Raw genomic sequence first — 115,343 nt, forward strand, 5'->3', positions numbered from 1 at the left:
GGCTGTTCAACAACATCATCGCGAAGTACAACAACGGCAACGTCCTCGATCTGACGGACGCCGCCTGTCGGACGAAGAGGTAAGCATGTTCGGTAAATTGACGCTTTCGGCGATCCCGTTCGATCAGCCGATCATCATGGGCGCGGCCGCGTTCATGGGGCTTGTCGTGCTCGCGATTCTGGGCGCGCTGACCTATACGAAGCGCTGGAAATGGCTGTGGACCGAGTGGCTGACGACCGTCGACCACAAGAAGCTCGGCGTGATGTACATCATCGTCGCGCTGGTCATGCTGCTGCGCGGCTTCTCGGACGCGATCATGATGCGCCTGCAGCTCGCGCTCGCGTACGACGCGCCCGGCTATCTGCCGCCGCATCACTACGACCAGATCTTCACCGCGCATGGCGTCATCATGATCTTCTTCATGGCGATGACGTTCATGATCGGCCTGATGAACATCATCGTGCCGCTGCAGATCGGCGCGCGCGACGTCGCGTTCCCGTTCATCAATTCGCTGAGCTTCTGGATGACGGCGGTCTCGGCGATCCTGATCAACATCTCGCTCGTGGTCGGCGAATTCGCGCAGACGGGCTGGCTCGCGTATCCGCCGCTGTCGGAACTGCAGTTCAGTCCGGGCGTCGGCGTCGACTATTACCTGTGGGCGCTGCAGATATCCGGCGTCGGCACGCTGCTGACGGGCGTCAATTTCTTCGCGACGATCATCCGGATGCGCGCGCCCGGCATGACGCTGATGAAGATGCCGGTGTTCACGTGGACCGCGCTCTGCACGAACGTGCTGATCATGGCGTCGTTTCCGATCCTGACGGTCACGCTCGCGCTGCTCGGCCTCGACCGCTATCTCGGCATGCACTTCTTCACGAACGATGCCGGCGGCAATCCGATGCTGTATCTGAACCTGATCTGGGCGTGGGGCCATCCGGAGGTCTACATCCTGATCCTGCCCGCGTTCGGGATCTTCTCGGAAGTGGTCGCGACGTACGCGAAGAAACCGCTCTTCGGCTACAAGACGATGGTCTATGCGAGCTGCGCGATCATGGTGCTGTCGTTCCTCGTGTGGCTGCACCACTTCTTCACGATGGGCTCGGGTGCGAACGTCAACGCGTTTTTCGGGGTCATGACGATGATCATCGCGATTCCGACCGGCGTGAAGGTGTTCAACTGGCTGTTTACGATCTACCGCGGCCGGCTCGAATTCTCGACGCCGATCCTGTGGACGATCGGCTTCATGGTGACGTTCACGCTCGGCGGGATGACGGGCGTGATGATGGCGATCCCCGGCGCGGACTTCGTGCTGCACAACAGCCTGTTCCTGATCGCGCACTTCCACAACGTGATCATCGGCGGCGTGCTGTTCGGCTATCTCGCGGGCTTCAACTACTGGTTCCCGAAGGTGTTCGGCTTCAAGCTGAACGAGACGCTCGGCCGGGCCGCGTTCTGGTTCTGGCAGGTCGGCTTCTACGTCGCGTTCGTGCCGCTCTATGTGCTCGGCTTCATGGGGATGACGCGGCGTCTGAACCATTACGACAATCCGGCCTGGCATCCGTGGCTCATCGTCGCCGCGTTCGGCGCCGTGCTGATCGCGATCGGCATCGCATGCCAGCTGCTGCAGCTCGTCGTCAGTCTGCGCGATCGCAAACAGCCCGAGAACCGCGATGTCACGGGCGACCCGTGGGGCGGCCGAACGCTCGAATGGGCGACGTCGTCGCCGCCGCCCGCGTACAACTTCGCGACGATTCCGAGCGTGCGCGCGCTCGACGAATTCGCGCACCGCAAGGAGCGCGGCCCCGGCATCGGCAAGCAGGCGGAGTATCGCGACATCCACATGCCGTCGAACACGAGCGCGGGCCTTTTCGTCGGCGTGTTCAGCCTGGTGCTCGGCTTCGCGGCGGTGTGGCACATCGGGTGGCTCTCGATCGTCGGGCTCGCCGGCATCGTCGTCACGGTGATCGCGCATAGCGCGAGCGACAACGACGGTTATTACATCCCGGCCGATACCGTTCGCAAGATCGAGGAAAAACGCGGCGGCGCGCGCTTCGCCGCGCGGCCGGCGGAAGCCGAACTGGAGGCAAACTGATGTCGTATCAATCCGTGAGCGCCGCTCATCATCAGGCTGCGCACGACCATCCGCCGTCGCATTCGGTGTTCGGCTTCTGGCTGTATCTGATGACCGACTGCGTGATCTTCGCCGCGCTGTTCGCCGTGTTCGCGGTGATGGCGCATCAGTTCGCGGGCGGCCCGACGGCCGTCGACCTGTTCGACATCCCGGGCGTCGCGCTCGAGACCGCGCTGCTGCTCGTCAGCAGCATCACGTACGGCTTCGCGATGATCGGCGCGCAGCGCGGCCGCCGCGGCGCGCTGCTCGGCTGGCTCGCGGTGACGTTCGTGCTCGGCGCGGCCTTTCTCGCGATGGAGCTGCGCGAGTTTTCGCACATGATCGCCGAAGGCGCGGGGCCGCAGCGCAGTGCGTTCCTGTCGTCGTTCTTCACGCTCGTCGGCACGCACGGGCTGCACGTCGCGATCGGCCTCTTGTGGATGGCCGTGCTCGCGTTTCAGGCGATGCGCCGCCCGGCGCTGACCGAGCGCGACATTCGCCGGCTCACCTGCCTGAGTCTTTTCTGGCACTTCCTCGACATCGTCTGGATCTGCGTGTTTTCCTTTGTCTATCTCGCGAGCGTGATCTAAATGACCGATACGCACCTCTCTCACGACGGCGAAGCGCACGGCACGGCGGGCGGCTACGTCGCCGGGTTCATCCTGTCGGTCCTGTTGACGGCGGCGTCGTTCGGACTCGTGCTGAGCGGCGCGCTGTCGTCGCACGCGTCGCTGATCGCGCTCGCGGCGCTCGCGTTCGTGCAGATCGTCGTGCACCTCGTCTATTTCCTTCACATGAATGGATCGTCCGGCCAGCGCTGGAACGTGATGGCGTTCAGCTACACGGTGCTGACGGCGGCGATCCTGATCGTCGGCACGCTTTGGGTCATGCACAACGTCGGCATGAATATGATGTCGCGTTGAGCGTGAATCTCGCATGCGCCGCGTATGCCCGGTGCATGTGAAAAAGCGCGGGCGCACGGAGAACAACCGTGCGTCCGTTTCATTTTGCGCGGCCGACGCGATGCGCCGCTCAGCGATCGTCGTCGTGGATCGACGACGGATGCCGGCACAGCGCGCGCACTTCGATCCGCATGTACGGGAAGAGCGGGAGCTGGCTCAGCACGTCGTGCAGATGCGCGGGGCTCTCGACGTCGAAGACGCTGACGTTCGCGTAGCGGCCCGCGATGCGCCACAGGTGCCGCCACACGCCTTCGCGCTGCAGCCGCTGCGCCATCTCCTTTTCTTCCGACTTCAGGCTGGCCGCCTTCACCGGATCGATGTCGGCGGGCAGGTCGACGGTCATTTCCACATGAAACAGCATGGTTTGCTCCTTGCGATGAACGTTGCGGCGACGCCGCTCACGCCTGCGCGCGAACGCGCTCGACTTCGCTCGCCGGCACGTCGCCGCGCTCGTGCGTCAGCGAGAAGTCGAAGTCGATCAGCGCGAATTGACCGTCGATTCCGTAAGGCTTGCCTTGCGCGCCTTCGGCCTGCTTGATTTCCGGAATCAGGCCCTCGCGCGTCGCGAACGCGAAGTCGTCCCAGATGTGCGGATCGCCTTCGATGTTGATCTGCGTCGTCAGCTTGCGATGGCCGGGCGCCGACACGAAGAAGTGGATGTGCGCGGGACGGTGGCCGTGGCGGCCGAGCTGGCCGAGCAACTGCTCGGTCTTGCTGCCGGGCGGCACGCTGTAGCCGACGGGCAGCACGCTGCGGAAGCTGTAGCGGCCATCGGCGCCGGTGCGGATCGAGCGGCGCAGATTGAACGCCGGCTGCGATGGATCGAAGTACGAATAATTGCCGAGATGGTTCGCATGCCATACTTCCACGAGCGCGTTCGCGAGCGGCTTGCCGTCGTCGCCGAGCACGCGGCCGCGCATCAGCAGCGTCTGGCCGGGATCGGCGCCGTCGTCGAGACGCGCATGGCCGACCGTTTCCGGCGCGCCGGCGACGTACAGCGGCCCTTCGATCGTGCGCGGCGTGCCGCCTTGCAGGCCGGCCTTCGCTTCCGCTTCGTCCATCCGCACGTCGAGGAAGCGCTCGAAGCCGAGGCCGGCCGCGATCAGGCCGAATTCCTTGCCTGCTTCGTTCAGGTAGTTGAGCGCGGTCCAGAATTCGCTCGGCTGCACGTCGAAATCCTCGATCGTGTGGAACAGGTCCTTCACGATCCGGTTGACGATCGCGCGCACGCGCGGGTTGCCGGGATGCGTCGCGGCGTCGTCGAACGACTTCAGCAGGGCGTCGATGGCTTCCTTGTTCATCTGCGTCTCCAATATCAATGAATGTAGGCGTGGGTCAGCGGGACCGGCGTCGCATCCGCTCGATGCGGGCCCAATCGAAAGCGATGCCGAGACCGGGAGCGGCCGGCAGGTGCAGCTTGAAATCCTCGTAACGCAGCGGCTCGACGAGGATCTCTTCGGTCAGCAGCAGCGGGCCGAACAGCTCGGTGCCCCACTTGAGCGAGCCGAACGTGCTGAAGAGCTGCGCGGACGCGATCGTGCCGGCCGCGCCTTCGAGCATCGTGCCGCCGTACAGATCGATGCCGGCCGCGGCCGCGATCGACGCGACGGCCGCGGCGCCTTGCAGGCCGCCCGATTGCGCGATCTTCACCGCGAACACGTCGGCCGCGCGGTCGCGCGCGAGCGCGAATGCGTCGACGGGGCCGTGCAGCGCCTCGTCGGCCATGATCGGGATGTGCGCGAGCGCGGTCAGGCGTTTGAGGCCCGCGCGGTTCGTCGCGACGATCGGCTGCTCGACGAGGCTCACGCCCGCTTCCGCGAGCCGCATGCTCGCCCACACCGCTTCGCTCTCGGTCCACGCCTGGTTCACGTCGACGCGCACGTCGCCGTGCTCGCCGAGCGCGCGCTTGATCGCGACCACGTGCGCGACGTCGTCGGCGACCGCGCGCGCGCCGATCTTCAGCTTGAACGCGCGATGGCGGCGCGCTTCGAGCATCGCTTCGGCCTCCGCAATGTCGCGATCGGTGTCGCCGCTCGCGAGCGTCCACGCGACGTCGAGCGCATCGGTCGCGCGGCCGCCGAACAGCTCGGACAGCGGCACGCCGAGCCGGCGCGCCTGCGCATCGAACAGCGCGGTCTCGAGCGCGCATTTCGCGAAGCGGTTGCCCTGGAACAGCTTGTGCGCGCGCGCCATCGCGGCGCCGGGGCGGGTCGCGTCCGCGCCTTGCAGCAGCGGCGCGAAATAGGTGTCGATGTTCGTGCGGATGCTCTCGGGGCTTTCCTCGCCGTACGCGAGGCCGCCGATCGTCGTGCCTTCGCCGACGCCTTCGATACCGTCCGAGCATCGAACGCGGACGAGCACGAGCGTCTGGCAGTTCATCGTCGCGACCGACAGCTTGTGCGGCCGGATCGTCGGCACGTCGACGAGCAGCGTCTCGATGCGGTCGATGGTGATGCCTGTTGCTATCATCGAAATCCTCCTGTCGCGCACATGGTAGAAACAAACGCGCGACGGCGTCCAACACCCATTCCGACTACTTCCATACTTTCGAGGTATGCATGGAACTGCGTCAGCTCCGGTATTTCATCGCGGTGGCCGAGGAAATGAACATCACGCGCGCCGCGGAACGGCTGCACATGACGCAGCCGCCGTTGAGCCGCCAACTGCAGCTGATCGAGGACGAGATCGGCCTGCCGCTCTTCGAGCGCGGCGCGCGGCCGCTGAAGCTGACCGATGCAGGGCGGGTGTTCTACGCTCAGGCGCGGCGCGTGCTCGAGCAGGCCGACGAGCTCGCGCCGCTCACGCGCCGGCTCGCGCAGGCGGCAGAGCGGATCGTGATCGGCTTCGTGCCGTCGACGCTGTACGGCGCGCTGCCCGACGTGATCCGCGCGTTCCGCGAGGCCGCGCCGGCGGTCGAGCTGTCGCTGAACGAAATGTTCACGCTCGAGCAGCTCGGCGCGCTGAAAGGCGGCCGGATCGACATCGGCTTCGGCCGGCTGCGCTTCGACGACGACCAGCTCGTGCGCGAGGTGCTCGTCGAAGAGCGGCTGATCGCGGCGCTGCCGGACGGGCATCCGCTCGCCGCGCCCGGCGCGCCGCTCTCGCTCGCGGAGATCGCCGCGCAGACGCTGATCGTTTACCCGAGTACGCCGCGGCCGAGCTTCGCCGATCAGCAGTTGTCCGCGCTGCGCGACGGCGGCCTCGCGCCCGCGGCGGTGCACGAGGTGCGCGAGCTGCAGACGGCGCTCGGCCTCGTCGCCGCGCAGGTCGGGGTGTCGCTCGTGCCGGAGAGCGTCGAAGGGGTGAGAGTGAAGGGCGTCGTCTACCGGCCGCTGCCGGAGCCCGTCGCGACGTCGCCGATCATCCTGAGCCGGCGGCTGCACGACGCAAGCCGCGCGACCACGCTGTTCTGCTCGCTCGCGCGCGAACTGATGGCGGGCCGCTGACGCCGCGCGCGGAGCGCGGGCCGGCTCAAGCGTCGCGCTGGCCGGCGAGCGTCGAGGACGGCAGCTCGCCGAACCGCTCGCGGTACGCGATCGCGAAGCGGCCGAGGTGCGCGAAGCCGCAGTCGAGCGCGATCTCGGCGATCCGCCGGTCGGGCGCCGCCGCGCGCAGCAACTCGCGCGCATGATCGAGCCGCATCTTGCGCAGGTACTGCATCGGGCTCATTCCGCGAAACTGCAGGAAGCCGTCGCGCAGCGTGCGTTCGGGCACGCCCGCCGCTTGTGCGATATCCGCGAGCTGCAACGGCTGCGCGAATTGGGTGTCGATGAATTCCTGCGCGCGCCGCACGAAGCCCGGCGCCGGGTCGGCGCGCCGCACGGGCGCGGCGGCGGGCGGATGGCCGTCGATCAGCAGGTCGAGCAGCAATTGCTCGAGCCTCGCCGCGACGCGCGGGTTCGCGCTTGCGCTCGCGAGCAGTTCGGGCGAGCGCGCGACGAGCTTCAGCTGCTGCATCCACGCGCTCAGCGCCGAATCGTCGACGCCGATCACCGGATCGAGCGACGCCGCCGCATCGCCGATGTGCGCGGCGAGCGTCGCGGCATCGATACGGAGGACGAACTGCTCGCAATCGCGGGAAAGGTGCGCGGCGAACGGCTCGCCGGGCGGGCACAGCACGCCCGTGTGGCCATCGACGTCGAACGCGCGCCCCATCGTGCGGACCTGCGCGCAACCCGTCAGACAAAACATCAGCAAGTGATAGCCGTCGACCGCGTCGACGCGCACCTGCATCGCGTCGCCGAACGCGATGGTTCCGATTCCGAGCCCGCCGAGCCGCACGAAATCCATATGTGACGGCCCGTGCCGCGTGCCGTCCGGCAGCAGCGCGTGCGGCTGCATCACGCGCGAGATCCGCTCGCGCGTCTCGTCGAGATCGCGCGATTCGAACAGCCGGTGCTCGCGCAGCGCGAGCGGATCGAATGGGGTCGGGGGCATGATCGTCTGCCTCGCACAAAGCGCCGGCGTCCTGAATATCGCTCGCCGGCCGGATGGCATGTCTGATGCGCGCATCGTAGCGCACAAAATCCGCCGGAAGTGGATACTGCGCCGCCGCAACCGCACTTTCCGGATAGACGGCGGATTTTAGCGTTTCAAAAATCAGTCCCGTCAGGCGGATTGTCGACCGCCTCAACCGCAAGCATCTTGCATGGGATCGGCGTAAGCGCTGAAGCGCTAACTCCGATCGACAGCTTTGCATGGGATCGGCGTAAGCGCTGAAGCGCTAACTCCGATCGACAGGAGACAACGATGGAACTGACCGAATCGCCAGTATCGCTGATCAATCGCACCGATTCGTCCGACGTGCGATTCCCGCGCGATGACGGCTCGCGCGTGCCGTACAAGGTGTTCAGCTCGCAGGCGGTGTACGACCGCGAGCAGGAGCGGATCTTTCGCGGTCCGACGTGGAATTTCGTCGCGCTCGAAGCGGAGATTTCGAATCCGGGCGACTTCAAGAGCACGTTCGTCGGCGACACGCCCGTCGTCGTCACGCGCGGCGAGGACGGCGCGCTCGCCGCGTGGGTGAACCGCTGCGCGCACCGCGGCGCGCAGGTGTGCCGCAAGGCGCGCGGCAACGCGAGCTCGCATACGTGCGTGTACCACCAGTGGAGCTTCGACAGCCAGGGCAACCTGCTCGGCGTGCCGTTCAGGCGCGGCCAGAAGGGCATGTCTGGAATGCCCGCGGACTTCGATCCGACGCATCACGGGCTGCGCAAGCTGCGCGTCGACAGCTACCAGGGCCTCGTGTTCGCGACGTTCAGCGACGACGTCGCGCCGCTGCCCGACTATCTCGGCCCGCAGATGCGGCCGTGGATCGAGCGGATCTTTCACAAGCCGATCGAGTATCTCGGCTGCACGCGCCAGTATTCGAAGTCGAACTGGAAGCTGTATTTCGAGAACGTGAAGGATCCGTATCACGCGAGCATGCTGCATCTGTTCCATACGACGTTCAACATCTTCCGCGTCGGGATGAAGGCGCGCTCGATTCCGGACGCGACGCACGGGCTGCACAGCATCATCACGATGACGAAGACGCGCGAGGACGCGGACACCGCGAGCGCATACAAGCAGCAGAACATCCGTTCGTTCGACGAAGGTTTCGCGCTCGAGGACGAATCGATCCTCGGCCTCGTGTCCGAGTACGACGAGGACACGACGAACCACATCCAGCCGATCTTCCCTCAGCTCGTGATCCAGCAGATCCACAACACGCTCGTCGCGCGGCAACTGCTGCCGAAGGGGCCGAAGAACTTCGAGCTGATCTTCCACTTCTTCGGTTACGCCGACGACACGCCCGAGCTGCGCGAGCTGCGGATCAAGCAGGCGAACCTCGTCGGCCCCGCGGGCTACATCTCGATGGAGGACACCGAGGCGACCGAGCTCGTCCAGCGCGGCACAGTGCGCGACGCGGACGCGGCATCGGTGATCGAGATGTCGCGCGGCAATCCCGACCAGGAGGACACGGCGATCACCGAGAGCCTGATCCGCAAGTTCTGGGTCGGCTACCAGAAGCTGATGGGCTATTGAAGCGGGAGACGAACATGACCGACATCACCGACGACATCCGCGTGTGGTTCGAGCTGCACATGCTGCAGGACCGCTACATCGGCCATCTCGACAACGACCGGCTCGAACGTTGGCCGGAGCTTTTCACCGAGGACTGCCTGTACGAAATCGTCCCGAAGGAAAACGCGGACATGGGCTTGCCGATCGGCATCGTCCATTGCACGAACCGGCGGATGCTGCGCGACCGCGTCGTGTCGCTGCGTCACGCGAACATCTACGAAGCGCACACGTATCGGCACATGACGTCCGGACTCGCGATCGTCGGCGCGAAGGGCGGCGAGATCGAGACGGAGAGCAGCTACGTCGTCGTGCAGACGCGCAGCGACGGCGAATCGAGCGTGTACCAGGCGGGCAAGTATTACGACACGGTCGTGCGCACGGCCGACGGGCTGCGCTACCGGAAGAAGCGCGTGATCTACGACACGTCGCGCGTGCAGACGCTGCTCGCGACGCCGATCTGATCTGACAAGGAGTTCGAAGCATGCGTAACGAAACCGTCGCCGCGTGGCATCCGCTCGGCGCGCTCGATGAATTCACGGAAGATGAGCCGGCCGCGCGCGTCGTCGGCAGCCGGCCGGTCGCGGTGTTCCGGATCGGCGACGACGTGTTCGCGCTGCACGACCTGTGCACGCACGGACATGCGCGGCTGTCCGAAGGCTTCATCGAGGACGGCTGCGTCGAATGCCCGCTGCATCAGGGGCTCTTCGACATCCGCACGGGCGCGCCGAAATGCGCGCCCGTGACGGAGCCCGTGCGCGCGTATCCGATCCGCATCGTCGACGGACAGGTCGAGATCCATGTCGACGGCTGATCCGTATCTGATCGCGGGCGGCGGGCACGCGGCGCGCCGCGCGGCCGAGACGCTGCGCGAACGCGATCCGGCCGCGCGAATCGTGATGATCGGCGCGGAGCCCGAGCTGCCGTACGACCGGCCGGTGCTGTCGAAGGACGCGCTCGTCGGCGGCGACGAAGGCGAGCGCCGCGCGTTCGTGCGCGACGCCGCGTGGTATCGCGAGCGCGACATCGCGCTGCGGCTCGGCGTGCGCGTCGATGCGATCGAGCGCACCGAGCAGCGGGTGTGCTTGAGCGACGGCACGCGCGTCGGCTACGCGCGTCTGCTGATCGCGACCGGCTCGCGCGTGCGGCGTTTCGCCGGCCCGGTCGACGCGGACGTGCCGGTTCATTACGTGCGCACCGTTGCCGATGCCCGCGCATTGCGCGCGGCGCTCGCGCCCGGCAAGCGCGTCGCGGTGCTGGGCGGCGGCTTCATCGGGCTGGAAGTCGCCGCGTCGGCGGTGCGGCTCGGCTGCCGCGCGACGCTCGTCGACCCCGCGCCACGCCTGCTTCAGCGCGGGATGCCGGAAATCATCGGCACGTTCGCGCTCGCGCTGCATACGCGGCGCGGCGTCGACGTGCGGCTCGCCGCACTGCCCGGGCGGATTCGACGCGGCGCGGACGGCGCGGTCGTCGTCGAGACGAGCGCGGGCGACGTCGAAGCCGACGTCGTCGTGGCCGGCATCGGCGTCGTGCCGAACGTCGAGCTCGCGCAGGCGGCGGGTCTCGACGTCGACAACGGCGTATGCGTCGACGAGATGTGCCGCACCGCCGATCCGGCGATCTTCGCGGCGGGCGAGGTCACGCGGCATTTCAATCCGCTCGTCGGCCGCCGCGTGCGGATCGAATCGTGGCAGGTCGCGGAGAACCAGCCGGCCGTCGCGGCGGCGAACATGCTCGGCGGCAGCGAAACCTATGCGGAATGGCCGTGGCTGTGGTCCGATCAGTACGACTGCAATCTGCAGACGCTCGGCCTCTTCGGCGGCGAGCAGACGCTCGTCGTGCGAGGGTCGCCGGACGACGGCGCGTTCTGCATGTTCGCGCTGAATGCGCGCGGCGGGCTCGAAGCAGCTGCGGCCGTCAACGCGGGGCGAGAGATCGCCGCGTGCCGGCGGTTGATGACGGCGAACGTCGCGCTCGATCCCGTGCGTCTCGCGGACCCGTCCGTCGCGCTGCGGTCGATGCTGCCGCGCGGCGCCTAGCATCCGGCGCGTGACATATCGCTCCCGGATCGACGCCGGCACACGCGCGCAAGCGGCCGACGCTTGCGCGCGTGTGCATTCGCGTGCGGGATCGCTTGCACGATCGCGCACGACCGGTAAGAATCGCGTGTTGACGAACATCCGACAGACAGGCTCGCGAGCCGGGAGACTTTGATGGCCTACGATCAATCGAACATTTTTGCGAAGATCCTGCGCGGCGAAGTGCCGTGCATCCGCCTGTGCGAAACGGACACGACGCTCGCGTTCATGGACATCATGCCGCAATCGAAGGGCCACGCGCTCGTCGTGCCGAAGGAGGCGGCGGAGACGTTCTACGAGCTGTCCGAGGCGGCCGCAGCCGAATCGATGAAGATGGTGAAGCGCGTCGCGCTCGCATTGCGCCGGACGCTCGAGCCGGAAGGGCTCTTCATCGGCCAGTTCAACGGCGCGGCGGCGGGCCAGACGGTGCCGCACGTGCATTTCCACGTGATCCCGCGCTGGGCCGACGAGCCGCTGAAGATGCACGCGCGCGAGATGGCCGACGCGGCGGAGCTCGAGGCGCTGGCTCAGAGGATTCGCGCGGCGCTGTAAACGCAACGAATACCGCACGCAGGCGCGGCGTGACGCCGCGCCGCGCATCAAAGCTGATCGTCGATCGGCAGCAACAGACACAGTCCCGCGAGCAGGTTGCGATAGAAGCCCGCGTTCGGATCGACGCCGTACGTGCGCACGCGGCCGTCGGCGACTTCGGTCCACACGAGCGGCCACGCGGCCGTGCTCGCGCCCGCCGTCTGCACCGCGCCGGGCGCGTCCGGCGTATCGGACGCGAGCGTCACGCGATAGCTGATGGTCGGCTTCGTCACCGCGTCGAACAGGTCGGCGACTTCTTTCGCGAGCCGCGGGCTGTGAATCACGAGCGCGAGCTCCGTGTTCAGGTGCGCGGAGCGCGGATCGAGGTTCATCGAGCCGATCACGAGAATCTTCCGATCGATCACGTACGCCTTCGCATGCAGGCTCGCGCGCGAGCGCGAGCCGAGCATGCCGATGCGCGTCCGCCCCTGATCCGGCTTGTATTCGTACAGCTCGATGCCGTGTCGCAGCATCGGCACGCGATACGGCGCGTAGCCCGCTTGCACGGCGACCGCGTCGGTCGAGGCGAGCGAATTCGTCAGGATGGCGACGCGCACGCCGCGCGCGGTGAGCTGGCCGAGCGCCTTCACGCCCGCCTGGTGCGGCACGAAATATGGCGACAGCACGAGGAATTCGCGCTGCGCGTCGCGCGTCAGCGCGATGAGCCGCTGCATCGGCGGGCTCTTGTAGCTGTCGTCGGGCGCGGTGATCTTGTCGGGCGAATCGGCTGTGAACTCCGCCGGCGCCCAGACGAGGCCGAGCTCGTCGCGCGCGATCTGCGCGGACAGCGGCGTCGCGTTCAGCGGCTTCGCGTTGTACGGCATCGCGTTCGCGCGCCAGTGCGCACGCAGCGCGTCGCGCGCCGCATCCAGATCCTTCGCGTCGTAGCGCTGCCGGTTCAGCACTGGCAGCGGATACGTGAGCGCGCTCGACCAGTACGCGTCGAAGCTTGCGGAGACGTCGTGCGTGACGGGGCCCGCCGCGAGCACGTCGAGATCGCGGAATTGCAGCGTCGGACTCGCGTTGAAGTATTCGTCGCCGAGATTGCGGCCGCCGACGATCGCGATCTGGTTGTCCGCGATCATCGCCTTGTTGTGCATCCGGCGCGTGAAGTTGTCGATCCGCGTGAAGAGATTCGTGGTGCGCGCGAACATCCCCCGGCGCGCCGCGCCGAACGGATTGAACACGCGCACCTCGAGGTTCGCGTGCGCGTCGAGCGCCGCCATCAGGCGGTCGACATCCTTGAAGTTCAGGTCGTCGACGAGCATCCGCACGCGCACGCCGCGGTCGGCCGCGTAGAGCGCGGCGCCGAGCAGCAGCTTGCCCGTCGTGTCCTCGGCGGCGATGTAGTACTGGATGTCGAGCGTCTTCGTCGCCGCGCGCGCGACCGCGATGCGCATCTGCAGCGCCTCGTCGCCGCGCGGCAGCACGAGAAAGCCGGACTCGCCCGGATGCGCGCGCTCCGGTGCGGCGAGCGCGTCGGCGAGCGGCGTCGACGTATCGGGCGGCAGCGCGTGAGAGACCGTGCGGTCGAGCGCGGTGGCGGGCGGATGCGTCGCGCAGCCGGCAAGCCCGAGCCCGAGCGCCGCGCACACGACGAGCGCGCGCGCCGCGGCCGCGACGACGCCGGTCGGGTGGCGCCGCGACCGGCTGCGGCGGGCGAGGCTGTCCGGCACGTTGCTGACTCCTTCGGGCGTCGGTCTGGATGGTCGTCGGATCGACGGCGCGGCAGGCCGGGGCACCGCGTGGAGGCATTCTAAGTGGCGCCGACGGCACGGGTCAACCGAGCCGCGCGCCGGCCGGTGTACCATCGGGCGAGTTCGTTTTCTCATGCTCGCGACGCCCGTCATGCTCGATTCGACATCCTCACCCGCCGTCGAAGTCAGGCGGCTTCTGGCCGCGCACGCGGCCGACTATCGCGCGATCCGCCTCGCTGCGCTGCGGGATGCGCCGGACGCGTTCGGCTCGACCTACGACGCCGAAGCCGCCCGCCCGCTGGTCGCGTTTGCCGAGCGGCTCGCCGGCGCGATCGTGTTCGGCGCGTACGTCGACGGCCGGATCGCCGGGATGGCCGGCTTCAAGCGGCTGGACGGCGCGAAGGCGCGTCACAAGGGCTTCCTGTGGGGCATGTACGTCGCGCCCGACGCGCGTCGGCACGGCGTCGGCGCCGCGCTGCTCGACGCGGTGCTCGCGGCCGCGGCGGAAGCGGTCGAGCAGGTGACGCTCGCCGTCGTCGACGGCAACGGCGCGGCGCGCGCGTTCTACGAGCGGCACGGCTTCGTCGTATACGGCGTCGAGCCGCGCGCGCTGAAGGGGGCGAACGGCTACGCGGACGAGCTGTTGATGGTGAAGCGCCTGCTGTCCGCGCCGCCGCGCGCCTGACGGCTGGAACCGATACGACCGGGTCACGATGCTCGACGACAAGGAACGGGAACTCCGAAACAGCAAGCGGCGCGCGCTCGCGCTGCTCTTCGCCGCGGCGGGCGTGTTCGTCGCGACGCTGTTCGCGCCGCGCGGCTTCTGGATCGACGGCGTCAAGGCGATCGCCGAGGCGTCGATGGTCGGCGCGCTCGCCGACTGGTTCGCGGTCGTCGCGTTGTTCCGGCGCGTGCCGATTCCGTTCGTGTCACAGCACACGGAGATCATTCCGCAGAACAAGGAAAAGATCGCCGACAATCTGGCCGCATTCGTGCAGGAGAAGTTTCTCGATCCGGCATCGATCGTCGCGCTGATCAAGCGGCACGACCCGGCCGCGCGGCTCGCGCAGTGGCTCGCGATGCCGCGCAACGCGGACGTGCTGGGCGGCTACGCGACGCGCCTCATCGCGTTCGGGCTCGACATGACCGACGACGCGCGGATCCAGTCGTTCGTGAAGGACGCGTTCCATGCGGTGCTCGACCGGATCGACCTGTCGCAGTCGGCGGGCGCGATCCTCGACATGCTGACGAAGGACGGCCGCCATCAGGCGCTCCTCGACGACGGGATCGCGCAGATCGTCGCGTTCCTTCGCAATCCCGACAACCGCGCGTCGATCGCGACGTACATCGTCGACTGGCTGAAATACGAATTCCCGAAGATGGAGAGGCTGCTGCCGACGAACTGGCTCGGCGAGCACGGCGCGGAGCTGATCTCGAACGTCGTGACGCGCGTGCTCACGCAGATCGGCGAGGACCCCGGGCACCGGTTGCGGCGCAGCTTCGACGACGCGGCCGCGCGGCTCGTCGTGCGGCTGAAGCGCGACCCCGCGTTCATCGAGAAGGGCGAGGAGATCAAGCGCTATCTGCGCGACGGCGACGTGTTCAACCGATACGTAAAGGACCTGTGGGGCCAGCTGCGCGCGTGGCTGAAGGCCGATCTCGCGCGCGACGAGCCGGTCGTCCATCAGCGCGCGACGGCGCTCGGCAGCTGGCTCGGCGAGCGCCTCGCACAGAGCCTGCAGTTGCGCGACTCGATGAACGAGCACGTCGAGCGTGCGGCGAGCGAGATGGCGCCCGAGTTCGCCGAGTTCCTGACGCGGCACATCAGCGACACCGTGAAGAACTGGGATGCGCGCGAGATGTCGCGGCAGATCGAGCTGAACATCGGCAAGGACCTGCAGTACATCCGGATCAACGGCACGCTGGTCGGCGGGCTGATCGGGCTCGGGCTGTACGCGGTGTCGAGCATCGCGCGGTGGGCGGGCGCGCTGCCGTATTGAACGGCGCGCGTTCGTCGCCGCGCCGGCGTTCGATACGTCGGATGCTGCAGGAGATCGCGGCGCAGCATGCGAAGGGGTAGCGGCATGCGCCGCCGGCCGCGCCTTTCTTTTCCGACTGTCATCGTTTCGTAAACCGCGCTGCTCGGAGCGGCTTTTTCGGCGATCTTCTACAATCGAGAAGCGTTCCCGCCGCCGGCGCGCCGTCATTCGCGCGCCGGCCGCCATTTCGGTCTCCGACCGAATGCCGCAGGCCGCGCCGCGCGTCGCCGCGGCGGTTTCGCCCAGCTTGCTCGTGCTTTTGTCTGTCGAAGGAAACGGGTCGCGCGCGCCGTAGGCCGGCGTGCGCGTCGCTCAGCGCCGCGCCGTCCGTAGGCCGGATGCGTGGCACCAACCGAGAGTCCCCCATGAAAGCATCCGATCTGTTCGTGAAGGCGCTGGAAGCAGAAGGCGTCCAGTATGTGTTCGGCATTCCCGGCGAGGAAAACCTCGATCTGCTCGAATCCCTGCGGCGGTCCCGCATCAAGCTCGTGTTGATCCGCCACGAGCAGGCGGCGGGTTTCATGGCGGCTACCTACGGGCGGCTGACCGGCAAGACGGGCGTGTGCCTGTCGACGCTCGGCCCGGGCGCGACGAATTTCGTGACGGCGGCCGCATACGCGCAGCTGGGCGGCATGCCGATGCTGATGATCACCGGGCAGAAGCCGATCAAGTCGAGCAAGCAGGGGCATTTTCAGATCGTCGACGTCGTCGGGATGATGCAGCCGCTCACGAAGCTCACGCGGCAGATCGTGTCGATCGGCAACATCCCGTCGGCGGTGCGCGAGGCGTTTCGGCGCGCGGAGGAAGAGCGTCCCGGCGCGACGCATCTCGAACTCCCCGAGGACATCGCGCACGAAGAGGGTGACGGCAAGCCGATTCCGGCGAGCTACAGCCGCCGGCCGATCGCCGAGGAGAAGGCGGTCGCGCGCGCGGCCGAGGCGATTCAGGCGGCGCGCCATCCGCTCCTGATGATCGGCGCGGGCGGCAATCGCAAGACGACCTGCAAGATGCTGAAGGAGTTCGTCGACACGACGGGCATCCCGTTCTTCACGACGCAGATGGGCAAGGGCGTGATCGACGAAACGCATCCGCTGTGGCTCGGCAACGCGACGCTGTCGGACGGCGACTTCGTCCACCGCGCGATCGAGCACGCGGACTGCATCATCAACGTCGGCCACGACGTGATCGAGAAGCCGCCGTTCTTCATGCGCGCCGACGACAAGACCGTGATCCACGTGAACTTCCTCGGCGCGCAGGTCGACCCCGTGTACTTTCCGCAGATCGAAGTCGTCGGCGACATCGCGAACGCGGTGTGGCAGATGAAGGCGAAGCTGGCGCGGCAGCCGCACTGGGATTTCTCGCGCTTCATGCTGATCAAGGCGCACTTCGACGCACATCTGAAGAAGGGACAGGACGATCCGCGCTTTCCGATGTATCCGGTGCGGATCGTCAACGATCTCTACCGGTCGCTGCCGGAGGACGGCATCGTCTGTCTCGACAACGGCATGTACAAGATCTGGTTCGCGCGCTACTGGCGCGCGCACGAGCCGAATTCGCTGCTGCTCGACAACGCGCTCGCGTCGATGGGCGCGGGCCTGCCGTCGGCGATCGCGACGAAGATCGTGCATCCGCAGCGTAAGGTGATCGCGGTGTGCGGCGACGGCGGCTTCATGATGAATTCCCAGGAACTCGAAACGGCGGTGCGGCTCAAGCTCGACCTCGTCGTGATGATTCTGCGCGACGACGCGTTCGGCATGATCCGCTGGAAGCAGGAGAACATGAACTTCCCGGATTACGCGATGACGCTGTCGAACCCGGATTTCGTCGCGTATGCGCAGAGCTACGGCGCACATGGGCACCGGATCGCATCGGCCGACGATCTCGAACCGCTCGTGCGCGAGTGCTTCGCGTCGCCGGGCGTGCATCTGATCGACGTGCCGATCGATTACTCGGACAACGAGCGCGTGCTGAACCGTGAAATCAAGCGCCTGTCGGCGCAATTGTGACCGCAGTCGGCAACTCGGCACATCAACCGGACGGAGTCATTCGACATGCTGAAGGAAACCTATCCGTACTACCTCGCGAACGACGCGGTATACGCGAACACCGATCTCGACGTCACCGACAAATACAGCGGCAAGGTCGCGACGCGCGTCGCGCTCGCCGACGCGAAGGCGATCGACGCCGCGATCGCGGCGGCCGTCGACGCGCAGAAGCCGTTGCGCGAGCTGCCCGCGTTCAAGCGGCAGGCGATTCTCGAACACTGCGTCGCGCGCTTTCGCGAGCGCTTCGACGAGCTGGCCGAGGCGCTGTGCATCGAGGCGGGCAAGCCGATCAACGATTCGAAGGGCGAGGTGACGCGCCTCATCGACACGTTCCGCGTCGCGGCCGAGGAAGCGGTGCGGATCGAAGGCGGGATCATCAATCTCGAAATCTCGCCGCGCGCGCAGGGCTACAGCGGCTATTACAAGCGCGTGCCGATCGGGCCGTGCTCGTTCATCTCGCCGTTCAACTTTCCGCTGAATCTCGCCGCGCACAAGGTCGCGCCCGCGCTTGCCGTGGGCTGCCCGTTCGTGCTGAAGCCCGCGAGCCGCACGCCGATCGGCGCGCTGATCATCGGCGAGATCCTCGCGGAAACGGATTTGCCGAAGGGCGCGTTCTCGATCCTGCCCGCGCATCGCGACGGCGCCGATCTCTTCACGACCGACGAGCGCTTCAAGCTGCTGTCGTTCACGGGCTCGCCCGCGGTCGGCTGGGAGTTGAAGAAGAAGGCGGGCAAGAAGAAGGTCGTGCTCGAACTGGGCGGCAACGCGGCCGCGATCGTCGATGCCGATCAGCGCGAACGGCTCGACTACGTCGTCGACCGGCTCGCGTTCGGCGCGTACTACCAGTCCGGGCAGAGCTGCATCGGCGTGCAGCGGATCATCGTGCATGCCGGCATCTACGATGCGCTGCGCGAGAAGCTGATCGCGAAGACCCGCTCGCTGAAGATGGGCGATCCGAAGGATCCGGCGACGTTCGTCGGCCCGATGATCTCCGAATCGGAATCGCGGCGGCTCGCAGGCTGGATGGACGCGGCCGTCGCGGCGGGCGCGAAGATCGTCGCGGGCGGCAGCGTCGACGGCGCGATGTTCGAGGCGACGCTGCTCGAGCATGTCGGCCGCGATCAGGATCTGTATCGCAAGGAGGCGTTCGGCCCCGTCGCGTTGCTCGAGAAGTTCTCGGATTTCGACGACGCACTCGCACGCGTGAACGACAGCGACTTCGGCTTGCAGGCGGGCGTGTTCACCGATTCGCTCGCACATGCGCAGCGCGCGTGGGACGAGCTCGAGGTGGGGGGCGTCGTGATCAACGACGTGCCGTCGTTTCGCGTCGACAACATGCCGTACGGCGGCGTGAAGGATTCGGGGCTCGGCCGCGAAGGGATCCGCTACGCGATCGAGGACATGACCGAGTTGCGGCTGATGGTCGTGCGCAAGCGCTGAATGCGGCGCAAGGGCGGGGCGGCTCGGCGATGCGTTCGTTGGCGCTGCCTCCGCCGCGCCGCCGCATGGTCGCGCCATTCCGCCGACGTATCCTTTTGCCGCGAGAATCCGGCGAATCGGCGAATCGACGCGGTGCGAACGCGTCGCGCCGCCGATCGAACGGGAACGGCGGCGGCCGCCTCCCCATCGCAGCGGCCGTTCCGCGCTACGTCGCCGCGAGCGCGTCGTCCGGCAGGCTGAGGCTCGTCGACTTCGCGATCACGCAGATGTCGCCCGCCGCGTTGCGCAACGTGCCTTCGAGCCGAACGACGTCGCCCTTCAGCTTCTCGCTTGGTTCGATCGCGACGATCCGCCACGCCATCGTCACCGTGTCGCCGGCCGCGACCGCCTTGCGGAACTTGAACTCGAATTCGAGTCCGAGCGCCGGTCGTCGCTCGCTGAGGAACGTTGCGACCATGCCCATCATCAGCGCCGAATAGTGCGTACCGCTGACGATCAGTCCGCCGAACCGCGTCGGTTCGGCGAGTGCCTCGTCGTGGTGCAGCGGGTTCATGTCGCCGGCGAGCGTCGCAAATCGGCGCACGGAATCAATGTCGAACGTGACCATTTTTGAGATAGTTTCGCCAACGCGGTAACTCGGATTCATAGGGGCGTGATGAATAATTAGATAAGAGAGATATCGATTGCGTTTTAAACGAGCATTGCGTGAATATTGAGATAAGGACGCAATGCGGGAGATCGCCGCTATCTCGAAAAAACGAGAAGCGGCGCTCAATGATCGAGACGTCCGCGATTGCACCGGGGACGGTCGATGAATGGCGGCGTCACGTCGTCACGAGATGCTATCGTCCACCGGCCGGACGGTCAATCGAGCGTGCTGTCCGGCTGTGCGGCGCGTGCGCCGTGCAGTCGACGTTCAATCGGTTCGACGGCGGTGTGTGCCGAGCGCATGCGGCAAACGCCCGTCTGCCGGGCGTCTCGCGCCATTTTCTGCCGAGCCGGGCACGTTCGGCGAACGTGCCGCGATCGTGATCGGCGAAAACGTTTGCGTCCCGACAACTTCGGGCACTGCCGGCGCAATTGATAAATCTCTCTGTGGCGGACAGATAACACACTGCACGGACGCAATTGCGCACGGCGCGTATCAGGCGCATTGTGATCGCAGTATCAACTGGATCGCTTCGACGCGCGTTTTTTACCTGTTCGATCGAAGATTCGATCGCAAAACGAAGTGAAATGCTCGCCGATTATCGAGCGAAATCAGCGAACACACTTAATTTCATTTAACATCGGCACTTTATATTCGTTTTAAGAAAGAATGAGGGCCCGTTTCATTGCCGTTCACGCGGAACGGCGGGCTCGCGCTCACGCGATCGCATGCCGAACCCGCCAGGCACGCGAGCGACGAACGGAGCTGGAACAGGCGACAAGGCAACGATTGCGTAGCGTTACGACATGATGAACAAAACGAATAGGAATAATGATTCGGATTCGCTTGAATCGGGCATCTCGGTGCTGCTGGTCGACGACCAGGCGTTCGTCGGCGAAGTGATTCGCCGCTCGCTCGTCCCGGAGAGCGACATCGTGCTGCACACGTGCACCGACGCGCAGCGCGCACTCGCGATGGCGAGGGAAGTGAAGCCGACCGTGATCCTGCAGGATCTCGTGATGCCCGACATCGACGGCCTCGAACTCGTGCGCGCATGGCGTGCCGACGCGCAGACGGCGCGCGTGCCGATCATCGTGCTGTCGGCGAAAGAGGAGCCCGACGTCAAGCGCGCGGCGTTCGTCGCCGGCGCGAACGATTATCTCGTCAAGCTGCCCGACACGATCGAGTTGATCGCGCGCATCCGCTACCACTCGAACTCGTATCTGACGCTGCGGCAGCGCGACGAAGTGCTCGACTTCCTGTCGCACGACATGCGCACGCCGCAGACGTCGATCCTTGCGCTCCTCGACGTCTATCGCAACGAGCGCGGCGCGATGCCGCCGATCCTCGAGCGGATCGAGACGCACGCGCGCCGCGCGCTCGCGCTCGCCGACGGCTTCATACATCTGACGCGCGCGCAATCGGAGAAGCGGCCGAGCGAGACGGTGAGCCTGAACGAGGTCGTGCTCGACGCGGTCGACCAGATGTGGGAGAAGGCGGGCAGCGTCGGCAGCCGCGTACGCGCCGACGTGCCGCCTACCGAATGCCTGTGCATCGGCGACCGGATGATGCTGACGCGCGCGGTCGCGAATCTCGTCGACAACGCGCTGAAGTACGGTCCCGCGGGCTCCGAGGTGCGCTGCACGCTCGTCGAGGACGGCGACTGCTGGCTGATCAGCGTCGAGGACGAAGGCGCGGGCATCGCGCCCGAGCAGCGCGCGGCCGCGACCGAATCTTTCGTGCGGCTCGTGCCCGCGGGCGGCGCGCAGCGCGGCGGCTTCGGGCTCGGGCTCGCGTTCGTGCGCGCGACGGCCGCGAAGCATCGCGGACAGATCCTGATGCGCTACACGCCGCGCGGCTTTCTCGCGGGACTTCGGATACCGAAGGATGCGAGCGCCGTGTGACGCGTGCGTACGGTATGGCTCATTCGTGCGCCCTGACCTGTCCCCGGACACGATGCTTCAAGTTACACTCGCGATACCCGGGTTTCGCGTCGCGGCTGGATCGATGCGATCCGCCCGGTGTGGCGCGCGACGCTTTTTTCACATGATTTTCCGCCAGCTGGATAGAACGACATGCCCTCTGTGACGCCCCGCGCCAGCAACGAGACTCTTCGCAAACCCGCCGCCGGCAGCCGGCTCACGCTGGGCAACCGGATCCTGCTCAGCTTCGGCGTGCTGTTCGTGCTGATGCTGTTCATGGCGGCGCTGTCGTATCAGCGACTGCGCGCGATCAACGAAGAAGCCGTCAGCATCGGGCGCGATTCTCTTCCTGGCGTTTATCTCGCGTCTTCATTGCGCGCGGCCGCGAATGAATCGTATATCACGCTGCAGCGCGTGGTGTTCGTCGACGCCGATGCCGAAGCGGTCCGGCGCGATCTCGCGACGGTGCCCGGCATGCTCGAAGAGTTCGACAAGCTGTTGTCCGCGTATCAGGCGTCGGCGTTCCGCCGCGACGACCAGCAGCGCTTCAATACGTTTCATGATTCGTACAACCGCTACCTGCCGCTGCTGAACGACACCGTGCAGAAGGCGCGCGGCGCGAAGAGCGATGCGCTCGCCGCGTATGCGAAGATGACGCCCGTGTGGGAAGAAGTGATTCGAAATGCGAACGTTCTCGTGCAGGAGAACCGGCGCTTCGCCGAGCAATCGGCGACGCTGATCCGTCAATCGGTGCACGGCACCGAGATCACGCTCGCGGTCGCGCTCGGCGTCGTGCTCGTGTCCGCGCTCGTGCTCGGCTACTTCCTGTATCGCGCGGTGACGGTGCCGATGGCGCAGCTCATCGACGTGCACGACGTGATGCGCACCGGCAACCTGACGCAGCGCCTGAACCTCGGCCGCAACGACGAGTTCGGCACGCTCGAGCGCGGCTTCAACCGGATGGCCGACGAACTGACCGCGCTCGTCGCGCAGGCGCAGCAGTCGTCGCTGCAGGTGACGACGTCGGTCGCCGAGATCGCGGCGACGTCGCGCGAGCAGCAGGCGACCGCGAACGAGACCGCGGCAACGACGACCGAGATCGGCGCGACGTCGCGCGAGATCTTCGCGACGTCGCGCGATCTGCTGCGCACGATGAACGAAGTGTCGTCGGTCGCCGAGCAGTCGGCGACGCTCGCGGGCGTCGGCCAGAGCGGCCTCACGCGGATGGGCGAGACGATGCGCAGCGTGATGGATGCGGCTGGCTCGGTGAACGCGAAGCTCGCGATCCTCAACGAGAAGGCGATCAACATCAACCAGGTCGTCGCCACCATCACGAAGGTCGCCGACCAGACCAATCTGCTGTCGCTGAACGCGGCGATCGAAGCGGAGAAGGCGGGCGAATACGGCCGCGGCTTCGCGGTCGTCGCGACCGAGATCCGCCGCCTCGCCGATCAGACGGCCGTCGCGACGTACGACATCGAGCAGACGGTGAAGGAGATCCAGTCGGCGGTGTCGGCGGGCGTGATGGGGATGGACAAGTTCTCCGAGGAGGTGCGGCGCGGGATGCGCGACGTGCAGCAGGTGGGCGGGCAGCTGTCGCAGATCATCGCCGAAGTGCAGACGCTCGCGCCGCGCTTCCAGATGGTCAACGAAGGGATGCAGACGCAGGCGAGCGGCGCCGAGCAGATCACGCAGGCGCTGTCGCAACTGTCCGAGGCCGCGCAGCAGACGGCGGAATCGCTGCGGCAATCGTCGCAGGCGATCGACGATCTGACGCTCGTCGCGAATCAGTTGCGCACGGGCGTGTCGCGTTTCAAGGTCGACGCGTGATGCGCGCGTGACGCGGAAAGCGGAGCCGACATGCTGTTCCTGCTGTTCCACCTCGACGGCGAGCGCTATGCGCTCGATGCGGCGGAGATCGCCGAAGTGCTGCCGTTCGCCGCGACGAAGACGATTCCCGGCGCGCCCGCGTGGGCGGCCGGCATTTTGATGCATCGCGGCGAGCCGGTGCCGGTGATCGACGTGCCGCGGCTCGCGCTCGGCCGTCCCGCGCAGCATCTGCGCTCGACGCGGCTCGTGCTCGTGCGCTACCGGCTGCCCGCGGCCTCCGAGCCGGCGTTCGTGCAGCCGCGCGTGCGTCTGCTCGGGCTCATCGTCGAACGCGCGACGCAGACGACGCGAATTCCGCGCGACGCGTTCCGCGACAGCGGGATCGCGACGCCGCACGCGCGTTGGCTCGGACCGATCGCGAGCGATGCGGACGGCGTCGTCCAGTGGATCGCGGTCCAGCACATCGTCGACGGCGATGCGCGCGCGCTGCTGTTCGACTATGCGGCGTCGCTCGCGCCGGCCGGGCCGCTTGCGCCGCCCGCCGGCGCGCCGGCGGGCGGCGGGCTGTGAACGTGTTCGACCCGCGCCTTCATGCATGGCTGTCGCGCGAGACCGGGATCGATCCGGCATCGCTCGGCAACGAATTCGTCGCGCGCGCGCTCGCCGAGCGGATCGCCGCGACCCGGCCGGGCGTCGACGGCGGCACGGCCGCGCAGTCGGGCCGGCCCCATTCGCCCATCACGGATGAAGCGGTCGACGCCTACTGGCAGCGCCTGAACGCGTCGCCCGACGAGCGGCGCGCGCTGATCGAGCTGTTCGTCGTGCCGGAGACCTGGTTTTTCCGCGAGCGCGAGGCGTTCGGCGCGCTCGCGCGGCTCGGCGCCGAGCGGCTCTTCGCGGAGCCCGCGCGCGTGCTGCGAATCCTGAGCGCGCCGTGCTCGACGGGCGAGGAGCCATATTCGGCGGCGATGGTGCTGCTCGATGCGGGCATCGATCCGGCGCGCTTCGAGATCGACGCGCTCGACATCAGCGGCCGCGCGATCGAGCACGCGGAATGTGCGCGCTACGGACGCAACTCGTTTCGCGGCCACGCGCTCGAGTTCCGCGACCGGCATTTCAAGGCGGCGGCCGACGGCTGGGTGCTCGACGAGCGGGTGCGCGCATGCGTGCGGTTCCGGCGGGCGAATCTGCTCGATCTGCTAGGCTGCCCCGGCGAACCGTACGACTTCGTGTTCTGTCGCAACGTGCTGATCTATTTCGATCGCGACGCGCAGGACCGTGTCGTGCGGATCGTCGAGGAGCAACTCGGCGAGCGCGGGATCGTATTCGTCGGCCCGGCCGAGACGGGCGTCGTGATGCGACAGGGGCTGACGTCGGTGCAGATTCCGCTTGCGTTCGCTTTTTACAAGGCGGCGGCCGATGCGGCGGCGCGGCCCCGCGTGGCGGGCATCGGCGCGCCTGCGGCGGGCGGCGCGCGGCGCGGCGGACCGGCGGCGGTGACGGGCATCGCGGATGCGGAGCGAACACAGTCGCTCGGCGGCACGTTGCGCGCGATCGCGCACGAATGGTTCGTCGATGCCGGCTGGCCGACGCCCGAGCTGATCGCGCGCGCGATCGACGGTAAGCCGACCGCGTTCGAGCCGTCGACTGAATCGTTCACGTCCGCGCCGAACGCCGCGCGTCCCGCATCCGAGCCGCTCGCGCGTGCGGGCGATTCCGGCTGGCCTGCGGCCCGCGTGTTCGCGCGCGCGCCGAGTGTTGCGGAGCCCGCCGGCGAATCGTTCGCGCCGGCTCGCGATGCCGGACGTCCCGCGAGCGCGCCGCCCGTGAACGCATTCGACACGGGCTGGACGGCCGCGCGCGCATTCTCGCGCGCGCCCGACGCCGCGCAGGCGTCCGGCGAATCGTTCGCCCCGGCGATCGACGCCGCGCATCCCGCAGCCGCGCCGCTCGCGCGCAGTGCCAGCGGTGCGCGTCCGGTGTTCGATTCGCTTTCCACGTCGGCGGCCGATGTCGGCTCGCCCGCAGCCGCGCCGCTCGCGCGCGACGTCGGCGCCGCGCCGCGCGCGTCCGCATCGCTCGCCCGCACATTCGATACGGGGTGGTCCGCGTCCGGGACGCTCGCGAGCGCGTCGGGCGTCGCGCAACCGGCGTTCGCGTCGCATGCGTCCGGCGCGTCCCGCGTCGTCGTCGGCGGCGCCGGGACCGACGCCGCGTCTCGCGCGAGCGCCGATCCGTGCGCCGGCGTGCCGCCCGAAGCGTCGCTCGACGCCGCCCGCCGCCTCGCCGACGCAGGCGCGTTCGACGCCGCGCAGCAGGCGGTGCGCGCGTCGATGGACCAATCCGGCCCGAGCGTCGACGCGTTCTATCTGCTCGGCCTGATCGCCGACGCGCAGGGCCGCGGCGACGAAGCGACGGACTGTTATCGGAAGGCGCTGTATCTCGAGCCGTCGCACTACGAAGCGCTGACGCATTTGGCGACGCTGCTCGACATCGCGGGCGATCGCGACGGCGCACAATGGCTGATGCAACGGGCCCGGCGTGCGGCTCAGTACGAATCGGCCTCGTCCGTGACCGACACGAACGACGGCGAACCAAGAGGAACCCATGGACCGCGACGCCGTTGAGCGACCACGGATCGCATTCGAGATCGACGCTTGCTGGAACCGCATCGGCACGCGCGGCGACCGTTCGTGCGAACGGCTCGAAGCCTGTCGCCGCTGCCTGAACTGCACGGTGTTCGCGCAGCACGCGGCGCTGCTTCTCGACCGTCCGCTGACCGATGCGGATCTCGCCGACGCGGCGCGCCTCGCGGCCGAGCGCGCGCCGCGTTCGACGGCGGTCTCGGCGGCGGCGCGCGACGGCGCGGCCGAGACCGTCCATTCGGCGCTCGCGTTTCGCGTCGCCGACGAATGGCTCGCGCTGCCGATCGGCGTGCTGCGCGAGATCGCCGATACGCGGCCGATTCATGCGCTGCCGCATCGGCGCAATTGCGCGGTGCTCGGCATCGTCAACGTGCGCGGGATGCTGCGCGTCGCGGTGTCGCTCGCCGAGCTGCTGAGCCTCGATGCGCGGGCCGATCGCGCCGCGTCGCGCACGCGCTTCACGCGGATGCTCGTCGTCGCGCATCGCGGCGATCCCGTCGTGTTTCCGGTCGATGAAGTCGAGGGCGTGCTGCGCTTCACGCCGTCCGAGTGGATGCCCGTGCCCGCGACCGTCGCGCGCACGGGCGGCGCGCATTCGCGCGGCGTGTTCGCGTGGCGCGGCAAGACGATCGGCCTGCTCGACGAGGACCGCCTGTTCGATTCGCTGACGCGGAGCCTGCGATGAGTCTCGATGACGATCTCGGCCGGGCGTCGCTGCTCGAGCTGTTCCGCGAAGAGACGCAGACGCAGACGCAGGCGCTGTCCGAGCGGCTGCTCGCGCTCGAGCGCGGCGCGCAGGACGCCGCGACGCTCGAGGCGTGCATGCGCGCCGCGCATTCGATGAAGGGGGCGGCGCGGATCGTTGGCGTGCCTCAGGGCGTCGACATCGCGGGGCGGATGGAGGATTGCTTCGTCGCCGCGCAGCACGGCCGGCAGCCGCTGACGCCGTGTCACGTCGATGCGCTGCTGACGGGCGTCGACTTGCTCGTGCGGATCGGCGATCCGCGAACGGCGGCGCCCGTCACGCAGCGCGAGATCGACTCGTTCGCGGCGGCGCTCGATGCGGCGGATGCGGGGGCAGGCGAGTGGGGCGCCGCAGTCGGCGCGAGCGGAGCCGGCGACGCGATCGCCGCAAACGAAGCGGCCGGCATGCGCGGCTCGATCGGCGCGACAGGCGCGAGCGATGCGGGCGCTGCAACCGGCGGCGTCTCGCGCAGCGCAGCCGATTCGCGCGCGATGACCGACAGCCCCGACGTCACGCAAACACCACGGCACGCGCCAGCACCTGCGCGTCGCGGCGCGTCGCCCGCATCGAACTCGATGCAGCTTCGCACCGAGTTCGTACCGGACGCGCACGCGTCCGACATGGCGCGCGACACGACGCGGCGGGATACGCCGGCGACGTCGCAGGACGCGCCGGACCAGGCCGCCCGTTCGCCCGACGCCGAGCGCGCGTCGAGCCAGATGCGCCGCGTGCGCGCCGAAACGCTGAACCGCTTGTTGAGCCTGTCCGGCGAATCGCTCGTCGAATCACGCTGGCTGAAGCCGTTCGCCGAGTCGATGCTGCGCGTAAAGCGCGCGCAGCGCGACGCGTCCCGCTCGCTCGACACGCTGGCCGAAGCCCTCGCCGACGATGCCGATCCGCGCGTGCGCGGCGCGCTCCATGACGTGCGGCAGATGTTCACCGACTTGCAGCGCACGTTCGCGACGCGGCTCGACGAGCTCGACCGCTTCGAGCGCCGCAGCTCGCACATCGCCGAGCAGCTCTACGACGAAGCGCTGCAGTGCCGGATGCGTCCGTTCGGCGACGCGACGCGTGCGTATCCGCGCGTCGTGCGCGATCTCGCACGCTCGCTGGGCAAACGTGTGCGCTTCTCGATCGTCGGCGAAGCGACGCAGGTCGACCGCGACATCCTCGACATGCTCGACGCGCCGCTCGGCCATCTGCTGCGCAACGCGATCGATCACGGCGTCGAGCCGCCCGGCGTGCGCGTCGCGCGGGGCAAGCCGGCGGAGGCGGCCATCACGCTCGAAGCACGGCACAGCGCCGGGTCGCTCCTCGTCAGCGTGAGCGACGACGGCCCCGGCGCCGATCTCGCCGCGGTGCGCGCGGCGATCGTTCGCCATCACCTGACCGACGAGGACACGGCGGCGCGCCTGTCCGACCAGGAACTGCTCGAATTCCTGCTGCTGCCCGGCTTCTCGATGCGCGAGCAGGTGACCGACGTGTCCGGCCGCGGCGTCGGTCTCGACGCGGTGCAGGAGATGGTGAAGTCGGTGCGCGGCGCGGTGCGGATCTTCAACGAACCGGGCCTCGGGATGCGCTTCGTGCTGCAGCTGCCGCTCACGCTGTCGGTGATCCGCAGCCTGATCGTCGACGTCGGCGGCGAGCCGTACGCGTTTCCGCTCGTGCAGGTGCGCCGCACGCTCGAACTCGACCGTACCGACATCGACGTGCTCGAGGGCCAGCAGCATTTCCCGCTCGACGATCGCCGCGTCGGCCTCGTCACCGCGCACCAGTTGCTCGACGCGGGCGAGCTCGACGAGAGCCGTCCGACGACGGCCGTCGTCGTCGTCGGCGGCGAGCCGGAGACATACGGCGTCGCGGTCGACCGCTTCCTCGGCGAGCGGATGCTCGTCGTGCAGCCGTTAGACGGACGACTCGACAAAATTCAGAACATTGCAGCGGGCGCTCTGCTGGAAAATGGCGATCCGGTGCTGATCGTCGACGTCGAGGATCTGATCCGCTCGATCGACAAGCTGATTCGGGGCGGCCAGCTCGCGAAGGTGCGGCGCGGCGATCGGGACCCGCTGGCGCAACGGAAGAAGCGCGTGCTCGTCGTCGACGATTCGCTGACCGTGCGCGAGCTCGAACGGAAATTGCTCGAGAAGCGCGGCTACGACGTGACGATCGCGATCGACGGGATGGACGGCTGGAACGCGGTCCGCGGCGACAGCTTCGATCTCGTCGTCACCGACATCGACATGCCGCGGATGGACGGCATCGAGCTCGTCACGCTGATCAAGGGCGATCCGCTCTCGAAGTCGGTGCCCGTGATGATCGTGTCGTACAAGGATCGCGACGAGGACCGGCGGCGCGGGCTCGAAGCGGGCGCCGATTACTACCTGGCGAAGGGCGGCTTCCACGACGAGGCGTTGCTCGACGCCGTGCACGACCTGATTGGGGGCGCGTAAAGCCATGAACATCGGCATCGTCAACGACTTGCCGCTCGCCGTCGAGGCGCTGCGCCGCACGATCGCGCTGCGGCCCGAGCACCGCGTGCTGTGGGTCGCGACGGACGGCGAGCAGGCCGTCGACTTCTGCGTCGCGCAGCCGCCGGACCTCGTCCTGATGGACCTCGTGATGCCGCGGATCGACGGCGTGACGGCGACGCGCAGCATCATGGCGCGCTCGCCGTGCGCGATTCTCGTCGTCACCGCGAACGTCGGCGCGAACGCATCGTACGTGTACGAGGCGATGGGCGCGGGCGCGCTCGACGCGGTCGATACGCCGACGCTCGAGCAGGGCGGCAGCGCCGATCCGTCGCAGCCGCTCCTCGCGAAGATCGACCAGATCGGCCGGCTGCTCGCGACGCGCACGCCTTCTTCCGCGCCCGTCCCGGCGCCCGCGCCGCAGGGCGTGCTGCCGCCGCTCGTCGCGATCGGCGCGTCGGCGGGCGGGCCCACCGCGTTGACCGCGCTGCTGCGGCGGCTGCCGGAGGATTTCCCGGCGGCGATCGTGATCGTTCAGCACGTCGACCAGGCGTTCGCGATCGGGATGGCGCAGTGGCTCGACGGCTACACGCCATTGCCGGTGCGCATCGCGCGGCAGGGCAGCGCGCCGCAGCTCGGCGAGGTGCTGCTCGCGGCGACGAACGATCACCTGCATCTGACGTCGCGCGGGCTGCTCGGCTATACGCGGCGGCCCGAAGAGACGCCTTACCGGCCGTCGGTCGACGTGTTCTTTCACAGCGTCGTCGATCACTGGACGAGCGAAGCGATCGGCGTGCTGCTGACGGGCATGGGGCGCGACGGCGCGCTCGGCCTGAAGGCGATGCGCGTGAAGGGGCATTACACGATCGCGCAGGACGAGGCGACGAGCGCCGTGTACGGGATGCCGAAGGCGGCCGCCGCGATCGGCGCGGCGAGCGCGGTGCTGCCGCTCGACCAGATCGCCGATCAGTTGATCTCGCTCGTCCAGCGCAACAAGCATCGCTGGCGCTGAGCGCGCCGGGCGCGCTCGGGTTCGGCTTCGATATTGGTGTCTGTGTTTGTGCCCGTGCCCGTGTCTGCGTCGGCATCGGTTTCAGCTTCGATTTCGATTTCGACTTCGGCCTCGATTCCGCCCGCGCGGATGCGCGCACGCGGTCGCCGATAATGTCGGACAGCAGATGTGCGATTTTCCAGACATGCAGGAGCGGCGGTCCGCGTTCGGCGGCCGTACGGGGCGGTCCTGCGTTCGACGATGCCGCCAGCATCATCGTCCGGCGGTCCGTTCTCTGCGGTGCGTCGCCGACTGCGTGCGCACGGCCGACGAACACGGCTCGACTCGCCCGAACGGGGCCGCGGCATCCTGAAACGTCATCCCACGGCTCAGGAGAGCATCATGCAAGCGCTTGGCGTGAAGGCATTGGTTTTCGACGTGTTCGGCACCGTGGCCGATTGGCGCTCCGGCGTCATTCGCGACGCGGGGCCTTTTCTGGCGAAGCACGGCCGCGCGGGAGCCGACCCGGCCGCGTTCGCGGATGCGTGGCGCAAGCGCTATTCGCCCGCGATGGAGGCAGTGCGAAGCGGCCGCCGGCCGTTCACGCGGCTCGACGTGCTGCATCGTGAGAATCTCGAAGCGATCCTGCCGGCGTTCGGCATCGATCCCGCGAGCGTGTCGGAAGCCGATCTGCACGAACTGAATCTCGCATGGCACCGGCTCGATCCGTGGCCCGATTCGGTCGCGGGGCTCGCGCGGCTGAAGGCGCATTACATCATCGCGCCGCTGTCGAACGGCAACGTGATCCTGATGGTCGACATGGCGAAGCGCGCGGGACTGCCGTGGGACGTGATTCTCGGCGCGGAAGTCGCGCAGGCGTACAAGCCGACGCCCGAAGCATATCTGCGTACGGCCGACATCCTCGCGCTGCGGCCCGAGCAGGTGTGCCTCGTCGCCGCACACAACGGCGATCTCGCGGCCGCGCGGGGCTGCGGCTATCGGACCGCGTTCGTCGCGCGACCGCGCGAGCACGGTCCCGCGCAGACGACCGACTTGCGCGCAGAGCAGGACTGGGACGTCGTCGCGGCGGATTTCGTCGAGCTGGCGGAGCGGTTCGGCGCGTGACGAGCGATGCGGCGCGGATCATGGCCACGGCGGCGGACATGGATAAGGCTGACGGACGGTGTCGCTCCGCCCCGGCATCGCGTACAATCCACGGCGACCGGAGATGGCATGCCTCCGTACAACCGCCGGCGAGCCGGCTGATGATGCCTACGCGTTCCTGGGTGCAGGAGGTCGTAGGCCATCCGTAACACGCGGCGTCCTGCCGCCCGGGTTTGATGTCCTGTCGAATCTGGAAATTCATGAAACGTCTGCAAATCCTCGAGCCCGTCGCGATGCTCGTGCATCTGTGCCGCTGGCTCGCGCTGTCGGCGGTGGTGGGCACGCTCGCCGGCTCGGCGTCCGCGCTGTTTCTCCGAGCACTCGATTTCGCGACCGGCACGCGCGTCGCGCATCCGTGGCTGCTGTGGCTCCTGCCCGTCGCGGGCTTTGCGACCGGCTGGATCTATCACCGCGTCGGCCAGTCCGTCGAGCGCGGCAACAACCTGCTGATCGACGAGATCCACGATCCGCAGCGGATCGTGCCGAAGCGGATGGCGCCGCTCGTGCTCGTCGCGACGGTCGTCACGCATCTGTTCGGCGGCTCCGCGGGCCGCGAAGGCACCGCGGTGCAGATGGGCGGCGCGCTCGCCGATCGCGTCACGCAACTCCTCAGGCTCGATCGCGACGACCGCCGGATCATGCTGATGGGCGGGATCGCCGCCGGCTTCGCGTCGGTGTTCGGCACGCCGCTCGCGGGCGCGGTGTTCGGACTCGAAGTGCTCGCGATCGGACGGCTGCGCTACGACGCGCTGCTCGCGTGCGTCGCGGCGTCGATCGTCGCGGACGCGGTGTGCCGGCTGTGGGGCATCCATCACACCGTCTATGCGGTGCCGTTCGTGCCTGCGCTGAGCGCGGCGGGCGTCGCGTCGGCGGTGGCGGCGGGTATCGCGTTCGGCGTCGTCGGCAGGCTGTTCGCCGCCGCGACGCATGCGCTCGGCGCACTCGCGAAGCGAGGGATCGCGTATCCGCCGCTGCGTCCCGTCGCGGGCGGCACGCTCGTCGCGCTCGCGGCGACGCTCCTGCATACGCCGCAATATCTCGGCCTCGGCATCCCGACAATCGAGGCCGCGTTTCGCGGGCCGCTGCCCGTCTATGATTTCGCGGGCAAGTTCGCGTTCACGGTCGTCACGCTCGCGTCGGGCTTCAAGGGCGGCGAGGTGACGCCGCTCTTTTACATCGGCGCGACGCTCGGCAACGCGCTGTCGCCTCTCCTCGCGCTGCCGACGCCCGTGCTCGCGGGGCTCGGCTTCGTCGCGGCGTTCGCGGGCGCGGCGAACACGCCGATCGCGTCGACGATCATGGCGATCGAGCTATTCGGCACGCCGATCGGCGTGTATGCGGCGCTCGCGTGCGTCGTCGCGTATCTGTTCTCCGGGCACGCGGGCATCTATCGCGCGCAGCGCGTCGGGCAGACGAAGCTGCCGGGCATCGGCGATGCGAGCATCGCGCGGCCGGTTGCGCGGGAATCGGCGGCGAAGTGATCGCAAGCCGCGCCCGAGCCCAGCGGCGCGCGCGTGACGTTCGAAGCACAACCGAAGCACAACCGAAGCACAACCGAAGCACAACCGAAGCACAACCGAAGCACAACCGAAGCACAACCGACACGCGTCGGCCGCGCGCGAGCCGATCCCGGATCGATCGCCGGGCCGGCTCAGATCATCTGTCGACGCCCGTGCGCGAGCGCCGCGCCGTTCGACGCCGCGCGCGGCGGCAGGCGCCACGCGACGTACGCAAGCGCGGCGAGCGCCGGAAACACGAGCACGCTCGCCTCGGGGCCGACCGTGCCGCCGCTCAGCCAGACAGGGCCGATCGCGTGGCTTCTGAACAGCGTATCGTGCGCGGTGAGTCCGCTGTCGGCCGCGCCGAACAGGAACGACTCGCTCCAGTCCCACATCGAATGCTCGCCGAGCACCCACCAAAGCGAGCCGGTGCGCCAGATCGCGAGGCACGCGACGAGCCCGAAGATCACGACAGGCACGATGCCCGCGATGTTCTCGTTGCGATTCGACACGTGCGAGATGCCGAACGCGAGCGACGTGAGCGCGGCCGCGACGACGGGATGTGTGCGTTGCGCGAGCTTGAAGAACGCATAGCCGCGAAACGCGACTTCCTCGGCGAGTGCGACGACCAGGAACGCGGCCGCCCACACGAGCGCCGATTCGAGCGCGGCCGTCCGGTTCGCGCCCGAGTATTCGATCGTCGCGCCGCCCGTCAGCACGAGCAGGCCCATGATCGCCGACACCGCGACGAGGCTGAAGAGCGCGCCCCAGACGAAATGCGACACGCTGCGCGGTGCGCGCAGTCCGTAGTCGAGCCATGAGCGACGGTCGATGCGGCTCATCACACGCGTTGCGATCAGCGAGGCCGCGCACAGCGCGAGCTCGAACGGAATCTGCCCGGCCGCGCTCAGGTCGCTGGGCTGACGGAACGGATGGTGCACGATGCGCGCCGCGTAGCCGAGCACGAACAGGATCGCCGCGACGATCGCGGCATACAGCAGCACGGCCCAGCCGGCACGCAGGCCGTCGGCGCCATGCCAGATCCGATTGAGTCGAGGCGGTAGCGAGGGCGGCCGGCTGGTTTTCTTCACGTCTCCCATTTGCGCGTCCCGGGTTTTTTCGATGATCAGGCTTACGAATTGCCTTCGCGTACGACGCTTGGCCAAGTCTCGGAATGTGGCGCGTACGGGGCCGAATGGTACATCCGGCGCGAGGAAATGTGGTGATGCCGATTGTGGAGAATGTTGGCGATATGTCGAGCGTCGCGCGGCGGCGACGTCGAGCGCGGTGGTGCGGCGGTGCGGCGGGGGATGTGTCGCGCTGCGTGTCGCGTCACGTGGTGTTTCGGCGATTCGGCTTATTGACGTTTCGACGACCGAGCGGCGCGACGATTCAGCGTGTGTCCACTCGACGCGTATGCGCGATGCGGCCGCACTCGCACAGCCGCTGCGCGAGCGCATCGAAGTCCGCAACGAGCCAGAACGCATCGCCGCGATTCGTCTCCGCGCACGAGCGCGCGCAACGCGCGGCTGCGCGCGAGCGGTGCGTCGATGTCGCCGACGACGGCGCGTTTGACGCCGTAGTTGATCAGCTTCTGCACGAAATGTCCGGCGACGCAGGAGTCGAGACGAAAGAAGTCGTCGTGCAGCCGCTCGGCTGGCAGCGCGATCCACGCCGCGCCATGCTCGCGCGCGGCGACGATCAGCAGGCCAGGGGGGCCGCGTCGGCCGCGTCGAAACGCAGCACGCGCACGTCGCCGACGACCCGGACGTCATGCGCAATCGCACATATCTTTCGTTTTGCCGACGAGGAAGTCGAGCGTCGCGTCACCCTGGCCGCGAATGAAGTGCGGTTGATCGGCGAGCATGCGCACGTCCGCGTGCGGCAGCCGCCGCCGCACACGCTCGGCATCCTGGCGAATCTCGACGACGCGATCACCACGGATTCGACAGCCGGAGCTTGCGCGCGCCGCGGCGAATGCCGCCTTCCAGAAAATGCCAGATCACGACGCGATGCGCGGCGCCTTGCCGTCGAACGTGATGACGTAATGAAACCGCATGCGATCGCCGTCGCCCGCGAGAAACTTCATCACGCCGAGGTGGTCCAGCAACGGGACTGCCTTCGGTGATCCGGTATTCGGTCAACTGGTTTGCCTGATAGGCGGTGACGGTCTCGACGAAGGGCGGTGCGCCGCGCACCTGCATTTGGCGGGCGGAACCGACGCCGTTGCGTTCCAGATCGACGTCGCTGATGCGGCGGATTTTCGCGGGCGCGAAGGGCGATTTGAGCTTCTCGTGCTCGCTGAAGAAGCGAAACACACGTTGAACGGGCGCGTCGAACGCTTCGTTGTTTCTATGCGTTGCGTTGCCATCGTGGTTCCTCTGTTGCGGGTGGTAGCGGGATGCGCCGTGGCGTCCGCGACACATCAGGCGCGCGGGGCGGCGGGGTCGGTCTTCACGCGGACGGGCGCGGCGTCGAATGCCATGCGCCGGCCGCGTGCGATCCGTTTGCATCTCGCATGCGGGTTCGATCCGGAATGCGGGGCGTTCATGCGTCGACCTCGGCGCTCGATTCAGCGCTCGACTCGGCAGTCCAGCGCCGCGCAAAGCCGGCGAGCGTGCGAATGGCCGTCGATGCGGAGCGCAGATAGAACGACTGAAGATGAAAGACGTGCCACCGCTTCGCGTGAACTTCGAGACGGCACGGCGTCCCGCAAGCCGCCGCATGCTCGGCGAGCCGCAACGCATCCGACAGCAGCACCTCCTGATCGCCGACCTGGACGAGCATCGGCGGAAGACCGCGCAAGTCGGCGTCGAGCGGCCAATGCGCGTCGACGCCGGCGGGCGCGCGATACCAGCGCAGCCCTTGCTCGAGCCAGCCGCGACGAATCATCGGATCGTCTTCCCGCATCGACGTCAGGGTTTCGCCGCCGAGGCCGGGATCGGTGACGGGCGAAATCAGGAGGAGCGCCGCCGGCAGGCTGTCGCCGCGGTCCCGGAGGGTGATCGCGAGCGCGATCGCCAGCGCGCCGCCCGCTGAATCCCCCGCGACGACGATCCGGTCGGCGGCGTAGCCCTGATCGCGCAGCGTCGCATAGCACGACAACGCATCCTGCAACGCCGCGGGACACGGATGCTCCGGCGCGAGCCGGTAGTCCGGCGTCCACACCGACATGCCCGATTCGATCGCGAGGCGCGTCGTGATGCTGCGATGCGTGCGCGGCGCGCCGAGGCAGAAGGCCCCGCCGTGCAGATACAGGATCGCGCCGCCGGCTTCGCCCCGTTTCGGCGCGACCACTTCGACGGGCACCGCGTCTCTCGCCGTTTCCCGATAGCGGACGACGCCGCCGACGCCGGGCATGAGCGGTGCGAGCGCGGCGACCGCGCGCCGCTGGACGCGGACGCCGAACGGCGGCCCGACGACGAAGCGGAACGTGGTCCGCAGCAAGCCGCGCAGGAAACGCGCGCTGATCGCTTCGAGCCGGTCTTCGGGCTCCGCGACGGCGATGCCGCCCGCCGAGCCGACGGGGCCCGGCAGCGCGCGCGTCATGCGATACGCGCTCAGGCTCGAGAAGCGCGTGAGCCAGCGGTACGACAGCGTGAAGCCGTGCCAATTGGCGCTGTTGTGTCCGCTCGCGTCCACGTACCAGCTCGTGCAGCCGCTCCATACCGTTTTGCTCAAGCGCTTCTGCACATGTGCGTTGAACTGGCGATAGCGGCGCTCGTCGACGTCGATCGCCGTCGCGTTTGCCGCCCGCATCGCCTCGTAGCACCGGATGACGTGCGCGATCTGGCTCTCCAGCATGTATACGATCGAGTTGTGCCCGAGATTCGTGTTCGGGCCGTACAGCATGAAGAAATTCGGAAAGTCCGGCACCGCGACGCCGAGATAGGCCCGTGCGCCGCGCCGCCACGCGTCGTTCAGCGTTACGCCGGCGCGTCCGACGATGCGCATCGGCGCGAGAAACTCGGTTGCGGCGAAACCTGTCCCGAACACGATCGCGTCGACCGGATGATGGACGCCGTCTTCCGTCTCGATGCCGCCGGGCGTCACGCGGCGAATACCGGCCGTCACGAGCGCGACGTTGGGCTTGTTCATCGCGGCGAGGTAGTCGTTCGACAGCAGGATGCGCTTGCAGCCGATCGGATAGTCCGGCGTCAGCTTCGCGCGCAGCGCGGCGTCCGGTACTTGCGTCGACAACAGCCGGACGAACGGCCGCCGGGCGGAAAACCGCATCAGCCCCTTGAAGCGCGTGAAGGCCAGCGCGCGCGCTTCGTATTTCAGATAGATGCACGCACGGTGGAGCTTCATCGTCGACGGCATGCGGCGGAACAGCGCCTTTTGCCATCCGCGGTACGCGCGGTCGGGACGCGGCAGGATGTATGCGGGCGAGCGCTGGAAGATCGTGAGCCGGTCGACGTCGTTCGCGATCGCGGGCACGAACTGGATCGCCGACGCGCCGGTGCCCACCACGGCCACGCGTTTCCCGGACAGCGCGTAGCCGTGATCCCAGTGCGCGGAATGGAACGCGTGCCCCTCGAACGTTTCGATGCCGGCCAGTTTCGGGAGAATGGGGCGGCTCAATTGTCCCGTGGCGGTGACGAGCAGCGTTGTCGCGACGATCGTTCCGTCCGTCAGCGCGACGCGCCACAGCGATCGGCGTTCGTCGTACCCGGCGCTTGCAACTTCGGCGCCGAGCTTGACGTGGCGCATCAGATCGTACTTGCGTGCGCAATGCCGCAGGTACGCATGGATCTCCGCCTGATGCGCGAACGTTCGCGACCAGTCTGGGTTGGGCTCGAACGAGAATGAGTACAGATGCGAAGGCACGTCGCACGCGGCGCCCGGATAGCTGTTGTCGCGCCAGACGCCGCCGACGTCGTGCGAGCGCTCGAGGATCACGAAATCGTGCAACCCCGCCTGCCGAAAGGCGCGGGCCATGCCGATGCCGCCGAAGCCCGCGCCGATGATGACGGCGGCCAACGGCGTCCCGGCGTCCAGCCTGCCGTCGACGTCAAACGATCGCATGACCGATCTCCTTTTCTTGTGTGGGCTGCTTCGAATCGCGCGTCGCGCATGCTTCGCCCGATGACGATCGAACGCGGCTGCGGCCGCGGATCAGGTCGACTGCCTTCTCGGCGATCATGATCGTCGGCGCGTTCGTGTTGCCGCCGATCAGCGTCGGCATGATCGACGCGTCGACGATGCGCAGGCCCTGGAGCCCGCGCACGCGCAGTTGCGGGTCGACCACCGCAAGCTCGTCCTGCCCCATCCTGCAGGTGCCGACCGGGTGGTAAACCGTATCCGTGCGTTGCCGCAGCACGTCGCGGATGTCGTCGTCGGTCTTCACGTGCGCGGTGAACAGGTCCGCTGTGATCCATTCGCCGAGCGCCGGCGCCTGCATCAGCGTGCGCGTCAGCTTGAAGCCGGCGACCATGTCCTCCAGATCCTGAGGATCCCGGAAGAACGCGGGGTCGATGAGCGGCGCGTCCTGCGGATGCCAGCTTCGCAGCGCGACCGAGCCGCGGCTGCGCGGACGCAGCAGGCAGACGTGGCATGACAGGCCGTGCCCGCCGTGCAGGCTGCGCGCGTGATTGTCGACGAGCGCGACGACGAAATGGAGCTGGATGTCGGGCGCGGCCAGATCGGCGCGGGTCCTGAGGAAGGCGCCGCCTTCGGCGAAATTCGACGTGAGCATGCCGCGGCGCGTTCGGCGAAACCGCACGGCTTCGCGCAACAGGCGCAGGCCGCCGCGCACCGATACGCCGATCGTGTCGACGCTGCGCGTGCGGTAACCGAAGATGAAGTCGGGATGATCCTGAAGGTTCTTGCCGACGCCCGGCAGATGGAGGAGCGGCCGGATGCCGAAGCGGTCGAGCTCCTGGATCGGCCCCACGCCGGAGAGCATCAGCAGTTGCGGCGTTTGCAGCGCGCCGCACGCAAGCACGACTTCGCGGCGCGCGTGGAAGGTGCGAACCCGGCCGCCTTGCCGCACTTCGACGCCGATTGCTCGCGTGCCATCGAACAGGATGCGCTGCGCATGCGCACGCGTTTCGACACGCAGATTATCGCGTCGCCCGATATGCGGCAGCAGATACGCGCGCGCGGCGCTGCACCGCTCGCCGTGCTTCTGGGTGACCTGGTAGAGGCCGACGCCTTCCTGTTCCGCGCCGTTGAAATCGTCGGTCACGGGCAGACCGATCTGGCGGGCGGCCTCCAGATAGCGCGCATGGAACGGGTTGCCGGTGCGCAGATCGCTGACCCACAACGGGCCGCCTCGGCCGTGCCATGCGTCGTCGATTCGTTCGTTGTGCTCGCTGAGGCGGAAGTACGGCAGCACGTCGTCGTACGACCAGCCGGCGTTGCCTCGCGCGGCCCAATCGTCGTAATCGCGGCGATGTCCGCGCGTGTACACCATCGCGTTGATCGCCGACGATCCGCCCAGCGTCCGGCCGCGGGGCTGGTATCCGCTGCGGCCGGCGAGGCCGGGCTGGGGCGCCGTCTCGAACGCCCAATTGTTGATCCGGGTGGGAATCATCGCGACGGCGCCGGTCGGAACGGTCACGAGCGCTCCGCCGCCGCGCCCTCCGGCTTCCAGCACGCAGACCGTGACGTTCCGATCTTCGGTCAACCGGCCCGCGACAACGCAGCCTCCCGAGCCGCCGCCGACGACGATGTAATCGAATGTAGTGCTCATGCTGTCGTTTCCTCGATGCATCGGTTGATTCGATTCGACATGCTCGACACGGGCTCGCCGCGACCGTTGCCCGGGACGGGCGTCGCGCTTTCGCGTCGGTTTGCGTGCGACGACCGCGTATCGTGCATCGTGTCGTCTCCGCGCGGGGAACCGCATCTTCGATGCCGCGTGCGATGCGTGCGGCATCGACGCAGCCCTTCGGGCTTCGGACGACGGCTTGGTCGTGCTGCATGTTGTCTGCGTCGCGGGAAAACGCCAATGATGAGACGGGACATTTGTTTTAGTATTTGGGCCAAATCGGTCCTTCGAGGGTTTCTCTGTATGAGCGTCTGGGACTTCACGCGAAGCCCCGCCAGCGTGCGCCTGATGGTGGACTTCGGTGGAGAGCGGGCACTCGCCGACGCGCAGTTGCTCGCCGGCGCGGGCTTGTCCGTCGCGCAACTGGACGACCCGAACGTGAACGTGACGGCGGCGCAGGAATTGCGCGTCGCGAGCAATCTGCTGCGCTTGCTCAAGTATCCGGTCGGGCTGGGTTTGCAGGTCGGGTTGCGCTATCACTTCTCGACATACGGACTGTGGGGATACGGACTGATCGCGAGCGCCACGGCCGGCGACGCGCTCGCGCTGGCGCTGCGTTTCCTGCCGCTCACCTATGCGTTCACAGCGATCACGTATCACCACGAAGGCGATCTCGGCGTGTTGACCTTCAGCGAACCCGAATTGGCGGACGAGATGAAACGCTTTGTCGCGGAGCGCGACATGGCCGCCGCAGCGGTGCTGCTGCACGAGATCGGCGGCGACGCGTTCGTTTTAAACCGCTTCACGCTCAAGGGCGATCGCGGGGCGCTCGAGTCCGCGCCGGCGGCAGAAATCCGACGCACGCACGGGGTGATGCCGGAGTATTCTGCGCGCTCGAACAGCCTGGTGTTCGAGCGGGCGCTTCTGAATCGGCCGCTGCCGCAGGCCAATCCGATCACCGTGTCGATGTGCGAGCAGATGTGCCGGCGGCTCATGGAAGAGCGACGCCTGCGCCTCGGCACGGCGGCGATGATTCGTCATTACATGAGCGCCGTGCCCGGCATCGTGCCGTCGACGCTGGACGACATGGCCAGGCTGATGAACACGAGCCCGCGCACTTTGAAACGGCGTCTGCAGGACGAAGGCACGACGTTTCGGGCGCTGTTGGCGGGCGCGCGCAGCGCGATGGCATCGGAGCTGTTGACGGACACGGATTTGCCGCTGAGCGAAATTGCGGAGCGATTGGGCTTTAGCGATCTGTCGAGCTTTTCCCAAGCGTTCAAGCGTTGGCAAGGGATGGCGCCTAGCGCTTTCCGTAGCCGGGCCGCGGCGGACGGAAGCGGCGATGTCGGTCGTCGAGAGGAACGCAACCGATGATTCGGCAAAACGCCGGATGGGCGACCCGCCATGCGGTCGCGGCCGATACGTAGCTTTCGGCACATCGGCTCTTTTCGACATTGACAAGAAAGAACGTTTCCCAAGGTCGCCTCCGCGAAAACAAGATCGATGTAGGGTGGGAGCGTACCGATTCGATGCAGCTTGCAAGGCGGGAAATGCAGCCCGCAATCATCTGCCTTCGGCCGTCAACGTGCGTTCGACGGCGCTCCGAGCGGCCATCCAGGCGCTCGTCCAGGAAAAACCCTTGGAAGGGCCAGCTTGGCCCGCAAACTAAAACACCTGTCCCTTTTCAACATGGCTGTTTCCCCTCGTTTGCCGGAACATGCAGCACTATGAAAGCGATAAATGAGTATTGTCGATCGTAAAAGAACATTTTTTCACTGGGCAGTCCATATCGACGGTGTGGCATTGCATGTGGATCGCACGGCCGTCGGGCAAACCCATTAGGCAACGCATGGGCATGCAGATCCCGATCTCGGGATCGGACGAGGTATTCGTCGAATGCATAGCGGAAATAGTATTAATGGATAGGGAGACGCATATATGAGAAAAATTCAATCGAATTATGAGCAGGTCGATTTTTTGGAGAACCCTTCGATCACGCTGGAGTTTCCGTATAACGTGGCTATGAGTCTGTTTGCGCCGAAAAATGTTAAATCGACCGATGCACAGTTCCAGTCTTTTCTGAGATTCAAGAATGAGTTCGATCCCGTCGCGGACCGGCTTGTCGAGTGCATGCATCGCGACGGGAAGGCGGTGTGGGAAATGTTCAATCACGCGCTGGAGCATGGAATCGACATCGTCGTTAATCCCCCATCCGAACTCGTCGAATTTTTTCGCGAAGTGGACCGGGTTCCGTATTGGTTGGACTATACAAGGCTGGATTCCGCTACCGACTTGATCGCAATGGTGGGCGACGAGGCGTTGCCGATTTTCATCGCGGGATTGGCGTTGAGCTATGTGGCGCCGGACGCGAACGAAGTGCTGATCCGCTCCGGGGATCTTCATAAAAAAGCGGGTAAGCGGGCGGTCGAAACGCTCGCTTGGTATAACGAGGTCACGGCTCCGGGAGGGCTTGCCCGTTTCGGCGCCGGCTTGAAGGCCTGCGTCCGCATTCGCCTGATCCATGCGCACATGCGTAGAGCGATGAACGGACGGGAAGACTGGAATCGGACCTTGCTGGGTAATCCGATTCATCAGTGCATCTACGTAGCCACAATTATTCCGTTTTCCTTGGCGTCTTCACTGGGAGCCTTGGCGCTCGGTCACGTCGATGTGCTCTCGTCCAAGAAAAGAGGGGATATCGTTAATTTGTGGCGATATATTGGATACCTTGTTGGCGTCCACCCGGAACTGCAGCCTGCCGACGAGTCCGATTTGTGGCGCTTGGTGTGGCTTCAAATGCATGACGCCTATAAGATGGATCACATCACGCCGATGCTTGGAGGCGCCTTGTTCGGCGCGCTGCCCGAAATTCTCGGCAAGGACGAGTCCACTTTCAGTGGCATGGTGACTCTGAAAATTAAAAGATCGTACTACGGAAATCTGGCGAGAATAATTCTCGGAAATAGATTGGCCGATGCGCTTTCGTTTCCGAAATATTCGATTGGCATTGTCATGATCGCTGCCTCTTTCCTGAAGAATGCTTCGGTAAACCTGGTGGCGAAGCTGGTGCCCGGAGGGCAGGAATCGGTGCGGCGCAGACAAATGAGGAGGCGCAAGATCATCATGTCTTCCATCATCGATCGAACGAATGCCGACCTCAGCTTTGTGAGGTGACCATTCATTCCTCGTGCCGTTGAGCGATCTTTGACGCGAGCCGACGTTCAGGCAAGTGGCGGCACACGCGGGATGCCGCGCCTGACGACGAGACGAGCTGGCGGGATCGCGACTGCCGATTCGGATCGCGAATCATTGGCTCGTCGCTTCGTCACGCGTCGTCGTCGACGTTCGGTTGCCGAAGCGCGTTTTCTTCGCAAGCCTGAACAATGTGCTGCAAGCCTCGGTGCACGAGCTGCATGTCGTGCTTGGCGAACCGCAGGATGGCCTTGCGCACGAGCGACTGCACGGGGGCTCGCGCGGCAAGGTCCAGGCCGGAACGACTGACGACGAATGTAATGCCTCGCTTTCCGGAACCTCCGCCGATCCGGCTCAGCAGCCAGCGATGCATCATGCCGTTCGTGATCAGATACGCGTTGCCATATGCAATTCTCAAGCGCTCTGATAACTGGCTCACGCTCATCGATTCCCTGCTGCTCCATGTGCGTGAGCGCAGAGTCGTGCGCGCGCATGTGCTCGATACGTCCGCGAAGTACTCCCGCAGCCGGCTGAGCGTCTATGCGATCTATCTGAAGGAGGACGGCGTCAACGCGACGCTGACCGTCCGCGGGAAGGTGCCGCTCGGCAACCTGCGGAATTTCTTTTTCGAATGCCTGCTGATCGGGATATCGGCGACGGTCAAGTTCCTGTTTCCGGATCTGTTCGAGCAGATCGAACTGGGCTTCACGTGGCCGCAGCCGGACTACTTCGAGCGATATCGGGATCGGCTGCCGAAGGTGACTTTTCGCGCGTCGGACAATCAACTGCGGCTGCCGTCGTCCAGTCTCGCGAGGAAGTCGCCGTTCGCGAACGCCGCCGCCCATTCGCAGGCGATCCGGCAGCTCAATCGCGAGATGGCGCTGCTCAATCTGGACGCGTCGGATCTCGTCGACCGGGTGCGGGCGGGGTTGATGCGTCTTGCGTTCGGGCGCGAGCGCATTCGTCAGTACCGCGAAATCTGATTGCCGTCGACGCGCACGCGATCGCCCGGACGCAGATCGCCCGGCGTCTGCAGGTCGAACGAGCGCATCGAGCCGTCGCTCAGTTGCACGTCGACGCGATACGCGCTCGGCTGCGCGCCCATCTGCTGGCCGATCTGGTTGCCCGCGACCGCGCCGCCGAGTGCGCCGATGACCGTCGCGGCGTCGCGGCCGTGGCCGCGGCCGATCTGGTTGCCGAGCACGCCGCCGACGAGCGCGCCGACGACCGTGCCCGCGACGCCCGACGGGCCTGTCGCGCCGCCGATCGGGCGGATGCCGGCGATCGTGCCGTACTGGGTCGAGTAGCCCGGTTGATACCCGGATTGATAGCCCGATTGATAGCCGGGTTGCGCGTAGCCTTGCTGCGGATACGCGGGCTGCGAGTAGTCGGGCTGCGCATACGACGGCTGCGAGTAGGCCGGCTGAGCGTACGACGGCTGCGAATAGGCGGGCGCACCATACTGCGGCTGCGAACCATACGGTCCGTACGCATTCGGCGCGACGCATGCGCTCAGCGACAGCGCCGCCGTCGCGGCGAGCGAAACGAGCAGGGTGGTCCTCGCAAAAGCCGGGCGTTTCGTTGTCGTTGTTTGGATGGGCTTCGTGTTCATGGTAGCGGGTGGTTGCTATTGCACGCCGGCAGTATAGGGAATGCCGTCATCGTTGGATGAGCGTCGCGGGTAACAGTGTGTAAAGTCTGTTGCCGCTCGGTCGGCGCGTGCGAAAACGGCTTGCGCGCAGTGCGTGTTGCAACGGCGAAAACGATCCGTCCGACGAAAGGCGCGCGTGTCGGACGATGCATCATGAACGATCCGACGACTCGACGGCCCGACAATGTGCGCCCGCCTGCGCCACCCTGCGTCAGCCGACGATCTTCCGAAACGAAAACGCCCCCAGCGCGTCGCGCACCTCGCCGAGCGTGCGCTGCGTGACGTCGTTTGCGCGTGCGGCGCCGTCCCGCAGCACGTCGACGACGTAGCCCGGCTCGCGCGCGAGCTGCGCGCGCCGCTCGCGGATCGGCGCGATCAGCGCTTGCAGCTTGTCTTCGAGCCGGCGCTTGAGCGTCATGTCGCCGAGTCCGCCCGCGCGATACGCGGCCTTCAGTCGCTCGACTTCGTCGGGCTCGTCGTCGAACGCATCGAGATACGTGAACACGACGTTGCCTTCGACCGTGCCCGGATCGGACACGCGCGGATGATTCGGATCGCTGTACATCCGCTTGACGGCATCGGCGATCGCGTCGGGCGACGACGACAGCGGAATCGCGTTGCCCTGCGACTTGCTCATCTTCGCGCGGCCGTCGACGCCCGGCAGCCGCCCCGTCGACGAGATCAGCGCGTTTGCTTCGGGCAGCACGTCGATGCCCGCCTGCCGGTTGATGCGCCGGACGATTTCATTCGTCTGCTCGACGAGCGGCAATTGATCGTCGCCGACGGGCACCGTATCGGCCTTGAACGCGGTGATGTCGGCCGCCTGCGCGACCGGGTAGCAGAGAAAGCCCGCCGGGATGTCGCGGCCGAAGCCGCGCGCGTGGATCTCGTCCTTGATCGTCGGATTGCGCTTGAGGCGCGCGACGGTGACGAAGTTCAGATAGAAGAGCGTCAGCTCGGCGAGTGCGGGCAGGCCCGACTGCACCGCGATCGTGCTCCGGCGCGGATCGATGCCGACCGCCAGATAGTCGAGCGCGACTTCGATGACGTTGCGGCGAACCTTGTCCGGATCGTGTGCGTTGTCGGTCAGCGCCTGCGTGTCGGCGACGAGGATGAACTGCCGGTGTGTGTCCTGCAGCGCGACGCGCGTCTTCAGCGAGCCGATGTAATGGCCGAGATGCAGCGCGCCCGTCGGGCGATCGCCGGTCAGTGCGATCGGCGGTCGGGAAGGATTCGAGGTGTCGTCGTGCATGAACGGTTTCTCCGGGAAAACCGCCGCAGTCCGAGCCGGGTTGGGGGCGCGATCGACGCAATGCCGGCCGGATGCGGCGGCATGGTCGTGATCGGGATGTGACTATGCCGCTCCGTCAGAAGCGGCGCCAGAAGTGCGAGAGGGGAAGGTATTGCGTCGACATGCGGAAAGGGTCGCATATTTCGGCTTTTTCGCCATGCGAGGCTGTGTCGCGACGCGTCGTGCGCGCGCGGTCGAGGATGCGCTCGGCGGCGGCGGTGCGGGTCGCGACAATGTTACTGCGTCGAGGTCTCGCCGAAGATGAAGTCGACGTCGAGGTCGAAATTGAGATCGACGTCGAATGCGAAGCCAAAGCCAAAGCCAAAGCCAAAGCCAAAGCCAACGCGCCGCGCCGCGCCGACGCAAATAGAGCTCAGACGCCTCGCCGATCCACCGCGAACCGCTCGCGATACGTCTGCGGCGTCACGCCGAGCATCCGCAGGAAGCTGCGCCGCATCGTTTCCTCAGAGCCGAATCCGCAGCGCGCGGCGATTCGCTTGATCGGCAGCGGCGCGTCGGCGAGCAGGTTGCGCGCGGCTTCGACGCGCATCTGCTCGATTGCCCGCGCGGGCGTCTTGCCGGTCGTCTCGCGGTAGCGGCGCATGAAGCTGCGCTCGCTCATCCCCGCGCGCGCGGCGAGGGCCGCGACCGACAGATCCGCGCCCAGGTTCGCGGCCACCCATGCGTGCAGTTCGCTGAAGCAACCACTTTCGTGCTGCAGCGACAGCGCGGTGCTGAACTGCGCCTGGCCGCCCGGCCGCTTCAGGAATACGACGAGATGCCGCGCGACGTCGAGCGCGAGCGCGCGGCCGAGATCGTTTTCGACGAGCGCGAGTGCGAGATCGATGCCGGCCGTGACGCCTGCCGACGTCCACACGTCGCCGTCGCGTATGAAAATGGGATCTGGATCGACGCGCATGTTGGGGTAGCGCCGCGCGAGTTCTTCGCAGCGCGACCAGTGCGTGACGACGCGGCGGCCGTCGAGCAGCCCCGCCGCCGCGAGCACGAACGCGCCCGAGCACACCGACGCGATGCGCCGCGTTTGCGCCGCGCGGCGGCGCACCCAGTCGACGAGCCGCGGGTCGCGCGCCGCGTCGTAGACGCCCCGGCCGCCCGCGACGATCAGCGTATCGGACGGCTCGCGCGCGGCGGGCAGCGGCGCGGCGACGAACACGAGCCCCGCCGATGACATGACGGGCGGCGCGTGCGCGGCGACGACGCGCGGCGCATACGGGATCGCGAGGCCGCGCCGCGCCGCGAAGTCGTTCGCAGTCGAGAACACCTGCAGCGGCCCGGTGACGTCGAGCAACTGCACGTCGTCGAACGCGAGCACGTGCACCGCGCGGCGCTCGGCGGCGGCAGGCGCGGCTGGCAGGAATCGTGGGGACTTTGGCATATTCGCCATACGGTACTTGCGTACAGTCGGTTTGTCCACGGCGCCGCGCGGGCTGCCGGGCCGGCGTGACGGCATGCAACAAGGAGGAGGATCGGAATGGCCATCGAAGTGGGATTACTGTTGTTTCCGCAGGTGCAGCAGCTCGATCTGACGGGGCCGCACGACGTGTTCGCGTCGTTGCCCGGCGTCACGGTACGGCTCGTCTGGAAGACGCGCGAGCCGGTGGGCGCGAGCAGCGGGCTCGTGCTCGCGCCCACCGCGACGTTCGACGACTGTCCGCCGCTCGACGTGATCTGCGTGCCGGGCGGCGCGGGCGTCGCCGATCTGATGGAGGACGCGGACACGCTCGCGTTCATCCGCCGGCACGCGGCGCAAGCGCGTTACGTGACGTCGGTCTGCACGGGCGCGCTCGTGCTCGGCGCGGCGGGCCTGCTGCGCGGCCGGCGCGCGACGACGCACTGGGCTTTCCATTCGCTGCTCGCGCCGCTCGGCGCGATTCCGGTGCGCGAGCGCGTCGTGCGCGACGGGAATCTCGTGACGGGCGGCGGCGTGACTGCGGGGATCGATTTTGCGCTGACGCTCGCGGCGGAGCTCGTCGGCGAGGACGACGCGCAGGCGGTACAGCTGCAGCTCGAATATGCGCCAGCGCCGCCGTTCGAATCGGGCGATCCGGACACCGCGCCCGCGCGGATCGTCGAGCGCGTGCGCGAGCGGTCGACACCGGTGTTCGCGCGGCGCGAGCAGGTGGTCGCGCGCGTCGCGGCGGCGCTGGAGCGGAGCTGGGCCGCGGGGTGATGCGGGTGGTTGGTTGACGGATAGGGGGAATCGCAACGGGGCGGAGCGGGGCGGCGCAGGCGGGCGTCCCGGATTGCGGGCCTGCGGCCGTGCGGGGAGCGGTGGCTTCGAAGCGACGCAGCGCTTTGCGGCTCGATTTGGTTTGCTGCGTTTTGATCCAGTCGCGTTTCGACCGCATGTATCGATCGTCGCGATGCCGTGCGTTGTCCGTGCGAGTCGAGTTGGGGCGACGCGATCGCGCGTTTTGCGTACACGTCGCGTGTCGCGCACCGCGCGAACGCGACGCCAAGCAACGCGACCGCGCTCGCGCACAGCCGCGCCGCCCGCATCGCGGCTCCGTCGCGACCGCCGCTACTTCTCGACGGCGACCGCCGAATCGTCGATTCGCCCGTCGCCGCCGTCGAACGCGCCGTGCGAGCGCCGCGCGTCGTGCTCGTCGAGCACGCCGGGCTTGTCGCGTTCGCCGCGCTCGTTGCGCTCGTCGCGTCCGTCATGCTCGTCGCGCAGCCAGTCGGAGACGTCGCCGCCCGTCTGCTCGATCAGGCCCTTCGCGAGTTCGAGCGCTTGCCGCTCGAACAGCCGCCGGTAGACGCCGCCTTCGAGCCGGATCAGCGCGTCGTGGCAGCCTTCTTCGATTACGCGTCCCTTGTCGAGCACGATCAGCCGGTCGAGCGCGCGCACCGTCGACAGCCGGTGCGCGACGACGAGCGTCGTGCGCCCGACCATCAGCCGCTCCATCGCCTGCTGGATCAGCACTTCGCTCTCGCTGTCGAGGCTCGACGTCGCTTCGTCGAGGATCAGCACCGGCGCGTCGGCGAGGAACGCGCGCGCGATCGCGACGCGCTGCCGCTCGCCGCCCGACAGCTTGATCCCGCGCTCGCCGACGAGCGTGTCGTAGCCCTGCGGCAGCGCGGCGATGAAGTGGTGCGCGCTCGCGAGCCGCGCGGCGCGCTCGATCTCGTCGCGCGTCGCGGTGGGCCGCGCGTACGCGATGTTCTCGGCGAGCGTCCGGTGGAACAGCAGCGGTTCCTGCTGGACGATCGCGATTTGGCTGCGCAGCGAATCCTGCGTGACGTCGGCGATGTTCTGCCCGTCGATCACGATGCGGCCGCCGTCGACGTCGTAGAGCCGCTGGATCAGCTTGATGAACGACGTCTTGCCCGACCCGGAATGCCCGACGAGCCCGACCCGCTCGCCCGGCGCGATCCGGATCGAGAAATCGCCGTAGAGCGGCTTCGCGTGCGCGCCGCTGTAGCCGAACGTCACGTGCTCGAAGCGGATCTCGCCGCGCACGATCGAGATCGGCCTCGCACCCGGCTTGTCGTCGATGCCGAGCGGCTGCCGCTCGAGCGACACGAGTTCTTCCATGTCGTTGACCGAGCGCTGCAGGTTGCGGATGTGCATGCCGATGTCGCGCAGATAGCCTTGCAGCACGAGGAACGTCGTCAGCGCGAACGTGATGTCGCCGACGCTCGCGCGATCGTTCGCCCACAGCCACAGCGCCGCGCCGAGGATCGCGGCCTGCATTGCGACGAGCATCGCGCCCTGCACGCCGCCGTTCAGCGTGCCGCGCCGCCACGCGCGGCGGGTGCGCGCGCGCCACTTCGACACGACGCGGTCGAGCCGCGCTTCCTCGCGCGTCTCCGCGCCGAACGCCTTGACGACCGGGTTGCAGCTCACCGCGTCGGCGAGCGCGCCGCCCATCCGCGTGTCCCACAGATTGCCGAGCCGCGCGGCGGGCGCGACGAAGCGCAGCGACATCGTGACCGTCACCGCGATGAAGACGAGCGAGCCGCCGCCGACCACCGCGCCCATCACCGGCCAGTGCGCGCCGAGCAGCAGCGTCGCGCCCGTCAGCATCACGACGGACGGCAGCAGCGCGACGAGCAGCGTGTCGTTGAGCAAGTCGATCGCCCACATGCCGCGTGTGATCTTGCGCACGGTCGAGCCGGCGAAGCTGTTCGCGTGCCAGTCGGTCGAAAAGCGTTGCACGCGATGGAACGCGTTCGCCGCGACTTCGCTCATCATCTTCAGCGTCAGCACGATGATGTGGCGGAACGCCGCCTGCCGCAGCAGCGTGCCCGCGACGCCGATGCCGATCAGCATGCCGAACGCGTGCAGCGCGCGGCTCCAGGCGTCGGCCCTGTCCGCGGCCGCGACGCCGTGCGACAGCGCGTCGACGAGGCGTCCCGCGAAGAGCGGCGTCAATACGTCGCCGAGCGCGGCGGCGAGCGCGAAGAAGGCGATCGCGCCGATGCGCGCGGGTTGCGCGCGCCAGTGTCGGAAGGTGAACGCGAGCACGTCGGTAAATGCCCGCCCACCCGGATTGCTAGTTTTCTGGACCATTTGTCGGGGCCCGGCCGCTCGTGGCGAACGGGACTTGTCGATTGTTGTTCGAAACGAAAGCCGGACGGACGCCGCTGCGCGTCAGCGCACGAAACGAGGGCGAGAAATTGTCCGGAAACGGTGCGGGCTGGAAAGCGGCCCGCGGAGACGGCGACTTAGAACGCGCGCCGTGGAACTGCCGTCGGGGAGGTGACATGCATTCGCGACATCCGGCACCTCCTTCGAGCGTTGAGTGGGTGAAATGAAGGCGAGCTGAAATTCAGCTCGTGTAACGATTCTAGCGGCCGTTTCGTGTCGCTGCAATGTCAGACGAATGGATGTTGCCGATTCGATACGGGGCGATGCGTGGCGTCGTGGCTCGTTGCGTGCGATGGAATCGGGACGCGTGGGTTAACATCGGGCGTCGTCGTGCGCGCATCGCGCTGCGCACGCGTATCGACGGTGTGCGTGTACGTGTCGGCGCGCGGACGCGCATGTCGCGGACGGGCACGTCCAAACGGGCATGTTTCCAACGGGCACATCCCGGGCGAGCAGTCGCAGACGCGCATGTCGCAGACGCGCATGTCCCCGACGCGCATGTCCCCGACAAGCATCATGTCCCGGGCGTTATGGGACAATCCGGCGTCCCCCTGTAGAACCGAACATTGCATCGAGGAAACGATGAGCGATATTCAGCAAGGCATTCTGGCGCCGATTCCGGCCGCGAGCCGTTACCTGTCCTTCCGGATCGTGCATCCGGAGCATGCGGCGAGCGTCCTCGCCGCGTTGCGCGACGACGCGGTCGACGGCGTCGATACGGTGATCGGCATCGGGCCGTCGCTCGTGCACGCGCTCGACAAGAAGATCGACGGCCTGAAGGAGTTTCCCGAGCTGTCGGTGCCGGGCGCGCCGGCGCCGTCGACGCCCGCCGCGCTGTGGGTCTGGCTGCGCGCCGACGATCTCGGCGCGGTGACCGTGCGTTCGCGCGACATCGAGCAGCTCGTCGCGCCCGCGTTCGAACTCGACGTCGCGGTGAATGCGTTCCGCTATGCGGACGATCGCGACCTGTCCGGCTACGAGGACGGCACCGAGAACCCGGAAGGCGACGAGGCGCTCGAAACCGCGTTCGTGTCCGGCAAGGGCGCGGGGCTCGACGGCGCGAGCTTCGTCGCGGTCCAGCAATGGGTGCACGATTTCGGCAAGATGCGCGAGATTCCGGGCGACGAGATGGACCGGATCATCGGCCGCCGCAAGGACGACAACGAAGAGCTCGAAGGCGCGCCTGCGTACGCGCACGTGAAGCGTACCGAGCAGGAGAGCTTCAAGCCGGAGGCGAAGGTGCTGCGCCGCTCGTCGCCGTGGGCGGACGAACGCCGCGCCGGCTTGTACTTCGTCGCGTTCGGGCATTCGTTCCGCGCGTTCGAGGTGCAGATGCGCCGGATGATCGGCGCGACCGACGGCGTGCACGACGGCCTGTTCCGCTTCACGCAGCCGATCACCGGCTCGTTCTTCTGGTGCCCGCCCGTCAAGGGCGGCAAGCTCGATCTGTCGGCGCTCGGGCTGTAACCGTAATGCGGTGCCGCGCCGCGCTGCGCGGCGTGGAAGCGGCGGCGCGCGATGCGCGGATGCCGGCGCATCGGCATCGCGATCGTGATCGCGTTTCGCTTTGCTCGCGATCGCCGTGCGACGCGCTGATGCTTCGGCGCGCTGATGCGGGGGGCGATCGCGACGTCGTTGCGGACGTCACGTGCATCGGAGGGTTTTTCGGCGGCCGATTTTGGCGCGCCGAATCGGCCTTGCGCTGCGCGCGGAACGACGTGCAGCGCAGCACACGTTTGCCCGGCGGCCGCGATGGACGCCGGGCGACGTCGCCGTGACGGCTCGATTCGTCGACACTCATCGTACTCGGCCCTTTTCACGCTGCGAATCGATGTTCCGCTTCGGACCGCACTCGCGGCGGTCGATTGTCTTTACCCATCTTCCGGTTTCGCCTGTTGCGCTCAGCCGATCGAGTGGATATCCATTCCGATATTCCATCGTCCGGCCTGTTTCGCATGTGGAAAAGCAAGCAAATGGCGGAAATCCCGCGCCACATCGCGAAAGCGTTATGAACGAACGCTCCGTCGCCGTGCTCTTCAATCGGTTTCAACGATCTAAAACAAGTAAATAACATATTAAATATTAACGGATGTTGATTATCCCGCCGAATATGCTCGGTTATTTTCATTCTCTGAGAGACCCTCGCTTATAGTGTGCGACGCATGCCCGCAAATCGAAACACCCATTCGAGGAGGATCGAATTGAAATTCAAGTGCATCGCAGCATCCATCCTGGCGACGGCCGCCATCGACGCAATAGCCGCCGGCGCCTGCCTGAACGGCTCCGTGATCGCTTCGTCGACCGGCGCGCCGCTCGTCGCGAGACAAGGCTCCGTGTTCTCGTCGACGCTTTACGATCCGTCGATCACGTCGAGCAACCGCACGCACAATCCCGTCCTGCTGTCGGTCAAGGTGACGAACAACGGCCAGCCGGTAGCCGGCTGCGACGTCGCGTGGCAGCCGCAAGGCGCCGGCAGCGCGTCGGGCTGGCTGTTTCCGGTGAACGCGTCGACGGACGCCAACGGCGCGGCGGCTGCATGGTGGGTTGCCGGCAACGGCGGCACGCAGACGGCGCTGGCGAGCATCCGCCGGTTCGACGGCACGGCGCAGAAAGCGGTGTTCAGCGGCTCCGCGTGGCCGCACCGGACGCGCGCGAACTCGATCCATCTGAACTACCCGCAGGCGAACAACTGGACGCGGATCAGCGTCGACGTGACGCCCGAGGCGCTCGCGCCGACCACTTATTGGGAAGCGATCGGCTGGCCGGGCGCTTACACCGGGATTCAGTCGGTCGACGGCAAGCAGAACGGCCTGATCCTCTTTTCCGTGTGGGACGCGAACGGCAAGTCGCCGCAGATCGTCGCGAAAGGGCCGGGCGTCAATTGCACGCAATTCGGCGGCGAGGGCACCGGCTACAAGTGCTTCAAGAGCCATGCACCCGTCGCGGGCAGGACGTACCGCTTCGAGGCGTCGATCGCGCCCGTCGCCGGGCAGAGCCAGACAGATTATTCGGTCTGGTTCACGGATACGTCGACCAACGCGCGCGAGTTGATCGCGACGCTGCGCTATCAGAAGAGCGTTCAGGCGGCGAATTACGCGGACAGCTTCGTCGAGGATTGGGCGACGGAAGACGCGTCGTGTTTCGACGCGACGCAACGGGCCGGACAGTTCGGCAACGTGAGGGCGTTCGACAAGACGTCGGGGCGGTGGGTCTCGGTCGACAAGGCGTGGACGTCCGCCGTCTACACGCCGGATCACAACGAGATCTGCTCGAACTACAGGTTCTCGGTGGTCAACGGCAGCTTCCGGATGAGCACGGGCGGCTACGCGGTGGGACAGCCGCACAATCTGCCGGGCGGGCCGAAGTCGATTCTGCTGACGCTGCCTTGATTCTCGGGCGCGTCGCGGTCGCAAGGCGGCGTGGCACATGACGCGCCTCGCCGCCTCGCCGCCGTCCCGGCGTCGGATCGACAGTAGATCGCTGAAGCGAATCCCGTTCGCCCTTTGGGGGGCGAGCGTTCGCGTCGACGTCGGGACGAATGGCCGCGATAACGCGAGGCAGCATCACCGCGTGCGAGCGTGAACGTCTGCAACTTGTGCGTCGTGCGTGTCTGCTCGATCTATCCGGCGTCGCCGACGCGAGGCGGACTTTGCATGCTGTGCGCGGCGCGACATGACGCGACGCTGCACGCGCCACGCCACCCCACGCCGCACTGCGCAATGCGGCACTGCCACCGCGCATCATTTCAACGTCGTCTCGATCCGCGTGCCGCGCTTGATGAACACCGTGACCGGCGTCTTCTCGGCGATCTCCGCGAGCCGCTTGCGTTGCGCGCCGTCGAGCGCGCCGTCGACGACGATCGTGCGCCGCACGTACTGCGCGCCCTCGCGGTCGACATGCAGTTCGGCGCGCGCGGACAGGCGCGCGGCCGGCCAGTCCTTGCGCTGCATGTACATCCGCAGTGTCGCGACGGTGCACGCGGCGAGCCCGGACAGCACGAGCTCGTACGGCGCGGGTCCGATATTACGGCCGCCTTCGCGCTCGTTCTCGTCGCCTTGCAGGCGATGCGAGCCGGCTGCGATGTCGACGACGTAGTTCGGCGCGTCGGGCGCCATTTCGGCTGAGGCGTGGATGAGCGGCATCGCGTGTTCTCGGTGTCAAGGGAGGGATCGGCCGGCATGCCGGCCTCGATTCGCGAGCATAAACGGCTTCGCGCCGGCCTGCAGCGGCCCTTACGCGCCTGCCGGATGCGACGACGCCTCGCGCACGACGTCGATCACGCGCTGCCGGAACCACTGGTGCGCGCGGTCGAGCTCGCGTGACTCGTGCCAGTACGCGAGGATCGGATAGGGTTTCAGCCGCAGCGGCAGCGGCTGGATCGCGATCGGCAGCAGCCGCGTCATCCGGAGCGCGTACGAGCGCGGCAGCGTCAGCAGCAAATCGCCCGACGCCGCGATCTGGCACGCGGCGAAATAGTGCTGGCAGACGAGCTGGATCTGCCGGAACCGGCCGTCGGCGCCGAGCAGCACGTCGAGCGTGTGCGGCTCGCCGAGCGGCGACACCGTCACGTGCCGCGCGGCGAAATAGTCGGCGCGGCGCAGCGGCGCGCCCGCGAGCGGATGGTCGCGCCGCATCGCGACGACGAGCGTGTCGTCGATCACGTATTCGCCGACGATCCGCAGCCCCGCGGACACGCGGCGCTCGATCGCGAGATCGAGATCGCCGCTGCCGAGTTCGCGTTCGATGTCGGCGACGGGCACGCGCCGGCTCACGAGCCGCACGCCGGGCGCGTCGCGCGCGATCGTCTCGACGAGCTGCGGCAGCGCGATCGATTCGAGCACGTCGCGCACGCCGACGACGAAGCGCATGTCGAGCGCATCCGGGCTGAAGCGCGTCTGCGCGCGCGCCGCGTCTTGCAGGCCCTTCAGATGCAGCTGGACGTCCGCGATCACCGCGCGCGTGCGCTCGGTCGGCACGACCTTGTTGCCCTGACGCACGAAGAGCGGATCGCCGAAGTGCGCGCGCAGCCGGTTCAGCGCGTGCGTGACGGCCGGCTGCGTCAGGTGCAGCGCGCGCGCGGCGGCGCTGATGCCGCCTTGCACGTAGACCGCGTCGAGCACGCGGAACAGGTTCAGGTCGAGTCGGTGGTCGGATTGCATCGGCGTGTCCGGGCGGTTCGCGCGATTGCGCGAACCCATCAATGATGTCTATGTCCTCGCATAATAAATATTCATTTCATCGATTGTCGAGGATCGCGTACGCTCGTCTCCATTCGAACCGACCATACGGAGACGCCGTGGATTTCTCTCCCTCGGCCCGCAGCCGCGAACTGAGCGGGCGCATCGCGGGCTTCATGCGCGACGAGATCGCGCCCGTCGAGGCGCACTATCTCGAGCAACTGACGGGCGGCGCGGACTGGCGCGGCTGGCGGCAGCCCGACGTGATGGAAGCGCTGAAGGCGAAGGCCCGCGCAGCCGGCTTGTGGAATCTGTTCCTGCCGGACGTCGAGCACGGCGGCGCGGGGCTGTCGAACGTCGAGTACGCGCCGCTCGCCGAGCTGATGGGGCGTTCGTTCATCGCGCCCGAAGTGTTCAACTGCAACGCGCCCGATACCGGCAATATGGAAGTGCTCGCGCGCTACGGCTCGCCCGAGCAGCGGCGCCGCTGGCTCGAGCCGCTTCTCGCCGGCGAGATCCGTTCGGCGTTCTGCATGACCGAGCCTGAGGTCGCGTCGTCGGACGCGACGAACATGCGGGCGACGGCGACGATCGACGGCGACGAAGTCGTGCTGAACGGCCGGAAGTGGTGGTCGACCGGCATCGGCCATCCGCTCGCGCGCGTCGTGATCTTCATGGGGCTCACCGATTCGGACGCGGAGCCGCATCGCCGGCACACGATGGTGCTGTGTCCGCTCGACGCGCCGGGCGTGACGATCGAGCGGATGCTGCCCGTGTTCAACGCATACGACGAGCCGTCGGGCCACGGCGAAGTCAGCTTCGCGAACGTGCGGCTGCCGGCGTCGAACGTGATCCTCGGGCCGGGCCGCGGCTTCGAGATCGCGCAGGGCCGGCTCGGGCCGGGCCGCATCCACCATTGCATGCGTGCGCTCGGCGCGGCGGAAAAGGCGCTCACGCTGCTCTGCGCGCGTGCGACGACGCGCACCGCGTTCGGCAAGCCGCTCGTCAAGCTCGGCGGCAACGGCGACATCGTCGCGAACTTGCGGATGGCGATCGAGCAGGCGCGCCTGTTGACGCTGAAGGCCGCCTGGACGATCGACACGCAGGGCGTGAAGGCGGCGCTGTCGCTCATCTCGCAGATCAAGGTCGTCGTGCCGACCGTCGCGCAGCAGGCGGCCGACGCGGCGATCCAGATCCACGGCGGCGCGGGCCTGTCGAACGACTTCCCGCTCGCGGCGCTCTACGCGTACGCGCGCATCCTGCGCATCGCGGACGGGCCGGACGAGGTGCATCGCGCGGTCGTCGCGAAGCTCGAGGTGAAGCGGCAGCTCGCCGCCGCGGAGGTCGCATGAGCGTGCGTCTCGACGATGCGCGCGACGTGCGCGACGAAGACCGGCTCGACGCGGCGAAGCTCGACGCGTATCTGAAGTCGCGGATCGAGGGCCTGGCCGGCGAGCCGCGAATCCGGCAGTTCCACGGCGGCGCGTCGAACCTGACCTACCTGATCGGCTATGGCGACCGCGAAATGGTGCTGCGGCGGCCGCCCGCCGGCGCGAAGGCGGGCGCCGCGCACGACATGCTGCGCGAAGCGGCGGTGATGGCGGCGCTCGAGCCCGACTATCGCTACGTGCCGGCGATCCTCGCGCATTGCGACGATCCCGCGGTGCTCGGCAGCGAGTTCTACGTGATGGCGCGCATCGCCGGCGTGATCCTGCGTCGCGAACTGCCGGCCGGGCTGGCGCTCGACCGCGACGGCGTGCGCAAGCTGTGCGAGAGCTTCGTCGATCGCCTGATCGAGCTGCACGCGATCGATGCGTCGCGCGCGGAGCTCGCGGCGCTCGGCAAGGGCGAGGGCTACGTCGCGCGGCAATTGGGCGGCTGGGGCGAGCGCTGGCGCAAGGCGCTCACCGACGGCACGCACCCGTGCGACGACGTGCTCGCGTGGCTCGAGCGCAACCGTCCGGCGCGCGAGCGCCGTATCTGTGTGATCCACAACGATTATCGCTTCGACAACGTCGTGCTCGATCCGGCCGATCCGTTGTCGATCGTCGGCGTGCTCGACTGGGAGATGGCGACGCTCGGCGATCCGCTGATGGATCTCGGCGGCTCGCTCGCGTACTGGGTGCAGGCCGACGACGATCCCGCGTTCGTCGCGATGCGCCGCCAGCCGACTCACGCGGACGGGATGATGACGCGCCGCGAGGTCGTCGACTATTACGGCGCGCGCACGGGGCTCGACGTCGGCGGCTTCGAATTCTACGAAGTGTTCGGTCTGTTCCGGCTGATGGTGATCGCGCAGCAGATCTATCGGCGCTTCGTGCTCGGCCACACGACGAACGAGCAGTTCGCGGGCTTCGGCGCGGCGATCCGCTATCTCGGCGAGCGCTGCCGGCGCGTGATCGCGGCGGCCGGGCGCGCGCGATGACCGAGCTGTTCCTGATTCGCCACGCGCAGGCGAGCTTCGACGCGGCCGACTATGACTGCCTGTCGCCGCTCGGCGACGCGCAGTCGGCGCGGCTCGGCGCATGGATGGCGCGCGGCGCGCGGCGGCCCGAGCTGATCGCGACGGGCACGCTGCGCCGCCACGCGCAGACAGCGGACGGCTGCGCGCGCGCGGCGGGCGTCGATGCGCCGCGGCTCGCGCTCGCCGGCCTCGACGAACTCGATGCCGACGAGCTGATCGCGCGCCACCGGCCCGAGCTCGCGTCGCGCGATGCGCTGTTGCGCGCGATGAGGGCGCAAGCCGATCCGCGCCGCGCGTTCCAGGCGCTGTTCGCGGCGGCCGTCGCGCGCTGGACGGGCGGCGCGCACGACGGCGACTACGGCTGCCCGTGGCCCGACTTCCGCGAACGCACGCTCGCGGCATGGGACGCGCTCGCGCGGCAGCCGGCGCGCGAGATCTGGGCGTTCACGTCGGGCGGGCCGATCGGCGTGATCGTCGCGGCGCTGCTCGGCGTGCCCGTCGAGCGCAGCTTCGAGCTCGCGTGGCCGCTCGTCAACACGAGCGTGAGCCGGATCCGGACCGGCCGCGGCGGCGCGCGCGTGACGACGTACAACGGCTGGCCGCACCTCGACGGCGCGGACGGCGAGCGGCTCGTCACGCATCGCTGATTCCTTTTTCCTTCATCGCTTGCAGGATATTCTCCATGACCGCACCCAACCTGTTCGACCTGTCCGGAAAGATCGCCGTCGTCACCGGCGGAAGCCGCGGCATCGGCGCGGACGCCGCGAAGCTGCTCGGCGCATCCGGCGCGCACGTCGTCGTCACGAGCCGGCGCATCGACGATTGCCGCGCGATCGCCGACGAGATCGTCGAAGCGGGCGGCTCGGCCGAGGCGGCCGCGTGCCACATCGGCGAGCTCGACCAGATTGACGCGTTTTTCGCCGCGCTCGAAGCGAAGCACGGGCGGCTCGACGTGCTCGTCAACAACGCGGCGACGAATCCGTATTACGGGCCGATCGTCGACACGGATCTCGGCGCGTTCCAGAAGACCGTCGACGTGAACATCCGCGGCTACTTCTTCATGTCGAGTCGCGGCGCGAAGCTGATGGGCAAGGGCGGCGGCGGATCGATCGTCAACGTCGCGTCGGTGAACGGCGTGATTCCCGGCTATTGGCAGGGCATTTACTCGATCACGAAGGCCGCGGTGATCTCGATGACGAAGGCGTTCGCGATCGAATGCGCGGCGAGCGGCGTGCGCTGCAACGCGCTGCTGCCGGGGCTGACCGACACGAAATTCGCGTCGGCGCTGACGCAGACGCCGGACGTGCTGAAGCAGGTGCTCGCGCACGTGCCGATGCGGCGCGCCGCGCAGCCGCCGGAAATGGCGGGCGCGGTGCTGTATCTTGCGTCGGCGGCGTCGAGCTATACGACGGGCGCGGTGCTCAACGTCGACGGCGGCTATCTGTCCGTCTGACGGCGGAGCGCGCACGCATCGCACATCATGCTTCGCGCGTGCGCGCGAGCATCGAAACGACCAGGAGTGTTCATGACGAAGAACTTGACGCCGCGGCTCGCCGGCAAGCGCGCGTTCATCACCGGCGCGGCGGGCGGCCTCGGGCGCGCGATCGCGCGGCGGATGGCCGAGCAGGGCGCGAAAGTGTTCCTGACCGACATCGTCGACGCGGCGGTGCTCGACGCGTTCGCGGCCGAGCTGAACGAAGCGGCGGGCGAGCGGATCGCGTGGGCGGCCGTGCAGGACGTCGCCGACGAAGCGCAATGGGAGTCGCGGCTCGCGCAGGCGAACGACGCGCTGGGCGGGCTGTCGGTGCTCGTGCACAACGCGGGCGTCGGCTCGTTCGGCGCGATCGGGCAGATCGAGCGCGGCGAATGGCGGCGCGTGATGGCGATCAACGTCGAGAGCATCGTGCTCGGCACGAAGCACGCGCTGCCTTATCTGGAGGCGGGCGCGCCCGCGTCGATCGTCAACATCTCGTCGGTCGCCGCGTTCAAGCAGGAGCCCGACTACACCGCGTACAACGCGTCGAAGGCGGCGGTCGCGTCGCTGACGAAGTCGATCGCGATCGACTGCGCGCGCCGGCAGACCGACGTGCGCTGCAACTCGATCCATCCGTCGTTCATCATGACGGGCATCGTCGCGCCGCTCGTCCAGCAGCTCGGCGAGAAGGAGGCGGCGCGCAAGCTCGCGCGCGGCGTGCCGATGCGCAGGCTCGGCGAGCCGGACGACGTCGCGTATGCGGCCGTCTATCTCGCATCCGACGAGAGCCGCTACGTGACGGGCGCGGAGCTCGTGATCGACGGCGGGATGTGCGCAGTCTGAAATCGTGTGCATGCGCGGGCGGCGGTTTCTTGCGACGCCGTCGGCGTTGAAGAATCCCGGCGGCGTAGCTCGCGGATCGCGGATCGCGGATCGCGGATCGCGGATCGCGGATCGCGGATCGCGGATCGCGGATCGCGGATCGCGGATCGCGGCAATGCGACAGCGGCGCGCTCGCAACGTTCGCGCGCCCCCGCATCTTTCCACTCATCGAAATCATCGAAATCCTGAAGGTGACGTCCATGTCCACATCCGTCAATCGCCAGTTGCGTCTGAAGGCGCGCCCCGACGGGCGCGTCGGCCAGGAGCATTTCACGCTCGTCGAAGCGCCGCTGCCGGCGCTCGGGCCGGGCGAGATGCTCGTGCGCGTGCTGTATCTGTCGATGGATCCGACCAATCGCGTCTGGATGAGCGACATCCCGCAATACCTGCCGCCCGTCGCGATCGGCGACGTGATGCGCGCGCTCGGCATCGGGCGCGTCGTCGCGTCGAACGCGCCGGGCTTCGCCGCGGGCGATCTGGTGCAGGGGCTCGTCGGCTGGCAGGACTACGCGCACGTGCGCGCCGACGAGTCCGCGCAGTACACGAAGCTGCCCGCCGCGCTGGGCCTGCCGCTGCCGCGCCTCCTCGGCGCATGCGGGATGAGCGGGCTCACGGCGTACTACGGGCTGACCGAGATCGCGCCGGTGCAGCCGGGCGAGACGCTCGTCGTGTCGGCGGCGGCGGGGTCGGTGGGCGCCGTCGCGGGACAGATCGGCAAGATCCATGGCGCGCGCGTCGTCGGGATCGCGGGCGGCGCGGACAAGTGCCGCTATCTGACCGAGGTGCTCGGTTTCGACGCGGCCGTCGACTACAAGGCCGACGACTGGAAGCGCGCGCTGAAGGACGCGACGCCCGGCGGCGTGCACGTGAACTTCGAGAACGTCGGCGGCGAGATCATGCGCGCGGTGCTGTCGCGGATGGTGATCGGCGGGCGCGTCGCACTGTGCGGCGTGATCGCGAACTACAACAGCGGCCGCCCGTCCGACGACGTCAGTGTGCTGATCGCGAAGCGGCTGACGATGCGCGGCTTCTTGATTCTCGATTACCGGAAGGGCCGCGAAGCGGTCGCGACGCTCGCGGGCTGGTTGCGCGACGGCCGGTTGAAGGCGGAGGAAACCGTCGTCGATGGACTGACCAACGCGCCCGACGTGCTGAACCGGCTGTTCGACGGCAGTCATCGGGGCAAGCTCGTGCTGCGGGTCGATCCGCAGGCGTGATGCGGCAGCGCGAGGCGTCGGCGCAAGCGTGCGGTGCCGAGCCGCGCGCGATGTCGGACCGGGCGCGACGCGTACTGCCAGTCGATCGCGCGAGGCGGGCGAGCGGAGCGGTCGCCGACGTTGCGCGTGGCCGTCGTTTGCGCGAACGTCCGCATCCGGCGCGCCGTGCGACAGCGTGACTGTCGCGTCGTCGTCGGTCGTTCGCCGCGGGCACGCGCCGGATTTATGCTGTCGCTTCGCCGGAAGCCGGTCTGCCACGACGAGCACGATTGAAGTCGTGCGGGCCTTCGCAATGCAACGGGCGGCTGCCCGCCCGCGACGATTTCGCGCTTCCTGCCGGAGGCGGCGGGGCGTTGCGTCGAACCGCCGTCCGCGTCTTCTCACTCTTCGGGACATCCGCGCACGCGACGAGCATCGACATCGCGTGGCGGCCCGCCGTCTGCGGCGGGGGCTTCGGGCTCTTCCAGTCGCCGTACATAACCGTGCTGATGGCGGCCCAGCCGCAGGAACGCACCGCTGCGGCGAGCGGCATCATTACGACCGCGCGCCTGATCGGCCAGACGACGGGCGCGGCGTTCGTCGCCGCATGTTTCACCGCCGCGGGCGCAACGGTCGCGATCGTCGCGCTGTGGGTGGACAGCGCTTTCGCCGGCGTCGCCTGCTGCGCGAACTTCGTGCGGATGCGTCACGCGGCCGAGGCGGTCGACGCGGCGTGATTGCCGGATACGCGCGGCGGGTGTGCCGCGGCACGCGGGGCTTGCGGCGCAATGCACGTCTCGCATGCAAGGTGAGCGGACCGGATGCGCGTGCGGCGCATGTGGCGCGTTGCCGTGCGCTGATCGTGGCGCGCAGGATGCGGCGCCAGGCGGAAGCGCGCCGGATCGTGGCACGCAAGGGCATTGATGTGCAATGTTGGCGTCGCATGCGACGAACCGACTGCGAAATCGCCGACGCGATGCACCGTAACGGGCCGGACGCATGCCGACAAAAAGACGCCACGGAGGCTTGCCGTCCGTGGCGCGGAAATCCCAGTCAGGGGGAACATGACTGGGGTCTGGCCGCTTTGGCGCGCCGCGCGTCGCGAGAAGGGAAGGCACGGCATCCTAAGCAGTGTTCATTGTTGAGAAACGGCTGAACCAAGTCAATTTCGGCAAATTAAGCCAACTTACCGTTCGTTACAGCGGGGTGTTCGATATGCTGCCGGCGCTGGATTAGCTGGATTAGCTGGATTAGCTGGATTAGCTGGATTAGCTGGATTAGCTGGATTAGCTGGATTAGCTGGATTAGCTGGATTAGCCGGATTAGCTGGATTTGTTGTCTCACGCCTGCTTCGAAGGCTTCAACTGCTTCGACTGCGTAGCGATTTCAACAGCAACTGTTTCGAATGCTGCGAGGCTTTGCGCATTCGAGACCTTGGGGCTTCGACTCATAGGCGCCTTGATGCGTCATCGCGCCGACCTGCGCGGCCGACAGCGTCGTGCGCACGCTGCGCACCGACGTCGCCGCTTCCGACGCACCCGCACGGCTTTTCCGCCGCTCGCGCCACTTTCATCGCGCGGCCGACCCCGCCGCGACGTCGCCGTGCTTCCGTCGCATCGCGATTCCCCACAGGATCACAGCGCCGCTCGCGAGCGTGAAGCCCGTGCACATCCACGCGACGGGCGCGAGCCCGAGATGCAGGAACGGCGCAACCGCCTGCGTCGCGAGCGCGGCGGCGCTGAGGCCGAAGAACATCAGCAGCCCGGCGGCGCGTCCGGCGATCGACGGCTCGGCCGCGAGCGCACGCGCCATCGACGCCGGCCCGCGCAAGCCGAGCGACCCGCAGAACAGCATCCATGACGCAACGACGAGCGCCGTCGAGCGCAGCGCGAGATGGGTGAGCAGCAGGAACGCGGCCGCCGCTGCGAGCTGCAGCAGCGCGCCAAGCGAGATGATCCGGTCGAGGCCGAATGCGTCGGACCATCTGCCGCTGCGCGACGCGGTCAGCATGAACGCCGCGACGCCGCAGGCCTGCATCAGGCTGAACGTCGATGGCCCCGCGCCGAGCCAGATCTCGACGACCTGCGGCGCGCTCGCGACGAACGCGAGCAGCGCGGCGAAGCACAGCGCGTGACCCAGCGCGTAGCCGAGGTAGACGGGCGAGCGCAGCAGATGCCGATAGCCGCCCGCGCGCCTGCCCGCGTCCGCGCGTGCAGGCGCGTGCGTCGACGAAGCGGCGGGAATGACGCGGAACACGAGCGGCGCCGCGACGACCGAAAGCGCGACGATGATCCAGAAGCTCATCCGCCAGTCGGCGACGACGAGCAGCGCCGCGCCGACGACGGGGGCGAGCCCCGGCACCGCGCTCTCGATGATGCCGAGCCATGCGAGTGCGCGGACCGCGCCGCCGTCGCCGAACGACTGTCTGACGATCGCGGGGACGATGACCGTCGCCGCACCGACGCCGAAGCCTTGCACGGCGCGCGCGCCGATCAGCACGCCCATCGACGGCGCGAGCGCGCAGACGGCGCCTGCGGCGAGTTGCAGCAGCACCGCGAACGCGAGCGTGCGGCGGTATCCGAAGCGGTCGGCGGCGGCGCCCCAGACGAGCTGCGAGACGGCGAGCGCGGCCGAGAACACGGCGAGCGTCGCCTGCGCGCTTTCGATCGAGCCGCCGAGCTGCTGCGGCAGCGACGGCACGGCGGGGAGGTAGAGGTCGGTCGCGAGGAGCCCGACGGCCGTCAACAGGGCCAGCGGGAGGATCGAGCGGAAAGGATGCATGCGTGAAGCTGAAAGGATTTTGTCGGTTTGCGAGCGCTCGACGATACCACGTCGACGCGAGCGACCCGGACGGCGCACGCCCTCGACGGCGGGCGGCGCAAGCATCCGGCGTTCGATGCGGCGAGTCTGCGGCGCGGTCGGGCCCGTGATCCACGCATGGGTTTTGCGTGTGCGGGCGGACGTCGAAAAGGCGTCGGCAGCGCGGCGGCGTGAAATGAGATGCAATGAGATGCAATGAGATGCGGGCGAGCGAAGCGCTCGGAACGAGCCGGCCCGGCGACGAAGGGGAACGCCGAGGCCGTGCAAAACAGCGGGGTGCCGACGATTCAGCGCCGCCCATCCGCGCCGTAAGGGATTTGTTACAAAAAATGAAATGATATAACATATCCAATCCATCGCATGCTCGCTCGCTGGCCGGAACTGCATCGCCGCGCCCGTCGACGAACTGCCGATGCGTTTCGCTACGGGTCATCGTGCACGCACAAATTGATACGTTATATCGTTTCTCATGCAATGCGCGACTCGACCCGTGATCCCGTTCACCCCGACAACACCACACCGATTACCGCAATGGATGACCACCGACGTATCGCGCCGCCTTTTGTTCGCAGGCTGCATCCCTTGTCGCTGTTGCTCGCCGCGAGCCTCGCGCACGGCGAGACGAGCGCGCCGTCTGCCGACCGTCCGTCGAACGCGCCGCCGGCAACGACGCTCGCGCCGATCTTCGTGACCGCCAATCCGCTCGGCGCGTCGGCGCTCACGTCGCCGACCGCGTCGCTGTCCGGCGACGCGCTGACGCTGCGCGGCACCGATTCGCTCGGCGATACGCTGAACGGCCTGCCCGGCGTGTCGACGACGACCTACGGCCCGCTCGTCGGCCGCCCGATCATCCGGGGCATGGACGGCGACCGCATCCGCCTGCTGCAGAACGGTGTCGCCGCGTATGACGCGTCGTCGCTGTCGTACGACCACGCGGTGCCGCAGGATCCGCTCACCGTCGAGCGCGTCGAGATCGTGCGCGGGCCGGCGGCGCTGCTGTATGGCGGCAACGCGGTCGGCGGCGTCGTCAATACGATCGACAACCGGATTCCGCGCGAAGCGATCACGGGCGTCACCGGGGCGGTCGACGCGAGCTATGGCGGTGCGAACAACGCGCGCGCGGGCGCGGCGCTCGTCGAGGGCGGCAACGGCCGCTTCGCGTTCCACCTGGACGCGTTCGGCCGCGAGACCGACGAACTGAGGATTCCGGGCTTCGCGCATTCGGCGCGCCAGCGCGCGCTCGACGGCGAAGACGCGAGCGAGCCGTACGGCAAGCTGCCGAACAGCGACGGCCGCCGCTATGGCGGCGCGGCGGGCGGCTCGTACACGTGGGCCGACGGCTACGTCGGCGCGTCGTACAGCGGCTACGAATCGAACTACGGCTCGGTCGCCGAAACCGACGCTCGGCTGCAGATGCGTCAGGAGCGCGTCGCGGTCGCGTCGGAGGTGCGCAATCTGCGCGGTCCGCTTTCGCAGCTGAAATTCGACTTCGGCTACACGAACTATCTGCACAAGGAAATCGAGGACGGCGTGACCGGCACGACGTTCCGCAACCACGGCTACGAGGCGCGCGTCGAGGCGCGGCACCGCAAGGTCGGTCCGTTCGAAGGCGCGCTCGGCGTGCAGGTCGGCCAAAACACGTTCTCCGCGCTCGGCGGCGAAGCGCTCGCACCGACGACGCGCACGACGAGCGTCGCGCTGTTCGGTCTCGAGGAATGGCAGGCGACCGACGCGCTGAAGCTCACTGCCGGCGCGCGGATCGAGCATGTGCGGCTCGACCCGAGCGCGAACGGCGACGACAAGTTCGCCTTCGCGCGCGGGCGCGACTTCAACGCGGGCAGCGTGTCGGCGGGCGCGCTGTACCAGCTCGCGCCCGCGTGGTCGCTCGCGGGCAACGTGTCGTACACGGAGCGCGCGCCGACGTTCTACGAGCTGTACGCGAACGGCCCGCACGGCGCGACGGGGCAGTACCTGATCGGCCTGCCGGATGCGCAGAAGGAGAAGGCGGTGTCGACCGATCTCGCGCTGCGCTACGCGAGCGGGCCGAACCGCGGCAGCGTCGGCGTGTTCTACAGCCGCTTCCGGAACTACCTCGCCGAATACGATACCGGGCGGCTTGTCGACGACGAAGGCGCGCCCGTCGCGGCCGGCGCCGACGACGCGCTGCGCGAGGCCGTCTATCGCGGCGTGCGCGCGGAATTCTACGGTGTCGAGCTCGAAGGCAAGTGGCGCGCGTTCGAGAAGCGCGGGCATCGCGTCGACCTCGAACTGACGGCCGACTACACGCATGCGCGCAACGCGGACACCGGGGAGCCGCTGCCGCGGATCGCGCCGCTGCGCGCGACGCTCGCGGCCGATTACGGCTACGGGCCGTTCGGCGCGCGTGCGCAGGTCACGCACGCGTGGGCGCAGCACCGCGTGCCCGACAACGATCTCGCGACTGACGGCTACACGTCGCTTGGCGTCGTGCTGACGTACAAGTTCCGCGTCGGCGCGACGAACTGGCTCGCCTATTTGCGCGGCGACAACCTGACCAATCAGGACATCCGTTACGCGAGCTCGGTTGTGCGAAACATCGCGCCGCAAGGCGGGCGCAGCGTGACGGTCGGGATGCGCACGACATTCTGAGCGCGGCGCGCGGGCGGGAGAATCGGCGGCGCGGGGCAGTTCGCGTGGAGTCGAGCGGGTCGACGTGCTCGGTAAGCTCGACTAACTTTGCCGCCCGCTGCCCGCTGCCCGCCGCCCGCCGCCCGCCGCCCGCCGCCCGCTGCTCACCGCTCACCGCTCACCGCTCACCGCTCACCGCTCACCGCTCACCGCTCACCGCATCCGAGCCCCCCACGCCCCTCTTCTGTTCGCTGACGATCGTTTGTAAGATAGCGGTCGCCGTGCGCGGCCCTGAGAGCGCATGCGGCGTCGTGCGAAACGGCATGACTTCCTCCCGCCATTCCTTTTCGAGTCGAACATGAAAAGAACAACCCAGAAAAGCTGGGCGGCGCTCGTGCCGCTGCTCGCCGCAGGTTCGGTCTGCGTCGCCGCGCCGCTGTGCCAAACCCAGAAGCTAGGCGCGCACACGTCGAAGATGTGTGTCGAGCAGACGCCGTTCAAGCACGACTACTACACGCTGTGGGTTGACGATTCGCCGATCTTCATGCTGCCCGACGACTACGTCGAGAAGGTCGCGCTCACGCACACGGTGCCAGAGGACGGCGCGATCGAGTTTCCGCTGTCGAAGCAGGGCACGCCGACCGTCACTATTTCGGGCGGTTGCCAGCCGATCAGCGAGACGCAGGGCAAGGGCGCGGACGCGGTGAGCCTCGAAACCGGACGCGTGTGCTCGTTCAACTGGGGCAAGGAGCCCGTCGTCAAGGATTTGCGCTTCAGCTTCGAGTGAGCGGCGCGACGCGCAGCGTCGCTTCGCCATATTGCGCGGATGCGGCTGCCGTCGTCGCTCGGACCGGATCGGAGCCGACGTCGGCGTCGCCAGAGAAACCCGGCCCGGGCCGTCATGCCGTTCGGTCAAGATCAAAAAGGCCGCTCCGATTGATACCGGAGCGGCCTTTTTCCTTGGTTCTGCAGGGCTAGGCCACTGCGAACCACGCTTGACAGAACGGCATGACAGCCTGGCCGGGTTTTTCGTTTGGAATCCAGAAGAGCGCCGGGTCGTGCGTCGGGGGCGCCAGGACACCGTCAACGCGTCATTCCCGGTCGGCCTGCTCCGTGCGCGCGAAGATGTCCCAGCTCGCCATGAACAGCGCGGCGACGAGCGGGCCGATCACGAAGCCGTTGATCCCGAAGAGCGCCATTCCGCCGAGCGTCGAGATCAGCACGACCCAGTCGGGCATCTTCGTGTCCTTGCCGACGAGGATCGGCCGCAGCAGATTGTCGACGAGCCCGATCACGCCGACGCAGAACGCGACGAGGATCACGCATTTCCAGATCTGCCCGGTGACCGCGAGGTAGCCGGCGGCGGGCACCCAGACGAGCCCCGCGCCGATCGCGGGCAGCAGTGACAGGAACGCCATCAGCGCGCCCCACAGGATCACGCCTTCGATCCCGAGAATCCAGAAGATCAGGCCGCCGAGCGCACCCTGCACGGCTGCGACCGCGATGTTGCCCTTCACGGTCGCGCGCACGACGGTCGTGAACTTCGTCAGCAGGTGCTGCTTGTGATCTTCGGCGAGCGGCAGCGCGCGCCGCACGCGGCGGCCGATCTCGCCGCCGTCGCGCAGCAGGAAGAACACGAGATACAGCATCACGCCGAAGCTGACGACGAACTGGAATGTGTTCTGCCCGATGCTGAGCGCCTGCGTCGCGACGAACTGGCTGATCGCCGCCGCGCCGTCGGTCAGCTTCTTCTGGATGCCGGCGATGTCGGTGAGCCCGTAGTTGTGCAGCACGCGATGCACGGACGTCGGCAGCGCATGCATGATGTCCTGGAAGTACTGCGTCATGTTCGGCTGCATCGCCTTGATCTGCTGATACACGTACGCGATTTCCTGCACGAGCGTCCCGGCGACGAACGCGAGCGGCAGGATCACGATCAGGATGATGACCGACAGCGTGACGAGCGCGGCGAGATTGCGGCGTTTGCCGAAGCGCGCGGCGAGCCAGCGCTGCACGGGCTGGAACAGGATCGCGAGAATGGTTCCCCAGAAGATCGCGCCGAAGAACGGCGTCAATATCCAGCAAAGACCGACGGTGACGACGAACAGCAGCAGGTGGAAGAATTTTTGGTGATCGTTCCCGCTATCCATGGTGTGCTCAAGGGGAGGATGGTTGATCGGACGGGCAAGCCGCGTCGCGGCGGCCCGCCGTGACGCATCGATTATGCCTGACGCGTCCCGCGCGGCGACTGTGCGTTGCCGCGCCCTCGAGCGCACATCGTTCGGGCTGCGATCGAAAGCGCCGCGGCGGAGGCCGCGGCTCGGGGGAGAAGCGGCGCGGGCAAAAGAAGCGTCGCGCCGCGTTGCGTCAGAGCTTCAGGCGCGTGACCTTCGTGCCGTTGACCGACAGGTCGCCCATCAGGCCGGCGTTGGTCAGGACGATCACGTCGACCGGACTCGTCGCGGTCGACGTGTCGACTGCGCCGTTCGCGCCCATCTTGACGAGCGCGACCGACGCGTCGGCGCCCGCGGCCCAGCCTTCCGAGCTGCGGAATTTGTCGAGCGCATCCTGCGTCATGAACAGGAAGATGAGCGCCTTCGACTGCGCGCCCGCCTGCAGGCCGACCGACAGCGACGACGTGTTGTAGTAGCCGACCGACGCGCCGCCGACGCGCAGCGCGCCGTTGCCGCTCTGGCCGCCGAAGATGAAGCCGGCTTGCAGCACATTCGGGAACACGAGCACGCCGCGCGACTTCGAGACGAGTTCACGCGAGCCCGGCACCGTCGAGTAGAGGCGCGACAGCGTCGCGTTGACGCGCGCGTCGATCGCTTCGCGCGTCGACGCGTTGGACGATGCGGTCGCCGGCTTGTCGGGCGTGGTGGTGCAGCCTGCGAGCGCCAGGCTGCCGAGCACGGTCGCGATCGCGACCTTCATAACGAGCGTCTTGCGCATGATGCTTCCTCCATCTTGATGGTTGAACGGGCGAAAGCGCCGCGCTTATCGACGCGCAAGGAGGATGCCTGCCGCGAATGCGAGGCCGGCGACGATGCCGGCCGTTTGCCACGGATTGTCGTGGACGGCCTGCGACACGCGCTCGGCGGATTCGCGCAGCCGGCGCGACGCGTGCCACGATGCGTCGTCGAGCGTGTCGCGCGCGGCTTCGAGCCGCCCGTGCAGGCGCTTGCGGAGCGCATCGGCGTCGCCGTCCTCCTTCAGCAGCGCGTCGAGCTCGTCGACGAGCGAGCGCATGTTGTCCTTCACGTCGCCGTTCAAGTCGCGCGCCGCGGAACGCGCATCGCGTGCGAACCGGCGGCCGACGCGTCGTGCTTCGGAGAGGCCGCGGTCAAGCTTGTATTCGACAGTGTCGGAAAGAGCCATGATGGTCGTTCTCCTGATGGTTTGAGGGAAATGTGCGGGCGTTGCTCAAGTGTGATCCACTATCCGGCCCTGAGTTTCGCGCGCCGGCCGCGGCGGGCCGTCGCGATGGGGCCGAAGCCTTTGCGGGGCGGGGCTTGGCGGAAAATGCAACATTTTGTGCGGCGATCGGATGCAGGAATCGATTAAGTGTGCGAATTGGAAAAGGAGATTTTTCCGGGTTTGCGCGGCGGCATTCGGTAAATGTGACTTGCTCCGATTGCGCACCGGCTGCGGTTTTTTGCTTCTTGTGCGGACCGTTTCGTCCATTGCCGCGATCGCTCGAGGGGGCGGGACGGGCGTTTCGCGAAGCGATCGCCGTGAGGATTCCGTCGTCATGTCGGCACGGCAGCGCGTGTGCGCGCCGAATGATCCGACGTCGCCGGCACGAGCGGATCGATCGCGGATTCGTCGCCGCAATCGTCGAATGTGTTCGCGAGCGACATGCGTTGAAGCGATGCGACGAGGAAAATTCAAAGGAGGCCGATTTGTCTGCGTCGGCAACCGGCGACCGGCAACCAGCCGCTCGATGCCCGGCACCGCTTCCGCGCATGCCGGCATCGCACGGCATGCGCGGAAGCATCGTTCGTCACACGGCCCGCATGACGAACGGCGCGACATCGGATGCGTTACCGCCAGGCGCGACGACTATGCGCGTCCGCCATTTCTGCGCCCTTGCGGGAGGCGGCGGCCGCATATTCGTCGGCGAGCGCGATGTCGATCAGCACCGGGTCGTGATCCGACGAGCGATACGCGTCGGGCGCGTAGTACGTGCGCTGCTGTTCGGCGGTCTTGTACGCGAGCGTGTATTGCAGTGCGATCGGCTCGTCCGCGTTGATGTGCCAGTCGTGCACCGCCTTCACGCGCGACGCGAGCGCGCGCGACGCGAGCGCGTGGTCGAGATAGCCGGCCTCGCCGTTGTACACGTAGCTGTACGCGCCCGCGCCGATCTTGCTCGACACGAGATTCACGTAGCCGCGCGACTCGAGCGTGCGAACCGGGTCCTCGTACGTGTAACTGTTCAGGTCGCCGATCAGCAGCACGCCTTCGCTCGGCACGCCGGTCGGCGTGCGGGCGAGCCAGTCCGCGACCTTCGACGCCGCGCGCGTGCGCGTCGCGTTCCAGCAGCCCTGGCCGTCGCCCTGGTCGAGGTCGTCGCCCGCTGCGTCCGGGCAGTTCTTCGATTTCAGGTGATTCACGGCGACCGTCACCGCGCGGGAGCCGCCGACGGGCCGGAAGGTTTGCGCGAGCGGCTGGCGGTTTTTGTCGTCGATCGCGAGCGTCGCCGCCTGGCCGACCGGCTTCACCTTGCGGCTGTCATAGATCAGCGCGACCGAGATTGCGTCGCCGCCGAGCCGCGCGACGCCCGGATCGACGACGCGCCAGCCGTCGCCGAGCTTCGCCGCCAGTTGGCGCACGGCGCTCAGCTCGCCGTAGCCGTCGTTCTCGATTTCCATCAGGCCGATCACGTCGGCATCGAGCGCTTTCAGCGCGCTGACGATCTTCGCGTCCTGACGGACGAACTCGTCGTAGTTCTTCGCGCCGCGGTTGTTCGGATCGTCGAAGCCGCCGCCGGTGCCATCGCCGTTGAAATAATTCAGTACGTTAAACGAAGCGACCCGCAGGTTCGCGCGCGGATCGCGTGCGGGCGCAGTCGTGCGCGGATTCGCACTCGCGCCGAACGCCGGCGTGCGCGCGCCCGGCACCGGCTGCAGGCGCCACGCGCCGTAGCGCATCTCCAGCACGCCTTCGACGCCGCCGACCGTGTAACCCGCGCGCAGCGTGTTCGCGGCGCTCAGCGCCGGCGCCGGATACGGGATGGTCGCCGGATTCTGCTTGTTCGAGCCGTCGTCGAGGATCAGCCGGTTGCGCGCGTTCGCTTCGGCCACCGTTTTCGCCTGCGCGGGCGGCACGACGCTCGTCGGCGTGCGCAGGCGCCCGTTGCTGAGCAGCACGCTGCCGTAGCGGCCGAGCTCGTAGACTTCGGTGACGGTCAATGTCTGCGGCAGCCGCACGAGCATCCCTTCGTATGCGGCGAACGTGCTCGCGTTGTCGACGGGCAGCGTGAGCGTCGCGGGCGTGACCGACTGGCCGCTCCCGCAGACCGCGATGCCGCCCGACAGCGTGAGCTGCGTCTGCCCGTATTTCTCTTCGACCTTGCCCGCCAGATGCACGAGATCGCCCGCTTGCGCGCGCGCCTTCGGCGCATAGACGAACAGCCCTTCGGACACGCCGGGCTGGTTGCGGCGCTGCGGATCGGCCTGCTGGACGAAGAAGCCGCCGAAGCCGTCGGTGCCGCCGAAGTCGGCCGTGACGACGGCTTCGATCGATACATTCTGGCCGGCGAGCGGAGACGGTGCGCCGGCGCCCTGGATCTCGGCGATCGGCGTCGCGCTGCCGCCGCAGTTCGTGCTGACGGGCGCGGCGGTGGCCGCGAAGGCGGGCGCGGCGGCGAGGGACGGAAGGAGCGACAGGGCGGCGAGCAAGGGTATCGGAGTGCGCATGAGGACGGTCCGTTGTGTGGGAATCCTGAAAGCTTAATGACGCATGTTGACAGTTTTGCGTAAAGAATAGACATGGATATGTAATCAGGCCATATTTTTGGGGGCCGTATTCACGGCGCATCGTCGATGCGGGATCGGCGATTCGCGATAGAACCGTTTCCTGCATCCGGGGCGAGGCGACGCCGGGCGCTTTCACGCGCCGGCCGCGTGTTCACCCGCGCGGTTCCGCATCGCGGGGGAAGCCTTCGATTCCGATGGACCGCCGCACGCCAGCCGCTCAGAATAGAGGCGCGGCCATCAGCGATTGCCGGCTCGATGCGGCCGCATCGAGCGATTCCGGACGGCATCGTCACAGGAGGTGACGCAAATGAGCTACATGTTGTTGATCATCGAACCGCGGGGCCAACGCACGGCACGCACGCGAGCCGAAGGCGAAATCCTGTACGAGCGGATGCGCCACTTCGCCGGCGAGCTTCAATCGCGCGGCGTGCTGATCGGCGCCGAATCGCTCGTGTCCGACGACAAGTCGACGCGCGTGCAGGTGCGCAACGGCGAAGTGCGTCTCGTCGACGGACCGTTCGCCGAAGCGAAGGAAATGGTCGGCGGCTTCTTCCTGCTCGACGTCGAGACGGAAGGCGAAGCGCTCGCAATCGCGAAGGGCTGCCCTGCTGCCGAGTGGTGCTCGGTCGAGGTGCGCGAGATCGGCCCGTGCTTCTCCTGAGCGGTTTCGCGTGAATCCGGCTGACGCCCGCCGGGCGTCGCGTATCGCATCGATCCAGGGTCCGTTCACGCTAAACGGGTTTGCGAACGTGCGCTGCGCGCCGCCTGCCAACGGGGCTTTCCGCGGGGCGCAGTGCAACGAGGGAGGCGCATCGTCTGGCCGGGCCAAACACCCCGAATTTCGCGGGATCGGCCGCCGGAAAGGCCGATCGCCGCGCCATGCCCGCTGCGAATACATCCCGTATTCGTTTTTGCGCTTGGCTTTTTGGGCGGCGAGTGCAAGCCCGTCATGCGCGTGAACCGGCGCTAGGGGTTTTCCCGGGTTCGACGCCCGGAATGTCGAGCGGCGATCGCATTGTCCGTCGTAGGGTCGGGATGCCGGATGAGGCGTCCGTCCATCTGCCAAAGGAGAGAGCGATGCGTTTCATGATCATGGTGAAGGCCAACGCGACGAGCGAGTCCGGTGCGATGCACGACGAATCCCTGATCGCCGCGATGGCGACCTATCACGAAGAACTGGCGAAGGCGGGCGTGCTGCTCGATGCGTCGGGGCTGCAGCCGTCGTCGAAGGGCTGGCGCGTTCGTTATTCGGGCGGCAAGCGCACCGTCGTCGACGGTCCGTTCACCGAAACGAAGGAACTGATCGCCGGCTATACGCTGATCCAGGTGCGGTCGCGCGACGAGGCGCTCGAATGGACCCGCCGTTTTCCCGCGCCGTTCGGCGAGCGCGAGGACGGCGAGATCGAAGTGCGGCAGCTGTTCGAGTTCGACGACTTCGAGCCGAGCGATGCGGTCGAGCGGTTCCGCGAGCTCGACAGCAAGCTCGGCTGACGCGAGCGAGAGGAGACGGCGATGGTCGAGATCGTGGTGATCGCCTGCGCGGCGGCGGTCGCGCTGGCGCTGCTGCTGATGCTGTATGCGGCGTCGCGGCCGGGCACGTTTCGCGTCGAGCGCAGCGCGCGGATCGATGCGAACGCCGAGCGCATCTTTCCATACGTGGCGGACCTGCACCGCTTCAATACGTGGAACCCATATGAGCGCAAGGATCCGGCGCTGCGCGGCGAATACGGCGCGGTGACGTCCGGTGTCGGCGCGAGCTATGCGTGGACGAGCGATAAGGTCGGCGTCGGGCGCTTCGAGATCACCGAGCTCGAAGCGCCGTCGCACGTGACGATGCGGCTCGATTTCGTGAAGCCGTTCGAGGCGCACGACGTCGCGGAATTCACGCTGCGGCCGGACGGCGACGCGACGGTCGTCACGTGGGCGATGCGCGGCCCGTCGCCGTTCCTGTCGAAGCTGATGCAGGTGTTCTTCAGCATCGACAAGATGATCGGTGCGGATTTCACCGCGGGGCTCGCGAACCTGAAGGCGCTCGCGGAAGGGCGCGCATGACGGACGCCGCCGTTCATCGCGCGATCGATGCCGTCTGGCGGATCGAGGCGGCAAGAATCATCGCGCACGTCGCGCGGCTCGTGCGCGACGTCGGCGCCGCCGAGGAGCTTGCGCAGGACGCGCTCGTCGCCGCGCTCGAGCACTGGCCGCGCGACGGCGTGCCGGAGAATCCGGGCGCATGGCTGATGACGGCCGCGAAGCGCCGCGCGCTCGATCACCTGCGACAGAACGCGCTGCATGCGCGCAAGCGCGAGCAGATCGGCCTCGATCTCGACGCGCTCGGCGCACACGTGGCGCCGGACGTCGTCGACGTGCTCGAAGCGGCGCGCGACGACGACATCGGCGACGATCTGCTGCGGCTCGTGTTCACTGCGTGCCATCCGGTGCTGTCGACCGACGCGCGCGTCGCGCTCACGCTGCGCCTGCTGGGCGGGCTGACGACGGGCGAGATCGCGCGCGCGTTCCTCACGCCCGAGCCGACGATCGCACAGCGGATCGTGCGCGCGAAGCGCACGTTGTCGGCGGCGAAGGTGCCGTTCGAGGTGCCGCGCGCGCCGGAGCGCGCGTCGCGGCTTGCTTCGGTGCTCGAAGTGATCTACCTGATCTTCAACGAAGGCTATTCGGCGACGGCCGGCGACGACTGGATGCGTCCCGCGCTGACCGACGAAGCGCTGCGGCTCGGACGCGTGCTCGCCGAGCTCGCGCCCGACGAGAGCGAAGTCCATGGACTCGTCGCGTTGATGGAAATCCAGGCGTCGCGGATGCATGCGCGCATCGATGCGCGAGGGCGTCCGGTGCTGCTGCTCGATCAGGACCGCAGCCACTGGGATCCGCTGCTGATCCGGCGAGGGTTCGCCGCCCTCGCGCGCTCGGAAGCGCTCGGCGGCGCGAGCGGCCCGTATGCGCTGCAGGCGGCGCTCGCCGCATGTCACGCGCGTGCGCGCAGCGCCGACGACACCGAGTGGGCGCAGATCGTCGCGCTTTACGATGCGCTCGCGCAAGTCGCGCCTTCGCCTGTTGTCGAGCTGAATCGCGCAGTCGCGGTCGGCATGGCGTTCGGGCCGGCGGCGGGGCTCGAAATCGTCGACGCGCTCGCCGCCGATCCGGCGCTCGCGCGCTACCACTGGCTGCCGAGCGTGCGCGGCGATCTGCTCGCGAAGCTCGGGCGGCGCGACGAGGCGCAGGCGGAGTTTCGGCGCGCGGCCGACATGACGCTCAATGCGCGCGAGCGCGAGATGCTGCTCGCGCGGGCGATGGAGCGATGATGCGTCGTGGGGCGATCTGGGCGGTCGGACTGGCGGACTGGCGGACTGGCGGATTGGCGGATTGGCGGATTGGCGGATTGGCGGATTGGCGGATTGCGCGTGCGTGAGGCGTCGTCGCCCGCGCGTTGCACCCCGGCATATGTCATGTTGCCGCGCGTGGCGTGTTTCGACATCGATCAGGAGGACGATGCGTATGCGAGTCGTTGCTCGTTGTCGTCATGCGTCGGGGCGGCGTCGTTTCGTTCCGACATGGCGACGCGCTTGACGTAGCCTCCCGCAAGCCGCAAGCCGCAAGCCGCAAGCCGCAAGCCGCAAGCCGCAAGCCGCAAGCCGCAAGCCGCAACCACACGCCACGCGTCGCCCGCGCGAAATATCGACACGCAGTGCATCTTCATCTTCACGCGGTCGCATCGTCGGCTTCGCTTCGAAGCTTTCCCGTTTTCCGCGAATACGTCGCACTCCGAATCGGAACTTGCGCTGCCTCGCCGACTCCCACGGTCGCGCGTCGCTTCATCGCGCAATTTACTCGCTCGGCGCATCGCGCCGATTCTCAATCGCAAGTTACGACTCTTACGGAAAAGGGTATGGCTGAAGAACAACAAGCGAAAATCATCAACGAGGGCAGGCGCGGTTTTCTCGCGCGTTCGTCGGCATGGCCGGTGGGAATGCTCATGCTGCCGCTCGCCGGTTGCGGCGATGGCGACGGCGTCGTGTCGTCCGCGCACGCGCAGGATGCGTCGCAGTCGTCCGGCGCGGCAGCCGGCGCGAGCTATACGATCGACCGCTCGATCCAGTCGCCGAATCAGGATTCGCGGGTGCGCACGCTCGTGCTGCACTACACGGCGCAGACGCTCGCGGATTCGTTGGCATCGCTGACCGATCCGCAACGGCAGGTCAGCTCGCATTATCTCGTGCCCGACGCGGCCGACGACGGCCAGCGCTTCAAGGTATTCGAGCTCGTGCCCGAGGCGCGCCGCGCATGGCATGCGGGCGTCAGCTATTGGCAGGGCGACCGGATGCTCAACGCGGGCTCGGTCGGCATCGAGATCGTCAATCTCGGTTTCCCGCCGGAAGACGAAAACCTGCCGCTGATGAACCGGCGCTGGTATCCGTATCCGGATGCGCAGGTCGCGGTGTTCGGCGCCCTCGCTGCCGACGTCGTCGCGCGGCATCAGGTGCTGCCGCAGAAGGTCGTCGGACACTCGGACATCGCGCCCGGCCGCAAGACCGATCCCGGGCCGCTGTTCCCGTGGAAGAAGCTCTACGATCAATATCGGATCGGCGCGTGGCCGGAGGCGGAAGCTGTCGATTACTACCGGACCAACCGGCCGTTCGCGGGCGACGTCGCGAGCCTGCAGTCGAAGCTGCTCGCGTACGGCTACGACACGCCGCAGACGGGCGCGCTCGACGCGCAGACGGTCAACGTCGTGTCGGCGTTCCAGATGCACTTCCGGCCGTCGCGTTACGACGGCGTGCCGGATGTCGAGACGGTTGCGATCCTCGATGCGCTGCTCGAGAAGTACTTCAACCGCAGTCGCTCGATCAGCAAGCAGGCGCTGCCGGGCGCGACCGCGCCGACGGGCGAGAAGGGCAGCGACGCGTGGCCGCTCGCGCCCGCGTCGCCGCGCTGACGCCGTAGGCGAGCGTGTGCCGCGCCGCAATGCGGCGCGGCATTGTCATCGTCATCGCCTGACCGCCGTCGCTGCCTCCCGCCATCGCCGCACTATCGACGACATTGAAAAAGCCTATTGGGGGATGCGCGCGAGAGCGCCTAGATTGAAATGCACGGTGCCCCAGCGGCGGCAGCCGAGCTGCGCATCGTTCCCCACAATCGTTCATCCGGCCCGCCGCCGCGCGCGCCGGCATGAGACACGGAGGCGCAGATGGCACAGCTCAAGGGCAGCAAGACCGAAGAGAACCTGAAGTACGCGTTCGCCGGCGAGTCGCAGGCGAATCGCCGCTACCTGTATTTCGCATCGAAGGCGGACGTAGAGGGACAGAACGATATCGCCGCATTGTTCCGTTCGACGGCCGAAGGCGAAACCGGCCACGCGCACGGCCACCTCGAGTATCTGGAAGCGGTCGGCGATCCGGCGACGGGCTTGCCGTTCGGCTCGTCCCGCCAGAACCTGCAATCGGCGATCGCGGGCGAGACGCACGAGTACACCGACATGTACCCTGGCATGGCGAAGACCGCGCGAGAAGAAGGCTTCGACGAAATCGCGAACTGGTTCGAGACGCTCGCGAAAGCGGAGCGCAGCCACGCGAATCGGTATACGAAGGCGCTCGACGCGCTCGTCGACTGAGCGCGCCGCTCGCCGGCGCGCGAGCGTTCGCTCCTCGTACCGTCAGCCGGAGGCGGCTGCGCGGGAGCGCGTGCGCGTCGCCGTGCGTTCCGGCACAACGCGCGCGGCCGCGCGCAACGTGATGGAGCTGCCCCATGTCCCACCGAGAAGGCAGTCTGGAGGCTCCCACCCGCCATCCGCTCGATTGGCGCTCGGACGCGTTCCACGATCAAGCCGCGATCGACGCCGAGCTTACCCGCGTGTTCGAGATCTGCGCCGGCTGCCGGCGCTGCGTGTCGCTGTGCGGCGCGTTTCCGACGCTGTTCGATCTCGTCGACGAGACCGAGACGGGCGAGGCGCATGCGGTCGATCCGAAATCGTTCGGCAAAGTCGTCGACCAGTGTTATCTGTGCGACCTCTGCTACATGACGAAATGCCCGTACGTGCCGCCGCATCCCTGGAACGTCGATTTCCCGCATCTGATGCTGCGTGCGAAGGCCGCGCGCTACAAGCGCAACGACGTCAAGCTGCGCGACAAGCTGCTGTCGAACACCGACATGCTCGGCTACTTCGCCGGCATTCCGATCGTCACGCAAGCCGTCAATGTCGCGAACCGCACGCCTCCCGTGCGCAGTGCGCTCGAAGCGACGCTCGGCGTCGATCGGCACGCGTGGCTGCCGCCGTTCGCGCCGCGCAAGTTCCGCCGCGCCGCGCAGCGCTCGCCCGGTCCGCTGCCGCGTGACGGCGAGCGCACGCCGGGGCGCGTCGCGATCTACGCGACCTGCTACGTGAACTACAACGAGCCGGGCATCGGCCACGATCTGCTCGCGGTGCTCGCGCACAACGACATTCCCTACGAGCTCGTCACGAGCGAAGCATGCTGCGGGATGCCGCTTCTCGAGCAGGGCAATCTGGAAGGCGTCGCGAGGAAGAAGGAGGCGAACATCGCGGTGCTCTCACGCTATGCGCACGAAGGCTATGCGCTGATCGGCGCGATTCCGAGCTGCGTGCTGATGTACAAGAGCGAGCTGCCGCTGATGTTTCCCGACGACCCCGACGTACGCGCGGTCGCCGACGCGTTCTGGGATCCGTTCGAATACGTGATCGCGCGCCATCGCGACGGCCTGCTGAAAACCGACTTCAAGCACGAACTCGGCACCGTGTCGTACCACGTGCCGTGCCATGCGCGCGTGCAGAACATCGGGCGCAAGACGGCCGACGCATTGTCGCTCGTGCCGGGTACGAAGGTGAACGTTGTCGAGCGCTGCTCGGGGCACGCGGGTACGTTCGGCGTGAAGAAGGAATTCCATGCGCAGGCGCTGAAGATCGGCGCGCCGGTGTTCAAGGCGATGGCGGAGCAGACGCCCGACTACATGTCGTCCGATTGCGCGCTCGCCGGACATCACATCGAAGAGGGGATCGGCGCGAAAGGCGTCGCGCCGCCTCCGCTCGTCCATCCGATCACGCTGCTGCGCAAGGCATACGGCATCTGAGCACGTCGTACCGAACGAGGAGCACGACATGACGCTCACCCGCGACTCGCTGTTGACGCTCGAAGCCTATGCGAAGGTGCGCCGGCAAGAACATGCACGTGTGATCGCACACAAGAAGCGCCGTGCGGTGTCGCTCGGCAATCACTTGCGCTTCCTGTTCGAGGACGAGACGACGATCCGCTATCAGATCCACGAGATGCTGCACATCGAGAAGATCTTCGACGAGGCGGGCATCTCGGGCGAGCTCGAAGCATATCTGCCGCTCGTACCCGACGGCAGCAATTTCAAAGCGACGATGCAGATCGAATACGAAAACGAAAAGGAGCGACGCGCGGCGCTGGCACGGCTCATCGGCATCGAAGATTGTGTATTCCTCGTCGTCGGCGATGAGACGCCCGTCTATGCGATTGCCGATGAAGATCTCGAGCGCGACACGGACGAGAAGACTTCCGCCGTGCACTTCGTGCGCTTCGAGCTGAGCGACGCGATGAAGGCGAAGCTCAAGGCGGGCGCGCCGCTGTCGATCGGATGCGACCATCCTAACTATCCGGTACAAACGATGCGGATCGACCCGGACGTCGCAGCGTCGCTCGCGAGCGACCTGGACTGAGCGGGCGAGCCAGTCCGGCACGCAGCCGACGGAGCTGGCATCGATCGCATTCAATCATTTATGAGATTGCGTGCAATGAAAAGTATAACGATTGAAAAAGGATTTAATTGCCGATCAATAAACAATTTGTCACGTATTTTCCATTTATTTACCGATGTTGCAACGACGTCGGAAAATGCTGCCGCACAGGGTCGGAGCTTGCGTCGTAGCCCGTTTGCAATGTATTTTTCACATTCCATTCAGCCTTTATGGGCGGGGCTTTCGAGCTGATCTAAATAAAAACATCATAAAAATAGAAATGAAATGCTGACCCTGCTTGACTACTATCTTGTTTCAGTGAGTAACATGACGCCGTTGTCATATTGAGATAAACCCTGATGATGGTATGCTTCATGCACAAAAAATATCGCATACGAGTGAGACAGTGGTTCGTGCGTCATCGTCGGGAGTCACGGCACCTTGTTTGTGCTTAGCGAACCGGCGTGCACAACCGAATAGCGTCCATGTGCAACCTGGCCGCGGTTGCGAGTGCGATTCGCTCGCGACCGTGCCGCCAATCGCAGCCCGGCCTGGCTGTGTGGAGAGATCTATGTTCTTCGATGAGCTAAACGATGAAGAGTGGGCCCGTCTGTCGACGTTGATCGCCGATGAACCCATCCGGCTGAACCGACGAGGCCGGCCGCGCGCAGAGAATCGGGTCGTCGCGAACGCGGTGCTTTGGATTCTTACCACGGGCGACCCGTGGTCGAAGCTGCCCGGCCGTTATCCATCCGGCCCGACGTGCCGACGCCGCTTCGAAGAATGGCTCGCGAGCGGTACGCTCGGCGAGATGGTGAAAGTGCTATCGGAAGAAAGCGGCCGTGCGTTCGCGTATGTGCCGCCGCCGCCGGAGCCTGTCGCGCTCGTTCGGCGTGCGGAGCCGCCCGCCGATTGCGATCGCCTGCGCGGGGTGTTCTGGCAAAACCCCGAGTCGTGGCAATTGCCGGTCGCTCAAGCCAGCGTTTGCCGTTCGGGCACGGGCGTGAACGTCAGACGCTTCACGAGCGACGAGGAGGGAGGCGAGCATCGCGACGTCGAGGCGTCGCATCACCACGGCTTCACGGCGCCGGGCGCGTCCGTACGCGACCATGGACATGGCAGGCCGCATCCCGCGTCGTTCAGCTTCGGGATGCATGCACCGCAAACCGAAACCTATCGCGGCTATACCGTGTACGGTATCGCGCAGCCCGTGCAGAACCTGATGTATCGGGCATGGGCCGAGATCGTGCAGGACGATCGGCGCGTCGAGCGTTCGGGACTCATTGGCCCGCGTTTCACGGATGCCGAATCGGCGGAGCAGTACGCGCTCGATTGGGCGCGCCAGTGGATTGACCGCCAATGCGCGGGCGGGCGGAATGCACGCGAGGCGCCGGCGCCTGCTGCCGAGCAGGCGAGCAAATCGGTGCCGACGATCGCCGGGCTGTCCGCGCTCGCGCTGGCCGAGACCAATATCAAGCACTTCGCGGCCGAACGGCGCCGCGCACTCGCAGACGGACGCGGCGATGCACCGCAAGTGCAGGTCGACCGGCGCGAGTACGCGTATCGCGTCGGTTGAATGCGGTCGTGCCGTTCGCCACGCGGCCTGCTTGCGCGCGGGCCGCGTGGCCGCTGCGGTGCGGCCGTTCCGTCAGTGTCGTCCATAGTTGTCTTCGAAGCGGACGATGTCGTCTTCCCCGAGATACGAGCCCGATTGCACTTCGATCAGTTCGAGCGGCATCTTGCCGGGATTCTCGAGCCGGTGCGATACGCCGAGCGGAATGTAGGTCGACTCGTTCTCCGACAGCAGGAATGTCTCGTCGCCGCGCGTGATTCGCGCGGTGCCGCGCACGACGATCCAGTGCTCGGCGCGGTGATGATGCATCTGCAGCGACAGGCGCGCGCCCGGCTTGACGACGATCCGCTTCACCTGGAAGCGCTCGCCGCTGTCGACCGAATCGTAGTTTCCCCACGGGCGATGCACCTTGCGGTGGTCGGACGCTTCCGGGCCGGACTCCGCCTTCAGGCGTCCGACGATTTTCTTTACGTCCTGCACGTGCGCGCGATCGGCGACTAGGATTGCATCGGGCGTTTCGACGACGACGAGATTCTGCGTGCCGACGCAGGCGATCAGGCGTCCTTCCGAATGCGCGAACGTCGACGACGCTTGCTCGAAGCATACGCGGCCACGCGCGACGTTGCCGTCGTCGTCCTTGTCGCTGATCTGCCAGAGCGCGTCCCACGAGCCGACGTCGGACCAGCCGGCGTCGAGCGGCACGACGACGCATTCGCAGACGGCGGGCAGGTTCGAAAGCGGTTCCATCACCGCATAGTCGATCGAGTTCGACGGCGACGCGGCGAAACTGTCGCGATCGACGCGGAAGAACGGACCGTCATCGCTGCCGAGCGCGACCGCGCGCGCGCATGCTTCGTGGATCGCGGGCTGGAAGTGGCGAATCGCCTTCAGCCATACCGATGCGCGGACGATGAAGATGCCGCTGTTCCACCAGTATTCGCCCGAGGCGACATATTGCTGGGCGAGTTCCAGGTGCGGCTTCTCGACGAAGCGGTCGAGCTTCCTGACCGCGACGCCGGGTTCCGCGTCGCTCGCGCCCGCGCCGACGCGGATGTAGCCGTAGCCCGTCTCGGCGTGCGTCGGCACGATGCCGAGCGTCGCGATCATGCCTTGTTCGGCGTAGCGCACGCCGGCTGCGACCGCTTGCTGGAAACGCGCGACGTCGGCGACCGCGTGGTCGGCCGGCATTACGGTCAGCACCGGGTCGTCGCTGTCCGCGACCGCGCGTAGCGCGGCGATCGTCAGCGCCGGCGCGGTGTCGCGGCCGAGCGGCTCGAGCACGAGCGTCGCGTCCTTGCCCGCGAGTCGCAGTTGCTCGGCGGTCGTGAAGCGGTGTTCTTCTCCGCACACGATGATCATTCGTTCGGATACCGGATGACTGGTCGACAGACCGTCGAGGCGGCGCGCGGTCGATTGCAGCAGCGACTCGTCGCCGAGCAGATTGATCAATTGTTTCGGATGGCGCTCGCGCGACATCGGCCAGAGCCGCGTGCCCGAGCCTCCGGCCAGCACGACGGGTTGCACGGAAAGGTGCGTGCCGGCGGCGACGCAAGCGGGACGGGCGTCGGTGGCGAGCGTGGTGTTCATGATGACACTCCTCGAGTACAAGACTGTCCCGACGTTGTAGCACGACGTAAATCGACAATAAAAGAATCGTGCGGACACGCTCGATTGGCAGCTTGCTGTCGTGAGGTGCACGCAAATTGCATGGGATGCGTGCGAAGTAATGAATAAAAAATTAAAAAAATATTGGGTTCCAACCCGTCAAAGCCTTGTAGGTAAAGGCTTTCGGCGGCATGTTCGTCTCTTCTGGTTGTCTATCGAGGTGATTGCTTCGGCAAAATATTCTGATTGATTATCGTCGTGTCCCTGAAAAAATTTCCGATTATTTTTAGAAATACTTGTGCGCTTGCGGGAGGGATTTTCTTCCCGGTTCAATAACGGCATGCAATGTTTAAATCGGATGCACATCGACGGGATGTGTGCGGCCGGTTTCCGTCTCACGAGGAAGAACCATGCTGAGCGTACTGGCTAGGATGATCGATATCGCGATGGCCGTGGCAGGCGCATTGATCGCCGCCATGATTCATCGCGGCGGCTTCGTGTGGCTCGACGACCTGCGGCGCACCGTCGTCGTGTTCGACTGCATGCTCGTCATCGTGTTCTTCCCGGCGTTCGGCATTTACCAGTCGTGGCGCGGCAAGCCGGTGTTCGGGCTTATGTGGCGCGTGTCGGTCGCGTGGCTCGTCGTCGAGCTGGCGGGAATCCTGATGAGCTTCAGCGTCCATCACGCGGGCGCTCTGTCGCGCCTGTGGCTCGGCTACTGGGCGATGACGACGATCACGCTGCTCGTCGCATCGAAGGCCGGCGTGTACGCGGTGCTGCGGCAACTGCGGCGCGGCGGCTTCAATCACAAGTCGGTCGCGATCGTCGGCAGCGCGGACGCGACCGCGACGAAGCGCCTCGTCGCCCACATGCGAGCGCGTCCGGATGCGGGTTTCAATCCAGTGTGCATCTACGACGGACGCAGCGACGCGGCGACGGCCGAACTCGACGGCATCGCGATCGAGCGCCGCTTCGGCGACCTCGTGCGCCGTGTGCGCAGCCGCGAGATCGGCGAGCTGTGGCTCGTGCTGCCGCTTTCCGAGGAGCCGCAGATTCACCGGATCGTCACCGAGTTCAGAAACGATTTCGTCAACATTCGATTCGTGCCGGACGTGCGCAGCCTGTCGTTTTTCAATCAGGAAGTCATCGAACTGCTCGGCGTGCCCGCGATCAATCTCGCCGCGTCGCCGATCGGCGACGTTCGGATCCTGCCGAAGTTCGTGTTTGACCGGCTGTTCGCGCTTGCTGCGCTCGCGATGCTGGCGCCCGCGATGCTCGTGATCGCGGCGCTCGTCAAGCTGACGTCGCCCGGCCCGGTGTTCTTCCGGCAAAAGCGCAAGGGCATCGACGGCAACGAATTCGAGATCTACAAGTTCCGTTCGATGAAGGTGCATCACGAGGCGGAGGGGAAGGTCACGCAGGCGAGGAAGAACGATTCGCGCGTGACGTCCGTCGGTCGCTTCCTGCGCCGCACGAGCCTCGACGAACTGCCGCAGTTCATCAACGTGCTGAAGGGCGAGATGTCGGTGGTCGGTCCGCGTCCGCATGCGCTCGAGCACGACGACATCTACAAGGATCTCGTCAAGGGCTACATGTTCCGCTACCGGATCAAGCCGGGCATCACGGGCTGGGCGCAGATCAACGGCTTTCGCGGCGAAACCGATCGCATCGAGAAGATGATGGGCCGCGTGAAACTCGATCTGTACTACATGCAGAACTGGTCGTTCTGGCTCGACATCAAGATCGTCGCGCTGACGCTGTGGAAGGGCTTCACCGGCAGCAACGCGTACTGAGCGCGGCAACGCGTTTCCGACTCACTGGGTAAGAGGTTCGACAGATGAATCTGACTATCATCGGCAGCGGTTATGTGGGGCTCGTCACGGGCGCTTGTCTCGCCGACATCGGCCACGATGTGTTCTGTCTCGACGTCGATCGGAAAAAGATCGACGTACTGAACGGCGGCGGCGTGCCGATACACGAGCCGGGCCTTGCCGAGATCATCGCGCGCAATCGCGCGGCGGGCCGGCTGCAGTTCTCGACCGATGTCGAGGCGGCCGTCGCGCACGGCGACGTGCAATTCATCGCGGTCGGCACGCCGCCCGACGAGGACGGCTCTGCGGATCTCCAATACGTGCTCGCGGCCGCGCGGAACATCGGCCGCTACATGAAGGGCTTCAAGGTGATCGTCGACAAGTCGACGGTGCCCGTCGGCACGGCCGAGCGCGTGCGCGCGGCGGTCGCCGACGAACTGAAGGCGCGCGGCGACGACTCGATGTTCTCGGTCGTGTCGAATCCGGAGTTCCTGAAGGAAGGCGCGGCGGTCGAGGACTTCACGCGGCCGGATCGGATCGTGATCGGCTGTGACGACGACGTGCCCGGCGAGCGCGCGCGCGAGCTGATGAAGAAGCTCTATGCGCCGTTCAACCGCAATCACGAGCGCACGCTGTACATGGACGTGCGCTCGGCGGAGTTCACGAAATACGCGGCGAACGCGATGCTCGCGACGCGCATCTCGTTCATGAACGAGCTCGCGAATCTGGCGGACCGCTTCGGCGCCGACATCGAAGCAGTGCGGCGCGGGATCGGCTCCGATCCGCGGATCGGCTATCACTTCTTGTATGCGGGCTGCGGCTATGGCGGCTCCTGCTTTCCGAAGGACGTCGAAGCGTTGATCCGCACGGCGGCCGAGCACGGGCAGGCGCTGCGCGTGCTGCAGGCGGTGTCGGCCGTCAACGACGAACAGAAACGCGTGCTCGCGCAGAAGGTCGTCGCGCGTTTCGGCGAGGACCTGACCGGCCTTCGCTTCGGCGTCTGGGGTCTCGCATTCAAGCCGAACACCGACGACATGCGCGAAGCGCCGAGCCGCGCGCTGATCGCCGAGTTGCTGTCGCGCGGCGCTCACGTCACTGCGTACGACCCGGTCGCACAGGCGGAAGCGCAGCGTGTGCTCGCGCTCGACTTGGGCGATCGTCAGGACGCGCTCGCGCGACTAGCGTTTGCCGACGACGAGGCGCAAGTCGCGCAGGACGCGGACGCGCTCGTGATCGTCACCGAATGGAAGGCGTTCAAGAGCCCGGATTTCGTCGCGCTCGGCAAGCGCTGGAAAACACCCGTGATTTTCGACGGACGCAACCTGTACGAGCCGATCGCGATGCGCGAGCTCGGCATCGAGTATTACCCGATCGGACGGCCGGGCGCCGCATCGCGCGCGGCGGCGAGCGACAAGCGCGCCGCGCGCGCCAGAGCGTGAGTGACAACGCGAGTTCGACCATGTTCCGCAATATTCTGATCGTATGCCATGCGAACGTGTGCCGAAGCCCGGCCGCGGAGCTGCTGTTCAAGTCGATGGCGTCGCGCGCCGCGCTCGCATTCCACTCGGCGGGCATCGATGCGAACGACGGCGACGGCATCGATCCGACGATGTCGCGCCTGTTGGCGGAGCGCGGCGTCGACGCCGCGCCGCACCGTTCGCGGCGCTTGAATCGAGCGCTCATGCGTGCGGCGGATCTCGTTCTCGTCACCGAGCGCCGGCAGATCGCCGACGTCGAATCGCTCGATCCGGTCGCGCGCGGCAAGGTGCATCTGCTCGGCAAATGGGAGGACACCGAGATCGCCGATCCCTACGGCGGTCCCGAGGTCGATTATCGACAGAGCTACACATTGATCGAACGTCTGGTTCAAGGATGGTTGCAAAAGATATGCTGAATCGTTCGCTTAAACCCATGGCGCTCGCCGTCGCGTTCGCATCGTTGCTGCAGGCGTGCTCAATGGCGCCAGGCAACTATATGGATACGTCGCGCCTCGAAGACAAGGATGCGCAACCGACCGAGCACTACAACGTGCAGCTCATCACCGCGCAGCTGGTCGTTTCGCAGGCCGAAGCGCAGCGCAAGGATCAGCCGCTGCCGCCGTCGAACTACACCGATCCGGCGCAGTACGTGTACCGGATCGCGCCGCAGGACATTCTCGGCGTCACCGTCTGGGATCACCCAGAGCTGACGACGCCGCAAGGTCAGTCGTTCTCGAGCGGCGGCAACACGACGCAGACGGTCGCGGGCGCGCTGCAGCAACCGTATACGAATGCACTGCCCGGACAGGCCGATCCGTACGGGCAGACGGTGGGCGCGGACGGCACGATCTACTTTCCGTTCGTCGGCCGCCTTCGGGCGGTCGGCAAGACGGTTGGCCAGGTGCGCGACGAACTCTCCGCGCGGCTCGCGCGCTACGTGAAGAACCCGCAGGTCGACGTGCGCGTGCTGTCGTACCGCAGTCAGAAGGTGCAGGTGACGGGCGAAGTGAAGACGCCCGGTCCGCTCGCGATCACCGACGTGCCGATCACGCTCGTCGACGCGATCACGCGCTCGGGCGGCTCGACCAACGAGGCCGACCTGCAGCGGGTGCGCCTCACGCGCGACGGCAAGTTCTACCAGCTCGACGCGAATGGAATGCTCGATCGCGGCGACGTCACGCAGAACGTGATGCTGCAGCCGGGCGATATCGTCAACGTGCCGGACCGCAGCGACAGCCGCGTGTTCGTGATGGGCGAAGTGAAGACGCCCGCGACGGTGCCGATGCTCAAGGGCCGCCTGACGATCGCCGATGCGCTGACGGCAGGCGGCGGAATTCTCGATACCGACGCGAACCCGCGCCAGATTTACGTGCTGCGCGACCTGAAGGACAAACCGAATACGCCCGACATCTTCCGTCTCGACATGACGCAGCCAGACGCGCTGATGCTGTCGAGCCGCTTTCAGCTGAAGCCGCTCGATGTCGTCTATGTCGGCACGACCGAGTCGGTGCGCTTCAACCGTCTGCTCCAGCAGGTGTTTCCGACGATCCAGTCGATTTATTACATGAAGCAGATCACGCGCTGATCGGTCCCGGGCCGTCGCGCGCGGCCCGCCTCAACCTCAAGCGGGAATGCATGGTGAATACGCAAGCGAAACATCCTTATGCCGACCTCGTGGTGAAGACCGACGAGGAAGACGTCGTCCTGGGCCAGTTGATCCAGGTGATTCTCGACGATATCTGGCTGCTTCTCGGCATCGCGCTTTTCGTGATCGCGCTCGCCGGGCTCTACTGCTATGTCGCGAAGCCGGTGTATTCGGCCGACGCGCAGGTTCGCGTCGAGGCGAGCGACAACACGTCGCAAGCGCTCACGCAGACGCAGACGGGCGCCGTCATCAACAGCGGCCCGGCGACGCCGCCGACCGATGCGGAAATCGAGATCATCAAGAGCCGCGGCGTCGTCGCGCCGGTCGTCGAGCAGTTCAAGCTGAACTCGTCGGTCACGCCGGACACATTTCCGATTCTCGGCGCGATCGCCGCGCGGCTCGCGACGCCGGGGCAACTGGCGAAGCCGTGGCTCGGGCTGTCGTCGTATGCATGGGGCGGCGAGGAGGCGGACGTCGATTCGATCAATGTGACGCCCGCGCTCGAAGGCAAGAAGCTGACGCTGACGGCAGGCGCGGGAGGCGACTACTCGCTCGCCGATCCGGACGGCAACCTGCTGTTGCGCGGCAAGGTTGGCGAGAATGAGCAGGGTGGCGGTGCGACGATCAGCGTGTCGAAGCTCGTCGCGCGCCCCGGCACGCGCTTCACGGTGATCCGGCAGAACGATCTCGATGCGATCACCGGATTCCAGTCGGCGATTCAAGTGGCCGAGCAGGGCAAGCAGACGGGCGTGATCCAGATCTCGCTAGAAGGAAAGGATCCCGAGCTAACTGCGCTGATCGCAAACGCGCTTGCGCAGTCGTACCTGCACCAGCACATCACGAGCAAGCAGGCCGAAGCGACGAAAATGCTCGAATTCCTGAAGAATGAGGAGCCGCGCCTGAAATCGGACCTCGAGCGCGCGGAGGCGGAGCTCACCGAATATCAGCGCACGTCGGGCTCGATCAACGCGAGCGACGAAGCGAAGGTCTATCTCGAAGGCAGTGTCCAGTACGAGCAGCAGATCGCCGCGCAGCGGCTGCAGCTCGCGGCGCTCTCGCAGCGCTACACGGAAGAGCATCCGCTCGTCGTCGCGGCGAAGCAGCAGCTCGCGCAGCTCGAGGCGGAGCGCGCGAAGTACGACGGCAAGTTCCGCGGGTTGCCGGCGACCGAAGTGAAGGCGGTCGCGCTGCAGCGCAACGCGAAGGTCGCGGAAGACATCTACGTGCTGCTGCTCAATCGCGTACAGGAGCTGTCGGTGCAGAAGGCCGGCACGGGCGGCAACATCCGCCTCGTCGACGCGGCGCTGCGCCCGGGCGTGCCGGTGAAGCCGAAGAAGGTGCTGATCCTGTCGGCGGCGACGCTGCTCGGCCTGATCCTCGGCACGAGCGTCGTGTTCATGCGCCGCAACCTGTTCCATGGCATCGAGGATCCGGATCGCGTCGAGCGCGTATTCAACCTGCCACTGTACGGCCTCGTACCGGTGAGCGCCGAGCAGACGCGCTTCGACGCCGCCGACAAGGGCAATCGCGTGCGGCCGATCCTCGCATGTGCGCGGCCGAAGGATCCGAGCGTCGAAAGCCTGCGCAGCCTGCGCACCGCGATGCAGTTCGCGCTGATGAACGCAAAGAATCGCGTGGTCGTGCTGACGAGCCCGACGCCCGGCGTCGGCAAGAGCTTCCTCGCCGTCAACCTCGCCTCGCTCGTCGCACATTCGGGCAAGCGCGTGCTGCTGATCGACGCCGACATGCGGCGCGGTTCGCTCGATCACTATTTCGGCACAGGCGTGAAGAACGGTCTGTCGGAACTGCTGAGCGATCAGGCCGCGCTCGGAGAGGCGATCCGCGATACGTCGGTGCCGGGGCTGTCGTTCATCCCGTCGGGCTCGCGTCCGCCGAATCCGTCGGAACTGCTGATGTCGCCGCGACTGTCTCAATACCTCGACGGCCTCGCGAAGCGCTATGACGCGGTGATCGTCGATTCGCCGCCGATCTTAGCCGTCACCGACGCGACGATCTTCGGCGAGCTCGCCGGCTCGACGTTCCTCGTGCTGCGCTCCGGCATGCATACCGAGGGCGAGATCGGCGATGCGATCAAGCGACTGCGTACCGCGGGCGTGCAGTTGCAAGGCGGGATCTTCAACGGCGTGCCGGCGCGCACCCGCGGCTACGGTCGCGGCTATGCGGCCGTGCACGAATATCTGAGCGCGTGACGCGGACCCTGCTTCGATCGACGAGGTGACGATGAAAATTTCCGTACTCGTGCCGACTTACCGGCGTCCCGCGGATCTCGCGCGCTGCCTGATCGCGTTGCAGCGGCAGCGCGTGGCGCCCGAAGAAGTGATCGTCGTCGCGCGCCCCGACGACGATGCGACCCACGAGCGGCTCGCCGATCCGGGCGTATGCGGCGCGCTTGCACTGCGGATCGTCACGGTCGACGTACCGGGGCAAGTGGCGGCGCTCAATCGCGGCCTCGACGCCGCGCGCGGCGACGTGATCGCGATCACCGACGACGATGCCGCGCCGCGCGTCGACTGGCTAGAACGGATCGGCGCGATATTTGACGCCGATCCGCGCGTCGGCGCGGTGGGCGGCCGCGACTGGGTGCACGAGAAAGGCCGGCTGCTCGACGGCGAGCAGGCGCTCGTCGGCCGGCTCACCGTGTCGGGCAAGATCATCGGCAATCACCATCTGGGCGTCGGCGGCGCACGCGAAGTCGACACGCTGAAGGGCGCGAACATGAGCTATCGCCGCGCGGCGATCGAAGGGCTGCGCTTCGACATGCGTCTGCGCGGCGCGGGAGCGCAGACACACAACGACACGTTGTTCAGCATGTGCGTGAAGCGCGCGGGCTGGAAGCTCGTCTACGACCCGGCCGTCGCAGTGGACCATTATCCGGCCGAGCGCTTCGACGACGATCGGCGCGACGCCGCGTCGATGGCCGCGCTGTCGAACGCCGCGTACAACCTGCATCTGACCTTGCGCGAGCATCTGCCGCCCATGCGGCGCGTGATCGCGTGGTGGTGGTGGACGCTCGTCGGCACGCGCGCGTATCCGGGCTTCGTGCATGTCGTGCTGACCGTCGCCGCGAAGAACGGCGCGAGCATGCGCGTGCGTTGGCGCGCGGTGCGGCGCGGTGCGCACGATGCGCGGCGCATGGCGTCCGAGCCGCATGTCGGCGCCGCGCGATGAGCGACGCATTGCAGATTCATTTGATTCGGGCTGGAGTTTTCGCATGACCGCCGCAAAGGTTCACGTTCATCTGTTTTACGGCGCCGATCCGCGCACCTATCGCAACGGCGACGAAATCGGCTGCCTGTATGGCTATCACCATGCGGAGTCCGAAGAGTTCGCACTGACGTATTCGCACGACGCGCGCGAGAGCCGGCTCGTCGGCGTCGGCCGCCGCGCGCTGAAATACGTGCTCGGCTTCGATCTGATGCATGCGTGGCGCAACCGGGCCGCGCTGCTCGATTCGGATGTGATCTGGACGCACACCGAGCATGAGCATCTCGCGGCGTCACTCGTGCTGAAGCTGTCGGGCGCGCGCGGCGCGAAGCCGCTGCTGCTTGCGCAAAGCGTGTGGCTTCTCGACAAGTGGCCCGGCTATGGCGCGGTGCGCCGCTGGGCATATCGGAAGCTGCTCGGCCGCGCGGACGTGCTGACGACGCTTGCGCGCGACAACGCCGAACTGTGCCGCCGCTATCTGCGGCGCGATGCGTTGCAGGTGTATTACGGGCTGAACACGCAGGATTTCCCGATGCGCATGCCGGACGCATGGTCGCCGCATCGGCCGCTGCGCATCGCGGCGATCGGCAACGATCGCGATCGCGACTGGAAGACGTTCGTCACTGCGTTCGGCGGCGACGCGCGCTATGACGTGCGTCTCGCGACGCGTCGCCGGATTCCGCGTGCGCTGCATGCGCCGAACGTCGAGATCGCATCCGTGTCGGGCATCGCGAGGCAGCGCGAACTATACGACTGGGCGGACCTGATCGTCGTGCCGCTGCGACCGAATCACCACGCGTCGGGCATCACGGTGATGCTCGAGGCGGCGGCGGCCGGCAAGCCGATGATCGTCAGCGACGTCGGCGGGCTGCGCGATTATTTCCCTCACGGCACGGCGACCTACGTGCAGCCGTTCGACGTGAGCGCGCTGCGACGCGCGGCCGACGCGCTCGCCGCGCGGCCCGATCAGGCGCTCGCACGCGCGCAGGCGGCCGCACGTCGGCTGCAGGAAAGCGATCTGACGACGCAGCAATTCGCCGCGCAGCACATGCGGATCACGCGCGATCTGTTGACGCGCCGCCGTGCGCATGCGGCGGCGAAGGCTGCACTGCCGTTCGCGGATTCGCGTTCGCGCTCGAACGGATGAGGGCGGCGACGATGAGCGTGACGACCCTATCCCTTCCCGCATCCGGCCGGGTCGCGAGCCGGCGAAAGTTACTGAGCGATCCGAAGCATTGGGTCGCGCAGGTGGGCTTGTGGTCCGTCACCGCACTGCTGATCGCCGCGCATCAGGGCGCGATCTTGACGTATGGTTTTCCGTGCCTCGCGATCGCGGCCGGCTTGTGGCTGTATTTCACGAGTCCGGCGCGCTATGTCGGCTTCATGTGGTGGATGTGGTTCCTGAGTCCCGAGGTGCGACGCCTCGCCGACTGGTCGAAGGGGGCGTATACGCCGACGAGCCTGATCCAGATCGCGCCGCTCGCGGTCACGATGATCGCGGGGTTCGGCTTGCTGCGCCATTACAGGGTGCTCGCCGAGCGGCGCGGATTGCCAGTGCTGCTGATCCTGTCCGGCCTGACGTACGCGTTTCTCGTCGGCGTCGTGTCGAGCGGGCCGCTTGCCGCCATCTACGACCTCGCGAACTGGCTCTACCCGGTGCTGATCGGCTTTCACATCGTAGTGAATTCGCGCGACTACCCTGAGTATCGCAAGGTGATTCTGTCGACGTTCGTCTGGGGAATGCTCGTGATGGGCATTTACGGCATCGTGCAGTTCTTCGTGATGCCGAAGTGGGACGTGCTGTGGATGGTCGGCGCGCAGATGAGTTCGCAGGGCGATCCGGCGCCGTATGGCGTGCGTGTGTTCAGCACGATGAATTCGTCGGGGCCGTTCGCGTTCGCGATGATGGGCGCGCTCGTGTTCATGATCGCCGCGACCGGGCGCGTGCGCTGGATTGCGGGCGCGGCCGGCTTCATCTCGTTCTGCCTGTGTCTCGTGCGATCGACATGGGGCGGCTGGGTGATCGCGCTCGTGATCCAGCTCGCGAAATCGAGCAATCGCGTGCGCGTGCGGATCGTCGGCAGCGCGATCGTGCTGGCCGCGCTGTGCGTGCCGCTCTTGACCGTCGGTCCCGTCGCGGACCGCCTCGGCCAGCGCCTGCAATCGATCACGAACCTGAAGGATGACCGCAGCTATGACGATCGCAACAAGTTCTATGCGACGTTCGCGCAGACCGCGTTTACCGACGTCGCGGGCGAAGGGCTCGGCGCGACCGGCGCGTCGACGAAGTTGTCGAGCAGCAACGGCGATCTCGGCAAATACGGCAGCTTCGACAGCGGCGTGATGAACGTGCCGTTCGTGCTCGGCTGGCCCGGCACGCTGCTCTATCTGTTCGGGCTCGTGTGGCTGCTCGGCCGCGTGCTGCGCGCGTCGTTCCGGCTGCGCCGCGACAAGTTCGTCGCCGCGTGCCTGAGTCTCAGTTTGTCTGTCTTCGCGATGCTCGTCTTCACCAATTCGTTCATCGGCACGGGAGGGCTGTTGCTGTTCATGAGCATATTTTCGATCTTGTCCGCGGCGCATTGGCAAAAGCAACAGCGCGCGAGCGCCGCGCGTTTTCCGGGAGCCGACCAGTGAGAATCGTCATCGTCACGCACGTCGTGCGGCATAACGACGGCCAGGGACGCGTCAATTACGAGATCGCGCGAGCGGCGCTCGAGGAGAACTATCAGGTGACGCTCGTCGCGTCGCATGTCGCACCGGAACTGCTCGCGGATGCGCGCGTGCGCTGGATTCCGGTGAAGGTGGGCCGCTTCTGGCCGTCGCACCTCGTCAAGCAGCAGGTGTTCGCGATCAAGAGCGGGTGGTGGCTGCGCAACCATCGCGATACGTACGACGTGCTGCACGTCAACGGCTTCATCTCATGGGTGCGCGCCGACGTGAATACCGCGCACTTCGTCCACGGCGGCTGGTTCGCGAGCCCCTACTACCCGTTCGGCTTGTCGAAGGGGCTGTGGTCCGCGTATCAGTACCTCTATACGCGAACGAATGCGCTGCTCGAACGCTGGGCGTACCGCCGCTCGCGCGCGATCACGGCCGTGTCGCGGAAGGTGGCCGACGAGATCGAGCGGATCGGCATCGACGGCGACCGGATCGGCGTGATCTACAACGGCGTCGACACGCAGGCGTTCGCGAACGCGGCGCCTGATCGCATTGCATTCGGTTTGCCATCCGAACCATTCATGCTGCTGTTCGTCGGCGATCTGCGCACGCCGCGCAAGAACCTCGGCACCGTGCTGAAGGCGCTGACGCGGCTGCCGCCGGACGTGCATCTCGCAGTCGCGGGGTACTTGCCCGGCAGCCCGTATCCGGACGAGGCGCGTACGCTCAAGATCGATTCGCGCGTGCATTTCCTCGGGCTTGTCAAGAACATGCCGACACTGATGTCGTCCGTCGATGCGTATGTGTTTCCTTCGCGCTACGAAGCAATGAGCCTGTCGCTGCTCGAAGCGATGGCGGCGGGGCTGCCTGTCGTGACCGCCCACACCGCGGGCGGCGCGGAGATCATCACGCAGGACTGCGGGATCGTGCTCGACGATCCCGACGATCCGGCCGCGCTCGCGCAGGCGATCGAACGCCTTGCGCGCTCGCGCGAAGCGTGCCGCGCGATGGGCGAGGCGGCGCGCAAGCTGATGGAGGGATTCGGGTGGGCGCGCATGGGCGCGCAATACATCGCGCTGTATCGGCGGCTGCGCCATTCGTCGCAGTCGCCGTCGCTCGCCAGCGCCGAGCATGCCGTGACGCAGGAGCCATTGTAATGAAGCACACCGTAACGTCGATCAAGTCACTGCAAATCGGCATGCATTGGTTTCCCGAACGCGCGGGCGGGCTCGATCGCATGTATTACGCGCTCGTCGGCGCGCTGCCTGGCGCGGGCGTCGCGGTGCGCGGCGTCGTCGCGGGCTCCGAGCGCGTCGCGGCCGACACGGGGGGCGCGATCCGCGGCTTCGGTCCGGCGACGTCGTCGCTGCCGCGCCGGATGATCGCCGCGCGCCACGCGCTGCGCGACGTGGTTCGGATCGAGCGGCCGGACGTCGTGTCGTCGCATTTCGCGCTGTACACGTTCCCCGGTCTCGACGTGACGCGCGGCATTCCGCAGGTGTCGCATTTCCAGGGACCGTGGGCGGACGAGAGTCACGTCGAAGGCGCGGATTCGCTCGGGCAGAAGGTCAAGCACCGGCTCGAACAGGCGGTCTATGCGCGCTCGCTGCGGCTCATCGTGCTGTCGAACGCATTCGGCCAGATTCTCACGTCGCGCTACAACGTCGATCCGGACCGCGTGCGCGTCGTGCCGGGTTGCGTCGACACCGCGCAATTCGATCTGCCGATGACGTCCGCCGACGCGCGCCGCAAGCTGCAACTGCCGCAGGACCGGCCGATCGTGCTCGCGGTGCGGCGGCTCGTGCGGCGCATGGGGCTCGAGGATCTGATCGACGCGGTGAAGATCGTGCGGCGCCGGCATCCGGACGTCCTCCTGCTGATCGCAGGCAAGGGGCGGCTCGAGGGCGAATTGCAGAAGCGGATCGACGACGCCGGACTGGGCGACAACGTGACGCTGCTCGGCTTCGTGCCGGACAACCATCTGGCCGTGCTGTATCGCGCGGCGACGCTGAGCGTCGTGCCGACCGTCGCGCTCGAAGGGTTCGGCCTCGTCACCGTCGAATCGCTCGCGTCCGGCACGCCGGTGCTCGTGACGCCCGTCGGCGGGTTGCCGGAGGCGGTCGCCGGCTTGTCCGAGGCGCTCGTGTTGCCCGAGATCGGCGCGCGCGCGATCGCGGACGGGCTGACTGCGACGTTGTCGGGCTCGCTCGTTCTGCCGGATGCCGATGCGTGCCGGCAGTATGCGCGCGAGCATTTCGACAACGTGGTGATCGCGCGGCGCGTCGCGGAGGTTTACGAGGAAGCGATTCGGGCAGGAGCGTGATGCGCGGACGCGGCGTTCGGGCGTTCGCCTACCCGCGCGCAATGCGCGGTGCGAGCGGATGGGCCGCACTGCATCGTCGTGGGTTTTCTGGCGAGTTTGGCCGAGGCAGGACGCCGTGTGGCGCAATGCCGCCGGCCGAACGTTTTCGAACGATGTGCGCAGGCGTTGCGCGGGCCGTCGTGCGTTTCCCGTATCGTCGGACCGCTCGAACCGGCGGCCGACTGCGTGCGCCGAAAATTCAGTGCCGATCGCCGCGCCACTGCCCGGGCGCGAGTCCGAACCGTTTCGTGAATGCGTGCGTGAACGCGCTCTGATCGGCGAATCCGACTTCGCCGGCAATATCGGTCAGCGAACGCTTCGGATCCCCTAGCAATACGACAGCGGCGTCGAGCCGCAGCCGTTGCAGATAGCGATGCGGCGTTTCGCCGAAAGCGTCGCAAAAGAGCTGATGGAAACGCCGCATGCCGAAGCCGCAGTGGGCGGCGAGATCGGCGATTCGCAGCGGCTCCGCGAGATGCGCGCGCAGCCAGCGGTCGATCCGCGCGAAGTCGAGCCCGGCGGCCGGCCGCGGCGACGCGCCGCCCAACTCGCCGACGAGCGCACCGCAGAGGCGCGCGGCTGCCTGCCAGTGGAAGCGCCGGACCGACGCGACGTCGACGCGCGGCTCGGGTGCGACGCGCGACGCGAGTTCGCCGACGAGCGTTGTGAGACTCGGATCGATCGGCGTCGTCTTTGCGCGCTCGAACAGCCGCTCGGGCACCGCGAGCGATCCGAGCGGCAGGTCGAGCACCAGTTGGCTGTTGTTGCCGAGCCCCGCGTATTCGTGCCGCGAGCCTGCCGGAATCAGCCAGGCGGAGCGGCAGTCGATCCTTTCGTCGGCGCCGTCGACCGTCATCGTCATCGAGCCGTCGACGCCGAGCACGATCTGATGGAAGTCGTGCACGTCCGACTCCTGCATGGCGCTGTAGCGGCGCAGCGAGAGCGTCGGCGAAGCGAGGCGGGCCATGATGCGGCGACGATCGATGGTCGTCGACAACGGAGCGATGCCGGCGTCAGACGTCGAGCAGCTCGACTTCGAACACGAGCGTCGCGTTCGGCGGAATCACGCCGCCCGCGCCGCGCGCGCCGTAGCCGAGTTGCGGCGGGATCGTCAGACGGCGCACGCCGCCCACCTTCATCCCTTGCACGCCTTCGTCCCAGCCCTTGATGACCATGCCGCCGCCGAGCACGAACGCGAACGGGTCGTTGCGGTCCTTGCTCGAATCGAACTTCTGACCGTCGGTGAGCCAGCCGGTGTAGTGGACGCTCACCGTCTGGCCCGCGCTCGCTTCGGCGCCCGCGCCTTCGGTCAGGTCTTCGTATTTGAGGCCCGATTCGGTAGTGACGACTGCCATGAAATGCTCCTGAAGGAAACGAAATGATCGTTATTGTAGGGGAGCCGCGCGATCTCGGCCGGATTTCCCGGCGCGCGCGGCTTGGCGGATTCGCGCGATGCGGCCGAAAAGCGGTCCGAGATTGCGTTTACGAGACGGGGCAATAGCGGGCACAACTACGCCGAAACGTCCGCCACACCTGGCTCTGCGGCGCGCCTCACGGCGCTTTGCGGCCGCCCGTCGTTTGGAAGGCCGCCACTAACACGCGCCTTGCTTATCCGCGCATCCTCGCCATATTGTTTCAGTTATTAATGTAAAGGTTGGCGGCCGAACTGCGAGCGCGCGGTGGCCGGCGCCGCGTGACTCGGCAGGTGCCGACGGTATGCGGCGGCCGGTGCGCGAGCGACCCGGCGTCGAACCGTCGAATTGCGCGAGCCTTTCGCCGGCGGATGCGACGCCGGCCGGCCTGACCCGCATCGACACGGCCAACGATCGCTCAGATAGGAGACATCGATGAATCAACCCGCGAAGTCGACGGACCCCGTGTTCGTCATGCCCGTGCGCCGCGACCTGCGCTTCCATCTGCCGGTCGAGCGTGCGACGAATTGGCACGGGCAGGGCTCGCAAGTCTCGCATTTCTTCAACGCGCTGTCGCTGCTGTTTCCGGCGGGCGAACGCTTTTTCATGGATTCGGTGCGCAACTACCGCGACCGGATCGACGATCCCGTGCTGAAAAAGCAGGTGCTCGGCTTCATCGGTCAGGAGGCGATGCACACGCGCGAGCACATCGAGTACAACGAACTGATGCAGGCGAACCGCCTGCCCGCACGCAAGCTCGACAAGCGCGTGTGGAAGGTGCTCGGCTGGCTGAAGAAGGTGCTGCCGCATTCGGTGCAACTCGCGCATACGGTCGCGGCCGAGCACTACACGGCGATGCTCGCGAACTGGTTGCTGTCCGATCCGGCCGTGTTCGCCGGCTCGCACGAAGGCTACAAGCAGATGTGGCAGTGGCACGCGCTCGAGGAAACCGAGCACAAGGCAGTGTCGTTCGACGTGTGGAACGCGGTGATGAAGCCTGGTCCGAAGCGTTATCTGATTCGCGTCGGCATTTTTCTCATGACGACGCTGACGTTTTGGCCGACCGTGTTCCTGCTGCATACGCGCCTGATTCGTTCGGACCGCTACGCGGATCATCGCGTGCGCGGCCTCTGGCGCGTGAGCAAGCTGCTGTACGGACCGCGCCACGGGATGTTCCCGAGCATCGCGCGCGAATGGCTGAGCTTCTTCCGGCCGGGCTTCCATCCGTGGGACCACGACAATCGCCATCATCTCAAACGCGTCGACGGCATCGTCGCGGCGACGCAGGCGCGCGACGCGCAGACGCTGCCGCCGATCGATCTCGACCGCGCGAAGCCGGCGTGAGCCGGCGCGATCGGCCGGGCCGTCGCATTTGACAGCGCGCCCGATGGCGCGTCGCCGCCTGCGATGGCCGCGCGGCCATCGCATGTCGCACGGCGCTCGTTTGCGCGTCGTCGGTTTTCCCGGCCGGTTCCGCACGCGCTCGAAGGCAATGAGAAAAATTTCACGAGCGCAGCATTTTTTCTCGTCACGCAGCGAAATTTCGACGCTTGACCTTTGCGCGCGTGGCCGGTCTCGCGCGCTTGTGTCGAAGGACGAACGCATGCGTTTCGCCTCGCGCACGCGTATGCGACGATCGCGGGCACACGCGTGAAGTGATCAGGGATGGGCGACATCGCACGTTGCGAGTTCGGGGTGGTCGATTCATCCGTTGTTTTTCGGTTCGACGAAGCCGTGACCACCCGGCGCAGGCGCGCGATGGCGGCGACGGGAAAGCGCTTTCCGTGATGCGGATTCGCGGCCGGCACAGACTGGCGCGTTCGGCGGCTTCGTGCCGCCATGCCGTTGAATCGGTCTGTCGCCCTTTCGTTTCTCCGTGTCGTCGAGTCATTCGGCGATGCTGCTGCCTGCCGCCGACCTGCCGACCTACCGACCCGCCGATTCGCCGACCCGTCGATTCGTCGACCGCCCAAGCCGCCCACGCAGCTCAACTTGCCCAAAGCCGCTCGTCCGTTCCAAATCGGCCGAAGCTCCACCACCTCACGGCGTTCAGACCGCGCCAACCGCCCCAATCCGCCGCTTATTGGGATCCGCCATCATTTTTCTTGCAATGATCCAAAAATGGACTAATCTTGTTAGTAGATTCATTTTGAGACTAACCGCCATGTCCCATCCCGCTCTGAAGCCGCTCCCGAATCCGCCGGAGGCGACGGTCGCGCAAATGTCGGCGGCCGGCCTGCGTGCATTCTTCAACATCGCGCGCGACTGGGATCTGTCGACCGACGAGCAGATCGTCCTGCTGGGCTCGCCCGGCCGCTCGACGTTCTTCAAATGGAAGGCGTCGCCGCAAACCGCGCGTCTCACGCACGACACGCTCGAGCGCCTGTCGCTCGTGCTCGGCATCTACAAGGCGCTGCAGATCCTGCTGCCGCAGCCGGCCGCGGCGGACGCGTGGGTCAAGCGTCCGAACGACGCCGTGCCGTTCAACGGCAAACGCGCGCTCGACCGGATGCTCGCGGGGAACATCAGCGATCTCGTCGCGGTGCGGCAATATCTCGATGCGACGCGAGGCGGATGGGCGTGAATTTCCCCGAACGGCAGACGAACTGGCCCACCGCGGCGCTTCACTGGATGCCCGCCTATCGCGTGATTCCCACGCGCTTTCCCGCGATCAACCTGTTCGACCGCGTGGCGTCGGCCGAGGATTTCGACGCGCTCTACGCGCTCGAGGCGCTGACCAACGACCGCGTGCGCACCGAAGTCGGCGTGCTCGGTCTCGTGCCGCCCGACGAGCGCCGCTTCGGGCCGGGCTACGGGCCGATCATGGCGGCGTTCACGCACCTGAATCCGAACGGCAGCCGTTTCTCGGACGGCAGCTATGGCGTGTTCTATTGTGCGCACACGCGCAATACGGCGATCGCGGAGACGCGCTACCACGCGTCGCTGTTCCTTGCCGCGACGAAAGAGCTGCCGATGCGTCAGCAGATGCGTCTCTACACGGTGGTCGCGCAAGGCGGGGTCGCCGACGTGCGCGCGTGGCGCGAGCGCGATCCGGCGCTCCTCGATCCCGTCGACTATACGGCCGGCCAGGCATTCGGCCATGCGGTGCGCGACGCGGGCGGCGCGGGCATCGCGTATCCGTCGGTGCGGGATCCGGGCGGCGAGTGTCTCGCGGCGTTCAGGACGACGCTGTTGCGCGATTGTCACCATGCCGCGTATCTCGAATACAACTGGAACGGCGCGTCGATCGACGCGGTGTTCGAGCTGAATCAGGTCGGCTGAGCGCGCGGGCCGGGCACGACGCCGCTCGGCGGCGGCGCGGCGGCGCGCACCGAGGCAGTCGAATCGCGTCAAGGCAGCGGGACGTCGGCCGCGCTCTGGTGGCGTGCGGCCGCGACCGACAGCGACCAGCATTTGCCGCTTTTCGTGTCGAGCAGCGTGAGCCGGCCCGACGGATCGAACGCGCCGGTGTCGATGAAGGTCTGCGCGCCGATGCGCACGACGTCGTGCATCGGCGTGTGCCCGCAGTAGGTGGTCGACAGGCCGTTCTGCCGCGCGGCCGGATCGGTGCGCCCGTACGCGAGCTCGCGGCCCCACAGCAGGCGCGTGATCACGTCCGGCGCGTAGTCGCCGCGGTCGAGGTCGGCATCGCTGCCGAAGAATTCCGCGTGCAGCACGTTGAAGCGCTCGTTGCCGTCGCCGACGACGCGCACGAGCGGCAGCTCGCGCAGCCGCCGTGCGTGGCGTTCGAGCGTCTCGGCGGGCAGATCGACCGCCCAGTCGCCGCCGATGCGCTGCCAGACGCTCATCGGCAGCCTGCCGGCGGCGACCGAGCACAGCACGTCCTCGTGATTGCCGAGCACGCAGTGGAACCACGGGCGGTCGAGCAGCGCGAGCGCCGCCTCCGACTGTGTGCCGCGGTCGACGAGGTCGCCGACCGAGAACAGCCGGTCCCGCGCCGGATCGAAGCGCACGGTGTGCAGCAGCACGCGCAGCGGGTCGACGCAGCCGTGCAGATCGCCGACGACGAAATCGCGGCCGGCATGGTTCGCGGTATGGCGACGGATCAGGGGAGCGGTGTCCATTCGCCCATCTTAGGACACAGCCGCGCTTGGCGCAGCGAGACAACATGACGATAATCGCTGCGACGCGACGCGACGCGACGCGACGCGACGCGACGCGACGGCGTGAACTTTCACTCGACTTTCGAAGATCCCGGCGAGAAACCATGACGTTCTATCCGCAAGTGCTGCGCAATCGCCCGCGCATGGTGATCGCGGTCGCCATCGGCGCCGCGCTCGGCCTGCTGTTCCCTTACCCGCTTCGGCCGTTCGCGCGCATTCTGATCGGCTGGGATTGCACGATCTGGCTGTATCTCGTGCTGATGTGGGTGAGGATGGTACGCGCACATCATTACAAGGTGCGCGAGATCGCGATGCGCGAAGACGAGAGCGCGACGATCGTGCTGACCATCATCTGTTTTGCAACGGTCGCGAGCATCGCCGCGATCGTGCTCGAGCTCGTCAGTGTGAAGAGCGTCGGATTTCGTTCGGGCCTCGGGCACTACGCGGTGACGGGCGCGACGATGTTCGGCGCGTGGTTCCTGATTCCGACGATCTTCACGCTGCACTATGCGCGGCTCTACTATCTGTCGCCGAAGGAAGCGCGCGCGCTATCGTTTCCGGATCGCGAATTCGAGCCCGATTATTGGGATTTCCTGTACTTCTCGTTCACGATCGCGGTCGCGTCGCAGACGTCGGACGTATCGCTGCGCGGCCGGTCGATCCGGCGCGCGGCGCTCGCGCAGTCGATCCTGTCGTTCTATTTCAACATGGCGGTACTCGGGCTGTCGGTCAACGTCGCGGCGGGGCTGCTGAGCTGAAATCGAAGGATCGGACGTTGCATGCTGCGTCAGTCGCGCATTCGCGCATATACCGCGGCGTCCGGGCGATTTTCGTAATATGCAGCCGAATCCTTGCATTTCCCGGATGCGCTGCCGAATCTGCAGCCAGGAGGCTGCATATGAACACATCGACCGATCGTATCGAAAAGCGGATCGTGCTGCACGCGCCGCGCTCGCGGGTGTGGCGCGCGCTGACGAACGCCGATGAGTTCGGCGTGTGGTTTCGCGTCGACCTGACAGGGCAGGCGTTCGAAGCGGGAGCGCGCGTCGAAGGCCGCATCACCTATCCCGGCTATGAGCATCTGGTGCTGCGGACGTGGGTCGAGCGGATCGAGCCGGAACATCGCTTCTCGTATCGCTGGCATCCGGCCGCGGTCGATCCCGCGGTCGACTACTCGCAGGAGACGCCGACGCTCGTCGTGTTCGAGCTCGCCGGCGCCGAAGCCGGCACGCTGCTCACCGTCGTCGAATCGGGCTTCGACAAGCTGCCGATCGAGCGCCGCGCGGACGCGTTCCGGATGAACAGCGGCGGCTGGGACGAGCAGATGAAGAACATCGCCGCGCATGTCGACGCGCGCTGACGGGCGGCCGTCGCGCGCGCCGCTCAAGCGCGCGCAGCTGCGCGATTGCGCGGCGGTGTTCGCCGCGCTCGGCGACGAAACCCGCCTGCGGATCGTCGCCGCGCTGTGCACGGGGGCGGCGCTGTCGATCGCGCAGATTACCGCGGGCACCGACATCACGCGACAGTCGGTCACGCAGCATCTGCAGGTGCTTGCGGAAGCGGGGCTCGTGCGCGACACGAGGGTCGGGCGCGAGCGGCTGTGGCGCTTCGAGCCCGCGCGAATCGACGCGGCGCGGGCGGCGCTGGAAGCGATCGGGCGGCAGTGGGATCAGGCGCTGCTGCGGCTCAGGCAGGCCGTCGAAGAATGACGGCAGCGCCGCTCGCCATGCTTACTCGACGCGTTCGGCGACCGGCATCGCGGCTTCCTCCGCGAGCGACGGGTAATTGGTGAGTTCGCGCGCATCGCCGTCGAACAGCGTCTCGCGCCGATGCGCATTCCACGGCGCATGCTGCCGGATCCGCGCGGGCAGATCCGGATTCGCGACGAACGGACGCCCGAACGCGATCAGGTCGGCCCAGCCTGCGGCGATCGCCTCGCGTGCACGCCCCGCCGTGTATTTGCCCGCGTAGATCATCACGACGCGATAGGCGGCGCGCAGCCGCTGCTTGAACGACACCGGCATGTGCGGCGCGTCGTCCCAGTCGGCTTCGGCGATGTGGATGTAGCCGACGCCGATTTCGTCGAGCAGCTTCGCGGCCGCGGCATACGTCGTCTCGGGATCGGCGTCGACGCAGCCGTTGAGCGTCGTCAGCGGCGCGAGACGGATGCCGACGCGCGCGGCGTCGCCTGTGCCTTCGATCAGCGCGCGCGACGCCACCGAGGAAGCGCAGCGGTTCTCGAGCGAGCCGCCGTATGCGTCGGTTCGCATGTTGGCGTTCGAATCGATCGAGGCGGCCGCTCAGCGCCGTTAGCGCGAGCGCGCCGAGCGTGACCGTGCCTGCGATCCACGGCGTGTGGCCGAGGCCGGCGTGCGCGACGACGAGCCCGCCGAGCGACGAATCGCCCGCGACGCCGAGATTGAATGCGGCGATGTTGAATCCCGATGCGACTTCCGACGATCGAGGCGCGAAGTGCCGCGCCTGCTTGACGCCGTAGTCTTGCAGACCCGGCGCGTTACCGAACGCGACGGCGCCCCAGGCGAACATCGTCGATATCGCGAGCGCCGCGTGGTGGACGGTGAAGGTCAGCGCGAACAGCCCGACCGAGAGCGGCAGGAAGATGCGCTTCAGCGCGCCGACCGGGCGGAGACGATCCGCGAGCTTGCCGCCCCAGACGTTGCCGGCCGCGACCGACACGCCGTAGGCGACGAGCGCGAGACTCGCCTGCGACGGCGTGAAGCCCGCGATCTGCTCGACGAACGGCGCCATGAACGTGAACGCGATCAGCGAGCCGCCATAGCCGATCGCCGTCATCGCATAGACGAGCAGGAGCCGCGGATGCGCGAGCGCACGGGCCCGCTCGACGAGCGGCGCGGGGCGCGCATGCGGGAGGCTGCGCGGGATGAATTCGAGCGCGCCGACGAGCGCGACGCCGCCGAACGTTGCGACGACGACGAACGTCGTGCGCCAGCCGAAGTGCTGGCCGATGAACGTGCCGAGCGGAATGCCGGCGCCGAACGCGACGGTCATTCCGCTGAACATCGTCACGATCGCGCTTGCGGTCTTGTCCTTCGGCACGAACGTCGTCGCGATCACGGAGCCGATCGGGAAGAACACGCCGTGCGCAAGCCCGGTCAGCACGCGTGCGACGATCAGCGGCTCATAGCCGGGCGCGCGCCATGCGACGAGGTTGCCGATCGTGAAGAGCGCCATCAGTGCGGTGAGCAGCGTCTTGCGCGGCACGCGGCCAGTCAATGCGGTCAGCAGCGGCGCGCCGACAGCGACGCTCAGCGCGTAAAGGCTCACGAGCAGCCCGGCGGACGGCAGGCTTACCCAGAGAGCGGCTGCGAAGGTGGGAATCAGGCCGGCATCACGAACGCGGCCGTGCCGATGGCGAAGGCGCTGAGCGTCAGCGCGAGGAGGGCGACGGGCATGATGGCGGTTCCGGCATCGATGGAGGCGAAGCGGAGCGTGCGCCCTTTACTTTTGATGAATAAGCGGTCTATAAGCGAAATACTTTTGATTTGAAATCAAGCATGAAAATCACGCTCGACGAATTGCAGACATTCGCGATCGTGGTCGACACGGGATCGATCACGGCGGCCGTGCAGCAGCTTGATCTGACCGTGTCGGCGACGAGCCGTACGCTCGGCCGGCTCGAGAAGAAGATGCAGGACGCTGCTGCGCCGGACGACGCGTCGTCTGGAACCGACCGAGGAGGGACGCGCATTCCTGCAGAACGCGCGTGCAATCATCGAATCGGTCGAGCGTGCGGAAGAACAGATGGCTGCGCGTCGATGCCGCGACGCCGTTCGTGCTGCATGTCGTCGTGCCGCTCGTAAACGGCTATCGCTCGCGCTATCCCCACGTCGAACTGGAGCTCAACAGCAACGACGAGATCATCGATCTGCTCGAACGCCGCACCGACGTCGCGATCCGGATCGGTCGCCTGAAGGATTCGACGCTGCATAGCCGTGCGATCGGCAGCAGCCGGGTGAGGCTCCTTGCGAGCCCTGAGTATCTGGACGCGCACGGACTCCGCGGCGTGTCGACGACCTCGGCAAGCACGCGCTCCTCGGCTTCAACCAGCCGGAATCGCTGGATCAGTGGCCGGTGCTCGCGTGGGACGGCGAGCCGTACCGGATCGCGCCGGCGCTGACGTCGTCGAGCGGCGAAACGCTCTGGCAACTCGCGCTGCAGGGTGCGGGAATCGCTTGCCTGTCCGGCTTCATGACCGCGGGAGACCCGCGACGAAGGGCGGCTCGTGCAATTGCTTCCACGCCTGACGTGCGAAGTGTTGCAGCCGATTCACGCGGTTTATTACCGCAATACGGCGATCTCGTCACGAGTCGTGTCGTTCGTCGATTATTTGGCTGACGAAATGAAACGCATCGGATTACAACGCGCGTGATGCGAAAATGTCGCGCGTCGAATCGGCAAGCGCATCGAGCCTGTGGCGAGATGCGCTTTCATTCTTTTTTGGCGCGCATTCAATGCGGCGCAGCGCTTTCCAGTCGTGCAAACAAACATAACCGCATGCGAAGCGGCACACTTCGATCCACGTATTTATTTAGATTGCCAAAAAAGACATCAACAAACGCTTAAATAACTACTTCGGCCTTATTCTTCGATCGCGCTGAAATCGTGCAGGTATATTCTGGAAGTGATCTAAGTAATTCCACGGGGAATTTCATCTAGCCTATCAATCAACGAATGCGGCGACGAACGACGCGCATTCGAGCCGACGCCGCACAACACGCACCCGCCTGTTCGATGCGCGCTCGCCGGCGTTGCATCCGAGCGCGGGCGCGCCGCTCCATCGACAGATCGGCGGCGCATCGGCAGAACGATTCGAACAAGCAGTCAGCAGTCTGAGAGAAAGCAGCAAGCAGTCAAACGACGAGGGGCCGGTAGTCGTTGACGAACGGACGTGCATCGCAGGCGCGCATGCAGGGTCGTTCGCTCGTCTGCCGGTGCGCAATGCCGCCTGAATCTCGAAGGTGCCCGTAAAGAGACATCGCAAAGAGGATTCAGTCAGATGGCCAGACACATCGTTCAAGCAATCCAGTCTCATGCGTTCGGCACGCCGTACAAATGCGCGTTGTCCGATTCACGCGGCAATCTCAGCTACGCCGATCTCGACCGTTTCAGCACCCGTTTCGCGATGCGTCTGCAGGAGCTGGGCTGCCGCCCGGGCGATCGCGTCGTGATGCTGGCGAGCCGCCGCGCACTGTTGGTCGCGGCGATCATCGGCGTGTTCAGAGCGGGCTGCATACATGTGCCGCTCGATCCGCGCCTGCCGGCCGACCGTCTGCGCTACATTCTGCACGACGTTGCGCCGACGCTCGTGATCGCCGACGAGGACTCGACCGACGCGCTCGAGCACGCGCTGCCGTCCGCTGCGCCGATCCTGCCGGTAAGCGCGCTCGAGCGACTCCTCGCCGACGACGATTCGGCACGGCTCGATGCGCTCGTGCAGCCGCTGCCGCTGCCGCCGCTCGACGAAACCGCGATCGCGTACTGCATCTACACATCCGGCTCGACCGGCCGCCCGAAAGGCGTGCTGATCAACCACCGCAGCATCGCCGACTTCTTCGAAGGCACGCGCGTCGTCTACGACGTCACGTCGCAATCCCGATGCGCGAGCTTCTCGCCGCTGCATTTCGACGTGTATCTGATGGACATGCTGTTCCCGCTCGCGCAGGGCGCGTCTTTGTACGTGCACGACGACGTGAACGCGCCCGACTTGCTGTTCGACGCGATTCGCACGCACGACGTCACGCATTTCTCCGCGTGGGGCATGATGCTCGGCTTGATCGCGCAGGCGGGCGAATTTGAGACCGCGCCGCTGCCGCACCTGAAGACGATCCTCACCGGCACCGACGTGCCGGACGTGAAGACGATCCAGCGCTGGCTCAGGAAGAACGCGGGCGTGCAGGTGATCAATGCATACGGTCCGACCGAGGCGACCTGCGCGTCGACTGCGCACGTGATTCGCGAGATCGAGCCCGAGCGGCGCGCGCTCTATCCGATCGGCAAGCCGCTCGAACACGTGCGGGCGCTGCTCGTCGACGAGCGCGGCGAGCGGATCACGGCGCCAGGCGTGCCGGGCGAGCTGATGATCGGCGGCACGCAGGTGATGCAGGGCTACTGGAATTTGCCGGAGGAGACGGCGGCGCGGCTCGTTCGTCTGGACGGCGTGCCGTTCTATCGGACGGGCGACGTCTGCACGTATCTCGCCGACGGCAGCCTGTACTACATGGGCCGCAAAGACAACGAAGTGAAGATCGGTGGCTATCGAATCCATTTGAGCGAAATCCAGCGGGTCATCAACAGCGTGCCGCACGTGTACGGATCGGAGGTCGTGCTGCTCGAATCGCGCTACGGCGAGACGCTGCTCGCCGCCAGCGTGCTGTTCGAGCGGGGCGCGTCGCTCGATGCCGACCTGCAGGTCGATGAGATCAAGCAACGCCTCGCAGCGGAGCTGCCCGCCTACATGATGCCTCGCCACGTCACGGTTCTCGAGCGGTTTCCGCAGTTGTCGTCGGGAAAGACGGATCGCAAAGCGCTTCTGTCGATATTGCAACAACGCATCAACGAAAGTAACCAGGAGGAAATGAATTCATGAAAACCGAAACGATGTTGATTCAGATTCTGGAGAGCGTGATTGGCGCCAAGAAAGTGACGGGCGATGCCCGTTTTCTGGACATCGGCGGCAATTCGCTCAATCTCGTCGAAGTACTGAAGCAGATCAAGGCGAAAACGGGCGTCGCGCCGTCTCCGAGGCTGTTCTTCGACAAGACGCGCTCGACGGTGATGGCGTTGAGCGCCGAAATCGACGCATTGCGCGAACTCAGCAACACGGCGGCCCCGGTCGCGGGCTGATCCGGAGGGCGTTTCACGAGCCGCGCGAGCGGCGGCCGCGACAAGCGGATTTTTCAGGACATGGCGCCTTGCGCCATATTTAGGAGAACTGATATGCAAAAGCGTTTTCACCTGTCGGAAGCCGAGCAGAAGTTCTTTTACGAGAACGGCTATGCCGGTCCGTTCACGCTGTACGAGCCGGAAGAAATGACCCGTGTCTGGGAAGACGTGCGAATGGATCTGCTCGACGTGACGAGGGCGGCGTTCCCGAACAGCAAGCTCAACTACGACCGCCATCTCGACATGCCCGCGCTGAACCAGATCATCAGTCATCCGAAGATCGTCGACCGGATCTCGAGCATCCTCGGCCCGGACGTGCTGAGCTGGCGCACCGAATGGTTCCCGAAATATCCGGGCGACGAAGGCACCGACTGGCACCAGGCCGAGAGCTTCGTCGAGTTCGAGGGCACCGAGAAGCTCGAGCCGACGGCGGCCGAAGAAGGGCACCCATGGGAGCTGACCGCGTGGGTGGCGATGAGCGAGGCGACGAAGGAGAACGGCTGCCTGAAGCTGATGCCGGGCAGCCACCGCACCTGGTACTTCGACGAGAAGCGCAACATCCCGTTCGAGCCGGAGAACTTCAACAAGCGCGTGCTCGACGACGGCCAGAAGTCGGGCTTCTACGGCTACGACTACGAGAAGCTGAAGCTCGATCCTGACTGGAAGCCGGATGAGGCGCGTGCGGTGCACATGGAAGTGAAGCCGGGCCAGTTCTTCATCTTCACGTCGCGCTGCATGCACGGCTCGAATGCGAACACGAGCAAGGATTCGGTGCGCTTCGGCTGGGCCACGCGCTTCGTGCCGACCCACGTCAAGGTCTACTCGGGCCAGGACTCGTTCCACCACTTCGGTGAAGTGCTGCCGCTCGAGCGCTACGCGACGGTGCTGGTGGCGGGCGAAGACCGCTATGGCCATAACCGCGTGACGAAGCCGCTCGCCGCCGTGGCGGCGCTCGCTTAAGCGATGGACGGCGCCGACATGAATGCATGCGAGGCCCGCTGGTTCCTGTTCGGCGCCGACGAACGGAAGCCCGACGCGCGAATCCGGCTGTTCTGCTTTCACTATGCAGGCAGCGGCGGGTCGATCTTCCGGCACTGGGCCGCGTCGCTGCCGGACGAGGTCGAGCTCGTCGCCGTGCAGATGCCCGGCCGCGAGAATCGTCTGAACGAGCCGCTCCTGTACTCGATGGACGAAGTCGCATCGCCGCTCGTCGACGCGCTCGCACCGCTGCTCGATCGGCCGTTCGCGTTCTTCGGGCACAGCACGGGCGCGCTGATCGGCTTCGAGGTCGCACGGGTGCTTCGCGCCCGTGCTCACTCGCAGCCGCGGCTGCTGATCGCGTCCGCGCAGAACGCGCCCGACGTGAAGCCGGAGGTGATTCGACATCGGCTGTCGGACGCCGAGTTCGTCGAGGTGCTGCGCGGCTGCAACGGCACGCCCGATGCGATTCTGGAGGATCCGGCGCTGCTCGAGCTGCTGCTGCCGCGGATTCGCGCGGACGGCGCGGTGTTCGAGACGTATCGCTACGAGCGGCAGGCGCCGCTCGATTGCCGGATCGTCGTCTTTCACGGCGTCGACGACGGTCTCGTGCACGACGACGGGCTCGCCGGCTGGGTGCGCGAGACGCGCCAGAGTTTCGCGCGCTACCGGTTTCCCGGCGACCACTTCTTCATTCACGACGAAGAGGCGTCGGTGCTCGAACACATCAACCGCGAGCTCGAGCCGCTCTTGAGCGACGCGAGCTCCACTCTAATCGGATAACAGACAAATGGCGCAGTGGAATTCAGATGGCGAGCTGTTCGCGCTGATGCGCGCCGAGCTCTCGACCTGTCCCGTCAGCGACGTGATGGAGCAGCTCGGGTTCGCTGACCCGATGCTGCCGCCGGAGATCCGCCCGCTGCGTCGCGACATGGTGATGATCGGCCGCGCGATGCCGGTGCAGGACGAGCCGCCCGTGCCGCACGGCGGCCTCAAGCGTTACGACGCGAAGCCGTTCGGACTGCTGTTCGAATCGGTCGAGGCGCTACGCCCCGGCGAGATTTACATCGCGAGCGGCGGCCCGACCGCAGTCGCGCGGCTCGGCGATCTGCTGATCTCGCGCGCACGCAAGCTGGGCGCGGCGGGCGTCGTGCTCAACGCGCACCTGCGCGACGCGAACGCGATTCTCGATCTGAAGCTGCCGGCGTTCGCACACGGCTCGTACGCGTACGGACTGCAAGGCCGTCACAACGTCGTCGACTATCGCTGCTCGATCACTGTCGGCCACGTTCGGATCCGGCCCGGCGATCTGGTCTTCGGCGACGGCGACGGCGTCTGCGTGATTCCGCGTGAAGCCGAGCAGGAGGTCATCAAGCGAGCGATCGTGAAGAGCCGGCTCGAGCGCAAGGTTCGGGACGCGATCGCAGAAGGCCGCAGCGTCGTCGACGCATTTAATCAATACAACGTCATGTGAGGAGCGTAACAGCGATGAAAGCGAGCTATGTGTGGAAGAACGGCGAACTGGTGCCGTGGGAGCGCGCGCAGATACATGTGATGAGCCATGCGCTGCATTACGGGACCAGCGTGTTCGAGGGCGTGCGCGCATACGAGATCGGCGACAAAGCGGCGATTCTCTGTGGCCGCGAGCACTTCGAGCGCTTGCTGTTCAGCTGCAAGGTTGCGCGGATTCCGTCGCCGATGAGCGTCGGGCAGTGGATGGAAGCCACCGTCGAGACGTTGCGCGCGAACGGTCAGCGCAGCGCATACATCCGGCCGCTCGTCTATCGCGGCGCGGGCGAATCGCTCGGACTCGATGCGCGGCAGTGCCCGGCCGAAGCGCTGCTCGTCACCATGCCGTGGGGCGCGTATCTCGGCGACGAGGCGCTCCAGCAGGGCGTCGACGTGCAGGTCAGCAGTTGGCGGCGCAACGGCTCGGGTGCGGCGAGCACGCTCGCGAAGATTGGCGGCCAGTACGTCAACGGTCAGGCGATCGTGATGGAGGCGCACGAGAACGGGATGAGCGAGGGCATCGCACTCGACGCGAACGGCTTCGTCAGCGAAGGCAGCGGCGAGAACGTGTTCCTCGTCTACAAGAACGAGATCTTCACGCCTTCGATCGGCAGCAGCATCCTGAGCGGCATCACGCGCAATTGCGTGATCCGGATCGCGCGCGACCTCGGCTACACCGTGACCGAAACGAGCATGCCGCGCGAAATGCTGTATCTCGCCGACGAGATCTTTTTTACCGGGACGGCGGTCGAGATCTGCCCGGTGCGCTCGGTCGACAGGATGCCGGTCGGCAGCGGCAAGCGCGGCCCGGTGACGAACGCGATCCAGGATCAGTACTTCGGCATCGTGCGCGGCACGCATGCGGACAAGTGGAACTGGCTCACGCCCGTGCCGGTGCCGGCACGCGACGGAGCACGGTCATGAACGCACGTGAATCGGCGGCCGATTCGCCGTGGCTGATCGTCCATGCGGCGCGCAACGCGCGCGTGCGTCTCTTCTGCTTCCACTACGCGGGCGCGACCGCGTCGATCTTCCGGACGTGGCCCGGCGCCTTGCCGGATTGGGTCGAAGTCGTCGCGGTGCAACTGCCCGGCCGCGAGTATCGGCTCGGCGAGCCGTTGATCGAGCACGCGGAGCCGATCGTTGCGGCGCTCGCGGAAACCATGCCGCCGCTGCTCGATCTTCCCTACGCGTTCTTCGGCCACAGCATGGGCGCGCTGATCGCGTTCGATCTCGCACGCTTGCTGCGCGCGCGCGGTTTCGCGACACCATCGCTGTTCGTCGCGTCGGGTCGCAGCGCGCCGCGCTTCAAATGGCGGGACGCGGGCATCCAGACGCTGCCCGACGACGCGTTCATCGCCGCGGTGCGCGATTACAACGGCACGCCCGACGCGCTGATCGCCGATCCGGTGTTGCGCGACCTGTGGCTGCCGCGGCTGCGCGCTGATCTGACGATCTCGGCGATGTACCGCTACGTCGAGGCGCCGCCGCTCGATTGCCCGATGCTCGTGCTGCACGGCTCGAACGACGGCCTCGTCAGCGATGCCGGGCTCGAAGGCTGGCTCGCGGAGACGAGCGGGCTCGTGCGTTACGCCGGGTTTTCCGGCGGCCATTTCTTTATGCACAGCGAAGAAGACCGCGTGCTTGCCGAAGTCGGTCGCGAACTGGAGCGTCTGCTCGCGCACGACGCGGCGGGCGGGCCGAGCGGCACGCGCGATGCGACGGCGCACGTGCGTCATTTGACGGAGGAGAGCGAAACATGAAGAACAAGTCATCGCGAACGCGCGTGGCGATCCTCGGATCGGGCAGCATCGGCCTCGATCTGATGTTCAAAATCAAGGCATCCGAACAATTCGATCTGAAGTTTGTCGTCGGACGCAATGCGCAGAGCGAAGGTCTCAAGCTTGCGCGAAGCTGCAACGTCGAGACGTCGAGCGACGGGCTCGACTTCCTGAAAGAGCACGAGAACGCGTATGACCTCGTGTTCGACGCGACGTCCGCCGCCGCGCACAAGCTCAACAATCGCTTCTTCTCGGGTGCGGACAAGTTCGTGATCGACCTGACGCCGGCGAAGCTCGGACGCCTGTGCGTACCGTGCATCAATCTGGACGACATGGGCGCCGAGCAGAACGTGAACCTGATTACCTGCGGCGGGCAGGCGAGCCTGCCGCTCGCGTACGCGTTGAAGCAGGCGGTCGACGAGATCGAGTACCTGGAGGTGGTGTCGGCGATCGCGTCGCGCAGCGCAGGCATCGCGACGCGCGAGAACATCGACGAGTACATGACGACGACCGAGTACGCGCTTGCGAAGTTCAGCGGTGCGAAGAAGACGAAGGCGATCCTCAACATCAATCCTGCCGAGCCCGGCGTGCGGATGCAGACGACGCTCTATGCGTATGCGCGCTATCGAGATTTCGACCGGGTGCGAGCGTGCGTCGCCGACATGGTCGAGAAGGTTCGCGAATACGTACCCGGCTATCGGCTCGTCGTCGAACCGCTCGAGAGCCAGGGCAGGATCACGATCGGCCTGACGGTGCGCGGGCGCGGCGACTATTTGCCCGAGTACGCGGGCAATCTGGACATCATCAATTGCGCGGCGCTCGCGGTCGCTTCGCATCGGCATGCAACCGCCAGACAAGGAGCCACACAATGATACTGATCAGCGATGCGACCTTGCGCGACGGCAACCACGCGATTCGCCATCAACTGAGCGCCGCGCAGATTCATGCGTATGCGCGCGCGGCCGACGACGCGGGCATCGACGTCGTCGAAGTCGGGCATGGCAATGGCCTCGGCGGCTCGTCGTGCCTGCTCGGGCAGACGCCTATTGGCGATCGCATGATGCTCGAGACCGCGCGCGCCGCGCTGCGCACGAGTCGGCTCGGCGTGCATTTCATTCCTGGGCTCGGCAAGGCGGCGGACATCGCGCTCGCGCTCGAGACCGGCGTCGACGTCGTGCGCGTCGCGACGCATTGCACCGAGGCGAACGTATCTGCGCGCTTCATCGAGCAGACAAGGCTCGCCGGCCGGACGGCGTTCGGTGTGCTGATGATGTCGCACATGGCGCCGCCCGACGTGTTGCTCGCGCAGGCCCGGCTGATGGAACGTTATGGTGCGCAGGCGGTGGTGCTGATGGACAGTGCCGGCTATTCGACGCCGTCGCTCGTGCGCGCGAAAGTCGAATGTCTCGTCGACGGCCTCGACATCGACGTCGGCTTTCACGCGCACAACAACCTCGGGCTCGCGGTCGCGAACAGTCTCGTCGCGCTCGAAGCGGGCGCACGCATCGTCGACGCATGCGTGAAGGGCTTCG

Annotated in this window: 98 protein-coding genes, 4 pseudogenes and 1 riboswitch (1 of these 103 running past the window's edge); of the genes and pseudogenes, 73 read left to right on the top strand and 29 right to left on the bottom strand. The window is 66.9% G+C overall.

The window, feature by feature from the left end:
* Positions 1–85 precede the first annotated feature (85 nt).
* The 3 genes from cyoB to cyoD are packed head-to-tail and all read left to right on the top strand — an operon-like array spanning position 86 to position 3,033.
* Positions 86–2,092 carry a cytochrome o ubiquinol oxidase subunit I gene (cyoB, locus tag WS69_RS21240; RefSeq protein ID WP_059472653.1) on the top strand — a complete coding sequence of 669 codons (2,007 nt, stop codon included), beginning with the start codon at positions 86–88 and terminating at the stop codon, positions 2,090–2,092.
* A complete protein-coding gene (cyoC, locus tag WS69_RS21245) occupies positions 2,092–2,700 on the top strand; it encodes a cytochrome o ubiquinol oxidase subunit III (protein WP_059472654.1) in 609 nt (202 codons plus the stop codon). The genes cyoB and cyoC overlap by 1 nt, the downstream gene beginning before the upstream one ends.
* Positions 2,701–3,033, top strand: coding sequence for a cytochrome o ubiquinol oxidase subunit IV (gene cyoD, locus WS69_RS21250; RefSeq protein ID WP_059472655.1), 333 nt, complete (start codon positions 2,701–2,703; stop codon positions 3,031–3,033).
* Between the two features lie 109 nt (positions 3,034–3,142).
* On the opposite strand, the gene catC is transcribed toward cyoD, so the two are convergent.
* From catC to WS69_RS21265, 3 genes are read right to left on the bottom strand one after another with little or no spacing between them, the layout of a single operon-like run.
* The gene (gene catC / locus WS69_RS21255; protein ID WP_059472656.1) at positions 3,143–3,433 is read right to left on the bottom strand and encodes a muconolactone Delta-isomerase; all 291 of its coding nucleotides are present in this window, start codon (positions 3,431–3,433) and stop codon (positions 3,143–3,145) included.
* Between the two features lie 37 nt (positions 3,434–3,470).
* Positions 3,471–4,373, bottom strand: coding sequence for a catechol 1,2-dioxygenase (gene catA, locus WS69_RS21260; RefSeq protein ID WP_059472920.1), 903 nt, complete (start codon positions 4,371–4,373; stop codon positions 3,471–3,473).
* A 34-nt stretch (positions 4,374–4,407) separates the two neighbouring features.
* The gene (locus tag WS69_RS21265) at positions 4,408–5,541 is read right to left on the bottom strand and encodes a muconate/chloromuconate family cycloisomerase (protein ID WP_059472657.1); all 1,134 of its coding nucleotides are present in this window, start codon (positions 5,539–5,541) and stop codon (positions 4,408–4,410) included.
* An 89-nt stretch (positions 5,542–5,630) separates the two neighbouring features.
* Here WS69_RS21265 and WS69_RS21270 point away from each other — a divergent pair, with 89 nt between their 5' ends.
* Complete coding sequence (locus WS69_RS21270) at positions 5,631–6,518, top strand: LysR family transcriptional regulator (protein ID WP_059472658.1); 888 nt, start codon at positions 5,631–5,633, stop codon at positions 6,516–6,518.
* Between the two features lie 25 nt (positions 6,519–6,543).
* Here WS69_RS21270 and andR read toward each other — a convergent pair whose 3' ends face one another.
* On the bottom strand, positions 6,544–7,569 hold the full coding sequence (andR, locus tag WS69_RS21275) for an anthranilate 1,2-dioxygenase regulatory protein AndR (RefSeq protein WP_059472659.1): 1,026 nt from the start codon (positions 7,567–7,569) through the stop codon (positions 6,544–6,546).
* 252 nt (positions 7,570–7,821) lie between these two features.
* Between andR and andAc the strand changes: the two genes are divergently transcribed.
* The 5 genes from andAc (at position 7,822) to WS69_RS21300 (ending at position 11,765) form a co-directional block, all read left to right on the top strand.
* Positions 7,822–9,099, top strand: a complete 1,278-nt coding sequence (andAc, locus tag WS69_RS21280; RefSeq protein WP_059472660.1) for an anthranilate 1,2-dioxygenase large subunit AndAc — start codon at positions 7,822–7,824, stop codon at positions 9,097–9,099.
* 14 nt (positions 9,100–9,113) lie between these two features.
* A complete protein-coding gene (andAd, locus tag WS69_RS21285; protein WP_059472661.1) occupies positions 9,114–9,599 on the top strand; it encodes an anthranilate 1,2-dioxygenase small subunit AndAd in 486 nt (161 codons plus the stop codon).
* A gap of 20 nt (positions 9,600–9,619) precedes the next feature.
* Complete coding sequence (gene andAb / locus WS69_RS21290) at positions 9,620–9,949, top strand: anthranilate 1,2-dioxygenase ferredoxin subunit AndAb (RefSeq protein ID WP_059472662.1); 330 nt, start codon at positions 9,620–9,622, stop codon at positions 9,947–9,949.
* A complete protein-coding gene (gene andAa, locus WS69_RS21295) occupies positions 9,936–11,174 on the top strand; it encodes an anthranilate 1,2-dioxygenase system ferredoxin--NAD(+) reductase (protein WP_059472663.1) in 1,239 nt (412 codons plus the stop codon). The genes andAb and andAa overlap by 14 nt, the downstream gene beginning before the upstream one ends.
* Before the next feature lie 174 nt (positions 11,175–11,348).
* Positions 11,349–11,765: an HIT family protein gene (locus WS69_RS21300; RefSeq protein WP_059472664.1), complete on the top strand. Its 417-nt coding sequence runs from the start codon at positions 11,349–11,351 to the stop codon at positions 11,763–11,765.
* A gap of 47 nt (positions 11,766–11,812) precedes the next feature.
* Here WS69_RS21300 and WS69_RS21305 read toward each other — a convergent pair whose 3' ends face one another.
* The gene (locus tag WS69_RS21305; RefSeq protein WP_442854918.1) at positions 11,813–13,615 is read right to left on the bottom strand and encodes a phospholipase D family protein; all 1,803 of its coding nucleotides are present in this window, start codon (positions 13,613–13,615) and stop codon (positions 11,813–11,815) included.
* 37 nt (positions 13,616–13,652) lie between these two features.
* Between WS69_RS21305 and WS69_RS21310 the strand changes: the two genes are divergently transcribed.
* The 4 genes from WS69_RS21310 to WS69_RS21325 all read left to right on the top strand — a co-directional run bounded on the left by WS69_RS21310 (position 13,653) and on the right by WS69_RS21325 (position 19,025).
* A complete protein-coding gene (locus WS69_RS21310; RefSeq protein ID WP_059472921.1) occupies positions 13,653–14,186 on the top strand; it encodes a GNAT family N-acetyltransferase in 534 nt (177 codons plus the stop codon).
* Positions 14,187–14,214: 28 nt separating this feature from the next.
* Positions 14,215–15,501 (top strand): DUF445 domain-containing protein, encoded by a 1,287-nt coding sequence (locus WS69_RS21315; protein WP_059472666.1) that lies wholly within the window; start codon positions 14,215–14,217, stop codon positions 15,499–15,501.
* A gap of 404 nt (positions 15,502–15,905) precedes the next feature.
* Positions 15,906–17,546 (top strand): acetolactate synthase large subunit, encoded by a 1,641-nt coding sequence (locus WS69_RS21320; RefSeq protein ID WP_059472667.1) that lies wholly within the window; start codon positions 15,906–15,908, stop codon positions 17,544–17,546.
* A 45-nt stretch (positions 17,547–17,591) separates the two neighbouring features.
* On the top strand, positions 17,592–19,025 hold the full coding sequence (locus WS69_RS21325; RefSeq protein WP_059472668.1) for an aldehyde dehydrogenase family protein: 1,434 nt from the start codon (positions 17,592–17,594) through the stop codon (positions 19,023–19,025).
* A 205-nt stretch (positions 19,026–19,230) separates the two neighbouring features.
* Here WS69_RS21325 and WS69_RS35705 read toward each other — a convergent pair whose 3' ends face one another.
* A complete protein-coding gene (locus WS69_RS35705) occupies positions 19,231–19,800 on the bottom strand; it encodes a MaoC family dehydratase (RefSeq protein ID WP_226382888.1) in 570 nt (189 codons plus the stop codon).
* A gap of 680 nt (positions 19,801–20,480) precedes the next feature.
* Here WS69_RS35705 and WS69_RS21340 point away from each other — a divergent pair.
* From WS69_RS21340 to WS69_RS21380, 9 genes are all read left to right on the top strand, one after another.
* A complete protein-coding gene (locus tag WS69_RS21340) occupies positions 20,481–21,578 on the top strand; it encodes a hybrid sensor histidine kinase/response regulator (protein ID WP_059472671.1) in 1,098 nt (365 codons plus the stop codon).
* A 171-nt stretch (positions 21,579–21,749) separates the two neighbouring features.
* Entirely contained in the window at positions 21,750–23,426 is a 1,677-nt protein-coding gene (locus tag WS69_RS21345; RefSeq protein ID WP_059472672.1) for a methyl-accepting chemotaxis protein, read from the top strand.
* A gap of 30 nt (positions 23,427–23,456) precedes the next feature.
* The gene (locus WS69_RS21350; RefSeq protein WP_059472673.1) at positions 23,457–23,996 is read left to right on the top strand and encodes a chemotaxis protein CheW; all 540 of its coding nucleotides are present in this window, start codon (positions 23,457–23,459) and stop codon (positions 23,994–23,996) included.
* Positions 23,993–26,053: a CheR family methyltransferase gene (locus WS69_RS21355; protein WP_059472674.1), complete on the top strand. Its 2,061-nt coding sequence runs from the start codon at positions 23,993–23,995 to the stop codon at positions 26,051–26,053. Before WS69_RS21350 ends, WS69_RS21355 begins: the two co-directional genes overlap by 4 nt.
* Complete coding sequence (locus tag WS69_RS21360) at positions 26,034–26,756, top strand: chemotaxis protein CheW (RefSeq protein WP_059472675.1); 723 nt, start codon at positions 26,034–26,036, stop codon at positions 26,754–26,756. Before WS69_RS21355 ends, WS69_RS21360 begins: the two co-directional genes overlap by 20 nt.
* Entirely contained in the window at positions 26,753–29,266 is a 2,514-nt protein-coding gene (locus WS69_RS21365) for a hybrid sensor histidine kinase/response regulator (protein ID WP_059472676.1), read from the top strand. Before WS69_RS21360 ends, WS69_RS21365 begins: the two co-directional genes overlap by 4 nt.
* Before the next feature lie 4 nt (positions 29,267–29,270).
* Positions 29,271–30,296 (top strand): chemotaxis response regulator protein-glutamate methylesterase, encoded by a 1,026-nt coding sequence (locus WS69_RS21370; protein WP_059472677.1) that lies wholly within the window; start codon positions 29,271–29,273, stop codon positions 30,294–30,296.
* Between the two features lie 381 nt (positions 30,297–30,677).
* Positions 30,678–31,400, top strand: coding sequence for a haloacid dehalogenase type II (locus WS69_RS21375; protein ID WP_059472678.1), 723 nt, complete (start codon positions 30,678–30,680; stop codon positions 31,398–31,400).
* A 90-nt stretch (positions 31,401–31,490) separates the two neighbouring features.
* Positions 31,491–31,557: riboswitch (Fluoride riboswitch) on the top strand.
* Positions 31,558–31,639: 82 nt separating this feature from the next.
* Complete coding sequence (locus tag WS69_RS21380; RefSeq protein WP_059472679.1) at positions 31,640–32,920, top strand: voltage-gated chloride channel family protein; 1,281 nt, start codon at positions 31,640–31,642, stop codon at positions 32,918–32,920.
* A gap of 170 nt (positions 32,921–33,090) precedes the next feature.
* Here the strand turns inward: WS69_RS21380 and WS69_RS21385 are convergent, their stop codons facing one another.
* The 4 genes and pseudogenes from WS69_RS21385 to WS69_RS21400 form a co-directional block, all read right to left on the bottom strand.
* Positions 33,091–34,038 (bottom strand): CPBP family intramembrane glutamic endopeptidase, encoded by a 948-nt coding sequence (locus tag WS69_RS21385; protein WP_059472680.1) that lies wholly within the window; start codon positions 34,036–34,038, stop codon positions 33,091–33,093.
* A gap of 834 nt (positions 34,039–34,872) precedes the next feature.
* Positions 34,873–35,309, bottom strand: a pseudogene (locus tag WS69_RS35010) (SRPBCC family protein).
* Positions 35,310–35,485: 176 nt separating this feature from the next.
* Positions 35,486–37,966 carry a flavin-containing monooxygenase gene (locus WS69_RS21395; RefSeq protein ID WP_059472682.1) on the bottom strand — a complete coding sequence of 827 codons (2,481 nt, stop codon included), beginning with the start codon at positions 37,964–37,966 and terminating at the stop codon, positions 35,486–35,488.
* Entirely contained in the window at positions 37,953–39,635 is a 1,683-nt protein-coding gene (locus WS69_RS21400) for a GMC family oxidoreductase (RefSeq protein WP_059472683.1), read from the bottom strand. Before WS69_RS21400 ends, WS69_RS21395 begins: the two co-directional genes overlap by 14 nt.
* Before the next feature lie 321 nt (positions 39,636–39,956).
* Here WS69_RS21400 and WS69_RS21405 point away from each other — a divergent pair, with 321 nt between their 5' ends.
* The gene (locus tag WS69_RS21405) at positions 39,957–41,030 is read left to right on the top strand and encodes an AraC family transcriptional regulator (RefSeq protein WP_059472684.1); all 1,074 of its coding nucleotides are present in this window, start codon (positions 39,957–39,959) and stop codon (positions 41,028–41,030) included.
* Between the two features lie 564 nt (positions 41,031–41,594).
* Positions 41,595–42,830, top strand: a complete 1,236-nt coding sequence (locus WS69_RS21410) for an oxygenase MpaB family protein (RefSeq protein ID WP_231747190.1) — start codon at positions 41,595–41,597, stop codon at positions 42,828–42,830.
* 151 nt (positions 42,831–42,981) lie between these two features.
* Here WS69_RS21410 and WS69_RS21415 read toward each other — a convergent pair whose 3' ends face one another.
* Positions 42,982–43,293: a hypothetical protein gene (locus tag WS69_RS21415; protein WP_226382886.1), complete on the bottom strand. Its 312-nt coding sequence runs from the start codon at positions 43,291–43,293 to the stop codon at positions 42,982–42,984.
* A 19-nt stretch (positions 43,294–43,312) separates the two neighbouring features.
* Here WS69_RS21415 and WS69_RS21420 point away from each other — a divergent pair, with 19 nt between their 5' ends.
* Positions 43,313–43,831 (top strand): AraC family transcriptional regulator, encoded by a 519-nt coding sequence (locus WS69_RS21420; RefSeq protein WP_226382885.1) that lies wholly within the window; start codon positions 43,313–43,315, stop codon positions 43,829–43,831.
* On the opposite strand, the gene WS69_RS21425 is transcribed toward WS69_RS21420, so the two are convergent.
* From WS69_RS21425 to WS69_RS21435, 4 genes are all read right to left on the bottom strand, one after another.
* The gene (locus WS69_RS21425; protein ID WP_059472686.1) at positions 43,813–44,460 is read right to left on the bottom strand and encodes a glycine zipper 2TM domain-containing protein; all 648 of its coding nucleotides are present in this window, start codon (positions 44,458–44,460) and stop codon (positions 43,813–43,815) included. The genes WS69_RS21420 and WS69_RS21425 overlap by 19 nt on opposite strands.
* A gap of 250 nt (positions 44,461–44,710) precedes the next feature.
* Positions 44,711–45,751 carry a tryptophan--tRNA ligase gene (gene trpS, locus WS69_RS21430; protein ID WP_059472687.1) on the bottom strand — a complete coding sequence of 347 codons (1,041 nt, stop codon included), beginning with the start codon at positions 45,749–45,751 and terminating at the stop codon, positions 44,711–44,713.
* Positions 45,752–45,866: 115 nt separating this feature from the next.
* Positions 45,867–46,133, bottom strand: coding sequence for a hypothetical protein (locus WS69_RS33640; RefSeq protein ID WP_156438304.1), 267 nt, complete (start codon positions 46,131–46,133; stop codon positions 45,867–45,869).
* A gap of 30 nt (positions 46,134–46,163) precedes the next feature.
* Positions 46,164–47,195, bottom strand: coding sequence for a GlxA family transcriptional regulator (locus WS69_RS21435; protein WP_059472688.1), 1,032 nt, complete (start codon positions 47,193–47,195; stop codon positions 46,164–46,166).
* 87 nt (positions 47,196–47,282) lie between these two features.
* On the opposite strand from WS69_RS21435, the gene WS69_RS21440 reads away from it, so the two are divergent.
* Positions 47,283–47,981, top strand: a complete 699-nt coding sequence (locus WS69_RS21440; protein ID WP_059472689.1) for a DJ-1/PfpI family protein — start codon at positions 47,283–47,285, stop codon at positions 47,979–47,981.
* Between the two features lie 351 nt (positions 47,982–48,332).
* On the opposite strand, the gene WS69_RS21445 is transcribed toward WS69_RS21440, so the two are convergent.
* On the bottom strand, positions 48,333–50,327 hold the full coding sequence (locus WS69_RS21445; protein ID WP_059472690.1) for an ABC transporter ATP-binding protein: 1,995 nt from the start codon (positions 50,325–50,327) through the stop codon (positions 48,333–48,335).
* A gap of 660 nt (positions 50,328–50,987) precedes the next feature.
* Between WS69_RS21445 and WS69_RS21450 the strand changes: the two genes are divergently transcribed.
* On the top strand, positions 50,988–51,872 hold the full coding sequence (locus WS69_RS21450; protein WP_059472691.1) for a Dyp-type peroxidase: 885 nt from the start codon (positions 50,988–50,990) through the stop codon (positions 51,870–51,872).
* Positions 51,873–52,567: 695 nt separating this feature from the next.
* Positions 52,568–53,794 carry a DUF3472 domain-containing protein gene (locus tag WS69_RS21460; protein WP_059472693.1) on the top strand — a complete coding sequence of 409 codons (1,227 nt, stop codon included), beginning with the start codon at positions 52,568–52,570 and terminating at the stop codon, positions 53,792–53,794.
* A gap of 351 nt (positions 53,795–54,145) precedes the next feature.
* On the opposite strand, the gene WS69_RS21465 is transcribed toward WS69_RS21460, so the two are convergent.
* Both WS69_RS21465 and WS69_RS21470 read right to left on the bottom strand, forming a co-directional pair.
* Positions 54,146–54,547 carry an OsmC family protein gene (locus WS69_RS21465; protein ID WP_059472694.1) on the bottom strand — a complete coding sequence of 134 codons (402 nt, stop codon included), beginning with the start codon at positions 54,545–54,547 and terminating at the stop codon, positions 54,146–54,148.
* A gap of 90 nt (positions 54,548–54,637) precedes the next feature.
* Positions 54,638–55,564 carry a LysR family transcriptional regulator gene (locus tag WS69_RS21470; protein WP_059472923.1) on the bottom strand — a complete coding sequence of 309 codons (927 nt, stop codon included), beginning with the start codon at positions 55,562–55,564 and terminating at the stop codon, positions 54,638–54,640.
* A 137-nt stretch (positions 55,565–55,701) separates the two neighbouring features.
* Here WS69_RS21470 and WS69_RS21475 point away from each other — a divergent pair, with 137 nt between their 5' ends.
* The 7 genes from WS69_RS21475 to WS69_RS21505 all read left to right on the top strand — a co-directional run bounded on the left by WS69_RS21475 (position 55,702) and on the right by WS69_RS21505 (position 62,335).
* A complete protein-coding gene (locus tag WS69_RS21475; RefSeq protein ID WP_059472695.1) occupies positions 55,702–56,934 on the top strand; it encodes an acyl-CoA dehydrogenase family protein in 1,233 nt (410 codons plus the stop codon).
* Positions 56,931–58,007: a phosphotransferase family protein gene (locus tag WS69_RS21480; protein ID WP_059472696.1), complete on the top strand. Its 1,077-nt coding sequence runs from the start codon at positions 56,931–56,933 to the stop codon at positions 58,005–58,007. Before WS69_RS21475 ends, WS69_RS21480 begins: the two co-directional genes overlap by 4 nt.
* Entirely contained in the window at positions 58,004–58,693 is a 690-nt protein-coding gene (locus WS69_RS21485; RefSeq protein WP_059472697.1) for a histidine phosphatase family protein, read from the top strand. The genes WS69_RS21480 and WS69_RS21485 overlap by 4 nt, the downstream gene beginning before the upstream one ends.
* 35 nt (positions 58,694–58,728) lie before the next feature.
* Positions 58,729–59,499 carry an SDR family oxidoreductase gene (locus WS69_RS21490; RefSeq protein WP_059472698.1) on the top strand — a complete coding sequence of 257 codons (771 nt, stop codon included), beginning with the start codon at positions 58,729–58,731 and terminating at the stop codon, positions 59,497–59,499.
* A gap of 66 nt (positions 59,500–59,565) precedes the next feature.
* Positions 59,566–60,363, top strand: coding sequence for an SDR family oxidoreductase (locus WS69_RS21495; RefSeq protein WP_108034093.1), 798 nt, complete (start codon positions 59,566–59,568; stop codon positions 60,361–60,363).
* Between the two features lie 89 nt (positions 60,364–60,452).
* Positions 60,453–61,619, top strand: a complete 1,167-nt coding sequence (locus WS69_RS21500) for an NADP-dependent oxidoreductase (protein ID WP_156438306.1) — start codon at positions 60,453–60,455, stop codon at positions 61,617–61,619.
* Between the two features lie 353 nt (positions 61,620–61,972).
* Complete coding sequence (locus WS69_RS21505; RefSeq protein ID WP_156438308.1) at positions 61,973–62,335, top strand: hypothetical protein; 363 nt, start codon at positions 61,973–61,975, stop codon at positions 62,333–62,335.
* Between the two features lie 832 nt (positions 62,336–63,167).
* On the opposite strand, the gene WS69_RS21515 is transcribed toward WS69_RS21505, so the two are convergent.
* On the bottom strand, positions 63,168–64,379 hold the full coding sequence (locus tag WS69_RS21515; protein ID WP_059472702.1) for an MFS transporter: 1,212 nt from the start codon (positions 64,377–64,379) through the stop codon (positions 63,168–63,170).
* Between the two features lie 570 nt (positions 64,380–64,949).
* On the opposite strand from WS69_RS21515, the gene WS69_RS21520 reads away from it, so the two are divergent.
* Entirely contained in the window at positions 64,950–67,046 is a 2,097-nt protein-coding gene (locus tag WS69_RS21520) for a TonB-dependent receptor (RefSeq protein WP_059472703.1), read from the top strand.
* Between the two features lie 337 nt (positions 67,047–67,383).
* Positions 67,384–67,812 (top strand): hypothetical protein, encoded by a 429-nt coding sequence (locus tag WS69_RS21525; protein ID WP_059472704.1) that lies wholly within the window; start codon positions 67,384–67,386, stop codon positions 67,810–67,812.
* Between the two features lie 304 nt (positions 67,813–68,116).
* Here WS69_RS21525 and WS69_RS21530 read toward each other — a convergent pair whose 3' ends face one another.
* The 4 genes from WS69_RS21530 to WS69_RS21545 form a co-directional block, all read right to left on the bottom strand.
* On the bottom strand, positions 68,117–69,175 hold the full coding sequence (locus WS69_RS21530) for an AI-2E family transporter (RefSeq protein ID WP_059472705.1): 1,059 nt from the start codon (positions 69,173–69,175) through the stop codon (positions 68,117–68,119).
* 217 nt (positions 69,176–69,392) lie between these two features.
* A complete protein-coding gene (locus WS69_RS21535) occupies positions 69,393–69,977 on the bottom strand; it encodes a BPSL1445 family SYLF domain-containing lipoprotein (protein ID WP_059472706.1) in 585 nt (194 codons plus the stop codon).
* A gap of 45 nt (positions 69,978–70,022) precedes the next feature.
* Positions 70,023–70,403 (bottom strand): DUF883 family protein, encoded by a 381-nt coding sequence (locus WS69_RS21540; protein WP_059472707.1) that lies wholly within the window; start codon positions 70,401–70,403, stop codon positions 70,023–70,025.
* 665 nt (positions 70,404–71,068) lie between these two features.
* The gene (locus WS69_RS21545; RefSeq protein WP_059472708.1) at positions 71,069–72,943 is read right to left on the bottom strand and encodes an ExeM/NucH family extracellular endonuclease; all 1,875 of its coding nucleotides are present in this window, start codon (positions 72,941–72,943) and stop codon (positions 71,069–71,071) included.
* 367 nt (positions 72,944–73,310) lie between these two features.
* On the opposite strand from WS69_RS21545, the gene WS69_RS21550 reads away from it, so the two are divergent.
* From WS69_RS21550 to WS69_RS21595, 9 genes are all read left to right on the top strand, one after another.
* A complete protein-coding gene (locus tag WS69_RS21550) occupies positions 73,311–73,664 on the top strand; it encodes a YciI family protein (RefSeq protein WP_059472709.1) in 354 nt (117 codons plus the stop codon).
* Positions 73,665–74,080: 416 nt separating this feature from the next.
* Positions 74,081–74,494, top strand: a complete 414-nt coding sequence (locus WS69_RS21555) for a YciI family protein (protein ID WP_059472925.1) — start codon at positions 74,081–74,083, stop codon at positions 74,492–74,494.
* A gap of 21 nt (positions 74,495–74,515) precedes the next feature.
* Positions 74,516–75,055, top strand: coding sequence for an SRPBCC family protein (locus tag WS69_RS21560; RefSeq protein WP_059472710.1), 540 nt, complete (start codon positions 74,516–74,518; stop codon positions 75,053–75,055).
* Positions 75,052–76,320, top strand: coding sequence for an RNA polymerase sigma factor (locus WS69_RS21565; protein WP_059472711.1), 1,269 nt, complete (start codon positions 75,052–75,054; stop codon positions 76,318–76,320). The genes WS69_RS21560 and WS69_RS21565 overlap by 4 nt, the downstream gene beginning before the upstream one ends.
* A gap of 584 nt (positions 76,321–76,904) precedes the next feature.
* Positions 76,905–77,951 carry an N-acetylmuramoyl-L-alanine amidase gene (locus tag WS69_RS21575; protein ID WP_059472713.1) on the top strand — a complete coding sequence of 349 codons (1,047 nt, stop codon included), beginning with the start codon at positions 76,905–76,907 and terminating at the stop codon, positions 77,949–77,951.
* A 252-nt stretch (positions 77,952–78,203) separates the two neighbouring features.
* On the top strand, positions 78,204–78,626 hold the full coding sequence (locus WS69_RS21580; protein WP_010110230.1) for a rubrerythrin family protein: 423 nt from the start codon (positions 78,204–78,206) through the stop codon (positions 78,624–78,626).
* Between the two features lie 134 nt (positions 78,627–78,760).
* Positions 78,761–80,098: a heterodisulfide reductase-related iron-sulfur binding cluster gene (locus tag WS69_RS21585; RefSeq protein WP_059472714.1), complete on the top strand. Its 1,338-nt coding sequence runs from the start codon at positions 78,761–78,763 to the stop codon at positions 80,096–80,098.
* Positions 80,099–80,126: 28 nt separating this feature from the next.
* Complete coding sequence (locus WS69_RS21590) at positions 80,127–80,708, top strand: DUF3501 family protein (protein ID WP_059472715.1); 582 nt, start codon at positions 80,127–80,129, stop codon at positions 80,706–80,708.
* A gap of 589 nt (positions 80,709–81,297) precedes the next feature.
* Positions 81,298–82,302, top strand: a complete 1,005-nt coding sequence (locus WS69_RS21595; RefSeq protein WP_059472716.1) for a transposase — start codon at positions 81,298–81,300, stop codon at positions 82,300–82,302.
* Between the two features lie 72 nt (positions 82,303–82,374).
* Here the strand turns inward: WS69_RS21595 and WS69_RS21600 are convergent, their stop codons facing one another.
* Entirely contained in the window at positions 82,375–83,886 is a 1,512-nt protein-coding gene (locus WS69_RS21600; RefSeq protein ID WP_059472717.1) for a mannose-1-phosphate guanylyltransferase/mannose-6-phosphate isomerase, read from the bottom strand.
* Between the two features lie 428 nt (positions 83,887–84,314).
* Between WS69_RS21600 and WS69_RS21605 the strand changes: the two genes are divergently transcribed.
* The 10 genes from WS69_RS21605 to WS69_RS21650 are packed head-to-tail and all read left to right on the top strand — an operon-like array spanning position 84,315 to position 97,044.
* Entirely contained in the window at positions 84,315–85,697 is a 1,383-nt protein-coding gene (locus WS69_RS21605) for an undecaprenyl-phosphate glucose phosphotransferase (protein WP_059472718.1), read from the top strand.
* 44 nt (positions 85,698–85,741) lie between these two features.
* Entirely contained in the window at positions 85,742–87,154 is a 1,413-nt protein-coding gene (locus tag WS69_RS21610; RefSeq protein ID WP_059472719.1) for a UDP-glucose dehydrogenase family protein, read from the top strand.
* Positions 87,155–87,174: 20 nt separating this feature from the next.
* Positions 87,175–87,609 (top strand): low molecular weight protein-tyrosine-phosphatase, encoded by a 435-nt coding sequence (locus tag WS69_RS21615; RefSeq protein ID WP_059472720.1) that lies wholly within the window; start codon positions 87,175–87,177, stop codon positions 87,607–87,609.
* Positions 87,603–88,778 carry a polysaccharide biosynthesis/export family protein gene (locus tag WS69_RS21620; RefSeq protein ID WP_059472721.1) on the top strand — a complete coding sequence of 392 codons (1,176 nt, stop codon included), beginning with the start codon at positions 87,603–87,605 and terminating at the stop codon, positions 88,776–88,778. The genes WS69_RS21615 and WS69_RS21620 overlap by 7 nt, the downstream gene beginning before the upstream one ends.
* Before the next feature lie 50 nt (positions 88,779–88,828).
* A complete protein-coding gene (locus WS69_RS21625; RefSeq protein WP_059472722.1) occupies positions 88,829–91,048 on the top strand; it encodes a polysaccharide biosynthesis tyrosine autokinase in 2,220 nt (739 codons plus the stop codon).
* A 31-nt stretch (positions 91,049–91,079) separates the two neighbouring features.
* A complete protein-coding gene (locus WS69_RS21630; protein WP_059472723.1) occupies positions 91,080–92,027 on the top strand; it encodes a glycosyltransferase family 2 protein in 948 nt (315 codons plus the stop codon).
* Between the two features lie 43 nt (positions 92,028–92,070).
* Positions 92,071–93,210 (top strand): glycosyltransferase, encoded by a 1,140-nt coding sequence (locus tag WS69_RS21635; protein ID WP_059472927.1) that lies wholly within the window; start codon positions 92,071–92,073, stop codon positions 93,208–93,210.
* A gap of 11 nt (positions 93,211–93,221) precedes the next feature.
* Positions 93,222–94,697: a glucose-6-phosphate isomerase gene (locus WS69_RS21640; RefSeq protein ID WP_059472926.1), complete on the top strand. Its 1,476-nt coding sequence runs from the start codon at positions 93,222–93,224 to the stop codon at positions 94,695–94,697.
* Positions 94,694–95,878 (top strand): glycosyltransferase family 4 protein, encoded by a 1,185-nt coding sequence (locus WS69_RS21645; RefSeq protein WP_059472724.1) that lies wholly within the window; start codon positions 94,694–94,696, stop codon positions 95,876–95,878. Before WS69_RS21640 ends, WS69_RS21645 begins: the two co-directional genes overlap by 4 nt.
* Positions 95,878–97,044, top strand: a complete 1,167-nt coding sequence (locus WS69_RS21650; RefSeq protein WP_059472725.1) for a glycosyltransferase family 4 protein — start codon at positions 95,878–95,880, stop codon at positions 97,042–97,044. The genes WS69_RS21645 and WS69_RS21650 overlap by 1 nt, the downstream gene beginning before the upstream one ends.
* A gap of 238 nt (positions 97,045–97,282) precedes the next feature.
* Here the strand turns inward: WS69_RS21650 and WS69_RS21655 are convergent, their stop codons facing one another.
* Together WS69_RS21655 and WS69_RS21660 are read right to left on the bottom strand one after the other, a co-directional pair.
* A complete protein-coding gene (locus WS69_RS21655; RefSeq protein ID WP_059472726.1) occupies positions 97,283–98,050 on the bottom strand; it encodes an AraC family transcriptional regulator in 768 nt (255 codons plus the stop codon).
* 46 nt (positions 98,051–98,096) lie between these two features.
* Positions 98,097–98,438: an FKBP-type peptidyl-prolyl cis-trans isomerase gene (locus tag WS69_RS21660; RefSeq protein WP_059472727.1), complete on the bottom strand. Its 342-nt coding sequence runs from the start codon at positions 98,436–98,438 to the stop codon at positions 98,097–98,099.
* A gap of 492 nt (positions 98,439–98,930) precedes the next feature.
* Between WS69_RS21660 and WS69_RS21665 the strand changes: the two genes are divergently transcribed.
* The 4 genes from WS69_RS21665 (at position 98,931) to WS69_RS21675 (ending at position 101,777) form a co-directional block, all read left to right on the top strand.
* Positions 98,931–99,839, top strand: coding sequence for a metal-dependent hydrolase (locus tag WS69_RS21665; RefSeq protein ID WP_059472728.1), 909 nt, complete (start codon positions 98,931–98,933; stop codon positions 99,837–99,839).
* Between the two features lie 321 nt (positions 99,840–100,160).
* Positions 100,161–100,283 carry a hypothetical protein gene (locus tag WS69_RS35325; protein ID WP_269434756.1) on the top strand — a complete coding sequence of 41 codons (123 nt, stop codon included), beginning with the start codon at positions 100,161–100,163 and terminating at the stop codon, positions 100,281–100,283.
* 376 nt (positions 100,284–100,659) lie between these two features.
* Entirely contained in the window at positions 100,660–101,079 is a 420-nt protein-coding gene (locus WS69_RS21670) for an MbcA/ParS/Xre antitoxin family protein (RefSeq protein WP_059472729.1), read from the top strand.
* On the top strand, positions 101,070–101,777 hold the full coding sequence (locus tag WS69_RS21675; RefSeq protein WP_059472730.1) for an RES family NAD+ phosphorylase: 708 nt from the start codon (positions 101,070–101,072) through the stop codon (positions 101,775–101,777). Before WS69_RS21670 ends, WS69_RS21675 begins: the two co-directional genes overlap by 10 nt.
* Before the next feature lie 68 nt (positions 101,778–101,845).
* Here the strand turns inward: WS69_RS21675 and WS69_RS21680 are convergent, their stop codons facing one another.
* Complete coding sequence (locus tag WS69_RS21680; RefSeq protein ID WP_059472731.1) at positions 101,846–102,580, bottom strand: metallophosphoesterase; 735 nt, start codon at positions 102,578–102,580, stop codon at positions 101,846–101,848.
* 143 nt (positions 102,581–102,723) lie between these two features.
* Here WS69_RS21680 and WS69_RS21685 point away from each other — a divergent pair, with 143 nt between their 5' ends.
* The 3 genes from WS69_RS21685 to WS69_RS21695 all read left to right on the top strand — a co-directional run bounded on the left by WS69_RS21685 (position 102,724) and on the right by WS69_RS21695 (position 104,328).
* On the top strand, positions 102,724–103,377 hold the full coding sequence (locus WS69_RS21685) for a DUF1345 domain-containing protein (protein ID WP_059472732.1): 654 nt from the start codon (positions 102,724–102,726) through the stop codon (positions 103,375–103,377).
* 140 nt (positions 103,378–103,517) lie between these two features.
* Positions 103,518–103,979: an SRPBCC family protein gene (locus WS69_RS21690; RefSeq protein WP_059472733.1), complete on the top strand. Its 462-nt coding sequence runs from the start codon at positions 103,518–103,520 to the stop codon at positions 103,977–103,979.
* Positions 103,963–104,328 carry an ArsR/SmtB family transcription factor gene (locus WS69_RS21695; RefSeq protein ID WP_059472734.1) on the top strand — a complete coding sequence of 122 codons (366 nt, stop codon included), beginning with the start codon at positions 103,963–103,965 and terminating at the stop codon, positions 104,326–104,328. The genes WS69_RS21690 and WS69_RS21695 overlap by 17 nt, the downstream gene beginning before the upstream one ends.
* 21 nt (positions 104,329–104,349) lie before the next feature.
* On the opposite strand, the pseudogene WS69_RS21700 reads toward WS69_RS21695, so the two are convergent.
* Together WS69_RS21700 and WS69_RS31800 are read right to left on the bottom strand one after the other, a co-directional pair.
* Positions 104,350–104,907, bottom strand: a pseudogene (locus WS69_RS21700) (oxidoreductase); the annotation flags it as partial.
* Positions 104,903–106,053: pseudogene (locus tag WS69_RS31800) on the bottom strand (MFS transporter); the annotation flags it as partial. The pseudogenes WS69_RS31800 and WS69_RS21700, both read right to left, overlap by 5 nt.
* A gap of 102 nt (positions 106,054–106,155) precedes the next feature.
* On the opposite strand from WS69_RS31800, the pseudogene WS69_RS21710 reads away from it, so the two are divergent.
* The 10 genes and pseudogenes from WS69_RS21710 to dmpG all read left to right on the top strand — a co-directional run.
* A pseudogene (locus WS69_RS21710) lies at positions 106,156–107,030 on the top strand (LysR substrate-binding domain-containing protein).
* A 627-nt stretch (positions 107,031–107,657) separates the two neighbouring features.
* Positions 107,658–109,247 (top strand): amino acid adenylation domain-containing protein, encoded by a 1,590-nt coding sequence (locus WS69_RS21715; RefSeq protein ID WP_059472736.1) that lies wholly within the window; start codon positions 107,658–107,660, stop codon positions 109,245–109,247.
* The gene (locus WS69_RS21720) at positions 109,244–109,504 is read left to right on the top strand and encodes an acyl carrier protein (protein WP_059472737.1); all 261 of its coding nucleotides are present in this window, start codon (positions 109,244–109,246) and stop codon (positions 109,502–109,504) included. The genes WS69_RS21715 and WS69_RS21720 overlap by 4 nt, the downstream gene beginning before the upstream one ends.
* 93 nt (positions 109,505–109,597) lie before the next feature.
* Positions 109,598–110,503, top strand: coding sequence for a chlorinating enzyme (locus tag WS69_RS21725; RefSeq protein WP_059472738.1), 906 nt, complete (start codon positions 109,598–109,600; stop codon positions 110,501–110,503).
* Positions 110,504–110,506: 3 nt separating this feature from the next.
* Complete coding sequence (locus tag WS69_RS21730) at positions 110,507–111,304, top strand: thioesterase II family protein (RefSeq protein ID WP_059472739.1); 798 nt, start codon at positions 110,507–110,509, stop codon at positions 111,302–111,304.
* A gap of 7 nt (positions 111,305–111,311) precedes the next feature.
* Positions 111,312–111,995: an RraA family protein gene (locus tag WS69_RS21735; RefSeq protein WP_059472740.1), complete on the top strand. Its 684-nt coding sequence runs from the start codon at positions 111,312–111,314 to the stop codon at positions 111,993–111,995.
* A 14-nt stretch (positions 111,996–112,009) separates the two neighbouring features.
* Positions 112,010–112,954 (top strand): branched-chain amino acid transaminase, encoded by a 945-nt coding sequence (locus WS69_RS21740; RefSeq protein ID WP_059472741.1) that lies wholly within the window; start codon positions 112,010–112,012, stop codon positions 112,952–112,954.
* Positions 112,951–113,793 (top strand): thioesterase II family protein, encoded by an 843-nt coding sequence (locus tag WS69_RS21745; protein ID WP_059472742.1) that lies wholly within the window; start codon positions 112,951–112,953, stop codon positions 113,791–113,793. The genes WS69_RS21740 and WS69_RS21745 overlap by 4 nt, the downstream gene beginning before the upstream one ends.
* Complete coding sequence (locus WS69_RS21750; protein ID WP_059472743.1) at positions 113,790–114,683, top strand: acetaldehyde dehydrogenase (acetylating); 894 nt, start codon at positions 113,790–113,792, stop codon at positions 114,681–114,683. Before WS69_RS21745 ends, WS69_RS21750 begins: the two co-directional genes overlap by 4 nt.
* Positions 114,680–115,343 carry the 5' portion of a 4-hydroxy-2-oxovalerate aldolase gene (gene dmpG, locus WS69_RS21755; RefSeq protein ID WP_059472744.1) on the top strand. 380 nt of this gene lie beyond the right edge of the window, so only the first 664 of its 1,044 coding nucleotides appear in the window; the start codon lies at positions 114,680–114,682; its stop codon lies beyond the right edge, outside the window. Before WS69_RS21750 ends, dmpG begins: the two co-directional genes overlap by 4 nt.

This window comes from Burkholderia sp. BDU5 (assembly GCF_001522845.1).
GTDB classification, from domain to species: Bacteria; Pseudomonadota; Gammaproteobacteria; order Burkholderiales; family Burkholderiaceae; genus Burkholderia; species Burkholderia mayonis.

Excerpts from the sequence above, each read along its gene's own strand:
- WS69_RS21395 (WP_059472682.1), bottom strand. The coding sequence starts at position 37,966 with ATGCGATCGTTTGACGTCGACGGCAGGCTGGACGCCGGGACGCCGTTG.
- WS69_RS21315 (WP_059472666.1), top strand. The coding sequence starts at position 14,215 with ATGCTCGACGACAAGGAACGGGAACTCCGAAACAGCAAGCGGCGCGCG.
- WS69_RS21620 (WP_059472721.1), top strand. The coding sequence starts at position 87,603 with ATGCTGAATCGTTCGCTTAAACCCATGGCGCTCGCCGTCGCGTTCGCA.
- WS69_RS21265 (WP_059472657.1), bottom strand. The coding sequence starts at position 5,541 with ATGATAGCAACAGGCATCACCATCGACCGCATCGAGACGCTGCTCGTC.
- WS69_RS21440 (WP_059472689.1), top strand. The coding sequence starts at position 47,283 with ATGGCCATCGAAGTGGGATTACTGTTGTTTCCGCAGGTGCAGCAGCTC.
- WS69_RS21535 (WP_059472706.1), bottom strand. The coding sequence starts at position 69,977 with ATGCGCAAGACGCTCGTTATGAAGGTCGCGATCGCGACCGTGCTCGGC.
- WS69_RS21610 (WP_059472719.1), top strand. The coding sequence starts at position 85,742 with ATGAATCTGACTATCATCGGCAGCGGTTATGTGGGGCTCGTCACGGGC.
- WS69_RS21745 (WP_059472742.1), top strand. The coding sequence starts at position 112,951 with ATGAACGCACGTGAATCGGCGGCCGATTCGCCGTGGCTGATCGTCCAT.
- WS69_RS21560 (WP_059472710.1), top strand. The coding sequence starts at position 74,516 with ATGGTCGAGATCGTGGTGATCGCCTGCGCGGCGGCGGTCGCGCTGGCG.
- WS69_RS21360 (WP_059472675.1), top strand. The coding sequence starts at position 26,034 with ATGGACCGCGACGCCGTTGAGCGACCACGGATCGCATTCGAGATCGAC.
- WS69_RS21585 (WP_059472714.1), top strand. The coding sequence starts at position 78,761 with ATGTCCCACCGAGAAGGCAGTCTGGAGGCTCCCACCCGCCATCCGCTC.
- WS69_RS21375 (WP_059472678.1), top strand. The coding sequence starts at position 30,678 with ATGCAAGCGCTTGGCGTGAAGGCATTGGTTTTCGACGTGTTCGGCACC.
- WS69_RS21690 (WP_059472733.1), top strand. The coding sequence starts at position 103,518 with ATGAACACATCGACCGATCGTATCGAAAAGCGGATCGTGCTGCACGCG.
- WS69_RS21555 (WP_059472925.1), top strand. The coding sequence starts at position 74,081 with ATGCGTTTCATGATCATGGTGAAGGCCAACGCGACGAGCGAGTCCGGT.
- WS69_RS21725 (WP_059472738.1), top strand. The coding sequence starts at position 109,598 with ATGCAAAAGCGTTTTCACCTGTCGGAAGCCGAGCAGAAGTTCTTTTAC.
- WS69_RS21305 (WP_442854918.1), bottom strand. The coding sequence starts at position 13,615 with ATGGTACACCGGCCGGCGCGCGGCTCGGTTGACCCGTGCCGTCGGCGC.
- WS69_RS21370 (WP_059472677.1), top strand. The coding sequence starts at position 29,271 with ATGAACATCGGCATCGTCAACGACTTGCCGCTCGCCGTCGAGGCGCTG.
- WS69_RS21605 (WP_059472718.1), top strand. The coding sequence starts at position 84,315 with ATGCTGAGCGTACTGGCTAGGATGATCGATATCGCGATGGCCGTGGCA.
- WS69_RS21365 (WP_059472676.1), top strand. The coding sequence starts at position 26,753 with ATGAGTCTCGATGACGATCTCGGCCGGGCGTCGCTGCTCGAGCTGTTC.
- WS69_RS21660 (WP_059472727.1), bottom strand. The coding sequence starts at position 98,438 with ATGGCAGTCGTCACTACCGAATCGGGCCTCAAATACGAAGACCTGACC.
- WS69_RS21635 (WP_059472927.1), top strand. The coding sequence starts at position 92,071 with ATGACCGCCGCAAAGGTTCACGTTCATCTGTTTTACGGCGCCGATCCG.
- andAd (WP_059472661.1), top strand. The coding sequence starts at position 9,114 with ATGACCGACATCACCGACGACATCCGCGTGTGGTTCGAGCTGCACATG.
- WS69_RS21380 (WP_059472679.1), top strand. The coding sequence starts at position 31,640 with ATGAAACGTCTGCAAATCCTCGAGCCCGTCGCGATGCTCGTGCATCTG.
- andAc (WP_059472660.1), top strand. The coding sequence starts at position 7,822 with ATGGAACTGACCGAATCGCCAGTATCGCTGATCAATCGCACCGATTCG.
- WS69_RS21600 (WP_059472717.1), bottom strand. The coding sequence starts at position 83,886 with ATGAACACCACGCTCGCCACCGACGCCCGTCCCGCTTGCGTCGCCGCC.
- WS69_RS21400 (WP_059472683.1), bottom strand. The coding sequence starts at position 39,635 with ATGAGCACTACATTCGATTACATCGTCGTCGGCGGCGGCTCGGGAGGC.
- WS69_RS21405 (WP_059472684.1), top strand. The coding sequence starts at position 39,957 with ATGAGCGTCTGGGACTTCACGCGAAGCCCCGCCAGCGTGCGCCTGATG.
- WS69_RS21310 (WP_059472921.1), top strand. The coding sequence starts at position 13,653 with ATGCTCGATTCGACATCCTCACCCGCCGTCGAAGTCAGGCGGCTTCTG.
- WS69_RS21340 (WP_059472671.1), top strand. The coding sequence starts at position 20,481 with ATGATGAACAAAACGAATAGGAATAATGATTCGGATTCGCTTGAATCG.
- WS69_RS21730 (WP_059472739.1), top strand. The coding sequence starts at position 110,507 with ATGGACGGCGCCGACATGAATGCATGCGAGGCCCGCTGGTTCCTGTTC.
- WS69_RS21415 (WP_226382886.1), bottom strand. The coding sequence starts at position 43,293 with ATGAGCGTGAGCCAGTTATCAGAGCGCTTGAGAATTGCATATGGCAAC.
- WS69_RS21425 (WP_059472686.1), bottom strand. The coding sequence starts at position 44,460 with ATGAACACGAAGCCCATCCAAACAACGACAACGAAACGCCCGGCTTTT.
- WS69_RS21465 (WP_059472694.1), bottom strand. The coding sequence starts at position 54,547 with ATGCCGCTCATCCACGCCTCAGCCGAAATGGCGCCCGACGCGCCGAAC.
- WS69_RS21520 (WP_059472703.1), top strand. The coding sequence starts at position 64,950 with ATGGATGACCACCGACGTATCGCGCCGCCTTTTGTTCGCAGGCTGCAT.
- WS69_RS21345 (WP_059472672.1), top strand. The coding sequence starts at position 21,750 with ATGCCCTCTGTGACGCCCCGCGCCAGCAACGAGACTCTTCGCAAACCC.
- WS69_RS21300 (WP_059472664.1), top strand. The coding sequence starts at position 11,349 with ATGGCCTACGATCAATCGAACATTTTTGCGAAGATCCTGCGCGGCGAA.
- WS69_RS21445 (WP_059472690.1), bottom strand. The coding sequence starts at position 50,327 with ATGGTCCAGAAAACTAGCAATCCGGGTGGGCGGGCATTTACCGACGTG.
- WS69_RS21685 (WP_059472732.1), top strand. The coding sequence starts at position 102,724 with ATGACGTTCTATCCGCAAGTGCTGCGCAATCGCCCGCGCATGGTGATC.
- WS69_RS21320 (WP_059472667.1), top strand. The coding sequence starts at position 15,906 with ATGAAAGCATCCGATCTGTTCGTGAAGGCGCTGGAAGCAGAAGGCGTC.
- WS69_RS35325 (WP_269434756.1), top strand. The coding sequence starts at position 100,161 with ATGGGCGACATCGCACGTTGCGAGTTCGGGGTGGTCGATTCATCCGTT.
- WS69_RS21720 (WP_059472737.1), top strand. The coding sequence starts at position 109,244 with ATGAAAACCGAAACGATGTTGATTCAGATTCTGGAGAGCGTGATTGGC.
- WS69_RS21680 (WP_059472731.1), bottom strand. The coding sequence starts at position 102,580 with ATGGACACCGCTCCCCTGATCCGTCGCCATACCGCGAACCATGCCGGC.
- WS69_RS21565 (WP_059472711.1), top strand. The coding sequence starts at position 75,052 with ATGACGGACGCCGCCGTTCATCGCGCGATCGATGCCGTCTGGCGGATC.
- WS69_RS21490 (WP_059472698.1), top strand. The coding sequence starts at position 58,729 with ATGACCGCACCCAACCTGTTCGACCTGTCCGGAAAGATCGCCGTCGTC.
- WS69_RS21530 (WP_059472705.1), bottom strand. The coding sequence starts at position 69,175 with ATGGATAGCGGGAACGATCACCAAAAATTCTTCCACCTGCTGCTGTTC.
- WS69_RS21590 (WP_059472715.1), top strand. The coding sequence starts at position 80,127 with ATGACGCTCACCCGCGACTCGCTGTTGACGCTCGAAGCCTATGCGAAG.
- WS69_RS21515 (WP_059472702.1), bottom strand. The coding sequence starts at position 64,379 with ATGCATCCTTTCCGCTCGATCCTCCCGCTGGCCCTGTTGACGGCCGTC.
- WS69_RS21450 (WP_059472691.1), top strand. The coding sequence starts at position 50,988 with ATGAGCGATATTCAGCAAGGCATTCTGGCGCCGATTCCGGCCGCGAGC.
- WS69_RS21550 (WP_059472709.1), top strand. The coding sequence starts at position 73,311 with ATGAGCTACATGTTGTTGATCATCGAACCGCGGGGCCAACGCACGGCA.
- WS69_RS21750 (WP_059472743.1), top strand. The coding sequence starts at position 113,790 with ATGAAGAACAAGTCATCGCGAACGCGCGTGGCGATCCTCGGATCGGGC.
- WS69_RS21575 (WP_059472713.1), top strand. The coding sequence starts at position 76,905 with ATGGCTGAAGAACAACAAGCGAAAATCATCAACGAGGGCAGGCGCGGT.
- WS69_RS21695 (WP_059472734.1), top strand. The coding sequence starts at position 103,963 with ATGTCGACGCGCGCTGACGGGCGGCCGTCGCGCGCGCCGCTCAAGCGC.
- WS69_RS21270 (WP_059472658.1), top strand. The coding sequence starts at position 5,631 with ATGGAACTGCGTCAGCTCCGGTATTTCATCGCGGTGGCCGAGGAAATG.
- WS69_RS21675 (WP_059472730.1), top strand. The coding sequence starts at position 101,070 with ATGGGCGTGAATTTCCCCGAACGGCAGACGAACTGGCCCACCGCGGCG.
- andR (WP_059472659.1), bottom strand. The coding sequence starts at position 7,569 with ATGCCATCCGGCCGGCGAGCGATATTCAGGACGCCGGCGCTTTGTGCG.
- WS69_RS21485 (WP_059472697.1), top strand. The coding sequence starts at position 58,004 with ATGACCGAGCTGTTCCTGATTCGCCACGCGCAGGCGAGCTTCGACGCG.
- catC (WP_059472656.1), bottom strand. The coding sequence starts at position 3,433 with ATGCTGTTTCATGTGGAAATGACCGTCGACCTGCCCGCCGACATCGAT.
- WS69_RS21435 (WP_059472688.1), bottom strand. The coding sequence starts at position 47,195 with ATGGCGAATATGCCAAAGTCCCCACGATTCCTGCCAGCCGCGCCTGCC.
- cyoB (WP_059472653.1), top strand. The coding sequence starts at position 86 with ATGTTCGGTAAATTGACGCTTTCGGCGATCCCGTTCGATCAGCCGATC.
- WS69_RS21650 (WP_059472725.1), top strand. The coding sequence starts at position 95,878 with ATGAAGCACACCGTAACGTCGATCAAGTCACTGCAAATCGGCATGCAT.
- andAb (WP_059472662.1), top strand. The coding sequence starts at position 9,620 with ATGCGTAACGAAACCGTCGCCGCGTGGCATCCGCTCGGCGCGCTCGAT.
- WS69_RS21640 (WP_059472926.1), top strand. The coding sequence starts at position 93,222 with ATGAGCGTGACGACCCTATCCCTTCCCGCATCCGGCCGGGTCGCGAGC.
- WS69_RS21625 (WP_059472722.1), top strand. The coding sequence starts at position 88,829 with ATGGTGAATACGCAAGCGAAACATCCTTATGCCGACCTCGTGGTGAAG.
- WS69_RS21670 (WP_059472729.1), top strand. The coding sequence starts at position 100,660 with ATGTCCCATCCCGCTCTGAAGCCGCTCCCGAATCCGCCGGAGGCGACG.
- cyoC (WP_059472654.1), top strand. The coding sequence starts at position 2,092 with ATGTCGTATCAATCCGTGAGCGCCGCTCATCATCAGGCTGCGCACGAC.
- WS69_RS21630 (WP_059472723.1), top strand. The coding sequence starts at position 91,080 with ATGAAAATTTCCGTACTCGTGCCGACTTACCGGCGTCCCGCGGATCTC.
- WS69_RS21545 (WP_059472708.1), bottom strand. The coding sequence starts at position 72,943 with ATGCGCACTCCGATACCCTTGCTCGCCGCCCTGTCGCTCCTTCCGTCC.
- WS69_RS21615 (WP_059472720.1), top strand. The coding sequence starts at position 87,175 with ATGTTCCGCAATATTCTGATCGTATGCCATGCGAACGTGTGCCGAAGC.
- WS69_RS21460 (WP_059472693.1), top strand. The coding sequence starts at position 52,568 with ATGCCCGCAAATCGAAACACCCATTCGAGGAGGATCGAATTGAAATTC.
- WS69_RS21410 (WP_231747190.1), top strand. The coding sequence starts at position 41,595 with ATGAGAAAAATTCAATCGAATTATGAGCAGGTCGATTTTTTGGAGAAC.
- WS69_RS21595 (WP_059472716.1), top strand. The coding sequence starts at position 81,298 with ATGTTCTTCGATGAGCTAAACGATGAAGAGTGGGCCCGTCTGTCGACG.
- WS69_RS21540 (WP_059472707.1), bottom strand. The coding sequence starts at position 70,403 with ATGGCTCTTTCCGACACTGTCGAATACAAGCTTGACCGCGGCCTCTCC.
- cyoD (WP_059472655.1), top strand. The coding sequence starts at position 2,701 with ATGACCGATACGCACCTCTCTCACGACGGCGAAGCGCACGGCACGGCG.
- catA (WP_059472920.1), bottom strand. The coding sequence starts at position 4,373 with ATGAACAAGGAAGCCATCGACGCCCTGCTGAAGTCGTTCGACGACGCC.
- WS69_RS21580 (WP_010110230.1), top strand. The coding sequence starts at position 78,204 with ATGGCACAGCTCAAGGGCAGCAAGACCGAAGAGAACCTGAAGTACGCG.
- WS69_RS21735 (WP_059472740.1), top strand. The coding sequence starts at position 111,312 with ATGGCGCAGTGGAATTCAGATGGCGAGCTGTTCGCGCTGATGCGCGCC.
- WS69_RS21715 (WP_059472736.1), top strand. The coding sequence starts at position 107,658 with ATGGCCAGACACATCGTTCAAGCAATCCAGTCTCATGCGTTCGGCACG.
- trpS (WP_059472687.1), bottom strand. The coding sequence starts at position 45,751 with ATGCACGACGACACCTCGAATCCTTCCCGACCGCCGATCGCACTGACC.
- WS69_RS21470 (WP_059472923.1), bottom strand. The coding sequence starts at position 55,564 with ATGCAATCCGACCACCGACTCGACCTGAACCTGTTCCGCGTGCTCGAC.
- WS69_RS21665 (WP_059472728.1), top strand. The coding sequence starts at position 98,931 with ATGAATCAACCCGCGAAGTCGACGGACCCCGTGTTCGTCATGCCCGTG.
- WS69_RS21525 (WP_059472704.1), top strand. The coding sequence starts at position 67,384 with ATGAAAAGAACAACCCAGAAAAGCTGGGCGGCGCTCGTGCCGCTGCTC.
- andAa (WP_059472663.1), top strand. The coding sequence starts at position 9,936 with ATGTCGACGGCTGATCCGTATCTGATCGCGGGCGGCGGGCACGCGGCG.
- WS69_RS21655 (WP_059472726.1), bottom strand. The coding sequence starts at position 98,050 with ATGGCCCGCCTCGCTTCGCCGACGCTCTCGCTGCGCCGCTACAGCGCC.
- WS69_RS21325 (WP_059472668.1), top strand. The coding sequence starts at position 17,592 with ATGCTGAAGGAAACCTATCCGTACTACCTCGCGAACGACGCGGTATAC.
- WS69_RS21740 (WP_059472741.1), top strand. The coding sequence starts at position 112,010 with ATGAAAGCGAGCTATGTGTGGAAGAACGGCGAACTGGTGCCGTGGGAG.
- WS69_RS21480 (WP_059472696.1), top strand. The coding sequence starts at position 56,931 with ATGAGCGTGCGTCTCGACGATGCGCGCGACGTGCGCGACGAAGACCGG.
- WS69_RS21385 (WP_059472680.1), bottom strand. The coding sequence starts at position 34,038 with ATGGGAGACGTGAAGAAAACCAGCCGGCCGCCCTCGCTACCGCCTCGA.
- WS69_RS21350 (WP_059472673.1), top strand. The coding sequence starts at position 23,457 with ATGCTGTTCCTGCTGTTCCACCTCGACGGCGAGCGCTATGCGCTCGAT.